The organism is Nonomuraea sp. NPDC050394 (assembly GCF_044459065.1).
Lineage (GTDB): Bacteria > Actinomycetota > Actinomycetes > Streptosporangiales > Streptosporangiaceae > Nonomuraea.
Window position 1 is genome coordinate 341,661 of the sequence record NZ_JBITIO010000010.1, and the last position, 104,575, is coordinate 446,235.

67 protein-coding genes, 1 tRNA gene and 1 pseudogene (1 of these 69 running past the window's edge) are annotated in these 104,575 nt (G+C 72.4%); 32 read left to right on the forward strand and 37 right to left on the reverse strand.

The genetic code is table 11. The features are described from left to right. Positions 1-205, forward strand: the end of a protein-coding gene (locus ACIBKY_RS34875) for an SAM-dependent methyltransferase (protein WP_397103477.1). 596 nt of this gene lie to the left of the window's left edge; 205 of the gene's 801 nt are visible here — the last part of the coding sequence; its start codon lies off the left edge, out of view; it ends in the stop codon at positions 203-205. Positions 206-252: 47 nt separating this feature from the next. On the opposite strand, the gene ACIBKY_RS34880 is transcribed toward ACIBKY_RS34875, so the two are convergent. The 6 genes and pseudogenes from ACIBKY_RS34880 to ACIBKY_RS34905 all read right to left on the reverse strand — a co-directional run bounded on the left by ACIBKY_RS34880 (position 253) and on the right by ACIBKY_RS34905 (position 5,778). Beyond that, positions 253-828 (reverse strand): GrpB family protein, encoded by a 576-nt coding sequence (locus tag ACIBKY_RS34880; RefSeq protein ID WP_397103479.1) that lies wholly within the window; start codon positions 826-828, stop codon positions 253-255. Positions 829-840: 12 nt separating this feature from the next. After that, positions 841-1,716 carry a hypothetical protein gene (locus ACIBKY_RS34885; protein ID WP_397103481.1) on the reverse strand — a complete coding sequence of 292 codons (876 nt, stop codon included), beginning with the start codon at positions 1,714-1,716 and terminating at the stop codon, positions 841-843. 53 nt (positions 1,717-1,769) lie between these two features. Continuing rightward, a complete protein-coding gene (gene secA2, locus ACIBKY_RS34890; protein ID WP_397103483.1) occupies positions 1,770-3,953 on the reverse strand; it encodes an accessory Sec system translocase SecA2 in 2,184 nt (727 codons plus the stop codon). A 111-nt stretch (positions 3,954-4,064) separates the two neighbouring features. Continuing rightward, the gene (locus tag ACIBKY_RS34895; RefSeq protein ID WP_397103598.1) at positions 4,065-4,709 is read right to left on the reverse strand and encodes a DMT family transporter; all 645 of its coding nucleotides are present in this window, start codon (positions 4,707-4,709) and stop codon (positions 4,065-4,067) included. A gap of 324 nt (positions 4,710-5,033) precedes the next feature. Continuing rightward, positions 5,034-5,192: pseudogene (locus ACIBKY_RS34900) on the reverse strand (EamA family transporter); the annotation flags it as partial. Between the two features lie 175 nt (positions 5,193-5,367). Beyond that, entirely contained in the window at positions 5,368-5,778 is a 411-nt protein-coding gene (locus ACIBKY_RS34905) for a cupin domain-containing protein (protein WP_397103485.1), read from the reverse strand. Positions 5,779-5,891: 113 nt separating this feature from the next. On the opposite strand from ACIBKY_RS34905, the gene ACIBKY_RS34910 reads away from it, so the two are divergent. Next, positions 5,892-6,263 carry a VOC family protein gene (locus tag ACIBKY_RS34910; protein WP_379612306.1) on the forward strand — a complete coding sequence of 124 codons (372 nt, stop codon included), beginning with the start codon at positions 5,892-5,894 and terminating at the stop codon, positions 6,261-6,263. A 79-nt stretch (positions 6,264-6,342) separates the two neighbouring features. Further along, a complete protein-coding gene (locus tag ACIBKY_RS34915) occupies positions 6,343-7,233 on the forward strand; it encodes a DMT family transporter (protein WP_397103487.1) in 891 nt (296 codons plus the stop codon). Here ACIBKY_RS34915 and ACIBKY_RS34920 read toward each other — a convergent pair. Continuing rightward, positions 7,130-8,299 carry an FAD-dependent monooxygenase gene (locus ACIBKY_RS34920; RefSeq protein ID WP_397103489.1) on the reverse strand — a complete coding sequence of 390 codons (1,170 nt, stop codon included), beginning with the start codon at positions 8,297-8,299 and terminating at the stop codon, positions 7,130-7,132. The genes ACIBKY_RS34915 and ACIBKY_RS34920 overlap by 104 nt on opposite strands. A 79-nt stretch (positions 8,300-8,378) precedes the next feature. Here ACIBKY_RS34920 and ACIBKY_RS34925 point away from each other — a divergent pair, with 79 nt between their 5' ends. Continuing rightward, entirely contained in the window at positions 8,379-8,924 is a 546-nt protein-coding gene (locus tag ACIBKY_RS34925) for a TetR/AcrR family transcriptional regulator (RefSeq protein WP_397103491.1), read from the forward strand. Between the two features lie 3 nt (positions 8,925-8,927). Here the strand turns inward: ACIBKY_RS34925 and ACIBKY_RS34930 are convergent, their stop codons facing one another. Both ACIBKY_RS34930 and ACIBKY_RS34935 read right to left on the reverse strand, forming a co-directional pair. Continuing rightward, positions 8,928-11,306, reverse strand: coding sequence for a hypothetical protein (locus ACIBKY_RS34930; protein WP_397103493.1), 2,379 nt, complete (start codon positions 11,304-11,306; stop codon positions 8,928-8,930). Positions 11,307-11,330: 24 nt separating this feature from the next. Next, positions 11,331-11,894: a GNAT family N-acetyltransferase gene (locus tag ACIBKY_RS34935; protein ID WP_397103495.1), complete on the reverse strand. Its 564-nt coding sequence runs from the start codon at positions 11,892-11,894 to the stop codon at positions 11,331-11,333. 105 nt (positions 11,895-11,999) lie between these two features. Here ACIBKY_RS34935 and ACIBKY_RS34940 point away from each other — a divergent pair, with 105 nt between their 5' ends. The 3 genes from ACIBKY_RS34940 to ACIBKY_RS34950 are packed head-to-tail and all read left to right on the forward strand — an operon-like array spanning position 12,000 to position 15,390. Beyond that, the gene (locus tag ACIBKY_RS34940; protein WP_397103497.1) at positions 12,000-13,202 is read left to right on the forward strand and encodes an acyl-CoA dehydrogenase family protein; all 1,203 of its coding nucleotides are present in this window, start codon (positions 12,000-12,002) and stop codon (positions 13,200-13,202) included. After that, positions 13,193-14,344, forward strand: a complete 1,152-nt coding sequence (locus ACIBKY_RS34945) for an acyl-CoA dehydrogenase family protein (RefSeq protein ID WP_397103499.1) — start codon at positions 13,193-13,195, stop codon at positions 14,342-14,344. The genes ACIBKY_RS34940 and ACIBKY_RS34945 overlap by 10 nt, the downstream gene beginning before the upstream one ends. Next, positions 14,341-15,390: an acyl-CoA dehydrogenase family protein gene (locus ACIBKY_RS34950; RefSeq protein ID WP_397103501.1), complete on the forward strand. Its 1,050-nt coding sequence runs from the start codon at positions 14,341-14,343 to the stop codon at positions 15,388-15,390. Before ACIBKY_RS34945 ends, ACIBKY_RS34950 begins: the two co-directional genes overlap by 4 nt. Here ACIBKY_RS34950 and ACIBKY_RS34955 read toward each other — a convergent pair. After that, on the reverse strand, positions 15,370-18,615 hold the full coding sequence (locus ACIBKY_RS34955) for a protein kinase (RefSeq protein WP_397103503.1): 3,246 nt from the start codon (positions 18,613-18,615) through the stop codon (positions 15,370-15,372). The genes ACIBKY_RS34950 and ACIBKY_RS34955 overlap by 21 nt on opposite strands. Positions 18,616-18,664: 49 nt before the next feature. Further along, positions 18,665-19,258 (reverse strand): TetR/AcrR family transcriptional regulator, encoded by a 594-nt coding sequence (locus ACIBKY_RS34960; RefSeq protein ID WP_397103505.1) that lies wholly within the window; start codon positions 19,256-19,258, stop codon positions 18,665-18,667. 154 nt (positions 19,259-19,412) lie between these two features. On the opposite strand from ACIBKY_RS34960, the gene ACIBKY_RS34965 reads away from it, so the two are divergent. The 5 genes from ACIBKY_RS34965 (at position 19,413) to ACIBKY_RS34985 (ending at position 28,216) form a co-directional block, all read left to right on the forward strand. Further along, positions 19,413-20,177, forward strand: coding sequence for a nuclease-related domain-containing protein (locus tag ACIBKY_RS34965; protein ID WP_397103507.1), 765 nt, complete (start codon positions 19,413-19,415; stop codon positions 20,175-20,177). A 171-nt stretch (positions 20,178-20,348) separates the two neighbouring features. After that, positions 20,349-21,851, forward strand: a complete 1,503-nt coding sequence (locus ACIBKY_RS34970; RefSeq protein WP_397103509.1) for a TIGR02677 family protein — start codon at positions 20,349-20,351, stop codon at positions 21,849-21,851. Further along, the gene (locus ACIBKY_RS34975) at positions 21,848-22,978 is read left to right on the forward strand and encodes a TIGR02678 family protein (RefSeq protein ID WP_397103511.1); all 1,131 of its coding nucleotides are present in this window, start codon (positions 21,848-21,850) and stop codon (positions 22,976-22,978) included. The genes ACIBKY_RS34970 and ACIBKY_RS34975 overlap by 4 nt, the downstream gene beginning before the upstream one ends. After that, complete coding sequence (locus ACIBKY_RS34980; protein WP_397103513.1) at positions 22,978-26,976, forward strand: TIGR02680 family protein; 3,999 nt, start codon at positions 22,978-22,980, stop codon at positions 26,974-26,976. Before ACIBKY_RS34975 ends, ACIBKY_RS34980 begins: the two co-directional genes overlap by 1 nt. Continuing rightward, positions 26,969-28,216 (forward strand): TIGR02679 family protein, encoded by a 1,248-nt coding sequence (locus ACIBKY_RS34985; protein ID WP_397103515.1) that lies wholly within the window; start codon positions 26,969-26,971, stop codon positions 28,214-28,216. The genes ACIBKY_RS34980 and ACIBKY_RS34985 overlap by 8 nt, the downstream gene beginning before the upstream one ends. Here ACIBKY_RS34985 and ACIBKY_RS34990 read toward each other — a convergent pair. Next, a complete protein-coding gene (locus tag ACIBKY_RS34990) occupies positions 28,192-31,278 on the reverse strand; it encodes a bifunctional cytochrome P450/NADPH--P450 reductase (protein ID WP_397103517.1) in 3,087 nt (1,028 codons plus the stop codon). The genes ACIBKY_RS34985 and ACIBKY_RS34990 overlap by 25 nt on opposite strands. Before the next feature lie 54 nt (positions 31,279-31,332). On the opposite strand from ACIBKY_RS34990, the gene ACIBKY_RS34995 reads away from it, so the two are divergent. The 5 genes from ACIBKY_RS34995 (at position 31,333) to ACIBKY_RS35015 (ending at position 35,991) form a co-directional block, all read left to right on the forward strand. After that, complete coding sequence (locus ACIBKY_RS34995) at positions 31,333-31,881, forward strand: TetR/AcrR family transcriptional regulator (protein WP_397103519.1); 549 nt, start codon at positions 31,333-31,335, stop codon at positions 31,879-31,881. A 10-nt stretch (positions 31,882-31,891) separates the two neighbouring features. After that, positions 31,892-32,725 carry a DUF72 domain-containing protein gene (locus tag ACIBKY_RS35000; protein WP_397103521.1) on the forward strand — a complete coding sequence of 278 codons (834 nt, stop codon included), beginning with the start codon at positions 31,892-31,894 and terminating at the stop codon, positions 32,723-32,725. 132 nt (positions 32,726-32,857) lie between these two features. Continuing rightward, on the forward strand, positions 32,858-34,585 hold the full coding sequence (locus tag ACIBKY_RS35005) for an alpha/beta hydrolase (protein WP_397103522.1): 1,728 nt from the start codon (positions 32,858-32,860) through the stop codon (positions 34,583-34,585). Further along, complete coding sequence (locus tag ACIBKY_RS35010; protein WP_397103523.1) at positions 34,582-35,070, forward strand: hypothetical protein; 489 nt, start codon at positions 34,582-34,584, stop codon at positions 35,068-35,070. The genes ACIBKY_RS35005 and ACIBKY_RS35010 overlap by 4 nt, the downstream gene beginning before the upstream one ends. Positions 35,071-35,226: 156 nt before the next feature. After that, positions 35,227-35,991, forward strand: a complete 765-nt coding sequence (locus tag ACIBKY_RS35015) for an NAD(P)-binding domain-containing protein (protein WP_397103524.1) — start codon at positions 35,227-35,229, stop codon at positions 35,989-35,991. A gap of 1 nt (position 35,992) precedes the next feature. Here ACIBKY_RS35015 and ACIBKY_RS35020 read toward each other — a convergent pair whose 3' ends face one another. Both ACIBKY_RS35020 and ACIBKY_RS35025 read right to left on the reverse strand, forming a co-directional pair. Then, a complete protein-coding gene (locus tag ACIBKY_RS35020) occupies positions 35,993-37,216 on the reverse strand; it encodes an MFS transporter (protein WP_397103525.1) in 1,224 nt (407 codons plus the stop codon). Between the two features lie 53 nt (positions 37,217-37,269). Further along, complete coding sequence (locus ACIBKY_RS35025; RefSeq protein WP_397103526.1) at positions 37,270-37,590, reverse strand: CU044_2847 family protein; 321 nt, start codon at positions 37,588-37,590, stop codon at positions 37,270-37,272. Between the two features lie 48 nt (positions 37,591-37,638). Between ACIBKY_RS35025 and ACIBKY_RS35030 the strand changes: the two genes are divergently transcribed. Beyond that, complete coding sequence (locus ACIBKY_RS35030) at positions 37,639-41,061, forward strand: trypsin-like peptidase domain-containing protein (protein WP_397103527.1); 3,423 nt, start codon at positions 37,639-37,641, stop codon at positions 41,059-41,061. Between the two features lie 85 nt (positions 41,062-41,146). Then, positions 41,147-44,203, forward strand: coding sequence for an AAA domain-containing protein (locus ACIBKY_RS35035; RefSeq protein ID WP_397103528.1), 3,057 nt, complete (start codon positions 41,147-41,149; stop codon positions 44,201-44,203). 83 nt (positions 44,204-44,286) lie between these two features. On the opposite strand, the gene ACIBKY_RS35040 is transcribed toward ACIBKY_RS35035, so the two are convergent. From ACIBKY_RS35040 to ACIBKY_RS35050, 3 genes are all read right to left on the reverse strand, one after another. Then, positions 44,287-45,762: a peroxidase family protein gene (locus tag ACIBKY_RS35040; RefSeq protein WP_397103529.1), complete on the reverse strand. Its 1,476-nt coding sequence runs from the start codon at positions 45,760-45,762 to the stop codon at positions 44,287-44,289. A 355-nt stretch (positions 45,763-46,117) separates the two neighbouring features. Then, entirely contained in the window at positions 46,118-46,474 is a 357-nt protein-coding gene (locus tag ACIBKY_RS35045) for a hypothetical protein (protein ID WP_397103530.1), read from the reverse strand. Positions 46,475-47,014: 540 nt separating this feature from the next. Then, a tRNA-Lys gene (locus tag ACIBKY_RS35050) sits at positions 47,015-47,088 on the reverse strand. A gap of 104 nt (positions 47,089-47,192) precedes the next feature. On the opposite strand from ACIBKY_RS35050, the gene ACIBKY_RS35055 reads away from it, so the two are divergent. From ACIBKY_RS35055 to ACIBKY_RS35065, 3 genes are all read left to right on the forward strand, one after another. After that, complete coding sequence (locus ACIBKY_RS35055; protein ID WP_397103531.1) at positions 47,193-48,023, forward strand: AAA family ATPase; 831 nt, start codon at positions 47,193-47,195, stop codon at positions 48,021-48,023. Next, positions 48,023-49,357, forward strand: a complete 1,335-nt coding sequence (locus tag ACIBKY_RS35060) for a VWA domain-containing protein (RefSeq protein ID WP_397103532.1) — start codon at positions 48,023-48,025, stop codon at positions 49,355-49,357. Before ACIBKY_RS35055 ends, ACIBKY_RS35060 begins: the two co-directional genes overlap by 1 nt. A gap of 66 nt (positions 49,358-49,423) precedes the next feature. Then, entirely contained in the window at positions 49,424-50,677 is a 1,254-nt protein-coding gene (locus ACIBKY_RS35065; RefSeq protein ID WP_397103533.1) for a lamin tail domain-containing protein, read from the forward strand. 146 nt (positions 50,678-50,823) lie between these two features. Here ACIBKY_RS35065 and ACIBKY_RS35070 read toward each other — a convergent pair whose 3' ends face one another. From ACIBKY_RS35070 to ACIBKY_RS35080, 3 genes are read right to left on the reverse strand one after another with little or no spacing between them, the layout of a single operon-like run. Further along, positions 50,824-52,896 carry an iron ABC transporter permease gene (locus ACIBKY_RS35070; RefSeq protein ID WP_397103534.1) on the reverse strand — a complete coding sequence of 691 codons (2,073 nt, stop codon included), beginning with the start codon at positions 52,894-52,896 and terminating at the stop codon, positions 50,824-50,826. After that, positions 52,893-53,885 carry an ABC transporter substrate-binding protein gene (locus tag ACIBKY_RS35075; protein WP_397103535.1) on the reverse strand — a complete coding sequence of 331 codons (993 nt, stop codon included), beginning with the start codon at positions 53,883-53,885 and terminating at the stop codon, positions 52,893-52,895. The genes ACIBKY_RS35070 and ACIBKY_RS35075 overlap by 4 nt, the downstream gene beginning before the upstream one ends. Before the next feature lie 10 nt (positions 53,886-53,895). After that, on the reverse strand, positions 53,896-54,705 hold the full coding sequence (locus ACIBKY_RS35080) for an ABC transporter ATP-binding protein (protein ID WP_397103536.1): 810 nt from the start codon (positions 54,703-54,705) through the stop codon (positions 53,896-53,898). A 114-nt stretch (positions 54,706-54,819) separates the two neighbouring features. Between ACIBKY_RS35080 and ACIBKY_RS35085 the strand changes: the two genes are divergently transcribed. Genes ACIBKY_RS35085 through ACIBKY_RS35100 form a run of 4 tightly spaced genes read left to right on the forward strand, consistent with a single transcriptional unit; the run spans position 54,820 to position 58,170 of the window. Continuing rightward, positions 54,820-55,515 (forward strand): SRPBCC domain-containing protein, encoded by a 696-nt coding sequence (locus ACIBKY_RS35085; protein WP_397103537.1) that lies wholly within the window; start codon positions 54,820-54,822, stop codon positions 55,513-55,515. After that, positions 55,515-55,850, forward strand: a complete 336-nt coding sequence (locus ACIBKY_RS35090; protein ID WP_184960169.1) for a YciI family protein — start codon at positions 55,515-55,517, stop codon at positions 55,848-55,850. The genes ACIBKY_RS35085 and ACIBKY_RS35090 overlap by 1 nt, the downstream gene beginning before the upstream one ends. Positions 55,851-55,888: 38 nt before the next feature. Then, positions 55,889-57,124, forward strand: a complete 1,236-nt coding sequence (locus ACIBKY_RS35095; protein WP_397103538.1) for an RNA polymerase sigma factor — start codon at positions 55,889-55,891, stop codon at positions 57,122-57,124. After that, positions 57,109-58,170: a hypothetical protein gene (locus tag ACIBKY_RS35100; protein WP_397103539.1), complete on the forward strand. Its 1,062-nt coding sequence runs from the start codon at positions 57,109-57,111 to the stop codon at positions 58,168-58,170. Before ACIBKY_RS35095 ends, ACIBKY_RS35100 begins: the two co-directional genes overlap by 16 nt. 283 nt (positions 58,171-58,453) lie before the next feature. On the opposite strand, the gene ACIBKY_RS35105 is transcribed toward ACIBKY_RS35100, so the two are convergent. From ACIBKY_RS35105 to ACIBKY_RS35160, 12 genes are all read right to left on the reverse strand, one after another. Further along, on the reverse strand, positions 58,454-60,292 hold the full coding sequence (locus tag ACIBKY_RS35105) for an amino acid adenylation domain-containing protein (protein ID WP_397103540.1): 1,839 nt from the start codon (positions 60,290-60,292) through the stop codon (positions 58,454-58,456). Beyond that, on the reverse strand, positions 60,289-61,179 hold the full coding sequence (locus ACIBKY_RS35110; protein WP_397103541.1) for a TauD/TfdA family dioxygenase: 891 nt from the start codon (positions 61,177-61,179) through the stop codon (positions 60,289-60,291). Before ACIBKY_RS35110 ends, ACIBKY_RS35105 begins: the two co-directional genes overlap by 4 nt. Before the next feature lie 2 nt (positions 61,180-61,181). After that, complete coding sequence (locus tag ACIBKY_RS35115; RefSeq protein ID WP_397103542.1) at positions 61,182-62,456, reverse strand: MFS transporter; 1,275 nt, start codon at positions 62,454-62,456, stop codon at positions 61,182-61,184. Next, the gene (locus ACIBKY_RS35120) at positions 62,431-66,315 is read right to left on the reverse strand and encodes an amino acid adenylation domain-containing protein (RefSeq protein ID WP_397103544.1); all 3,885 of its coding nucleotides are present in this window, start codon (positions 66,313-66,315) and stop codon (positions 62,431-62,433) included. The genes ACIBKY_RS35115 and ACIBKY_RS35120 overlap by 26 nt, the downstream gene beginning before the upstream one ends. After that, on the reverse strand, positions 66,312-72,656 hold the full coding sequence (locus tag ACIBKY_RS35125; RefSeq protein ID WP_397103546.1) for an amino acid adenylation domain-containing protein: 6,345 nt from the start codon (positions 72,654-72,656) through the stop codon (positions 66,312-66,314). Before ACIBKY_RS35125 ends, ACIBKY_RS35120 begins: the two co-directional genes overlap by 4 nt. Beyond that, positions 72,653-72,838, reverse strand: a complete 186-nt coding sequence (locus ACIBKY_RS35130) for an MbtH family protein (RefSeq protein WP_397103548.1) — start codon at positions 72,836-72,838, stop codon at positions 72,653-72,655. The genes ACIBKY_RS35125 and ACIBKY_RS35130 overlap by 4 nt, the downstream gene beginning before the upstream one ends. Before the next feature lie 28 nt (positions 72,839-72,866). Then, entirely contained in the window at positions 72,867-78,242 is a 5,376-nt protein-coding gene (locus ACIBKY_RS35135) for an SDR family NAD(P)-dependent oxidoreductase (RefSeq protein WP_397103549.1), read from the reverse strand. Beyond that, complete coding sequence (locus ACIBKY_RS35140) at positions 78,242-81,727, reverse strand: amino acid adenylation domain-containing protein (RefSeq protein ID WP_397103551.1); 3,486 nt, start codon at positions 81,725-81,727, stop codon at positions 78,242-78,244. Before ACIBKY_RS35140 ends, ACIBKY_RS35135 begins: the two co-directional genes overlap by 1 nt. Next, on the reverse strand, positions 81,724-84,711 hold the full coding sequence (locus ACIBKY_RS35145) for a thioesterase domain-containing protein (protein ID WP_397103553.1): 2,988 nt from the start codon (positions 84,709-84,711) through the stop codon (positions 81,724-81,726). Before ACIBKY_RS35145 ends, ACIBKY_RS35140 begins: the two co-directional genes overlap by 4 nt. Continuing rightward, complete coding sequence (locus ACIBKY_RS35150) at positions 84,708-86,378, reverse strand: beta-ketoacyl synthase N-terminal-like domain-containing protein (protein WP_397103555.1); 1,671 nt, start codon at positions 86,376-86,378, stop codon at positions 84,708-84,710. The genes ACIBKY_RS35145 and ACIBKY_RS35150 overlap by 4 nt, the downstream gene beginning before the upstream one ends. Beyond that, on the reverse strand, positions 86,378-87,736 hold the full coding sequence (locus ACIBKY_RS35155) for a DUF6002 family protein (protein ID WP_397103557.1): 1,359 nt from the start codon (positions 87,734-87,736) through the stop codon (positions 86,378-86,380). Before ACIBKY_RS35155 ends, ACIBKY_RS35150 begins: the two co-directional genes overlap by 1 nt. A gap of 84 nt (positions 87,737-87,820) precedes the next feature. Further along, positions 87,821-88,789, reverse strand: a complete 969-nt coding sequence (locus ACIBKY_RS35160) for a hypothetical protein (protein ID WP_397103559.1) — start codon at positions 88,787-88,789, stop codon at positions 87,821-87,823. 545 nt (positions 88,790-89,334) lie between these two features. On the opposite strand from ACIBKY_RS35160, the gene ACIBKY_RS35165 reads away from it, so the two are divergent. Together ACIBKY_RS35165 and ACIBKY_RS35170 are read left to right on the forward strand one after the other, a co-directional pair. Continuing rightward, a complete protein-coding gene (locus ACIBKY_RS35165; RefSeq protein ID WP_397103561.1) occupies positions 89,335-90,240 on the forward strand; it encodes a 2'-5' RNA ligase family protein in 906 nt (301 codons plus the stop codon). Beyond that, complete coding sequence (locus ACIBKY_RS35170) at positions 90,237-90,626, forward strand: hypothetical protein (protein WP_397103563.1); 390 nt, start codon at positions 90,237-90,239, stop codon at positions 90,624-90,626. The genes ACIBKY_RS35165 and ACIBKY_RS35170 overlap by 4 nt, the downstream gene beginning before the upstream one ends. Here ACIBKY_RS35170 and ACIBKY_RS35175 read toward each other — a convergent pair. Genes ACIBKY_RS35175 through ACIBKY_RS35190 form a run of 4 tightly spaced genes read right to left on the reverse strand, consistent with a single transcriptional unit; the run spans position 90,559 to position 97,526 of the window. Further along, a complete protein-coding gene (locus ACIBKY_RS35175; RefSeq protein ID WP_397103565.1) occupies positions 90,559-92,556 on the reverse strand; it encodes a hypothetical protein in 1,998 nt (665 codons plus the stop codon). The genes ACIBKY_RS35170 and ACIBKY_RS35175 overlap by 68 nt on opposite strands. Continuing rightward, positions 92,553-95,066: a dipeptide ABC transporter ATP-binding protein gene (locus ACIBKY_RS35180; RefSeq protein ID WP_397103567.1), complete on the reverse strand. Its 2,514-nt coding sequence runs from the start codon at positions 95,064-95,066 to the stop codon at positions 92,553-92,555. The genes ACIBKY_RS35175 and ACIBKY_RS35180 overlap by 4 nt, the downstream gene beginning before the upstream one ends. Further along, entirely contained in the window at positions 95,063-96,001 is a 939-nt protein-coding gene (locus ACIBKY_RS35185; protein WP_397103569.1) for an ABC transporter permease, read from the reverse strand. The genes ACIBKY_RS35180 and ACIBKY_RS35185 overlap by 4 nt, the downstream gene beginning before the upstream one ends. Before the next feature lies 1 nt (position 96,002). Then, on the reverse strand, positions 96,003-97,526 hold the full coding sequence (locus ACIBKY_RS35190; protein ID WP_397103571.1) for an ABC transporter substrate-binding protein: 1,524 nt from the start codon (positions 97,524-97,526) through the stop codon (positions 96,003-96,005). A gap of 93 nt (positions 97,527-97,619) precedes the next feature. On the opposite strand from ACIBKY_RS35190, the gene ACIBKY_RS35195 reads away from it, so the two are divergent. The 3 genes from ACIBKY_RS35195 (at position 97,620) to ACIBKY_RS35205 (ending at position 101,326) form a co-directional block, all read left to right on the forward strand. Beyond that, a complete protein-coding gene (locus ACIBKY_RS35195) occupies positions 97,620-98,567 on the forward strand; it encodes an alpha/beta hydrolase (protein ID WP_397103574.1) in 948 nt (315 codons plus the stop codon). Between the two features lie 131 nt (positions 98,568-98,698). Next, positions 98,699-99,826: a PucR family transcriptional regulator gene (locus ACIBKY_RS35200; RefSeq protein ID WP_397103576.1), complete on the forward strand. Its 1,128-nt coding sequence runs from the start codon at positions 98,699-98,701 to the stop codon at positions 99,824-99,826. 87 nt (positions 99,827-99,913) lie between these two features. Further along, positions 99,914-101,326 carry a carboxylesterase/lipase family protein gene (locus ACIBKY_RS35205; protein ID WP_397103578.1) on the forward strand — a complete coding sequence of 471 codons (1,413 nt, stop codon included), beginning with the start codon at positions 99,914-99,916 and terminating at the stop codon, positions 101,324-101,326. A gap of 38 nt (positions 101,327-101,364) precedes the next feature. Here the strand turns inward: ACIBKY_RS35205 and ACIBKY_RS35210 are convergent, their stop codons facing one another. Beyond that, positions 101,365-101,934, reverse strand: a complete 570-nt coding sequence (locus ACIBKY_RS35210) for a TetR/AcrR family transcriptional regulator (RefSeq protein WP_397103580.1) — start codon at positions 101,932-101,934, stop codon at positions 101,365-101,367. A 36-nt stretch (positions 101,935-101,970) separates the two neighbouring features. Between ACIBKY_RS35210 and ACIBKY_RS35215 the strand changes: the two genes are divergently transcribed. Then, a complete protein-coding gene (locus tag ACIBKY_RS35215) occupies positions 101,971-104,484 on the forward strand; it encodes a family 78 glycoside hydrolase catalytic domain (protein WP_397103582.1) in 2,514 nt (837 codons plus the stop codon). The last annotated feature ends 91 nt before the right edge of the window (positions 104,485-104,575 follow it).

A 104,575-nucleotide genomic window follows, 5' to 3' on the forward strand; every position in this document is an offset into this window, starting at 1 on the left:
GGCGAAGGCGCTGGAGGCGATGCTGCACGCCACGATGGGGACCGGCCGCTTCCGCACCGCCGAGTCGATCAACCGCTTCTACGACGGGCTGGACATGGTCAGCCCCGGCCTCGTCCACCTTCCCCACTGGCGTCCCGAGGGCAGCCCCGGACCGCTGGAGACGTGGGAGGAGCTCCTGCTGGGCGGCGTGGCCCGCAAACCCTAGGGGCCCGCGAACCTCAGGGGCCCGCGAACCCCAGGGGCCCGCAAGCCCTAAGGGTGGGCCGTCCAGCCGGTCTCGTCCGCCCACTCCTCGGCGACCACGATGACCAGGTCCACGACCGGGTCCTTGACGTCGGCGTACTCACCCGTCTCACGCACCGCCCCGGCCAGCCGCCGCTTGAAGTCCGCATAAGCCGGTACGGCCCGCGGATGCGCCCGGAACCAGTCGCGAAACAGCAGCGCCAGGCGGTCGTTGGGCGCGTCGAGCACCCGCACGTGCAGATTGACCTCGTCCCCGGGGCGCCCCCGCCGGGTCCAGAGCCGCTTGGCCCACCTGGCGGGGTCGTCCTCCAGCCCCGCGGGCACGTGGTCACGCCGGTACGGCGACATCGTGAACCCCAGCGCCTCCAGCGGCCCGCGGAAGACCCGCTCGGCCTCCTCCAGGCCGAGGACGCTGACCTGGAGATCGAACAGCGGCTTGGCCGCCATGCCGGGGATCGAGGTGCTGCCGATGTGCTCCACGTGTATCGCCACCGGCCCGAGCACGCGCCGGAGGTCGGCGCACAGTCGTGCCGCCCGCCCTTGCCAGGCGGGATCATGGGGCACGACGACAGGGCGTTCGGTCATCGGGCCAGAATTTCAGAGGCGGCCGTTTCGCCGCAAAACGGTGATGGCGTTGACGGTGGCGACGCCGCGCCACTCCAGGGCGCCGGCGGGCGAGATCTTGGCGTACTCGACGGTCCAGCCGCCGTCCGCCTTCTGCGCGGCGGCCAGCCGGTCGAGGTCGGCCTCGATCTGGGCCGGCGTGAACAGGGCACGCGCCGGGCGATCGGGGTACGGGGCGAGGTCGAGCGGGGTGAGCTTCTCGTCGGCTGTGCCGCCCTCCACGGGGATCTCGCCGCTGTCCGGGATCAGCTTGGCCAGGCCGTCCAGGAGGGCGGCGGCCTCGGGCTCACGGTCGTGGACGGCGTCCAGGAAGTGGATGGCGAAGGCCAGCACGTAGGCGTGGGGGTGGGCGTCCAGGGCGCGGACGGCGTCCAGGCAGTAGCGGGTCGCGCGGGCCGGCCACGGGTGCCCCGCCACCGACGGGACGCGCAGGGCCGCCGCCGCGCTCACGGCGGTGATCTGCAGCGAGGAGGTCGCGGCGTCGCCGCCGCCCCACCACGGGGCGGTGCCCGCCCGCACGGTCAGCGGCAGCGAGAACGGCAGGCCGCCGTCGGGCAGCGTCACCGTCCCCAGCCAGTCGCACAGCTGTTCCGCCTGGACGGCGACGACCGGGGCGATCTCGGCGAACACCTCGAAGGCGTGCAGGGCGGCGCCCGGCTGGCTCTCCGGGGAACGCAGGTCGGGCTCCAGGCCCCAGCCGTAGCCGCCGTCCGGGTTGCGGTAGGCGTCCACCGCGGACAGCAGCCCGGCGTGGTCGCCGGAGCCGAGCAGGACGTCGAAACGCCGCCGGTCCAGGACACGCGCGTGCGTGGCCATGAAGTCGGCGGCGGCGGTCAGGTCAACGGTCATGACCTCATCCTTCCCGCCCGCCGCGGGACCGGTCTTGTAAGTTTCCGCCGTGCCTAGCCGCGGCGGGCGGCGGAGGTGACGCGCTTGAGAATGCGGTCCCACTCGGTGCCGAACGGGTTGTCCTGCACCAGGTAGGTCCAGGTGGCGGAGGGACGCTTCAGGTCGGGCTCCGGCGACTCGAACGCCTCCAGCGAGCGCCGCTCGATCTCGGCCTGCAGCGCCTTGTACTCGGCGACCGCCTCCCGGTGGAACTCGTCGATCGGGCTCATCCGGCCGAGCGCCCGCAGGTGGATGCCCTCGCGCAGGTCGGTGAGGAAGGCCAGGTGCTCGGTCCAGCAGGTGTCGATCGCGTGCAGGACGATCTGGCGCGCGGTCTCCTCCCGGGTGTCCTCGGGCAGCGAGTCCCACCGCTCGGGGTCGGCCTCGGCCAGCGCCTTGGCGGCGGAGTCGGTGTGGAGGACCTTGTCGCGCCACTCCAGGATCAGCTCGCGCTGGTGCTCCAGCAGCCGGGTGTAGCGCCAGGTGTTGCGGTGGATCTCCAGGTTGACGCCCTCGGCCACCCGCTGGGCGTGGCCGACCAGGTAGGCGCCGCGGCGGTGGCGGACCAGGCCGTCGGGGTCGGCGGCGGGCGGGCGCTCGTCCGGGACGAACTGGGTGATCAGGTCGTCCTGCACGCTGACGAAGAAGACCGAGCCGCCCGGGTCGCCCTGGCGGCCGGCCCGGCCGCGCAACTGGTCGTCCAGGCGGCTGCTGGCGTGGCGGCCGGAGCCGATCAGGTACAGGCCGCCGAGCTCGGCCACGCCGTCGCCCAGGCGGATGTCGGTGCCGCGGCCGGCCATCTGGGTGGAGACCGTGATGGCGCCGCGCTCGCCGGCCCTGGCGATGATCGCCGCCTCTTCCGCGTCATTCTTGGCGTTGAGGACGACGGGCTCCAGGTTACGGCGCTGCAGAAGCTTGGCGAGGTTCTCCGACTCGGCCACGTCCAGGGTGCCGATGAGGATCGGGCGGCCGGTGGCGTGCGCCTCCTGGATCTCCTCGACCAGCGCCGCGTCCTTGTCGGGCACGGTCGGGTAGATCCGGTCGGGCTCGTCCTCGCGTATGGCGGGCGTGTTGGGCGGGATGACGGCGACCTTCAGGCCGTAGAACTCGCCGAGCTGCTCGCTGACCGCGACCGCCGTGCCGGTCATACCGGAAATCTTGGGATAACGCTTGATCAGGCCCTGGATGGTGAGCGAGTCGAGGATCTCGCCCTTCTCGCTGGGCGGCAGCGCCTCCTTGGCCTCCACGGCCGCCTGAAGACCGTCCGGCCAGCGCTGCAGCAGCGCCACCCGGCCGCGCGAGGGATTGATCAGCTGGACCTTGCCGTCGCGCACGATGTAGTCGACGTCCTTGGCCAGCAGCGCGTGGGCGTGCAGGGCCAGGTTCAGCTCGATGAGCGTGCCCGGCTCGTTCTCGTCGTAGAGCTCGACGTCGAGGATGTTCTCCACGCTGTCGGCGCCCTTCGGCGTCAGGTAGACGTTGCGCGCGCCCTCGTCGATCTCGTAGTGGTAGCCGCGCACCAGCGTGCGCACAAGCGCCGCCATCTCCGGTACGGCGCTGCCCTCGTCGGCCGCCCCCGCCATCACGAGCGGCACCCGGGCCTCGTCCACGAGCACCGAGTCGGCCTCGTCGATCAGCGCCACCTCGGGCTCCGGCACCACGATCGCCGCCGCGTCGGTACGCAGCCGGTCGCGCAGCACGTCGAAGCCGATCTCGCTGACCGGGCCGTAGGTGACGTCGCAGGAGTAGGCGGCGCGGCGCTCCTCGGGCGTGGAGTTCTGCCCGATCCAGCCGACGCTGACGCCCATGGCCTCGTAGAAGGGCGCCATCCACTCGGCGTCACGCCTGGCCAGGTAGTCGTTGACCGACATCACGTGCACGCGTTTGCCCTGCAGCGCGTACCCGGCCGCCGCCATCGCGCCGGACAGGGTCTTGCCCTCGCCGGTCGCCATCTCGGCGACGTGACCGTGGAGGAGCGCGAGCGTGCCGAGCAGCTGCACGTCGTACGGCCGCAGGCCGAGCGTCCGGTCGGCGGCCTCGCGGGCGACGGCGCAGAACTCGGCCAGATCGTCCATGGACGGCTCGGGCAGTTCGCCGAGCTTGCCGATCCGGTCGGCGCGGGTGTTCGCCGTCTTGACGATCTTCAAGTACGGACTCAGGTTCACCCCTCCTGGACGGTCCAGGAGATTCCTGATCATTCCGGTAATCGAGGCCACGGTTCCTCCAACGCGCGCTCCCTCGGCACCGTTCCCCCTGATTCCCCCGATAAGGGGTCCGGTACGGCAGGCACCGCCGTACCGGACCCTAACTCACCTTTGCCCGTGCACGGTCAGAACCACGACAGCGGCCAGCAGCAGAACGCATCCTGACCAGGCCAGAAGCGTCAGCCTTTCGCCGAACAGCACCACTCCTATCATCGCCGCTCCGACGGCCTCGCCGAGCGAGATGACCGAGACGGTCGCGGCGGGGAGCGCCGTGAGGGAGCGGAAGAACAGCGCGTAGGCCAGGGCCGTCGGGATCGCGCCCAGGAACAGCAGGGTGGCGGCCGAGGCCAGGGTGAACTCCGGCAGGATGCCCCCCGCCAGCGCGAACGGCGCCAGGCACGCGGCGCCCACCACGAACCCGCCCACGGCGGTGGTCTCCGGGTCGCCGTTGTGGCGGCGGGAGTAGAGGGTGACGGCGGCGTAGCCGAGCGCGGACAGCAGTGACCACGCCACGCCCGCCGTGGTCCCCTCGGCCGGGCCGCCGCCCATGAGGCCGCCGCCCGTGAGAAGGGTCAGGCCGGCGAGTGCGGCGGCCAGCGCGACAAGGCCCACGCGGCTGAGGCGCTCGTTGAGCAGGAACCTTCCGCCCAGGGCGGTGAGGACGGGGGTGGCGCCCATCGTCACGACGGTGGCCAGGGCGATGCCGGACTCGGCGATGGCCGCGAAGTAGGCCGCCTGATACACGGCCATCCCCGCCCCGACCATCCCAATCCGCCACACCTTCACCGACGTCCCGGTCGTCCCCCGGCAACCCGCCGAGCCCGCGCCACCCCCGGGCCCGGCGATCCGCCCGTCGCCCGCTGCGGTGGTGCGCCGGTCTCCGCCGTCGCCCCTTCTCGCCGACGCGGCGCCTAGCAGTGTGGAGAGCCTGGGGTCTCGGGTCCGCCGGTCTCCACCGACGTCCCTTCTCGCCGACGCGGCGCCGAAAAGCCTGGGAAGGCGGGAGGGGAGGAGGGGGCGCGATAGCCCGGATCGCCCCGCTGCGCTGGTGTGGACCGTGGGGCGGAGGAGGAGGGGGAGAAGGAAGGCGGCGCCCAGGAGGTGGCGCCAGAACGAGACGGACACCGGGTCCAAGGTGGTGAACAGGAGCGAGCCGGCGGCGCCGCCGGTGCCCCAGGCGGCTGCGGCGATGGCGGCGTACACCGCTCCGCGGCGCGCGGAAATCGGGGTCATGACTGATCTTTCCGGATGAGGTGGATGAGGCCCGCGCGCGGGCAGCGCTCACCACCGGGGCCCAGCCTTGGGGTATCCGGGGAAGGAGGTCAGCCGCCCGCTAGAGGGCGGGCGGAGGGGAGCAGATCAGTCGTCCGTGCATGAGGCCCACCCTAGTGGGCGAGGTCCCGGCCATTCATCTGGAATTCGCCCACGCGTCCGTGATCAGGCGGAAGTCGTCCAGTGAGGCGGGCCGGCCGTCGATCTGGGTGCCGACCACGTGCTCGCGGAAGAGGGCGTGCAGCCGTACCACCGCGCCGGAGGCGTTGCGGAAGCGCGGGACGAAGATGACGGCGCCGGGCCCCACGAGGCGGGTCTCGTCACCGAGGAAGGCCTCGGCCTCGCCCTCGTCGATGATGAGCACCTCCTCCCCGGTGTGGCGGTGCAGGGGGACGCTCTCGCCGTCGGCCAGGTGCTCGAAGTTGAGCACGATGTCCTTGACGTAGTGGCCGTCGGCGCGGACCGGGTCCATGACGGGCCAGGTGAGGGAACGCGGCTTGGCGGGGTCGGGGAAAGGCCGGTAGTCGGGTCTGTCGATGATCGTCACGCCTCCGATCGTGGACCCACCCGAAATTTCGCGGAAGACCGCACTTTTTCCTGCTCAAGGCACTTCCGCATACCTGACAGAAGGTGGCAGGTACGACCGGCAGAGTGGACCCCATGACAACCAAGGCCAAACTTCTCGCGTTCACCCTCGACTGCGCCGAGCCCAAGCGGCTCGCCGAGTTCTACCACCAGATCACCGGATACGAGATCCAGTACTCAGAAGACGAGTACGCCGCCGTCGGCGACGGTACGGTGTCCATCTACTTCGGCAGGGTGCCGGATCGCAAACCGGTCACCTGGCCGAGTCCCGACAAGCAGTTCCACTTCGACTTCCGGGTTCCGGACGTGGAGAAGGCGGTCGCCGAGTACGTGGAGCTCGGAGCCACGAAGCCCGAGTTTCAGCCGGGTGTGACCGAGGAAGGCACCCAGTGGGTGGTGCTCCAGGACCCCGAAGGGCATCTCTTCTGTGTATGCCCTTCCTCCTAAAGGCTGATCCGACAGCGGACACCGAGCCATAAGCTGGGTGAATGCTCTTGAAAGGTTCCTTGCCCCTCTGCGGGCGCCCATGACGTGGGTCGGTCTGGCGATTGCTCTGGCAGGGGCACTGGGATACGCGCTCGGCGCGGCGTTGCAACAGTACGAGGCGGTGGCTCAGGGGGCGACGCTCAAGCTCGTCAAACGCCCGCGCTGGTGGATCGGGGGTGTCATCGGGTTCACCGGCGCCAGCCTGCACGCCGTGGCGCTGAGCTTCGCGCCGCTCGTCGTGGTGCAGCCGATCAGCGTGGCCACGCTGGTGTTCGCGGTGCCGCTGGCGGCGTTCATGTACGGGCGCAAGCCGTACAAGGCGGAGATCTTTGGTTCTGTCGCGGTCGCGGTGGGGTTGCTGTGGCTGATGCTGCTGGTCCCGCAGCAGCACGTGACGCCACGGCTGGGGACGCCGGCGGCGCTCGCGTTCCTGGCGGTGATCGGCGTCGTCGTGCTGATCACGCAGGTGGCGGCGCGGCGGGTCGAGGGGGCGAACAAGGCGCTGCTGCTCTCGGTGGGAGCGGGCGCGGTCACGGCCAGTGTGTCCACGTTCGTCCGCGTGGTCGGCGGCGGGCTTGAGGGTGACCTGAGCAGGCTGCTGCACTGGTTCACGCTGGCGGTGCCGGTCCTGCTGATCTGCGCGGTGGTGCTGCTGCAGAAGTCCTACGCGGTGGGATATTTCGGCATCGCCTACGCCGGGGTGCAGGTGATCGACCCGATCACCTCGGTGCTGGCCGGCGCGATCCTGCTCGGTGAGCCGCTGCCGACCAGCCCGTCGACCGCCGTGCCCGCGATCATCGCCGCCGCGCTGACCGTCGGCGGCACGATCACGCTCGGCCGGTTGACGCCCGACCACTCGAAGGACCGGTCGGCGCCGGTGGCCGCCAGTCCAGAACCGAGTCCATTGCCCGCAACATCAGATCTGAGCTGAACCGGCCGGCCACCCGCATGCCGAGATCCCGCAGTCCGATCGCCACCGGGTTGCGGATCTTCGTCGCCTTGCAGATCGCCATGGACCTGCGGACGATCTCCGTCGTACGGCCCAGCCGCGCCTCGGTGTAACCGGACAGGTCCCCGCCCGCGTGGTGCGCGAGCACGACCGCGTCCTCGATCGCCTGGCAGGCGCCCTGCCCGAGGTTGGGCGCCATCGGATGGGCCGCGTCGCCGAGCAGCGCCACCCGGCCCTGGTGCAGGCGGGGCAGCGGGGCCCTCATGGAGTACACGTCGTTGCGCAGGATCGCGCCGGGTTCCACCGCATCCAGCATCGCGGGGATCGGCTGGTGCCAGCTCCCGAAGCGCCGCAGCAGCTCGGCGCGCTCGTCGTCGGCGCGGCCGCCCGGCGCGGCGAGGTCGGTGGCGTAGAAGTACACGATGTCACCGGCCAGCTGATGGGTCCCGAACACCAGGCCGGGGCCCCAGCTCTCCGCGCTGTGGACCGTCACGCCCTCGGGCCGCGGCAGCAGCCCGCGCCAGGCGGTGACCCCCGAGTAGACGGGTTCCGGGTGTCCGGGGAAGAGCCGCCGCCTGGTCCCGGAGCGGATGCCGTCGGCCGCGACGACCAGGTCGGCCCGGTACGTCTCCCGCTCGGTCTCAACGGCGCCGCCCTCGGGATCCAGGCCGGTGACCTCGGTGTTCAGGCGGATGTTCGCCCGGCCGAGTCCGTCGGCGAGCAGGTCCACCAGGACGCGCCGCAGCATGAGCACGACGCCGTCGCCGTAGCGGATCCGCGCGCGTTCCTGTGAGGTCTGTGACAGCCAGCGCCCGTCCGTCTTGCGCACTCCGGCGGCCCCCTGCACGCGGGCCAGCTCACGCACCGGGTCCCCGAGCCCGACGGTGTCCAGGGCGCGCAGCCCGTTGGGGGACACGGCCAGTCCCGATCCCACGTTCTCCAGCGCCGGGGCCCGTTCCAGGACCGTCACGTCCCAGCCCTTGAGCCGGAGTGCCAGCCCCGCGGTCAGCCCGCCCACGCCGCCGCCGATCACCACTGCCGTCGTCATCGCTCACTCCTTTACTACGTCTGTAGTCCGTGACGGTACTACAGGTGTAGTTTCGACTACAAGTGTAGTATCCGATGCCGTGAACCGTTCCGAGCTCATCGCGGACACCGCGATCGCCTTGCTGTCCGAGCGGGGCATGCGCGGCCTGACCCACCGCGCCGTGGACGAGGCCGCGGGACTCCCGCCGGGCTCCACCTCCAACCTGGCCCGCACCCGCGCCGCCCTCCTGGAGCTCACGCTGAACCGACTCACCGTCCTGGAGCGCAGAACGTTCGAATCCGTGATCGAGCCCGGGGCCGACCCGATCGACCAGCTCGCCGTCGCCCTCCACAAGCAGCTTCAGGACAGCCGCCGGACGCTGGCCCGCTACGAGCTCGCCCTTGAGGCCACCCGCCGCCCGGAACTGCGCACGATCTACGACGCGGCGGGCAACCAGTTCCGCGCGCCCGCCACCGCCATCGCCGCCGCCCTGGGCTCGCCCGATCCGGTACGGCACGGCCGCCAGCTCATCGCCTACGCCGAGGGCCTGGTGTTCGACGCGCTGGCCGGGGCCGGCGAGATCCCCCGCTACGAGGACCTGCGCGAAGGCATCGAAGAGGTCGTGCGCGGCATGATCGGACGGTGACCGTCAGCGAGGACCGGTCCGCGGCCTGCACAGGTCGCGGAAGGGCAGTTCGGGCAGGTGCTGGGCCCATTCCTCCCGGCTGAGCCCGCCCGAGTCGGCGCAGATCGCCCCGGCCGACCTGGCCGCGGGCACCGGGGCGGCCCGGCGCACCCCGTCGGCGGCGATCGAGAGCACCGTCCCGCGCCCGGCCAGCACCCAGATGCCCGCGCTCGACTGATCGAAGACCGCCTGCACCGGCCGGTCCCCACCGGCCAGCGGCACCTGGCGGTCCACCGTGAGCGTGCCGCTCGCCACTCGCCAGACCCGCACCCGGTCGCTGTCGGTCCCGGCCAGGTACTTGCCGTCGGGGCTGAAGCGCAGCGTGCCCGACGCCGGCTGCAGCGGCGTGGACAGCGTCGGCACCCCGGTCAGGTCGTAGAGCTGCACCCCGTCCTCGCCTGCGATGGCCACCCGCGAGCCGTCGGGGCCGAAGGCGGTGTAGTCGGGCGGCATCCGCTCCAGCCACGCCGCCGGGGTGACCCGGCCCGTGTGCAGGTCGTCGATCACCGAGCGGCGGCCGTCGAACTCCAGCACCCGCCGGTCGTCCGGCCCCACCACCACGAACCGGCCCGCGAACGCCTCCTCGTCCAGGCCGAGGTTCCAGGCCCACCGCTCGCCGTACTCGCTGCCCTCGGCGAACAGGAAGGCGCCTCCCGGGCTGAACCACGCGGCGTGCCGGCCCGGCTGGCTGAGCCCCCGGGCGAACTTCACCTTGACGCCACCGCCCGGCGCCGCGTCCCGGAGTGTCGTGTCCCAGAAGTAGGTGCGCTCGATGCCGACGAGCGCCAGATCACGTTCCTGCGACGACCAGGCGATGGCCCGGATCTTCTCCGGCGGGCCGGGCGTGGTGGCGAGCTGCTCACCGGTGAGGGTGTCGAAGATCCGCAGTACGCCGTCGGTCAGGGCGGCCAGCTTCCTGCCGTCCGCGCTCAGCGTGTGCAGCGACCGCTCGGTGGCCGTCGGGTCGGTGAAGGAACCGCTCACCGGGTCGGTGTCGGACTTGGCGAGCTGCCGCTCGGCCTCCGGCACCGGCGCCAGGGCCCAGGAGGTGAAGCTCAGCTTGCGGGCCAGCACCGGGTCGCTCGGCCTGATCGTCTCCGCCCTGGTGGCCGCGACCCTGGCCATCGCCTCGTCGACCTTGCCCTGGGCGGTGCCGTACTGCCAGATCGCGACCGCGAGCACCGCGAGCGCCACCGACGCCGCCACGATCCAGCGGCGGCGGCCCCTGCGCCGTCCCGACGTCAGCCCCGCGTCGAGGAAGGCCTGCTCGTCGCCGCCCAGCGTGACGTGCCGCCGCCCGGTGGCCGCCCAGGCCAGCGCCCGGTCGAGCGTGCCGTCGTGGAACAGGTCGGCCTCGCGCCGCCCGCCGCTGTCCCACCGCCGCGCCGCCCGAGCCAGCTCCCGGTGTACGGCCAGCCCGTCGCGCTCGGCGTCGAGCCATTCGTGCAGCCTCGGCCACGCCCGCAGGAGGGCCCCGCAGCCCATGGTCACGCTCTCCTCGTCGCGGGCCAGCAGCCCGGCCTCGCCGTACACCTCGAGCACGCGCTCGATCGCGGCGGCCTGCTCCGGCGTGCGCCCGGCCACGAGCTCGGCCCGCCGGACGGTCACGCGGGTGTCGTCGCCGCGCTCGTCCATGCCCACCAGGCGGAGCAGCACCTCGGGGACGAGCTCCTGCTCGGCCCGGCTGAGTGCGGCGTAGAGCTGCTCGGCCCGGGTTCCGAGCGGTGGGTCGTGCACCGGCTCGGGCGGGAGTAATCGGCCCTGCTGTGACTGTGGCTGGTCCAGCAGCGACATGAGCAGCTGGCGGGCGCCGGGGCGGCGCTCGGGGTCGGAATGGAGGGCGGCGGTGACCAGGTCGGCCAGCGCGAGGTCCAGCTCGGCCAGGCCGCCGGCGGCGAAGGCGAGCAGCCGGCCCCAGGCGCGTACGTCGTCGGCGGGCCCGCACGCCTCTCCGGTGCCGAGACCGACCAGGCGGGGACCCGCCTCGGTGAGCAGGACGGCGCCGGGGTCGAGCGCGCCGTGGACGGCTCCCGCCTCGTGGATGGCGGCCAGCGCGGTGGCCGTGGCGGCGGCCAGGCGGTAGAGGTCGTCGGCCGAGTAGGGTCCCCGGGTCTCGACGGCCTGGCGCAGGCTGTGTCCCTCGACGTACTCGCTGATCAGGTAGGTGGCGGCGACCTCGACGACGGCGGCCACGTGCAGGCTCTTCACGCGCCGGATCGGCTCGGTGTCCTCCGGCGGGACGCACTGGGTCAGGGCACGGCGCAGCCCCGACTCGTCGTAGGCCTCAACGGTGCGCCCACCGAGCCGGATGCCCAGCCAGTAGCCCCCCAGCCGATCATCCATGAGGGGTTAGACGCCGCCCTTCGGCTAACGGTTCAGGCGAGCCCGGTGCTCGGGCCACTCCTCTTTGAGGATGCCGAAATAGGCGGAATCGCGCCAGGTGCCGTCGGGGCGTCTGCGGTGCCGGCGCAGGGTTCCCTCGTGGACGCCGCCGATGCGGGCGACCGCCGCCTTGGAGCGTTCGTTGAGGTCGTCGGTCTTGAACATCACCCGGTTGTAGCCGAGGGAGAAGGCGTGGTCGATCAGGAGGATCTTGCAGTTGGTGTTGACCCCGGTACGCCAGGAGGCGCGGCCGTACCAGGTCCAGCCGATCTCGACGCTCTCGTCGAACCCGGGCACGTCCGCGTAGGTCGTCTGGCCGATGGCGCGGCCCTCGTGAATCACGGCGAAGGCGACGTGGTTGGCGGTGACGCCCTTGATGATCCGGGCCAGCTCCTCCTTGGTGCGCGGGGTGGGCGCGGGCATCCAGCGCCAGACCTCGTCGTCGTCGCCACCGGCGGCGAAAAGGTCGGGGACGTGGTCGAGGGTGAGCGGTTCGAGCCGGACGACGTCGTTCTCGAGCACGGTGGGAGCGGGCATGCGCGCGGTCATGCGGCTCAGCTTAGAGGGCGGGTTGACCTGGGTTTATGGCCACCTGTGGGGAAATGTGGGAGACCACTGTGGACGGTCATACCGACCGGTCGGTAAGGTCGCGCTATGGACTTCGCCTTCGACAGCGTCACCGAGGACCTGCGCGAGCGCCTGCTCCGCTTCATGGACGAATGTGTCTATCCGGCCGAGGCCGCCTTCGAGGAACAGGCCGCGGAGAGCGGCTGGAGCGCGCCCCCGCTCCTGGCCGACCTCAAGGACGAGGCCAGGAAACGCGGATTGTGGAACCTGTTCCTGCCCGGGGACCATGGCGCGGGCCTGACGAACCTCCAGTACGCCCCGCTGGCGGAGATCATGGGCAGGTCACCGGCCATCGCGCCGGTGGCCACCAACTGCGCCGCGCCCGACACCGGCAACATGGAGGTCCTCTCCATGTTCGGCAGCGAGTGGCAGCGCAAGGAGTGGCTGCGGCCCTTGCTGGACGGCGAGATCCGCTCCGCGTTCGCGATGACCGAGCCCGACGTGGCCTCCTCCGACGCCACCAACATCGCGACCTCGATCACCCGTGACGGCGGCGAGTACGTCATCAACGGCCGCAAGTGGTTCATCTCCGGCGCCATGAACCCCAACTGCAAGATCTTCATCGTCATGGGCAAGACGGACCCCGAGGCGCCCTCGCACCGCCAGCAGAGCATGATCCTGGTCCCGCGCGACGCCCCCGGCCTGCACATCAAGCGCGGCATGCACGTCTTCGGCTACACCGACGCCGACCACGGCGGCCACGCCGAGATGGTCTTCGAGGACGTCAGGGTGCCCGCCGAGAACCTCATCGGCGAGGAGGGCGGCGGCTTCGCGGTCGCCCAGGCCCGCCTCGGCCCCGGCCGCATCCACCACTGCATGCGCCTGATCGGCATGGCCGAGCGGGCCGTGGAGATGATGTGCAAGCGGGCGCTGGCCCGCACCACCTTCGGCAAGCCCGTCGCCCAGCAGGGCGTGGTCCAGGACTGGATCGCCGAGTCCCGCATCAAGATCGAGCAGTTGCGGCTGCTGGTGCTGAAGACCGCCTGGCTCATGGACACCGTCGGCAACCGCGGCGCCCACACCGAGATCCAGGCCATCAAGATCTCCACGCCGATCACCGTCGAATGGATCCTCGACAAGGCCATCCAGGTCCACGGCGCGGGCGGCGTCTCCCAGGACTTCCCGCTGGCCGGACTGTGGGCGGGCGCCCGCTCGCTCAGGTTCGCCGACGGGCCCGACGAGGTGCACAAGCGTTCTCTTGCCTACCGGGAGCTGAAGAAGTGGATGTAAGGGACAGGATCGCCGGCCTGCTCGACTCGGCCGATCCCGCCGACAAGGCAGGCTTCCTGCGGGCCCGCTTCGACGCGGGACTGGCGTGGGTGCACTTCCCCGAGGGGCTCGGCGGTCTCGGCGCGCCCCGCGACCTGCAGCAGGTCGTGGAGAAGGAGCTCGCCCACACCCCGCAGCCCAACATCGGCCTGCAGGCCATCGGCCTCGGCATGGCCGCGCCGACGATCCTCGCCTTCGGTACCCAGGAGCAGAAGGAACGGTTCCTGCGCCCCCTCTACACCGGCGAGGAGATCTGGTGCCAGCTCTTCTCCGAGCCCGGCGCCGGATCCGACCTGGCCACCCTCGCCACGCGAGCGGTACGCGACGGCGACGAATGGGTCGTCGACGGCCAGAAGGTATGGACTTCGGGAGCCCACCACGCCCGCTGGGCCATCCTCGTCACCCGCACCGACCCGGACGTGCCGAAGCACCGCGGCCTGACCTACTTCGTCTGCGACATGAGCGCGCCCGGCGTCGAGGTGCGCCCGCTGCGCCAGATCACCGGCGAGGCCGAGTTCAACGAGGTCTTCCTCACCGGCGTGCGCCTGTCCGACGACCTGCGGCTCGGCGAGGCCGGCGACGGCTGGCGGGTCGCCCAGACCACGCTCATGAACGAGCGCGTCGCCATCGGCGGCACCCCGGGCCGCCGGGGCGGCGGAATGATCGGCGTCGTCTCCGACACCTGGCGCTCCAGCCCCGGCCTGCGCACCCCCGAACTTCACCAGCGCCTGCTCAAGCTCTGGGTCGAGTCCGAGGTGACCCGCCTGTCCGCGGTACGGCTGCGCGAACAACTGGCCGCCGGCCAGCCCGGTCCCGAAGGCTCCGGCATGAAGCTCTCCTTCGCCAAGCTCAACCAGGAGCTCACCGGCCTGGACCTGGAGCTGCGCCGCGACCTCGGCTACGACGACTGGTCGTTCCGCCGCTCCGAGGACGTCGACATGCTCGGCCGCGGCCCCGGCTACCGCTACCTGCGCGCCAAGGGCAACTCCATCGAGGGCGGCACCTCGGAGATCCTGCGCAACATCGTCTCCGAGCGCGTGCTCGGCCTGCCCTCGGAGCCCCGCATCGACAAGGACGTGCCCTGGAAGGACCTGCCGCGGTGACCACTCTGCTGTATACGGAGGTCGAGGAGGAACTGCGGGCCGCCGTCCGCGCGCTGCTGACCGACCGCTGCCCGCCCTCGGCGGTGCTGAAGCGCGTGGAGTCCCCCGCGCCCTACGACCTCGACCTGTGGAAGACGCTCTCGCGCGAGATCGGCGTCGCGGGCCTGCTCGTCCCCGAGTCCTACGGCGGCGCCGGCGCCTCGGCCAGCGAGGCGGCCGTCGTCCTGGAGGAACTGGGCAGGGCGGTGGCGCCGGTGCCGTTCTTCACCAGCTCGGTCCTGGCCACCAAGGCCGCGCTCGAAGCGGGGGCCGCCGGCCTGCTCGGCGACCTGGCCTCCGGCGACACGACCGCCGCGCTCGCCGTCCCCTTCACCGCGACCCCCTACGACCGGGCCGCCGCCACCGTGGCGGCGGCCGGCTCGACCCTCACCGGCGCGGTCGCGGACGTGGCGGGCGCCGAGGCGGCCGACGTGCTGCTGGTCCCGGCCGGTGACGCGCTGTACCTGGTCGAGGCCGGGCAGGCGGAGGTCACCACGCGCCCCTCCCTCGACCTGACCAGGCCCGTCGCGACCGTCACCTTCTCCGGGGCGGCCGCCGCACGCCTCGGGGCGTGCGACGTGTCCGAGGTCCTGCGGTTCGGGGCCGGGCTGCTGGCCTCGGAACAGCTCGGGGTGGCCGAGTGGTGCCTGGAGACCACGCTGGCCTACGTCCGCGAACGCCACCAGTTCGCCCGGCCGATCGGCTCCTTCCAGGCGATCAAGCACCGGCTGGCCGACCTCTGGCTGGACGTGGTCCGTGCCAGAGCCGCCGCGCGCAACGCCGCCGCCGACGGCTCCGGACTGGCGGTCGCGGTGGCCCAGGCGTGGAACGCGGGCGTGGCCGTACACGTGGCCGAGGAGGCGGTGCAGCTGCACGGCGGGATCGGGATGACCTGGGAGCATCCCCTTCACCTCTACCTGAAGCGCGCGAAGGCCGCCGAGATCGCGCTCGGCACGCCCGGCGACCATCGCGCGGCGCTGGCGGAGCTAGCAGATCTTCCTGGGTGACAGGCCCGGCAGATACCGCGCCCAGGCGGCCGGCGACAGCTCGCCGTCCTGGGCGCAGATGCCGCGCAGCGCCCGTTCCGGGTCCACGGCGATCGTCCGCCTCTGGCCGTCGGCCCCGACCGCCAGGACGTCGGCGCCCTGGGCGAGGACGGGTTCGGCGACCTCGACCGGCTGGCCGAGCCTGGCGCCGGTCCGTACGTCCCAGAGCGTCAGCCCCTCCTGCCCGGCGGCGGCCAGCACGGTGCCGTCGCGCGAGAACATCAGCGCGCGCACCCGCCTCCCGGTCGCCAGCGGCGGGCCGAGCGGGGCGCGCAGGCCGGTGTCCCAGAGCGTGACGTGACCGAGCGTGTTGCCGGTCGCCGCCATCCTGCCGTCGGCGCTGAAGGCGACCACACCGGCGGCCTTGCCGTTGGCGTTGGGGACCGACGGCGCGGCGGTCAGCGGGTCCACGGTGTAGACGCGCTCGTCGTCGTACGCGACCAGCAGCAGCCCATCGGGCCGCCAGGCCAGGCCGGGCCCGGTCACCCCCGCCACCCGGCGCACCTGCCCGGCGGCGTGCAGCTCGACCCAGTCCTTCGAGGCGACCGCCAGCGTCCCGCCGTCGGGGGAGAAGGCCAGGCCGGAGACCGGGGAGGAGTTCAGCGTGCTGATCCTGCTGCTCTCGGCCAGATCCCAGATGTCCACGGCCGGCTGGCCCGGGGTGGCCACGGCCAGGCGCCCGCCGTCCCAGCTGAAGGTCATCAGGGTGGCGGTGCTCGGCAGGGTGGCGGTGAGCCTGCCCGAGTCCCAGAGCGTGATCGCGGTTCCGTCGGCCACGGCCAGGAGCCGGCCGTCCCTGCTCAGGGCCCGCGTGCCCGGACCGGAGGGCGGCTGCGCGGTGGCCGGGACCGTGTAGGTCCGCACCCGGCCGCCCGCACCGGCGTACCGCACCCCGGACCGCCCGACCACCAGCGCCCGGTTCGTGATGTCACGTCCCTGCGGCGAGTCGGCGGTGTCGCGGATGCGGAGCATGCGCTGCCAGGTTCCGGTCTGCCAGACGGTGACGCCCTCCTGCCCGCCCTGGACGAGCAGCCGGCCGTCGGGGGAGTAGGACAGGGACGAGGCGGCGGGACCGATGCCGGCCAGCGTCCGGCCGCTGGCCAGGTCGTGGACGCGGGTGCCTGAGGGTCCCGACAGGACGACCGTGGTGCCGTCGGGGCCGAGCGCCCCGGCCGTGACCGCGTCCCGGAGCGCGGCCAGCCAGGGCAGGTCGAGTTTGCCGCCGCCCTCCCAGATCTCCGGGGGTCTGGGCGCGACCACGTCGCCGGCGACCGAGGTGGCCAGCACCCGCCGCCCGTCCGTGCTCAGCTTGCTCATCGGCCGCGCCGTCACCTGCCCGCCGTCCGCCCGCCACAACACCCCCAAGCCCGACTTGTCGGTCGTGGACAGCGTCTCGCCCTGATACGACAGCGCCAGCGCCGCCTTCACCGGCAACGAGCGCAGCAGGATGCCGGAACGTGTGTCGAACACCCGCACGTCACCCGTCGTGGCGACGGCCAGCGTGGTGCCCGCCGGGTTCAGCGCCGCCAGCCGTGCCGAACGCCCCGCGCCCCTGATCTCCATCAGCAACGTCTTGGCCACTGGGTCCCACACCCGAGCCGTGCCCCCGCGCACCGCCACGATCCAGCTCCCCGCCTGGTCGAAGGCGTACACGGAGTCGGCACCGGCGTCGGGGTCGGCGAACACGTCACGCACGGGGTCCGTCGCCGCCGCCATCAGCGCCGAGCGCGCCTCCGCCACCGGCGCCAGCCGCCACGCCGCCGCGCTCAGCCGCCGCGCCGTGATCGGGTCGGTGGTCCGCAGTGCCCCCGCCGTCCCGGCCAGCGCCTTGGCCGTCGTCTCGGACAGCGCCCGCGTCGCCGTACCGGCCTGCCAGAAGGCCACGCCCGTCGCGGCCAGCGCCCCCGCGAGCAGGACCGCGAGCACGCCCGCCACAACCCCCCGCCGCCGCGCCCTGACCCCGGCCAGCCGCGTCCCGGCCGTGACGAACTCCTGTTCCGTACGGCTGAGCGCCGCCATCCGCCGTCCACCGGCGGCCCAGCCCAGGACGGTGTTCAGCCGCTCACCCTGCGGCAGATCCGCCGCCCGCCGCCCCTTCCGCCGCCAGGCGTCGGCCGCCTCGGCCAGGGACCGCTGGACGTCCAGCTCACCCCGCTCACCCTCCAGCCACTCACGCAGCCGCGGCCACGCCCGCGACAACGCCAGGTGCGCCAGCGCGACGGTGCCGTCACCCGGACTCTCCCCTTGGCCGCCGGGGGGTGGCGGTTCGGTGTGGAGAAGACCGGCTTCCATGTACCTCCGGATGACCAGGGCGGCGGCGGGCCGGTCGAGCGGGCCGGTGAGGTGCGCGGGGCTGCTGGTGCCGTGGCCGTCGGGATTCCTGCCGTCGCGGGCCTGGCCGGTCAGGCGGAGGAAGACCGCGGGGGCGGCGTCCTGTTCCGCCCGGCTCAGTCCGGCGTACACCTGCTCCGCCAGTTCGCCCAGCGACGGCTCCGGCGTGCCGGTGCGCAGGCCGCGGGCGGTCTCGGCGCCCTCGGCGAGCGGGTCGCCCGAGCTGTCCAGCAGTTTCAGCAGCAGGTCGCGGGCGGACGGCCGCCGGTCGGGGTTCTCGTCGAGCGCCTGGGCCACCAGGTCACGCAGCGGTGGCTCCAGCGCCGCCGCTGAGCCGGTCTCCTCACCGGTGGCGGCGAACAGCGTGAGGCGCCCCCACGCGTACACGTCGGACTCGGGCGTCTGGTCCGCCGTCCCGGAGGGCAGGCCGAAGTCGATCACCTTGGGGCCGTCGGGGCCGAGCAGGACGTTGTCCGGTGTGAGGTCCCGGTGCACCACCCCGGCCTCGTGGATCGCGGTGAGCGCCGTGGCCGCGCCGGTGGCCAGGCGGTGCAGGTCCGCGCCCTGGTACGGGCCGGACTCGCCGACCTTCACCCGCACACTCGGCCCGGCCACGAACTCGCTCACCACGTACGGCGTGCCCCCGTCCACCCCGGCCTCCAGCAGCCGGGACACGCAGTAGGGCCGGACCCGCCGGGCCGCCTCGACCTCACGCTGGTCCGGCGCGGTGTGCAGTGCCTTGAGCGCGTACCGCTCGCCGCCGTCGTCGTAGGCCTCGTAGACCACACCCTGGCCGCCGCTGCCCAGGCGTCCGGCTATCCAGTAGCCGCCGAGGTGTTCGGGATCCGTCTTCACAAAGACTTAGATGATGCGCAAAATCCGGCGGTTGTCTATGGGCGGGGGGTCACGGCTTGAGGGAGGTCAGGAGGAGTTCGGCGAACTGGCGGCCCACTTCGGCCCCCGACAGCGGCCCGTCGGCGTGGTACCAGCTACCCAGGTGGTGCACCGAGCCGAAGAAGAAGTCGACGACGATCTCGGCCTGGATGTCCTCGCGGAAGACCCCTTCGCGCTGCCCCTCGGTGACGAGGTCCCGGAAACGCTCGTGGTAGCGTCGGCGCTCGGCCCGCACGCTCTTCTGCGTCTCCGGGGCCAGCAGGTGCATCGACCGGAAGAAGATCTTGGAATCGTCGAGGTTGGCCGTGGTGGTCTCGACCACGTCCGCGGCGGCGTCGCGCAGCCGTTCCCTGACCGGGCGGCGTTCGTCGGCGATCTGCGTCAGCCGTTCCATCTGCATCCGCAGGACCCGCGCGTAGATCTCATGCAGCAGGTCATCCTTGGAGTCGAAGTAGTGGTACATGGCGCCTTTGGTCACCCCGGCGGCGCCCACGATCTCCTGCACCGAGGTGCCCTCGAACCCGCGCTCGGCGAACAGCCTCGTCGCCTCGCTGAGCAGCCGCCGGCGCACCGGCTCATCCTTCCCCGTCACGAACCCCAGCATACCGACTGGTCGGTTGAGCGTCTTGTGCGTGATTCGCGGTGCTATTTCCCTCACCTTAGGGTGGCCTTTGTTTGATATTGGGTATCACGTGACGTGGCGAGGGATCTCCGGCGTGGCAGATCCAAGTATTTCCTAGCAACTCGGGGAGTTTGCCGTGCCTGGTGGCTCGATCTATGTGCAGCAGGACCCGAAGTTCACGGGGTCGTCGCCCCAGTGGTACTACGAGAAGTTCTGGAGGGAGGACACCAGAAACCGTCGTCGCAACCGTGCGATCAAGGCCGCCGTGGGCTTCGCGGCCGGCCTGGCTCTGGCGATCCGCTTCGACCTGCCTTTCCCCGCGCTCTACGCGCTGGGCCTGGCCGGCATCGTGGCGGGGGCCGACTGGTACTGGTACTGGGCGCAGTTCCGCGCCACCGCGGTCTGGCGAGGACGCCGGCGCGGTGAGGCGATCACCGGTAAGACGCTGCGCCGCGCGCTGACCAAGCAGGGTTACCGCGTGCTGGACGGCCGCGCGATCCGCGGTCAGGCCTCCATCGATCATCTGGTCATCGGCCCCGGCGGTGTCTGGATCATCGACAACGAGTCGTGGAGCCCGGACACCGAGATCGCCTCCTACGGCGGCCGGCTGTTCTTCGGCGAGAAGTTCGGCACCAAGGTCGCCAAGGGCCTGGTGGAGACCGGCAACGCGTTCGCCGAGCTGCTCACCAAGGAGACCGGCATCCCGGTCACGATCACCCCGATGGTCGCGGTGCACTGCGGGATGATGCCGAGAGGCGGCCTGCTCACGGCCGAGGGTCTCACCCTCCTCAAGCCGCACCTGGCGCCCCGCATGATCCGGGCGACCTCTTCCGCGGCGCTGAGCACCACGCAGGTGGAACTCCTGGCCCGCATCGCCGCCCGGGAACTCCACCGCATGTGAGCACGTGGGCGCCGTCCGCCGGCGGCGCTTCGCTCAGCCGGTCCATAGCTTCGCTCTGCCGGTCCATAGCTTCCTCTGCCGGTCCATAGCACGGAGCGCGGTTGATCGCATGATGGATACGGTGCGGGTCAATCAGGGTGACACCCGATCGGAATTGTTCACACTAGACATATGGCTCCCGCTCCTCAGCAACCGCAGGCGTTCGCTCACCTGAGCGCGCCCAACGCCGCGTTCTACCGGGAGATCCTGGTGGCGTTCGCGCGGGCGAAGGAGCGGTTCGTGGTCCACCTGCGGCCGGAGGAGGTCGCGGCGGAGTTACGGCGCGACAGCGACGACCAGCTCGCCCAGGCGCTCAAGCGGCTGGTCGACTGGGGCAACCTGCGCTCCGACGCCGACACCGGCAGAGTCGCGTCGGTCGAGGACTTCCACCGCAAGCGGCTGCTGTTCCAGCTGACCGCCGCCGGCCAGGCGGCCGAGCAGGCCATCGCCTTCTACGAGGAGGCGATCGGCCGGCGGGGACAACTTCAGGCGGTGGCGCTCGGCGACATCGCCGACCAGCTCCAGGCCCTGGTCACGCTGAGCGGGCAGGACGACCCCGACCCGGCGGGCGTCCACCTGATCCTGATCTCCCTGGCCGAGCGGTTCGCGTCGCTCGCCGACAACGCGCGGGCGTTCATGGCGTCGCTGCGGCGCGCGATCGACTTCGCCGACGGCGACGTGGACGGCTTCATCGCCTACAAGGAGCGGTTGATCGACTACATCGACCGCTTCATCGCCGAGCTGGCCAACTCCGGGGCCCGCATCGCCCGGCTGCTGCTCGAACTGGAGGAACTGGGCCAGCACGGGCTGCTGGAGACGGCCGCGCGGCGCGAGGCCGCCGACGCGGTGCCCGACGGCGCCGACGCCGAGGCCGAGTACGCCAAGGTGCTGGCCGGCTGGGAGAACAGATGGCGTGGCCTGCGCGACTGGTTCGTCTCGCGCGACGTCGGCCACCCGTCACAGGCCCGGCTGCTGCGGCAGTCGGCGGTCACCGCGATCAAGCAGCTCATCGACACCGTCGGCCTGCTCAACGAGCGCCGCTCAGGCCGATCGGACCGCTCGGCCGACTTCAGGACGCTGGCCAAGTGGTTCGCCGAGGCGCCGGACGAGGCCGCGATGCACCGGCTCTGGCGGGCCGCGTTCGGGCTGACCCCGGCCCGGCACCTGACGATCCCGCCGCAGGAGATCGCCGACGTTCCCGCCTCCACCCCGTGGGCGCAGGCGCCGCCGATCCGGATCTCGCCGCAGCTTCGCCGTACCGGATCCTATGAACGGCGCGGCAGGCCCAACAAGGTGGCCGACCGCTCGCAGGCGCGCCGGGTTCTGCTGGAGCGGGCCGAGCGTGAGGCGGCGCAGACGTCGCGGGCGCGCGAGCGGCTGCGCACGGACGGGCCGGTACTGCTCTCGCGGCTGGGCGTGCTGGACCCGATGGCCTTCCGGCTGTTCCTGGGGCTGCTCGGGGACGCGCTGTCGGCCCGCGGGCCGCACGACACGGAGGTGAAGACCACGACCGGCGACGGTTCGATGGAGGTGCGGCTCACGCTGGTACCGGACGGCGGGATGGTCGCGATCGAGACCGAGGACGGGGTGCTGACCGGCCCCGAGCACGTGATCGAGATCACGGTGGTCGCGTGACCCCCGAGGAGGAGCTGGCCCAGTGCCAGGCGGCGCTGCGCGCCCTGCTGATGAGCCCGCTGCTGCGCGACCCCGAGAAGCTCGTGCTCGTCCGGCGGCACGCCGCCGAGCTGCGCGACTGGCTGACCAGGGAGACCGGCTGGCGGCTCGTCGTGGACTCGGAGTCGGCCCGGTTGTTCAAGGCGGTACCCGACACCCTGGACGCGACCCGTCCCGCGCTCGGCCGGGCGGGCGAGCCGTTCGGGCGGAGACGCTACGTGGTGCTCTGCCTGGCCCTGTCGGTGCTCGAACGGGCCGACGCGCAGACCACGCTGGGCAGGCTGGCCGAGGAGGTCCTGGACGCGGGCACCGAGCACGCCTTCACGCTCGGCAGCAGAGCCGAGCGCGGGGACCTGGTGGCGGTGGTCCGTACGCTGCTCGGCTGGGGAGTTCTCGACCGGGTCTCGGGCGATGAGGAGGCGTACCTGGCCGAGACCGGCGACGTGCTCTACGACGTGCGGCGCAAGGTGCTGGCCGGGCTGCTCACCGGGCTGCGCGGGCCGTCCACGATCACCGCCGAGTCCTTCGATGAACGGCTGGCGGAGCTGACGGCCGAGCCGTACGCCGACACCGACGACCTGCGCAACCAGGCGATACGCCGCCGGCTGACCAGGTGGCTGCTGGACGATCCCGTCCTGTACTTCAAGGATCTGGCGGCGGACGAGCTGGCGTACCTGACCTCGCAACGGCACGCCGTCATCCGCAGGATCGAGCAGGCCACGGGCCTGGTCGCCGAGGTCAGGGCGGAGGGCATCGCCATGGTCGATCCCGACGACGAGCTCACCGACGTGCGGCTGCCCGAGCAGCGCACCGACGGCCACGTCACCTTGCTGGTCGCCGAGCGCCTGGCCGCGCTGGGCAGCGCCTCGACCGAGGAGCTCAGGGCGTTCGTCCGGCAGGCGGCCGCCGAGCACACCTCCTTCTGGCGCAAGGGCGTCACCGACCCGGGCGCGGAGGACGGCCTGCTGGCGGTGGCGCTCGGCAAGCTCACCGCCCTGCGCCTGGCGTACGTGGAGGGGAACCGGGTCACCGGCCTGCCGGCCATCTCCCGCTACGCGCTCGATCCGCCTACGGTCAAAGGAACCTGATGCTGCCCACCCCCGGCGCGGAGCGCTGGAAGCCGCTGCGCGCGGGCCTGGTCGACATGTTCTACTACGACGTCGAGGAGTTCCACTTCCACGACGGCCGCCTGCTGCTGCGCGGCAACAACGGCACCGGCAAGTCGAAGGTGCTCGCGCTCACCCTGCCTTTCCTGCTGGACGGCGAGCTGACCTCACACCGGGTCGAGCCGGACGGCGACCGGCAGAAGCGCATGGAGTGGAACCTGCTGCTCGGCGGCAAGCATCCGCATCCGGAGCGGCTCGGCTACACGTGGCTGGAGTTCGGCCGCCGCGCCGCCGACGGCAGCCAGGAGTTCCGCACGATCGGCTGCGGGCTCAAGGCGGTCAGGGACCGGGGCGTGGTCAGGCACTGGTTCTTCGTCACCCCGCAGCGCGTCGGGGCGGGGCTGAGCCTGATCTCACCCACCGGCGTGGCGCTGACCAGAGAGAACCTGCGCGAGGCCGTGGACGGCCACGGCATGGTCTACGACCGGGCGGCCGACTACCGGCGCGCGGTGGACGAAGCGCTGTTCTGGCTGGGCGAGCACCGCTACGAGGCGCTGGTCAACCTGCTGATCCAGCTCCGCCAGCCGCAGCTGTCGAAGCGACCGGACGAGAAGCTGCTGTCCAGGGCCCTCACCGAGGCGCTGCCCCCGCTCAGCTCCACGCTGCTGGCCACGGTCGCCGACGCCTTCCGCGGCCTGGACGAGGAACGCGACGCGCTGCGCGGCCTGGACGAGGCGCGCAAGGCCGCGGCCGGCTTCCTGGACCACTACCGCGCGTACGCGGCCACGGCCACCAAGCGGAAGGCGGCCGGGCCCAGGCTCACGCAGAGCCGATACGAGCAGCTCGGCCGCGACCTGGCCGAGGCGGAGCTGCGCCAGTCGAAGGCGGAAGCCGAGCTGGAGTCGGTCGACGACCTGCTCAGCGAGCTGGCCACGGAGAAGAACCTGCTCGACGCCCGCCGTACGGCGCTGCAGCAGAGCCCGGAGATGCGCGACGCGGAGCGGCTGGACCAGACGCGCGAGGAGGCGGGCCGCCTGGCCGAGCACGCCCAGCGCACCGGCGAGGAGCTGAGCCGCGCCGACGGCGAGACCGGGCGGCTGGCCCGCCGGGCCGAGACCGCGCGCGAGAAGGCCGCGCGGGCGCAGGAGGAGCACGACGCGATCCACCACGCGGCGGGGGACGCCGCGGGCCGGGCCGGGGTCGGGCTTTCCGGGTCCCGGCGCGAGGCCGAGAACGCCGTCGTCCGCCAGGAGCACGCGATCGCCCAGCTTGAGCGCCTGCTGGAGGCGGCGGCCGGCGCCGCCGCCGGGGTCACGACGGCCAGGGCCGAGGTCGACCGGCTGACCGGTGAGCTCACCGAGGCCGCGGAGGCGATCGCCCTGGCCGGGCAGGTGGCCGGCGATCGGGCCGCCGATCTGCTCGACTCCTTCACCGGCTACCTCACCGGGCTGAGCGAGCTGCGGGTGGCCGACCGGGACGGCGTGCTGGCCGTACTCCGGGACTGGGCGGAGAACGCGGCGGGACCCAACCCCGCGGCCGCCGCCGTCGACGACGCGCTGAGACAGGCGACGGCGGCGCTCGCCCGGCGCGAGACGGAGCTGGACGCCGAACTCGCCGCCGCCCGGCTGGCCGCCGACGAACTGGCCGTGGAGATCGCCCGGCTGGAGGCGGGCGGCCACGACGCGCCGCCCGCACCGCACACCCGCGCCCCGCGCGGCGACACCCGGCCGGGCGCGCCGCTGTGGAAGGTCGTGGACTTCGCCGACGGGGTGCCCGCCGATCACCGCGCCGGTCTTGAGGCCGCCCTGGAGGCCGCGGGCCTGCTGGACGCGTGGCTGACCCCGCAGGCCGAGCTGATCGTCGGCGACACGGTGATCCTGCGCGGCAGGGTCGGCGGGCCCTCCTGCGCGAACGTGCTGCGCCCCGCGATCGACCGCGCCGACCCGCAGGCCGCCGCGCTCGACGACGCGATCGTGGCCTCCGTGCTGGCCGGGATCGGGCTCGGGCCCGGCTCGCCGACCTGGATCGCCACCGACGGCCGCTGGGTCAACGGCCTGCTGGCCGGCGTCTGGCACAAGCCCGGCGCCGACCACATCGGCGAGGGCGCGCGTGAGGCCGCCCGCCGCGCCCGCCTGGCCGCGCTCGCCCAGGAACTCGCCGACGCCGCGCTGCGGGCCGACGACCTCGACCGCGACAAGCAGGATCTCGCGGTACGGCAGGCCGTCCTGGCCGCCGAGCACCGCGCCCTCCCCTCCGACGCTCCGGTCCGCGAGGCCCACGTGAAGCTGGCCGGAGCCCACGAGCACCGCAGAACGATCCACGAGCGCCACCAGCGGGCCGTAGGCGTGATGAACACCCGGCAGGCCGAGCTCGACGCGGCCCAGGTGCGGACGGCCGAGTTCGCCGGTGACGTGGGTCTGCCGGCCGAGCGCGGGCCGCTGGGGGAGATCAGGGCCGCGCTGGCCGAGTACCGGCTGGAACTGGCCAGGTTGTGGCCGGCCGTACACGCGCTGAGCACGGCCCGCGAGAGCGAGCGTGAGGCCGCGCAGGAGGTCGCGCTCGCGGCCGGGCGGCTGGCCGAGGCGGCGCAGCTGGCCGCGGAGGCGGGGGAGCGGGCGCGGGCGGCGGCCGAGGTGTACCGCTCGCTCGCCGAGACGGCGGGCGCGGCGGTGGAGGAGCTGTTCCGCCGCCTGGAGGAGGTACGGCAGGAGCTGCGCGGGCGGGACCGGGCCGAGAGCGACGCCCGCGCCAGGCAGCAGCGGCTGGCGACCGAGCGCGGCAAGGCCGAAGGCGTGCGCGAACGGCTGGCCGGCGAGATCGTCGAGGCCACGCGTGCCAGGGACGAGGCGGTGCGCGACTTCCGCGCGTTCGCCGCGACGGGCCTGCTCAAGGTCGCGCTGCCCGGCCGCGACGTGCCGGACCCGGCCACCGCCTGGTCGGCCACGCCCACGGTCGTCCTCGCGCGGGCGGTCAACGCCGACCTGGAGGCGGTCGACGACGGCGACGGCCCGTGGGAACGTGTGCAGCGCAAGGTCGCCGACGAGCACAAGCTCCTGTCCGACGCGATGGCCAGGCAGGGCCACTCGGCGGGGCTGACCGTCACGGAAGGCGTCATGATCGTCGACGTGACGTTCCAGGGCCGGGCCCGCGACATCCCCGACCTGGTGGGCGCGTTGGCGGAGGAGACGGCCGGCCGCGCCCGGCTGCTGTCGGCCAAGGAGCGCGAGCTGCTGGAGAACCACCTGCTCAACGAGGTCGCCGGAACGCTGCACGAGCTCATCGCGGCGGCCGAGACCGAGGTCGGCAGCATGAACGAGGAGCTCCAGTCGCGCCCCACCTCCACCGGCATGCGGCTGCGCCTGGTGTGGAAGACCGCGAAGAACGCCCCGGAAGGTCTCGACCGCGTCCGCGGCAAGCTGCGCCAGACCGTTGACGCGTGGTCGCAGGACGACCGGACGGCGGTCGGCTCCTTCCTTCAGGAACGCATCGCCAGGGAGCACGCCGACAACCCGGCGGCGGGCTGGAGCGAGGCGCTGACCAGGGCCCTGGACTACCGGGCGTGGCACGAGTTCGCCATCCAGCGGCTCCAGGAGGGCCAGTGGCGGCCCGCCACCGGTCCCGCCTCGGGCGGCGAGCGGGTGCTGGCCGCCTCGGTGCCGCTGTTCGCCGCCGCGTCCGCGCACTACAAGTCGGCCGGCAACCCGTACGCGCCGCGCCTGGTCGCGCTCGACGAGGCGTTCGCCGGAGTGGACGACGACTCGCGGGCCAAGTGCCTCGGCCTGCTGGCCACCTTCGACATGGACGTGGTGATGACCAGCGAGCGCGAGTGGGGCTGCTACCCGCAGGTGCCCGGCCTGGCCATCGCCCAGCTGTCGCGGCGCGACGGCATCGACGCGGTCCTGGTCACGCCGTGGCGCTGGGACGGCAGGGAGCGCCGCCGCGTCGAACGCCCTTCACCGGGAGGTCTGGCCGATGAGTGACCGGCTCGCGCGGCTTCTGGGCGGGGACGAGCTGACGTGGCTGGTGGACCGGGCGCGTACCCGCCTGGAACGCGGCAGGCCCCTGACCGGCTCGGTCTCGCTGGCGGGCGCGACGCACGGCCAGCGGCGGGCGGTCGAGACGCTGCTCGGCCGCCGGGCCGGGAGCGGCGCCTCGCTGTCGGTCTCGCTGGAGGAGGTCGACCGGGTGCTGCGGGCCAGCGGCGCCTGCGACGGCCTCGCCGAGGCGGTCGCGCTCCTGCGCGGCCCGATCCGCGACCTGGCCGCCCTGGCCGCCGACCGCGACACCGCCTGGCGCACCGCGTTCGCCGGCCTCGACGCACACCTCGACGGGCGCGTCGCGGACGGGCAGGTTCTCGACGGGCGGGTCGCGGACCGGAAGGTCCTCGCGGGGTGGCGGGGCTGGCTGGACTCCTCCGGCCTGGTACGCAGGCTGGCGCCCGAGCCCGCCGACGCCGGATCCCTGCTGGACCGGCTCGTCGCGGTGCTGGAGCGGCTGCCGTCCACGGGCGTGCCGATCGGCAGGCTGGCCGCCGAGACCTGCGGTGACGCGCACGCGCTCGACGACGGCCGCCCGGTGGCGACCCTGGCCCTGTCGGCGGCCCGCGCCCTGGCCGGCCTCCCGTACGCGGCCGACGGCGGCACCGACGCCAGGCGCGCGGCCTGGGCGGCGGTCGGCGTGCATCTGGACGAGCTGTCGTCGCTGGTCCTGAGCCTCGGCCTGCCCGGCGACCCCATCCCGGGCGAGCCGCACGTACGCACGCTGCGCCAGCTCCGCCGCGCCGAGCCGATCGCCGCGGGCCTGGTGCGCCTGTGCGAGAACCCGGTCGTGGTGGCCGCCGCCGCGGACGATCTCGGTGCCGCCTGCCCGCCCCTGGTCTGCGTGAACGGCCGGCCGTCCGCGGCCGTCTGGCGGCTGCTCGGCCTGCTGGCCGCCGGGGGATCGTCGTTCGCCTACCACGGCGACTTCGACTGGGGCGGCGTCGCGATCGCCGCGGCCGTCCACGAACGCGTGGGGTTCACGCCGTGGCGTTACGACGCCGCGTCCTACCGGCGGGCGGCCGGTGCCGCCCCGCTGGCAGGACGCGTCACGCCCACGCCCTGGGACCCGCCGCTGTCGGAGGAGATGCGGCGGCGGGCGGTCCGCGTGGAGGAAGAGCTGGTCCTGGCCGAGCTGCTGAGCGACCTGGCCGCGCCTCAGGCGAAGACGTCCTGCTGGTAGCGGCCCCCGGCGTCGAGCGCCGCCAGCCACTCCTCGCCCGGCCGCCCGGTCTTGGCGTGGTGGATGGCGAGGAAGGCCTGCCGTACGGCGGGGGCCATGCGCAGCCCGTCGCCGCAGACGTACACGTGGGCGCCCCGCTCCAGCAGCTCCCACACCCGGTCGGCCTGCTCGGCCAGCGCGTCCTGGACGAGGCGGCCGTCGCGCGCGGAGAAGGCGACGTGCGCGTCCGGCGCCCACGCCGTCACGTCCGCGCGGTAGAGCCAGTCGTGCTCGGGGTGGCGGCAGCCGGTGAACACCAGGGCGGGCCCGGTGGCCCCCCGCAGGGCCCGGTCCTCCAGGAAGCCGCGCAGCGGGGCGAACCCCGTCCCGGGACCGACCATGATCACTGGCGTCGCCGGGTCGGCGGGCAGGCGGAACGGCGGGGCGGGCACGCGGACGTAGCCGTAGAACACCTCGCCCTCCTCCAGCCCCGCCAGGTACGCCGAGGCCATGCCCCGATACTCGCCCGTCCCCGACCAGGCCGCGCCCTCCACCAGCCCGACCGTGATCCGGATGCGCCCGGGGTCGGCCAGCGGCGAGGACGAGGCGGAGTAGTAGCGCGGCTTGATCGGCCCCGCCAGCTCCAGGAACACGGGCAGCGGCAGCTCGATCGCGGGGAAGCGGTCGAGCAGGGCCGGCACCGAGACGCGTTTGGCCAGGATCTCGTCGGCGTAGCCCTCGGCCAGCTCCCCGAGCTGCCGGGTGGTCCACGGGCAGGCGGTGTGCGCGGCCAGCGTGGACAGGTCCGCGCGGGTGGCCACCTGCTGCAGCTCCACGAACTCGGTCAGCAGAAGGCCGGCCGTGACCGGGGTGTCCAGGGGGAGATGGGTGGCGCCTTGGGCGCGCAGCCGTACCACCTGCTCGCGGGGGACGCGCAGGACGCGCAGCGCCCATTCCACCAGCTCGGGGTCGTTCTTGGCGAAGACCGCCAGGTGGTCGCCCGCGGCGTAGGTGACGCCTTCCGGCAGTTCGGCCACGATCGAGCGCACGCCCGCACGCGGCGCCTCCTTCGAGAAGTCCCACAGCCCTGACGGGTCGCCGGTCAGCTCCTCGTTGGAGACCACCCGCAGTGGCACCGCCCGCTCGGACACGACCGCGGGCCGCACCTCGGCCTCGGTCAGGACCTCCATCTCGTAGCGCGGTCCCGCCGCCTCCGCCGAGGCCGCGTACTCCTCGGCGAGCGCCGCCCACAACCGCGCCGTCCACGCCGAGACGTCGCCGTCGAAGTCGCCGTCCGCGTCCGCCTCACCCCTGTCGATCAGGGGTACGGCTCCCGCCGCCACCAGCTTGTCGAACGCCCGGCGGGGGAAGTCCTGGTAGGTGGGCCACTGGGTGTTGCCGCAGCCGAGCACGGCCAGCCGTACGCCGGAAAGGCTGGGAAGCTCTTCCAGCGCGTCGAAGCGCTGGGCGTTGTCGGGCGCGCGGCCGTTGTAGGAGGAGGCGACGACCAGCAGCAGGCCCTCGGTGGGCGGCCGCAGGTCGTCGAGCGTGGTCAGCGTGGTGGCGAAGCCGGCCCGGCCGGCCCGCTCGGCCAGGCGTTCGGCGAGGTCGGAACAGGTGCCGAGGTTGGAGCCGTAGGCCACGGTGAGGGCGGTGCCGGTGACGGCGAGATCCTGCTGCCGTTCGAGCGGCTCGGTGACGGGTTCCCGGGCCGCGCCGCGCTCGTGGGGCCGGCGGTCGCGGACCCGGATCGTGAAGCCGTCCGGCTTGAGGGTGAGGGTCTGCTTGGTCTTGATCTTGTAGGCGGTGGGGTCGGAGACGGCGAATCGGCGCAGGACCATCGCGAGCGCGAGGCGGGCCTCGGTGAGGGCGAACTGGCGGCCGATGCAGGCGCGCTCGCCGTTGCCGAACGGCTTGTACGCGGATTTATGGTGATCTTTGCGGTTCTCGGGGAGCCAGCGGTCGATGTCGAACTCCTCCGGCCGGTCCCAGGCCTTCGGGCTTCGGTGCAGCGACGGCAGCACGACGACCGCCTGCTGGCCGGCGCGTACCGGATAGGAACCACCGATCACCGTGTCCTCGAACGCCGACACCGAGAAGGCGGGGATCGGCGACCACACGCGCAGCGTCTCCTCCAGGACGCGTGAGATCACGTCCAGCTTCATGATCGTCTCGTAGGTGGGCGGGGTGTCGCCGGGCAGCAGGGCGTCGACCTCGGCGTAGGCCCTGGCCAGGGTGTGCGGGTCGCGCAGCAGGTTGTACAGGGCGAAGGAGAGCAGGCCGCTGGTCGTCTCGTGCCCGGCGATGAGGAAGGTGATGACCTGGTCGCGGATGTTCGCCTCGGACAGGCGCTCGCCGGAGCGCGGGTCGGTCGCCTCCATCATCAGGCCGAGCAGGTCGGAGGCGCCGCTCGGCCGCGCGGCGCGCTGCTCGATGACCTCCTCGACCAGGGTCCGCATCGTCTGGATGTCGCGCTCGTAGGCCTCCTGGCGCTTGCGCAGCATCTTGGTCACCACGGGCGGCTGGCGCAGGCGCAGCATCGCCTCGGTCAGCGCCGACCCCATCGCGCGCAGGAACGGGTGCAGCTCGGGCTGGTCGAAGGAACGGAAGCGGTAGCCGAAGCCGGTCAGCGAGATCGTGTCCAGCGTCAGCCTGGTCATGTCGTCGGACACGGGCAGGTCCTGCCCCTGGCGGGCGGCCCAGGAGTCGATCAGCTGGTCGGCGACCTCCAGCATCTGCGGGAAGTAGGCGCGCATCGAGCGCTGGCTGAAGGCGGGCATCAGGATGCGGTGCGCGTGGCCCCAGACGGGCTCGTCGTGCCGGGCGGTGAACAGGGCGTCGCCGCCCAGGTCGCGCAGAAAGGACAGCGGCGGCTGGATGCCTTTGTGGAAACGGCTCTCGTCGCAGAGTTCCTCGACGAGGTCGGGGTCGTAGACGAACAGGACGTCGTTGCCGAGCAGGTTCAGCCGGAACAGGCCCTCCTCGTAGCGGGCGGCCAGCTCGTCGAAATAGGCGGCGGGCGAGTGCGCCGGCACCTGAAGCATGTTGCCGAGCAGGGGCAGACCAGGCGGTGAGGGGATCATGGGCACTCCAATGGGTCAGCCATACACCGTATGGCAGACGCTACCATACGGCGTATGGCAGTGAGCGCGCGGAGGGGTGCCCCTCTGACTCCGGAAGAGATCTACGCCGCGGCGTGGCGGCTGATAGACGCGGGCGGCGTTGAGGGCCTGTCCATGCGCAAGCTCGCCGCCGAGCTGGACGTCAACCCCATGTCGGTCTACCACCACGTCGAGAACAAGAAGGCCCTGATCCACGAGCTCTGCCTCAGGACCGCCGGCCAGCTCGCGACACCCCCCGACGACGGCTCGCCGTGGCAGGACCAGATGCGGGCGCTCGGCCACGCCTACCGGGACCTGGCCCATCGGCAGCCGTCGCTGTGGCAGTACGTGTTCAGCAACCCCGAGGTGATGAGCAGGCAGCAGGGCGGGCTGTGGGAGGTGCTCGACCGCCTCCTGCGCATGGCCGGACTCCCGGAGGAGGAACTGCCGCGGACGGCCGAGATCCTCACCTCGTTCGTCAGCGGCTTCATCTTCTCCGAGTCGACCGGCGGCGTCCGTCCCGACGCCTTCGACGACGCCGTCACCCTGCTGATCGGCGGCCTGGAAGCGTACCTGGACCGGTAACGTCGGATATATGGATCTACACGTGGGATGCGCGATGTGGAGTCATGCCCGCTGGGGGCTTCCGCAGGGCGGGCGGCTCGGCTCCTACGCCTCCCGGTGCAACGCGGTCGAAGGCAACACCACCTTCTACGCCACGCCGTCCCGCGCCACCGTCGAGACCTGGGCGGCGCAGACCCCTGCCGACTTCCGCTTCGTGGTCAAGCTACCCAAGACGATCACCCACGAAGGCCGCCTCGGAGACGTCGGCGACCAGGTCCGCGCCTTCCTGCACGCCATCGAGCCCCTCGGCCCCCGCGCCCACGCCCTGTGGGTGCAGCTGCCCGGCTCCTTCTCCCCGTCCGACCTGGGCGTGCTGGCCACGTTCCTGCGCCGCATGCCCGCCGCTCACAAATACGCCGTCGAGGTACGGCACCGCGCCTTCTTCGACCACGCCCCGTCCGCCGGGAACCTGGAGCGGCTGCTGGGTGGCCTGGACGCCGAATGGGTGCCGTTCGACACCGTCACGCTCTTCGATAGCCCGCCTGTCAGCGACGCCGAGCGGGACGCGTGGACCAAGAAACCCCGTGTTCCGCGCCGCTCGCACGCCCTCACCGGCCGCCCGATCGTCCGCTACCTCGGCCGCGACGACACCGCCAGGACCGTCGAAGGCTGGCGGTTCTGGGTGGAGACGGCCGCGGCCTGGCTGCGCGAAGGACGATCACCTACGGTCTTCATCCACACCCCCGACAACGCCGAGGCGCTGACCCTGGCCCGCCGCTTCCACGACGAGGTACGCGCCCAGCTCCCCGGCCTCGCCCCGCTGCCGGAGCCGGTGGCCGACGAGCCGCCGCTCACCCTGTTCTGACCGATCAGCCTTTTCTTGTCACGCGGAGCCGGGTGTGTCCGTGATGGCATCGCCGGGTGAAAGGCGCAGGAATCCGGACAAGCCGCTGACCGCCTGAGGAAGAGGCGCCCGGCCTGCCATCCTGGGCCGGTCATGGCGGAGTACGCGGCGGCGCTGGCAGCCTTCCAACGAGTGACGGCCCTGGCCATCGAACACCACGCCGCCCTGGACACCGCCGCCCGGCTGATGCACGCCCACGCCTGGGTCGGGGGCGGCGCCACGGCGTTCACGGCCGACCTCACCGGCCACCGCACCAGGCTCCAGTCCTCGCTGTCCGTCGCGATGCGCGCCCTGGGCGACCTGGTCGTACGGCAGGGCGGACCGAACCTCACCATCCCCGCCGTGACCACCTCACCGACCGGCGCGAGCGCCCCGGCAGGCGCGTTCCGTGGAATCGACCCGCACGCGATGACCACGCTGGTATCGGCCCTCGACCACGCGGGCCACACCCTCGCGACGGCCGGGGCCCGCCTGGGATCCGAGCTGACCGGCCACGGCCTGTCCGCCCAGCCGGGCCACGCCCTCGGCCAGGTGGCCGGCTGGTCTGTGGAAAGCGGCCGGGACCTGCGGCGGCGCCTGTCCCGTATCCAGCGATCCGTCCCCTGGGGCACGCTTCCCGCCGGGCTGGCGGCGTACGACCTGTTCGGCGACCATGCCCCCGGCTCCGGCCGCGTGCGCCGGCTCCTGAACCAGGTCGCCGCGGGAGATGCCGGGGCGGTCGGCGCGCTGCTGGCCGTACAGGAAGGGGGACAGGACGCAAGCCTGGCCGCCCGCGTGAACGCCTGGTGGCACGCCCTGCCAGAAGACCCGCGACCGACCACCCTCCCCGGATTCGGCAACCTCAACGGCCTGCCCGCGGCCGTCCGCGACCAGGCCAACCGCCACTGGCTGAGCGCGGAAAAGGCCCGCCTCACCACACAGCTGGAGAAGGCGGCCGTCGACCACCCCGAAGACCTGGGCGCCTGGGAGAAGATCGCCAACCAGCTCCGCCGCGTGCGACTCATCGAGCAGGAACTCCGGCCCCGCCCCGGTTACCCGGGTCCACTGCTGCTCGCCTTCGACCTCACCGGCAACGGCAGACTGATCATCTCCTGGGGCGACCCCGACACCGCCGACATCACCGTCACCAACGTCTCCGGCCTCACCTCCGGACTGGACGCCGCCCACGGAGACCTGGAACGCGCCCGAGCCCTCTGGCGCCAGGCAGCGGTAACCGGAGGCGGAACATCCACAGCCTCCATCACCTGGCTGGGCTACGACGCACCCCAGATCGACCCCGGACTGTTCGACCCCGGCAAATCCGTACTCTTCGCAGCCGCCGCCGCGAAGGGCGCCGCCGCCCTGGCCTCCTTCACCGACGGCCTGCGCGCCTCCCACCACCCATCCAGTACGGCCCGCGCCGTCGTCATCGGCCACAGCTACGGCTCCCTGACCAGCGGCCAAGCCGCCACCCTCCGCCCAGGCCGCCTGGCCGACGACCTCATCCTGGTCGGCAGCCCCGGCGTCGGCGTCAACCACGCCAGCGAACTGGGCCTCGACCCCAACCACGTCTGGGTAGGCGAGGCCGGCGGCGACCCGGTAACCGCATTGGGCAGCTTCGGGGCGGACCCAGGAGACGCGTCCTTCGGCGCCCGCCGCTTCCCCGTCGGCCGCAACGTTTGGACCTCGGCCCACAGCAGCTACTGGGACCGTGACTCCGTCTCGGTGCGAAACATGGGCCGCCTCATCAACGGGCAGTACGACGAACTCGATCAGCCCGAGCCCCTCAGCAAAAGCCCGCAGCTCCTGATGCCCGAATTGGCGCCGGAGCAGAACAGGTGATCACCTTGCTGCGAATCCTCGCTCTTCTACCGGCCCTCCTCCTCGCAGGATGCACAATGAGTTCACCCACCATCACTCAGGCTCAGGCAACAATGCGCGTCGAGAAGCTCATTCGTGATACCGCCGCCGCCCTCACGCCCACGCCTCGTCTCGAACTCATCGCCCACGGCACTGGCCCGGCTGCGTGCACGCATGAGAATGAATCTCCGGGCAGGATCAGTATCAACCGTGCCTACTGGCTACGAGATATCCCCAAAGCAGCGAACCTGGAAATCGCGCGCCAGGTTCGCGCCCACTGGGAGGCTCAAGGGCATCGCATCGTGTCGACCGGCGGTCTGGACGTCGGTCATCCCAGCATCGGTGGCGAATCGCGGCCCGACGGCTTCATTCTCGCCCTCACCTGGGTGACGGGAGACAACCTCTTTCTGGCGTCCACCTCCACTTGCGTCTGGCCCGACGGAACACCGGAGCGTCCCGTGCGGTAACGGAACAGCGGTGGCTGAGAATGATCACCAGTGGTTCTGCCTGTCGTTCTCTCCCCGACCGGGTGCGGTTGACGGGGCCGCCGGCCTCTTCGGTCGCCGCGGGGGAGGGTCCCGTACCTTGGTGCTGGACGGGCTGGGCACACGAAGGAAGACGTCATGAAGCGCATCGGGATCATCGGCGTGGGCGAGATCGGCCGGGCCATCGTGGTAGGGCTGTGTGAGGGAGCCGGAGAGCCGCCCGAGGTGTTTCTTTCCCCGCGGGGAGCGCGCACGGCCGCGGAGCTGTCCTCGTCCTACGACAGTGTGCGGGTGTGCGCGGACAACCAGGCCGTGCTGGACAGCTCCGAGCTGGTCATCATCGCCGTACGCCCCTACGACCGGCAGGAGGCGCTGGCCGGCCTGCGGGTGGACGCGGGCAAGATCGTGGTCAGCGTGATGGCCGGTGTCGGCATCGACGATCTGCGCCGGATGCTCGACACCGACGTCCCCGTGGTGCGGGCCATTCCGCTGCCGCCCGTGCGCGAACGCGACTCGGTCACCGTGACGTGTCCTTCGCACCCGGAGGTGGACGCGCTCTTCGAGCGGCTGGGCGGGGCGCTCCCGGTCGGGGACGAGGCGGCCTTCAACGTCTTCTCCGCGCTGACCGGGACGCTGACCACCCACTACTCCTACCTCGCCACGCTCACGTCGTGGGCCGCCGGCCACGGCGTGCCGGACGGGGTCGCGGACCGCTACGTTCGCAGCCTCTTCCAGGGCGTCGGACGCAGCCTGAGCGACGAGGCACGCTCCCTGAGCCGGCTCGCGGCCGATCACGAGACCCCGAACGGGAGCAACGAACGCGTCCGTACCACCTGGTTCACCGAAGCCAACTCCGCGGCCCTCGGCAAGGTCCTCGACGATCTGCTCGCCCGTCTCCAATAGCCTAGTCGTGGGCGATGTGCAGGAGCTGGCGCCACAGCAGCACCACGAAGACCGCGGAGCCGGCGAAGGCGAACCAGAACGGCGCCGCCACCCCGAAGCCGGTGGCCAGGATGCCGCCGATCAGGGAACCGACCACCAGGCCGCCGAAGACGCAGATGGTGTTGACGGCGCCCACCCGGCCCTGCAGCTCACGCGGGACCGCCCGCTGGCGGATGGTGACCGAGGTGGTGCCCCAGATGAAGGCGTGCGCGCCGAAGACCAGGAAGATGCCCCCGGCCACCCACGGCGAATGGGTCAGCGCCAGCCCCAGGTGGGTGAGGGTCTCGATGATGAGCCCGATCCGCATCAGCGCGCCGAGGCTGACCCTGCGGGTGATGGTGCCGTACAGCGCGGTGCCGATGAGACCGCCGATCCCGCTGATGGTGCTCATCAGGCCGAAGCCGATGTCACCGAGGCCGAGCTGGTCCTGGGCATAGAGCACGAGCACCGACCAGGCGGCGCCGAACGTGAAGTTGAAGATCAGGATGGTGAGCGCCAGCGTGCGTACCGCGGCGTGCTTGATGGTCCATCTGAACCCGGCGACGAGCTCGCGTATCGTGTCGGGCTTGGGGTCGCCGGCCTGGCGGCCGTGGGGCGGCAGGCTGATCCGGCTGACCAGCAGGACTCCCGCCAGCACCAGCAGCAGCTGACTGGCGAACGGCCAGGTGTAGCCCACGGCGAACAGCGCGGCGCCGATCGGCGGCCCGGCGAGCTGGTTGAGGGTGATGAATCCGGTGCCCAGGCGGGCGTTGGCGACCACGAGATCGTCCCGGTCGACCATCGTCGGGGTCAGCGTGGCCGTCGCGTTGTCGGCGAACACCTCGGCGACGGCCCTGAGCGTCAACATGATCAGCGCCGTCACCACCGTCACCGTGCCGGTGGCCAGGAGGACGACGAGCACGGCGAGCACCACCGCGCGGGCCAGGTTCGCGATCATCACGATCCGGCGCCGGTCATGCCGGTCCGACAGCACCCCGGCGTAGAGGCTGAAGAGCAGTTGCGGGGCCCAGCCCACCAGCGCCGACAGTGAGATCATCAGCGGATCGCGGGTCAACGTCGCGATCAGCAACGGCCCGGCGGCGGCCGCGAGCCCGTCGCCGAGGTTCGTCAGCCAGCTCGACGCGAGCAACCATCGGAACCCTGTCCCCAGCCGGGCCGGCAGGACCCGTTCCACCACTCTGATCACGAGCGCAAAACCATACTTATCATTGCTTACCTGCGGCAATGTGTTTTCCGGTGTCAGCCGGCCTGTCCCCATTCGAGGACGACCTGGAACTGCGCCTCCGAGGAGGTTTTCGCGATGGCCACGTCGGCCTCGCCGGAGATCTTGATACCGAAGGTGAGCTCCAGCCGGTCCGGCGGGTTCTCGATGTCGCGCAGCTTGCGCGCGATGCTCTCCACGGCCGGGGTCACGCTGGTGATCGCCGCCTGCAGCGTGCCGCCGGCCTGGCGGAGGGCACGGCCGGCGCGACCCGCCCGCTGGATCTCCTCGGCTTCGGCGGACTCGACCTCGACGACCAGCCTGCCGCCGCCGTCCAGCGGTATCTCCACGTAGGTCACGAAGGGAGCGTACGGCAAGCCAAGCCGTTTGGGCTTAGCGTGGTTCGCATGCGGACGAGCGCCCCGAGCGTGGCCGGTGTGCTGAGCCGGGATGGGCGGCCGGTGGGGGCCGCCTTCCCCGTGACCGGCGAGCATCTGATCACCGCGGCCCACGTGGTGAGCCTCGCCGCCGGCCTCGAGTTCGAGCTCGATCCCCCGCCGGAGGGCCGCGTCCCGGTGGCCTTCCTGACCGGTGGCGCCCGGCTCGACGCCGAGATCATGCTCTGGGACGGGGAACGCGATGTCGCCGTCCTCCGCCTCGGCCGGAACGTGGACGTGGCGCCCGCGCCGCTCGTCGACCACGCCTCCTTCGGCGAGCGGGTCGCCATGCTCGGCTTTCCCGCCGGCAAGGAGCAGGGGGTGTGGAGCGTGGGTGTGCTCCGCGGCTCCCAGTCGCAAGGCTGGCTCCAGGTCGACGTCGAGGAGGGTAGCCGGTTCCCCATAGAAGGCGGGTTCTCCGGCACTCCCGCCTGGCACCTCGATCGCGGCGACGTCGTCGGCATGGTGGTCGCGGCCTGGACGGGCGGCCCGCGCAGCGGCTACCTCATCCCCACCGCCAAACTGCTGGAGGCGTGGCCGGGGTTACGCGACGCCGTACGGCCGCTCTCGCCCTTCCGCGGGCTGCTGCCGTTCGGCCCCGAGCACACCGCCAGCTTCTACGGCCGCTCGGACGAGGTCGGCCGGATCTCCCGGCTCGTCGCGGAACGGCCGGTCGTGACGGTCACCGGGCCGTCCGGCGTCGGCAAGTCCTCGATCATCCAGGCGGGCGTGATCCCGCGCCTCCACGGCCTGGCGGTCGCCCTGTTCCGGCCGGGACAGGGACGGAGCCCCCTGCACGCGCTCGCCCTCGCGCTGAGCCGGGGAGATCCGGCCGGCCGTCTCACCCGGGCCGACGAGCTCGCCGGGCACCTGGAACACGGCGCCATGCCGGAGCTGGTCAGCGCGGTTCTCGACCAGCGCGGCGCATCCCGGCTCATCCTGGTCGTGGACCAGCTGGAGGAGGTGCTCTCCGCACCGGCGGAGCAGCGTACCGCCTTCGCTCGGGCCCTGCTCCACGCCGAGCGGCCGAACTCCGCGCTCGGGGTGCTGGCCGCGCTACGGACCGACTACCTGACCCCGATCCTGCGCGACGCGGAGCTCGCACCGCTCGCGGCGGGGGAGCGCACCGTCAACGTGGGCGAGCTCTCCACCCGCGGCCTGCGTGACGCGGTGCTCGAACCGATCACGCGGATCCCGCTGGTGGACTATGAGCGGGGTCTCGCCGTCCGGCTCCTGGACGACCTCGGGGTGGGGCCGGGACGGCTCCCGCTGCTGCAGTTCACCCTGGCCCAGCTCTGGGAACGCCAGTCGGGCGGGAAGCTGACGCACCAGGCCTACGAAGAGATCGGCGGAGTGCGCGAAGGCCTGAACCGCTTCGCCGAGCAGGTCTGGGGGGAGCTGACCGCGGGCGAGCGGCGCGACGCCGAGCGCCTGCTCATCCAGCTGACCCGCCCGGACCCGGAGGGCCAGGAGATCACCCGGCGGAGCGCGCCGCGCGAGCAACTCGACGCGGCGCAGTGGGCGGTGGCGCAACGCCTCGCCGTCTCCCGCCTGGTCGTCGTGGAGGAGGGACGCCGCGCCGACCTCGTCCATGAGGCGCTGGTCACGCGCTGGACCCGGCTGCGGGAACTCGCCGGACAAGCCCGTGAGTTCCGGCTCTGGCAGGAATCACTGCGCCGGCGGATCGTGCTCTGGCGGCAGCACGACCGCCTGCCCGCCAGGTTGCTCGCCGGCGCGGACCTCGGCGACGCGCTGCGCCGCCTCAGGGAGCGGCCCGACGATCTGAGCGAGGAGGAGCGGGAGTTCATCGGGCTCGGCGTACGGCGGCGCCGATCCGTCAGACGGCGGCGTGTGGCCGGTCTGGCCGTGGTGGTGGCGGCCGGGCTCGCCGTCTGGATCCCGCTCAGCGGCGCGGTCTCCGCCAACGCCGCGCAGACTCTGCTCGAACGGGCCGAGCAACGAGCCGCCACCGACCCCTACGGCGCCGCCCAGCTCGCCATCCGTGCCCACAGGACACGAGACACATCGGACACCCGCAAGAAGATCCACGAGCTGTACGGCGACGCCCTGCCGCTGGCCCGGATCATCCCCGACACCTCGGTCGGCCTCGTCTCCTTCAAAGGGGAGGCCCGCCCAGGCGGCAGCTTGTCCGGAAAAATCAGTACAGACGGCCGGGCGCTGCTCACCCGCTCCCCGGACGGCAGAGTCGTCCTGTGGCGGCTCGGCAACGGCACCGCGTACCCGGTGACGCTGCCCGGCGAGGGCGCCGGCAGCGCGAACCACATCGCGCTCAGCGCCGACGGCCGCTACGCCGCCGCCACCTACACCGCCAGAATCGAGGTCACTCCGTACAGCCGGGTGCCCGACGGCAGATGCGTGATCAAGGTGCCTGACTCGCCCACCGCGCACGAAGCCTTCACCGTGGTGCGTACCTGCCTGGTCGTCACCGACCTCGCCCGCATGGCCACCGCCTTCGCCCTTGTCCTGCCCGACGACGTCGTACCGGGAGGGCTCTCCATCGATCCGGAGGGACGGAGCGTCGGGCTCGTCACGACCGTGGCGGGAAAGACCAGCCTGAAGCGCTGGGACCTGCCCGGCGGCAAGGCGCTGCCAGCGGTGCCGCTGCGGGTGGGTCCCACCGACTCGATCTCGTTCTTCCGGCTCGTCCCGGGCGGGGCCGTACTCGGACATCTGGTCTTTTCCGCCGGCGCGAAGGCGGGAAAGCAGAACGCGACCGGCCACCGGCTGCTTCGCCTGGCCGTCGACGGCGCCACCACCGTGCTGCACGAGAGCCTGGCGAGCTCCATCGTCACGATGAGCGCGGACGGACGCCGGGTGGCGGCGTTCGAGGAGCGTGAGAAGCAGCCGGCCTTCCTCGTCTGGGACACCGGGACAGGCGGGCAGATCACCCGGCTGGACGACATGAGCCTCTCGGAGTTGGTCGGCTCGCCCGCCTTCGACGCCACCGGATCCACCCTCCACGACACCTGGCTCGACTTCCCGGTCGCCCAGCCGAGCAGCCTGTCGCTGGAGGACATGCAGGCCTTCGCCGCCCAGCTGAGCGACGCGCAGCGGGTCACCCGCTGGTCGATTCCCGGCGGGCGGCGTGCAGGACAGCTCCGCCTGCCCATGGCATGGCGGACCTTGCTCCCGGTGGGCGATGGGTTCGCCCTGGTCGCCGCGGACCAGATCGGGCTACTGCTGCCCGCGGGCGGGCAGAGCGCCACCGACCGGCTCGCCACGATGGCGGCGCGGGGCGCCCAGGTCGCCTCTCCCGGCGTCGAGGCGGAGCTGGCTCACCTGTGCAGGGTGTACGGAGAGCTGAACGCCGAGTCCGACGAGGTCAAGAAGCTGGTGCCGGACGGCGCCCACACCGACCCGCTCTGCCCCTGAACATGTGGTCGAGTGCGTACCGGGCCCGGCGTGGGTAAGGTCCTGATCCGCACGGCCATCTTGATCTCCTCACCCCGGGAGCACGATGACAGGTCCGCAGCGCAAGCCGTTCCCCGTGGAAGAGCTTTTGCGTGCCGTACGTCTGGAGGTCGCCGCCGAGCTGCGTGGCGACGGCGACGGGGAGAAGCTGTCCCTGTCGGCCGGACGCAGGACCGGAAAGCAGGGAGAGCGACACGAGTATCTGTTCTCCTGCAAGGCGTGGAAGGACAGATTCGCCGGGGAGCGGCAGCTGATCCGCCTGTCCAGCTCTCGCGGTGCCTGGGAGCCCGCCGAGGTCCAGCGTATGCCGGATGGCAGGGTCAGGGTTCGAACCGTGGCCGACCTCGGCGGACAGCCGGGCAACGCGCGGCTACGCGAGGACGAGACGGCCGGATGGGAAGCCGTCGTCGAGAGGCTTGAGTCGGCCGCCGGGAGCAACTCCCCGGTCAACCTGACCGCCACGGGCTGGCTGACCGGCCAGGGGCGCCCGCGTATCGACCGCTGCGCGACCCCCGAGCGCTTCATCCGCAAGTACCGGGAGCGCTCGCTCAACGACCAGCAGCGGCGCGCGGTCGAGCAGGCACTCGGCAGCGACCTGACCTTCATCTGGGGCCCGCCGGGCACCGGAAAGACCGACGTGGTCGGCTGCATCGCCGAAGGCTGCTACCGGCAGGGGTTGCGGGTGCTGTTCGTCGCGCCGACGAAGGTGGCCGTCGATCAGGCGCTGGAACGGATCTGCACCTTGCTGTCGGACGAGGACGGCTTCGACGCGGGGCTCGTGCAACGTGCCGGAGAGATCGAGCTGGCCTCGCTGGCAGCCGGGTTCGGCGACAAGATCGACCCGACCCGGATCACGCAGCGGCTGTCCACCGCGCTCACCACGCGGATCACCGATATCCGTGAGCGCCTGGAGGCGGCGGGCCGGGATCTCGCCGTACACGCTGACGCGGCGGAAGCCGAGACGCGGCTCGCGAACCTCCGCGCCCAGCGTGACGAGGCCGATCGCCACGTCGGCTCCCTTCAGCGGCAGATCCGGCAACGTGACGCCGCGATCGGCGACATCGACCGCGAGATCCGCGACCTCGGCACGCCCTCCGGTCTTTTCGCCAAGCGGAAGCAGGACAAGCTTGACAACCTGGGCCGGATGCGATCGGCGGGCCGGCACGAGCTGACCGCCCTCGACCAGCAACTTCGCACCGCTCATGACGCCCGGCAACACTACGCGGCCGAGGCGGCCAGGACCGAGACCGAACTGCTCGCCCTGCGAACCCGCCTGCGCGCGATCCCGCCCCCCGGCCCGCTCCAACGCGTCGTCGACCAGTGGCGGCAGCAGCTGTCGCAGCTCCAGGCAGAGCTCCGGAAGATCGCTGACGTGGTCCGCGCGAACTGCCGGATCATGGGCACCACCGTGGCCAAGGCGGTGCAGTCACGCAAACTCATGGACGCGATCGACGTCGTCATCATCGACGAGGCCGGGATGGTCAACACGCCCTCGGCATGGTGCGCGGCCGGGCTCGCCACCCGTCGGCTCATTCTCGCCGGCGACTTCCGGCAACTGCCCGCGGTCACCAGGGCTTCGTCGGACCGCGACACCTCACCAGGCGATCAGGAGCATGCCCGGCTGTGGATGGACCGCGATCCGTTCAGCCTGGCCGGGCTCGTCGACATCTCCGGTACGGCCCAGCGCGCCGATCCCCGCATGGTCTGCCTGGACAGGCAGTACCGGATGCGCCAGGCGATCTGCGAGATCGTGAACACCGTGGCCTATCCGGACGCACCGCTGCGCACAGGCCGGGGAGATCGCGGACGCCTTCCCGGCTCCCCGCTCCTGGGCGGGCCGCTCATCCTCGTCGACACCACCACACGCCGCCTGCCCAACCCCGAGTACCGCGCCGGCGCGCACACCACCAACTCCGTGCACGAGGCGGTCATCCACGAACTCATCCGCGGCCTGCAGTACGACCGGATCCTGCCTGCCCGCAAATGGACGGACCTGCCCGCCGACGAGCAGCCCACGAGCCGGGTGGCCGTGATCGCCCCGTACAAGGCGCAGGTGAAAGCGCTCCAAGCCAGCCTGACCTACCGCTTCGGCCAGCAGTACGACGGGCTCGTCGACACCGTCCACCGTTTCCAGGGCAGCCAGCGCCCGCTTGTGATCATCGACACCGTCGCCGGCGGGGGAAGCAAGGCCGGCTTCTTCTACGAGGGACTCGGCCTCTCCTCCTCCACCTGCCGCCTGCTCAACGTCGCCCTCAGCCGGGCGCAGGACCACCTCATCGTGGTGGCCGACACGGGGTTCCTCCACGCCAAACTCAACCCGGCCGGCGAAGCCGCCCGCATGCTCGATCACCTGGAACGGCACGCCCAACGGCTGTCGGTGGACGATCTCGTGCCGTTCCGCAGCGCGGCCGACCTGGCGGGGCTACCCGAGGAAGAACTGGCCCGGCCCGCGTTCTTCCCCGCCGACGAGGTGCCGCGTGCCGTCGCCTGGGATATCGCCCGCGCCCGGCGATCCATCGAGATCTATTGCGCCTTCCTCGACCCGGCCCCCGTCCGGACCTGGCTGCGTCACCTCATCCCCCGCGTACAGGCCGGTGTCGACGTCACCGTCCATACCCGCGACCAATCCCAGGATTCACGCCGGGAAGACCTCGTCGGCGAACTTCGCGCCGCCGGATGCCAGGTGACCCTGCGCGAGCGCATGCACGAGAAGGTACTCATCCTCGACGAGACCGTGCTGTGGCACGGCTCGCTCAACCTCCTGGCGAACATCGGCCCCACCGACCTGATGATGCGGATCACCGACCCGACCTGCTGCCAACGAGTCCGGAGCATCGTCGACCGCGCCCGCATGGAGCGTCCGGCCCGTCCCTGGCCACCAAGGACGCCTCCTCCGAGGAGCCCCGATGACGGCCACGTCGCCCCGGGCGTCGTGGCCGACGGCCGCCTCTATCTCGATGTGTCCCGCCAGGAGAAGGACGAACTCAAGCAACTGGCCAGAGACGCCGGGATGCGCGCCAAGTGGGACCCGGCCCGCCAGTTGTGGCACGTCGACGCCACCATCCCTCGCCACCTGGTGCAACGATGGCTCCCACCAGCGTGAACGCGGCGGCGTCATTGGACGATCCGCTCACCCTTCCTTGACTGGGACGTGCCGGCGACCTTCGCGTGCCTCGGGCCACCGGGTCACTGACGTCGGCTGGCCGGGTCGACCTCCGCGAAGGTGAGGAGGTCCACCATCCGGAAGTCACCGGGGGTACGGCTCGGCAGGAACGGGCGCCAGTTGGGGGCGTTGCGGTGATAGCCCTGCGAATCCAGTTGGAGCAGTCCGATGAAGACCTCGGCGATCAACCTGGCGCCGACTCCGGCCAGCGATCGGCCGTTCGTGAGCGTCTCGGCCTCCTTGAGCACGTAGTACCACAGGGGTGCGTGGTTCTCGATCCCGATCCCGAAGACCCCGAGTTCGCCGGTGCTGATGGGGGAGATGCCCATCGTCTGGGCGAGCCGCTGGCCGGACGGCAGCGACCAGGTGAGGTGGCGTAACAGGTTGCGCGTGGCCAGTGAGGTCGGCGGATCGCCGCTGGTGATGGTCTGCAGCGGCAGGTTGAACAGTGGCGTGGAGAGCTTCGTGTCGGTTCTCTTGTTGGCTTTGACCTCGCCGTCGCCGAAGTCGAAGAAGGTCTGCCACCCGATGAAGCGGCGCCGGGCCCGGGTGCCGCCGCGCAGGTCGACCGGGTCGGCCTGGCCCTCGGCGACCGGGTCGAAGATGAACCCGAAGAACGGCTGGTCGCCGGCGTCACCCTTCATGTTCGCCCGGTAGGAGGGACGGATCATGCTGTGGCCCATCCGGTAGGCGATCTGGAACTCCACCGGGATGAAGGCCTCCGACGGACGGTAGAACTGGCGGCCGTTCCGCAGGATGTGGTTGATCAGTGCTTGCCCGGCGATCTGGGGCAGGAACTCGTGCAGGATGATCCAGTGGTAGTGCCACAGGACGTTGAGCCGGGCGGTGCCGAAGGTGTTGGGCAAACCCTGCGACCGGACGCGGTCGACCACTCTGTTGTGGAACTTCATGAAGGCGACGTGCAGCCCGGCGATCATCAGGTTCTCGTCGTTGCGTTCGTCGGCGATGATGGCGGATCCGTTGCTGCGACGAGGCAGGTCCTCGAACGCGCCGCCGTTCTCGATCCGGAACTTGGCCCGGTCGTTCGAGGAGTAGAGGTGCGGGCTGGTGTCGGGGCCGCCGCCGTACACCGAGTCGAGGTCGAACTGCGGGGTACGGGTGTTGGGCGAATCCTCCGGACGCTTGGGCACGCCCAGCGGGGAGAGCCGGTCGAAGGTCATGTCGTGGTCGAGGAACTGGCCCAGGAACGTGGTGCCTGCCGTCTGGGTGGGATTGTCCAGGTTGTTGGGGCTGAGTTCCGGCTCGGTGATCAGGCGTATCGGGCCGAACTGTAACGGATCCTTGGCGTCCATGAACCCGCCCGGCTTGCCCATCTCCATGAGGCCGGCCCGCACGGTGTCGTTGGCGGGCGCGAACGCCGGAAGCTGGAAGATACGCCCGAAGCTGTTGGCCAGTACGCCGCTGGACTCGGCTCTGGCCGAGGCGGCCATCGCGGCGTCCAGGTCAACGGTGACGGCGGCTATAGCCGTCGCGCCCACGCCGCCTAAGAATGCTCGTCGGCTGACTTCGTCTGGTGTATCGCTGGTGTTTGCCCTCAGGGGACTCATGAGGCGCCTCCTTTGCCGCGCAGTCTGCGGCTATGGAGATCAGCTCACAACGCCCCCAGGGGGTTTCCGAGGCGCGGGAGGCGTTCTGTGATTTTTTATGCGCATTTAAAATAGTATAGTTACTTAGACGAAAGTGTATGTTTCGCCTGTGGCAGAGCCGGGTGCATCATGGTGCGCGTGCTCGCCGGTGGGCGCGGGCTCGCGGGCTGGGCGCTCGTCTGTCCAGGGCGTCGCACGGGGTATGCCCCGATGCAGACCATGGCCTGGCATCGGGGCACTGGGTGGATCAACGCTGATCGGTGAAGTACACCGAGCGGAGTTTGAGACGGTCCGTGGCCGGCCTCCCGTGCGGGCGCAACGTCCAGAAGTCGCCGGCGCAGCCCGGCTCGGTGAAGACGATGGCCCAGGCGCCGGTGTCGTTGTGCGGGGCGAACGCGGGCGCGGAGGCATCCGGGTCGGCGACCTCCGGCAGGGTGATGCAGGCGAGACTGTCCGGGTCGTGGAGGACGGCCGCCTGCGGTGACCCGTCGAGGCCCACGTACTTGTAGAAGAAGTCGCCGGTGGCGGCGCTTGCGGAGGTCGGCGTGGCGAGTACAAGAGCGAGCGCGCCGAGGGCGGCACCGGCGGAGCGACAAAGTCGCATTAGACCCCATTTCGGGTGGTCCGGGGGTCGAGGGGGCACGGGAACAGCAGTTGGCGCTACCGGCCGGCAACCAGGCAGAACGAAGGTCTGCTCCGGCACGGCGGCGCGGGTTGGCGTTTCCCCGTGGTTCCGCCCCAAGGCACATCGGCCGGACCAGCGTGGGCACCAACCTCCGTCCCCGGGTTCCTCAACCCCGTGGCAGGCGGTTGTTTCTCGCACCAGCATGTCCTTGACCTCGTGCCGAGCAGGTGCCGCAACAGTCCGAACAGGACTGGTCTTGTCGGGGAGATGTGAAACCGTTTGCCGGTCCGCCGCGTGCGGGCCGAGGTCCATCTCGCGCCCATGGGCTCCTGCGAGCGCCATCAAGTGGCCCGCGAACAGGCGAATCCTGGACCAGGGCGCCCGCAAGGCCTTCGTGCTGACGTAGGGGGTCGCACCGGGAGACGGTCCTGGAAGCGCGCCGAAGGGCGACCCGCGAGTGACGCCCTCCCAAAACCGAGAAACCTCAGCTCAGCGTGCTGAACTGGGGTTTCGGTCGGGTGCGCCGCCAGGGACTCGAACCCCGGACCCGCTGATTAAGAGTCAGCTGCTCTAACCAACTGAGCTAGCGGCGCTTGCAGAGAGGAATATACCGGTCCTCCCCACCAAGCGCGAATCGATACCGGACGGCCTCAGCTATTAGAATAAAGTTCGGCCTACCCGCCTCGACAGGAGCGCCATGTTCGACTCGCCCGCCGATGTGTCCGGGCGGCTCGCCGCCGCCAGCTACCTCTCCGACGACTCCATAGCCACCTCCGTCTACCTGGCCGCCGCCCTCGGCAAGCCGCTGCTGGCCGAAGGACCGGCGGGGGTGGGGAAGACCCAGCTGGCCAAAGCCGTGGCGGAGGCGACCGGGGCGACGTTGATCAGGTTGCAGTGCTACGAGGGGCTGGACGAGGCTCGGGCGCTCTACGAGTGGAACTACAAGAAGCAGCTGCTCAGGATTCAGGCGACCAGCACCGATGAGGACATCTTCGGCGAGGAGTTCCTGCTGGAGCGGCCGTTGCTCAAGGCGGTGCGGGCCAGTGAGCCCACGGTGCTGCTCATCGATGAGATGGACAAGGCGGATGTCGAGGTCGAGGGCCTGCTGCTGGAGCTGTTGTCGGATTTTCAGGTGACGATTCCGGAGCTGGGGACGATCGCGGCCGTGCGCCGGCCGTACGTGGTGCTGACCTCGAACGCGACGCGTGAGCTGTCCGAGGCGCTCAAGCGGCGGTGTCTCTATCTGCACATCGCCTATCCGACCCCGGAGCGGGAGCGGGACATCGTGCTCAGCCAGGTTCCGTCCATCCGGGCGGATCTGGCTGAGCAGCTGGCGCGGACCGTGGCCACGCTCAGGGCGTTGGAGCTGAAGAAGGCGCCGTCGGTGGCGGAGACGGTGGACTGGGCGCGGACGCTGCTGGCGCTCGGGCGGGACGAGCTGGATGAGGAGACGGTCGCCGCCACGCTCGGGGTGGTGCTCAAGCACAACTCCGACCATGTGCGGGCGGTCAAGGAGCTCGGGCTCTGATGTCGCTGGTCGACAGGCATGTCGGGTTCGTGCACGCGTTGCGCGAGGCGGGGGTGCCGGTGTCGCTGGCCGAGGGGCTGGACGCCGCGCGGGCGCTGCGGGTGATCGATCTGTCGCAGCGGGAGGCGCTGCGGGCCGCATACGCGACCACGCTGATCAAGAAGCCGGGGTATCGGGCCGGGTTCGACGTGCTGTTCGACCTGTGGTTTCCGCCGGTGATCAGCGGACTGCACGTCCCGGCGGATCAGGACAGCGATCCTCGTGAACGGCTGGCCGAACTGCTGACCGACTCCGGCGACGCGGAGATGGCGGAGTTCGCCCGCGCCATGGTCGAGCGGTTCGGACGCCAGTCCGCGGGACCGGGGCGGCAGAACTGGTTCAGCTACAGCGTCCTGCGTGCCCTGTCGCCGGAGACGCTCATGGCGCGCATCCTGCGGGAGGTCCTGGCCGGTCAGGAACGCGGCGGGCTCGCCGAGAAGACGGCCCGGCAGCGGGTGAACGCCAATATCGCGCGATTTCAGGACGCGGTGGCGGCGGACGTACGGCGGCGCATCGCCGAGGACTCCGGCGTCGAGCGCATCGCCCGCTCCACCGTGAAGCCGCCGCTAGACCAGATCGACTTCCTGCGCGTCACCAAGGCGGACCTGGCCCGGCTGCGCAGAGAGGTGTATCCGCTGGCCCGCAGGCTGGCGGCGCGCCTCACGATCAAGCAGCGGCGCGGTCGCCGGGGGCGCCTGGACTTCAGGCGGACCGTCCGGGCCTCGCTGCAGAGCGGCGGGGTGCCGCTGACGACGGTGTTCAAGCCGCCCCGGCCGCACCGCCCCGAGCTGGTGGTGCTGTGCGACGCCAGCGATTCGGTGGCGTCGTTCGCACACTTCACGCTGTTGCTCACCTACGCCCTGAGGGAGCAGTTCACGAAGGTACGCGCGTTCGGCTTCGTGGACCGGGTGGATGAGATCACCAGGTTCTTCGTTCCCGGCGCGGACGTGGTCGAGGCGATGACCACGCTGGCCAACGAGTCCGACATGATCCGGTTCGGGCGTACCAACTATGGCCACGCCTTCGAGGGCTTCGCGGAGAGGTACGGCGACGCCGTAGGGTCCAAGACGTCCTTGCTCATCCTCGGTGACGCCCGCAGCAACTACCAGCCTCCGGCCCTGGACACGCTGAAGGCGCTGACCGCCAAGGCCCGCCACGCGTACTGGCTCAACCCCGAGCCCACGGCCCAATGGGACACCGGCGACTCCATCGCATCTTCCTACGCCACGGTGATCCCCATGCATGAATGTCGAAATGTCCAACAACTGACAGCATTCATCGAGACCCTCGCATAATTCGAGACATGGGCCCAGGGCTGGGTTACGTTCCCGTCAGACACCCAGTCCCGTCGAGGGGGCACCATGAGCTACACCCTGCTCAAAGGCGAGTTCGTCATCCGCTACCCCGATCTTCCCCGGCAGGGGCCGGAACCGGACGGTGACACGGTCAAGTTCAAGCCTGACGCCCCCGCGCTGGTCGAGGGCCTGCCCCGCCCCACGGGAACGCCCCCGAAGATCAACGGCCGCGGCATCTCCACCCGCCTGGAGGCGATCGACGCCCTGGAGACGCACTTCGGCGACACCCACCAGGAGCTGCGGGGAGCCAACGCCGCCCGCGACGAACTGCTGCGCCTGCTCGGCTTCACCAACGTGGTCTACTTCCCCGACCTGCCGAACAAGGTCCAGTCGGCCGACCAGGACACGATCCGCGGCCACGTGCTGTCGAACGGCATCGACGGCAACGGCCGCCTGATCGCCTTCGCCTTCACCGGCGAACATCCGGGCGCGGACGGCTCGGCGGTGTTCCTGGACGAGGCCGGCGTGGACCGTTCCGTCAACGCCGCCCTGCTCAAGAACGGCCTGGCCTACCCGGCCTTCTACGCCACCCTGCCCGCGAGCCTGCGCGAGCACCTGGCCACGGCCTCGCGTGCCGCCCGCGACGGCAACGCGGGCATCTGGCCCCGATCCACCGGCGATCCGGACGGCACCGCCAAGATCGCCGATCTCCACGCCCTGCAGCAGGCGGTGATCTGGCCCAAGCTGTTCCGCCGGCTCGTCCCCTATCTGGCCTCGGGCCGCACGACGTTCGACGGCTTCGACGCGTGGCTGCGCGAGGACCCGGTCAACCGCGACGACCAGCTTTTCCTGCTGCAGAAGGGCGAATACGGCAACATGCACGACGTCGTACGCGCCACGGGGAACGAGATCCAGCTCACCGCCTGGCCCGAGGACTTCATCATCAGCCCCGACCCGGCCCCGCCCGGCGCGCCCGTCCACCCGAGGCCCGCGGCGATCGGCGACGTCCTCATCGTGGCCGCGCTCCCCGACCCGGTGGGCCCCGACGGGGGCCGCGAGCGCGTCACGCTGATCAATACGACGCCGAGCCCGGTCAACCTGCAGGACTGGGCGCTGCTCGACGCCGCGGGCGGCCGCCACGCCCTGTCCGGCACGCTCGGCGGCGGCGACGTCCACCAGGTGACGCTGAGCGGCGCGCTCCAGCTCGGCAACGCGGGCGACGCGCTGATCCTCACCGACGGCGCGGGCGCGCTGATCGACCAGGTCTCCTACAAACCCGAGACGGTGCTGGCCGGTCGTACGATCTGCTTCGGGCGCTAACCCCCCATACGTTACGGCCCAGCCGCCCCACCCCCACCCGCCGACGCGGGCGGGGGCCGATCGTGGGGGTCGCTTCTCACGTCGGACACACGCACCGCCGCAACGGCCACCCTTCACCGGCCAAGCGGCCACGTGGCAAGAGGTCGTTAGCGGGCGCGTGAGCGCCACAGGAGCCAGACGAAGTACGGCGTGCCGATCAGCGCCGTCACCAGCCCGGCCGGAACCTGGGCGGGCGCGATGACCGTGCGGCCGAGGGTGTCGGCCAGGCTGACCAGGAGCGCGCCCAGCAACGCGGCCACCGGGAGCACGCGCGCGTGCTTGGCGCCGACCAGGGCCCGCGCGGCGTGCGGGGCGACCAGGCCGACGAATCCCACCACGCCGACGGCCGACACCGCCGTGGCGGTCAGCACGACGGAGGCGGCCAGGGCGGCCAGCCGTACCGGCTCAAGGGGGACGCCGAGCACGCGCGGCGTGTCCTCGTTGAGCGCGAGGAGGTCCAGGTCGCGGCGGAGCCAGGCGATCAGCGGGACGGACACCACCAGCGCCAGCGCGACCGGGATCAGCTGGATCGGCAGCCTGCCGTAGGTGGAGCCGGACAGCCAGGTCAGGGCCTTCGCGGTGTTCCAGGGGTCCGACTTGACGATGATCAGGACGGTCATCGCCGTGCAGGCCGCCTGGACGGCGACGCCGATGAGGACGAGCCGGTCGGAGTTCAGGCCGCCGCGCCAGGACAGCAGGTAGACCAGGCCGAACGCGACCAGCGCGCCCGCGCCCGCCGCACCGGTCATGGCCCAGATGCCCGCCATCGGTACCGTCGTCAGCAGGGCGATCGCGCCCACTCCCGCGCCCGTCGTCACGCCGAGCACGCCGGGCTCGGCGAGCGGGTTGCGGCAGACCGCCTGCACGGCGGTGCCGGCCACGGCGAGCGCGGCTCCGGCCAGCAACGCGGCGAGCACGCGCGGGTAGCGCTGGTCGAGGACGTAGGTGAGGGCCCGGCCGGTACGGCCCTGCAGCCAGTTGGCCACGTCCCCGGTGAGCAGCCACGTGTCGCCGCCCAGCATGCCGAGCACCGCGGCCCCGGTCAGGAGCGCGAGGCAGATCGCGACGACGATGAGGAAGGCGACGCGGGAACGGCCGGCGACCGTGCGTACGGCGGGCGGCTGCCGGGTGGGGCCGGCGTCGCGGTAGCGGCGGGCCAGCCAGATCATGACCACCGCGCCCAGCAGCGTCGTGACCACGCCGGGCGGCACGTCCACCCCGGCCTGCGCGCCGAGCAGGGCCCGCAGCAGGATGTCGGAGCCGAGCACGATGAGCGCACCGGTCAGCGCGGACAGCGGCAGCAACGAGCGGCTGCGGTGCAGGCCGGGGATCGACCTGGGCAGCAGCCTCACGATCACCGGCGCGCAGAGGCCGACGAAGCCGATGGGGCCGGCGATCGTCACGGCCGCCGCCGCCAGCACCACGGCCAGCAACGTCAGCACGAGGCGCAGCCTGCGCACGTTGACGCCGAGCACGGAGGCGGTGTCGTCGCCCAGGCCGAGGATGTCCAGCTTGGGACCGGCGGCCATGGCGGCCAGCAGGCAGGCCAGGATGACCGGGCCGAGCTGGGTGACGGCGTCCAGGTCGCTCTGGACCAGCGAGCCGCTGCCCCAGGCGTACAGGCCGGTCGTGCCCTCCTGGAAGAGGATCATGACGAGGTTGGTCAGCGAGCCGAGCGCCAGCGCGGTGGCTGAACCGGCAAGGATGAGCCGGGTGGTGCCGGTACGTCCGCCCGCCGACAACGCCAGCACCAGCGCCGCCGCGGCCAGCCCGCCGAAGAAGGCGAGGCCGCCGGAGAGCACGAGCGGCAGCGACAGGCCGAACGCGGCCGCCGTGGCGACGGTCAGGTAGGCGCCGTTGCTGACGGCGAGCGTGTCCGGCGAGGCCATCGGGTTGCGGGCGATCGACTGCAGCAGCGCTCCCGCCGCGCCGAGCGCGACGCCGACCGCGACTCCGGCAAGCAGCCGGGGCAGCCGGGAGGCCAGCAGTACCCTGACCGCCTCGTCGCTGCCGCCGAAGACGCCGGACAACACGTCCATGGCGCCCACCGAGGAGGTGCCCTGGGTGATGTGCACGGCCGAGACCAGGCCGAGCGCCGCCAGCGCGAGGAGGAAGACCCCCGCGGTCCCGACCCGCCGCAGCGGCGTGATCGGGACCTCGACGGACGTGAGCGTGCTCAAGCGGTGAGGGCCTTGACGAGCGCCTCCGCGTACTGCTTGCACGACGCCGGGCCACCGAAGGTCCAGATGCCGTCGGGCAGCTTGGTGACGCCCTGCTTCTTCACGAACGGCAGCGACTTCCAGATGGCGTTCGAGGCCAGGCCGTCGGCGAAGACGTCGACGCCGTCGGAGGCGCTGTAGAAGAAGCGGGTGTCGGCGTCCTTGAGCGCGGTCAGGCCCTCGACGTCGGTGTTGCCGAGGCCCCAGACCTTGTCGACCTTGCCGGTCCAGGCGTTCTTGAGCCCGAGACCCTCGGCCACGTCGGAGACCAGCGCGCCCTTGCCGAACAGGCGGACGGAGATCGTGCTGCCTTCCTTCCAGCCATCGGCCATGGCGAACGGCTTGCCCGCGACGCCGGCGGCGGCCAGCTTCTGCTTGCCGTCGGCCAGGGCGGCGTCGAAGTCCGACAGCGCCTTGTCCGCCTCCGCCGTCTTGCCGACCGCGGTGGCGAGCGTCTTGAACTCCTCGCGCATGCGCTGGAAGTTGCCCGTCGCGTCGCTGCCCTTGAAGACCAGCACGGGCGCGATCTTCTCCACCTGGGCCACCAGGCCCTCGTCGTCGGTTTCCATGACGACGAGGTCGGGCTGGAGGGCGGCGATGGAGTCGACGCTCGGCTCGGTGCGCATGCCGACGTCCTTGACCGACGCGTCGAGCGGGGCGGCGGTCACCCAGGTGGCGTAGCCCTTGACGTCGGCGGCGCCGACCGGCATCACGCCGAGGCTGGCCAGCATCTCGGTCTCGCCCCATTCGAGGCTGACGACCCTGCTTGCCGGGCGCTCAAGCGTGATCGGCTTGCCCCGCGCGTCGGTCACGGTGACCGGGGTGGCGGTGGCGGGAGCCGTACCCCCGGAGGTGGAGGAGGCGGCGGGGACGGGGGTCTCGGTGGTGCCGCAGGCGCTGAGAGCGGCGATCGCGGCCAGGGCCGCGAGGGCCGTGCGCAGGGGGAGCATGTCTTTCCTGTCAGGTCGCGACGGGCAGGTGCCGGCCGATCGGCCGGGTGCGCACCGTGCCCGTCTGGGGGTCGTGCGTGACGTCGATGCGGATGCCGTACGCGTCGGTGAGGAGCTCTTCGGTGAGCACCTCGGCGGGCGGGCCGTCGGCCCGTACCCGGCCGCCGTGCAGCAGCACGATGCGGTCGGCGATCTCGGCCGCCTGGTTGAGGTCGTGGAGCACGATGCCGATGGCGACGTCGTGCTCGTCGGCCAGGTCGCGGACGAGCTCCAGCAACTCGACCTGGTAGCGCAGGTCGAGGAACGTGGTGGGCTCGTCCAGCAGCAGGACGGCGGTGTCCTGCGCCAGGCAGGTGGCCAGCCACACGCGCTGGAGCTCACCGCCGGACAGCTCGTCCACCGGGCGGCCGGCCATCGCGGCGACGCCGGTGAGCGTCATCGCGCGGGCGACGGCGGCGGCGCCGTCGGGGTCTCCGGCCTTCCAGCGGCCCCGGTACGGGTGGCGGCCGTAGCCGACCACGTCGCTGACCTGCACCCCGCTCGGGGTGGGGCGGCTCTGCGCGAGCAGCGTGACGCGGCGGGCGAAGTCACGCGGCGACAGGTCCAGTGCGGACCCGCCGTCGCCGAACGTCACCGTGCCCGCTTCGGGACGGTGCAGCCTGGCCAGCGCGCGCAGAAGCGTGGACTTGCCGCTGCCGTTCGGGCCGACCAGAGCGGTCACCTGGCCGGGGCGGAGGTCGATACGGCCCTCTTCGACCACGCACGTACCGTGGTAGCTGAGGCGGAGATCGGCTCCGGCCAGCGAGATCTTCCCTGTCACGGGCATAAGGTTAGGCTACCCTTGCTTAAAGTCAATCCTTTGTGACCAGCTGTCGATTTCCGCTCGCCCCGGTTGTCGGATGGGTAAAGCACCTGACGACGAAGGAGACGGATCATGTCCAGAGCGATAGAGGTGCGCTGGCAGGGCGAGCTGGAGGGCTCGCCGGAGCAGGTCTGGGAGGCCATCACCGTCCGCGCGGACGGCTGGCTGTGGAAGATCGACTACGAGCCGCGTGTGGGCGGCAGTGAGACAGGACTCACAGCGGCGGGCGGCACCGTGACGGTCTGGGAGCCGCACCGCCACTTCACCACCCGCGGGCCCGACCTCGACGGTTTCAACCAGCTCGACTTCGTGCTGGAGCCGCGCGGCGAGAAGACCTTCCTCAGCTACACCCACAACGGCGTGCTGCCCGACGACGACTACGACGTCCAGGCCGACGCCTGCCGTCAGCACACCGCCTTCTACAACCACTCACTCGGCCAGTACGTACGCCACTTCGCCGGCCGCCGGTGCGAGTACGTCACCGCGGAGGCCGAGGTGCGCTTCGCCGCCGTCCGCGCCGCGCTCGGCCTGCCCGACGAGGTCAAAGCCGGTGACAGGGTACGGCTGACGCCCGCCGGCCTGACCCCGATCGACGGCGTCGTCGACTACGCCACGCCCGTCTTCCTCGGCGTCAGGAGCGGCGACGCGCTGTACCGTTTCTACGGCCGCGACGTGTGGGGCTGGCCGGTCGGCGTGGCCCACCACCTGTTCGCGGGCGGCGACTCCAGCGCGGACTGGAACGCCTGGCTGGCCAAGGAGGTGGCGTGATGCCCCAGTACGCGGTGCTCATCTTCGAGGCCGTACCACCGGAGAACCTCCCGCCCGAGGTCATGCAGGGCCACATGGACCTGCCCGGGAAGATCGCGGAGAAGGGCGGCAGGACCATCGCCGGGCTGGCGCTGGACCAGCCGGGCACCGCCACGGTCATCCGCGGCGGCCTGGTGACCGACGGGCCGTTCATCGAGACCAAGGAGGCGCTCGGCGGCGTCTTCGTCATCGAGGCGCGTGACCTCGACCACGCGCTGACGCTGGCCGCGATGACGCCGATCGTCGAGGGCTGCGTGGAGGTCAGGCCGCTGATCGGCTTCGAGGTGGTGAGCTGAGCGGATCCTCCTCCACGGCCCGTTCGGTCGAGCGGGCCGTGGAGGACGCGCACCGGGGCGAGTGGGCCTACGTGCTCGCCGCCACGGTGCGCGTCACCCGCGACCTCGACGCCGCCGAGGAGGCCGTGCAGGACGCCTACGTCCAGGCGCTGCGCACGTGGGTGAAGGACGGCGTGCCGGAACGGCCCGGCGCGTGGCTGACCACGGTCGCCCGTCGCACCGCGCTCAACGCCATGCGCCGAGAGCGCACCCTCGCCGCCAAGCTGCCGTTGCTGGTCGGCGTCGAGGAGGAGACGCCGGAGACGGGTGCCGTGCCCGACGACCGCCTCCGGCTCATCTTCACCTGCTGCCATCCCGCGCTGGCACCCGAGGCGCGGGTCGCGCTCACGCTGCGGCTGGTGTGCGGGGTGGCGACCCCGGACATCGCCGGGGCCTTCCTGGTCTCCGAACCGACGATGGCGGCCCGGATCACCAGAGCCAAGAAGAAGATCGCGGCGGCGCACATCCCTTACGCGGTGCCGTACGCGGAGGATCTGCCCGTGCGCGTCGACGCGGTGCTGACCGTGATCCACCTGCTGTACTCGACCGGCCACACCGCGCGCTCCGGCCGCGACCTGGTCCGCGACGAGCTCACCGGCCGCGCTCTCGACCTGGCGCGCATGCTGGTCCGGCTGCTGCCCGCCGACCGGGAGGCGACCGGGCTGCTGGCGCTCCTGCTGGTGCACCAGGCCAGGCGGGCCACCCGTACCGACGGGGCGGGACGGTTGCTGCGGCTGGAGGAGCAGGACCGCTCGTTGTGGGACCGCGAGCTGATCGCCGAGGCCGACCGGCTCATCGTCGGCGCGCTCACCGCGGGAGCGCCCGGCCGCTTCACGCTGCAGGCCGCGATCGCCGCGCTGCACGCCCAGGCGTCCAGCTACGACGAGACGGACTGGCCGCAGATCCTCATCCTGTACGGCGAGCTGCTGCGGATCTGGCCGTCACCCGTGGTCGCGCTCAACCGGGCGGTGGCGCTGGCCATGGTCGAGGGTCCGGCCGCCGCGCTGGAGGCGATCGAGGAGCTGGAGCGGGAGGGCCGCCTGGCCGGGTACCGTTACCTGCCGGCGGCCAAGGCCGACCTCCTGCACCGGCTGGGCCGCGAAGCCGAGGCGGTCGAGGCGTACCGGGCCGCGCTGGAGCTCAGCGACAACGCCGCCGAGCAGGAGTTCCTGCAAGAACGAGCCAGAACTGTCGGTGCCATGTGGCACGGTGTGGAACTGTGGCCCAACCCCTGAAAGAGCTCGTCAACGCCGCCTCCGTCGAGGTCCTCGCCGACGGTCTCGCCGCCTCGCTGCCCGGCTTCGCGCGCGAGCGCTTCGTCCACGAGGCCGTCTCCGGTCTCGGATCGCTGGAGCTCAAGGACCGCGTGCGGCACGTCGCGAGCACGCTCGGCTTGGTCGCCGGCCTGCCGTTCCCCTCCGTGGCCGCCGCCCTGCGGACCGGCGCGCCCAAGTTCGACATGTGGAGCGGCTGGCCGGCCACCGACTACGTCGCGCTCCACGGGCTCGGCCACCTCGACGTCGCGATGGAGACGCTGGCCGCGATCACGCCGCACGCCACCGCCGAGTTCGCCGTACGCCCCTTCCTGGAGCGTCACGGGCAGGCCGCCCTGGAGATCATGTACGGCTGGGCGGGCTCGGCCGACGAGCACCTGCGCCGCCTGGCCTCCGAGGGCACCCGGCCGAGACTGCCCTGGGCCACGCGGGTGAGCTGGCTGATGGAGCCGGGGCCGACGCTGCCGATCCTCAACCGGCTGCGCGACGACCCGAGCGAGTATGTGCGCCGGTCCGTGGCCAACCACGTCAACGACTTCACCAAGGGCCATCCGGAGACGGCGATCGCGTTGCTGGCCGGGTGGCGGGCCGAGGGCGGGTCGCATGTGGAGAAGGTGGTGCGGCATGCCGTACGGGGGTTGTTGCGTGAAGGGCATCCCGAGGCGCTGGGGCTGGTCGGGGCGCGGGCGGGCGGGGGCGCGGTGGAGTCGCTGACGCTGGCTGCCGGGCAGGTGGCGGTGGGGGAGAAGCTGCCGTTCACCGTGGTGGTCACGGCTTCGGAGCCCGGGCCCGTGGTGTTGCGGTACGCGGTGTGCCGTGAGGGGTCGCGGCGGGTGTTCCATCTGGGCGAGCGGGTGGCCGGGGTGGCGGGGGAGGCGTTCTCGGTGACCAAGTCCCACTCGTTCCGGCCGGTGACCACCCGCGTGGAGCCTCCGGGGCCGCGCACGCTGGAAATCATGGTCAACGGCGTGGTCAGAGCCAGCGCCGCCTTCCACCTGACCCCATAACCCCAGCCACCCAGCCCCATAACCCCAGCCACCCCGCCCCGGACCCAGCCATCCCGCCGAGACCCGACCCCGGCCACGCCCGGCTGAACCCCGGCAACGACTGGCCGGAGCCGTGCCACGACCGCCGGATCCCCGCCACGAGCGGCCGGAGCGGGAGTACCGCCCGAAACCCCCGGGACGGGCGCCGGGATCCAGGAGTACCACCGGGATCTCGGAGGCGTCGTGCGGGAGAAGGGCTGACCCGGGGGGTCGCGTGGGGGTGTGTGCGGGGAGGTGGCAAGGGTCAGGGTGGGGTGGTGCGGTCGCGGCGGGCCTGGCGGCGGCGGGTCATGCGGTCTGCCGGGTCCGTGGGGGACGGGGCGGGTTCCTGGCTCAGGTGGCGGGCCAGGGCGGCGACGGTGGGGTGGGTGTAGAGGGTGGTCAGGGGGAGGCGGCGGCCCAGGGCGGTTTCGAGGTGGAGCTGGACCTTGGCCATCAGGAGCGAGTGGCCGCCGGTGTCGAAGAAGTTCTGGTCCCTGGGCACCTGGGGGAGGTCCAGGGCAGCGCGCCAGGCGGCGGCGATCACTTCCTCCAGGCCGGTGAGGATGGACGCCTGGGTGACGGGCTGGTGTGTGGGGATGGACGCCTGGGTGGCGGGTTGGTGTGTGGGGAGGGCGGTGGTGATCGGCTGGTGTGTGGGGAGGGCGGTGGTGTCGACCTTGCCGGTCGGGGTCAGGGGGAAGGCGCTGAGCGCGGTGAACGAGGTCGGCAGCATGTACTCGGGCAGCACGTCGGACAGGGCGTCCCGGAGACCGGCGGCGGACTCGGCGATGACGTAGGCGTGGAGGTGTTCGTCACGGGCCACGACGGTCGCCTTCGACACGGTGGGGAGGACGGACAGGGCGGCCTCCACCTCGCCCAGTTCCACGCGATGGCCGCGGATCTTCACCTGGCGGTCCAGGCGGCCGAGGTAGGCGATCTGGCCGTCGGGCAGGAGGCGGCCCAGGTCGCCGGTCAGGTAGAAGCGGGTGCCGTCGGGGTCCGTGCCGAATCTGACGGCGTCCGCGGCGGGCGCGCACCAGTAGCCGGCCAGGTAGGGGCTTCTGATCACGATCTGCCCCTCGGGTCCGGCCGGCTCCAGGGTGACCCGGGTGCCGGGGAGGGGGCGGCCGATGGGGACGACTCCGGCCGGTACGAGGGCGGCGTCGGCCCGGGTGAGGTGGTTCTGGACGGCGAAGGAGATCTCGGTGGCGCCGTAGCCGTTGACGAAGAGGCAGGAGTCGCCGAAGTGGCGGCGGAAGCGTTCCAGGTCGGCGCCCACCACGGCCTCGCCGCCCAGCACGATGGCGCGCATCCGCGGCAGCCGTTCACCGTCCGCGAGCGCATCCACCAGGTAACGGAAAACCGTCGGCGTGGAGTGATAAATGGTGATCTCTCGGGCGGCCATGGCCAGCTCCGACAGGCCCGCCGTCCGCACGTCCACCGGCACCACGCACGCCCCGTTCAGCAGGGCGGAGAACGTGTCGGTCACCGCCATGTCGAAGCTGAACGACGACAGCACGCTCACCCGGTCGGCCGGCCCGATCCGCAGGTTGTTCGTGTGGGCGGCGACCTGGAACAACACCCCCCGATGCGTCTGCACGACCCCCTTCGGCTCCCCGGTCGAGCCCGAGGTGAACAGGATGTACGCCGCCGAGTCCGGATCCACGGGCACCCAGCCGGACGACTCCCCGGCCAGGGCGGTCACGTCCACCACGCGGCACCCCTCCAGCAGCTCACCCGCCAAGGCCAGGTGGCCGGGCGAGGTCAGCACCACGTCCGCGTCGGCCAGGGCGGCCATGCGGCGCAGCCGTACCGGCGGATAGCGCGGATCGAGCGGCACGTAGGCCGCGCCCGCGCCCAGCGTGCCGAGGATCGCGGCGATCGTCTGCGCGCCGTGGTCGAGCAGCAGCGCCACCCGCCGCGCACCGCGCACCGCGGCCGCCACCCGCCCGGCGCGGCGGGCGAGTTCGGCGTAGGTGAGGCCGTCGAGCGCGGGCCGTTCGGGGTGGGTACGGGCGGCGGCCAGGAAGCGGGCGGGGATCGACTCGGCCAGCCATCCGGCGCGGAACTCCCGGTGCTCCGGGACGACGAGCGTGCTCACGTCATCGCCACCAGGACCTTGCGCGTGCCGGTGAAGGCGTGCCGGCCGTGCAGGACCAGCATGTTGTCGATCACCAGGACGTCGCCCTCCCGCCACGGCTCGGCCCACTCCCCGGCGCGGGCGACCTCGCGCACGTGGTCGAGATCACCGGCGGGGATGGGGCTGCCGTCACCGTAGAGGGCGTGCAGGGGGAGTTCCTCCTCCGACTCGACCAGGCCGAGCAGTGCCTCGGCCTCGTCGGCGGGCAGGGAGGAGACGTGCCACTGCTCGGCCTGGTTGAACCAGACCTCCTCGCCGGTCAGCGGATGCTTCCTGGTGGCCGGCCGCGTCTGCCGTACGCGGAGATCGCCCTCGTCGCTCCAGGTGAACTGGGCGCCCGCCGCGCGCAGGACGGACTCGACCTCGGCGCGGTCGGCGGTCTCGTAGGTGTCCTGCCAGGACTTGCCCAGGCCGAAGCCGCCGTGGAGGTTCTGCAGGTAGGTGACGCCGCGGGTGGTGAAGCGTTCGCGCACCGCGGGGTCGAGCGCGGCCAGCAGGGCGCGGCCGTCCGAGACCGGGGTGGCGCCGCCGGTGTCGGCGGCGTCGAGACAGCAGAAGAACAGGCGCTCGGGCCACAGCGCCGCCTGCGACAGTTCGTTGTGCAGGGAGATGCGGTACTCGGCCGGGTACTCGGTGGAGGTCCAGACGCCCTCGTGTACGGCTTCGCGCGGCGAGTTGCCGTGCCGGTAGGTGGTGAACGGCTCGCCGAACTCGCGTACCACCTTGTGAAACTCCTCGGCGGATGAGATACCGAGTCCGCGCAGGAGCACGGCGCCGTGCTCGCGCAGGAGTCCGGCCGTCTTCACCGGGTCGGCGTGGTCGAGCGTGGCGACGGTGGTGGCGGGCATGGTCACTCCTGAGGGGTGGGCATCGCGCGGGTACGGGGCACGGGGGACAGGGCCAGGATGACCACGGGGACGAGCGCCCCGAGCGCGCAGATGATCAGCGTGGGCCGGACGCCGATCCCGGCGGCGAGCAGTCCGGCCAGCGCGGCGCCGACGGGGGCGAAGGCCAGCGCGACCGCGCGCTGCGAGGCCATCACGCGGCCCTGGAGCCGGTCGGGCGTGGCGCCCTGCCTGAGCACGGTGTGGTTGACGCCCGCGATCGGGCCGGTCACGCCGAGCAGGAACTGCGAGATGCCGATCATGGTCAGCGCGAGCCAGAACGGCCCGGTGGCCAGCGCGATGAGGATGAGCGAGCCGTTGCCGACCACGGTCGCCCAGAAGAAGCCGGGCCCCATGCCGATCCGCTTCATCACCGGAACGGCCAGCAGCGACCCGAGAATCGCCCCCGGAGCGCCGACCGCGAACATCACACCCACCCAGTACGGCTCCATCCCCAGGCTCTTGGTGATCCAGAACGGCAGCAGCACCTGGATGCCGGTGAAGAAGAACATGTAGAAGCCGCTGGCGATGACGCCGGGCCGTACCAGAGGCTGCCGCCAGACCCAGACCAGCCCCTCCTTGATCGAGGAGATCACGCCCGGCCTGCCCTCCGCGGGATCCTGCCGCGGCTCCTCCTTCTTGATCAGCGCGCACAGGACGGCGGAGGCGAAGAACGAGACCACGTCGATGACCAGGATCACCGCGGCGCTGACGGTGGTGACCAGCGCGGACCCGAGCGTGTTCCCGGCGATCTTGCCGACCGAGGTGCTGAGCTGCAGCTTGGCGTTGCCGTCACCGAGCTGCTCGCGCCCCACCAGGAACGGCAGGTGCGACATGTTGGCCACCTCGAAGAACACGTACATGGTGACCAGCACGAACGACACCAACCCCAGCCAGACCAGGTTGAGGGAGCCGGTCAGCCAGAGCACGGGGATGAGCATGAGCGCGAACCCGCGCACCACGTCCGTGACGATCATCGTGGGCCGCTTGCGGAAGCGGTCCGCCCAGAACCCGGCGAACAGGAACAGCAGCATGGGCACCCGCCCGATCGCGCCGAGGAAGCCGAGCTGCTCCTCGGTGGCGCTGAGCAGGACGATCGCGACGAGCGGGAAGGCCACCTCGGTGACGGCGTTGCCGAAGGCGGAGGCGGTGAACCCGCTCCACAACTTCAGGAAGTCCCTGTGCTTCCACAGACTGGGCGTCTCCGGCGGCGCATCACTGGCCGTCGTCTCCTGTGCCATGATCCATCCACCTCCTCCATTCGGTTGCGGTGCGGGCGACGTAGGGCGGGAAGAACGAGCTGAAGCGGGCGCCGGGCAGGTAGCCGACGTCGAGCCGGTCGCAGATCGCGCGCCAGCCGTAGTCCTCGTCGAGGGAGACGCCGTCCCCCTCGGGAATGAGCAGGACGGCGCGGCCGTCGTAGGGCTCGTGGGTGTAGTGGCCGACGGCGTGGGCGTTGGCGCGGAAGACGTCCAGGTAGCGCCGGATGTAGGCGAGGTCGTCGGGTCGCTGCCGGAGTGTGCCCTCGCTGGAGGCGGCGTTGATGACCGACAGCAGTTGCTCGGCCGGTTCCAGATGCCGGAACTCCTGGATGTCCACGGTGGTCAGCCCGCCGGCCAGCGCGTGCCCCATGAGCTCCAGGTCGTCCTCCAGCGACCTGCGTACGACCGGTTCGTCGGCCGAGGACCAGGCCAGGAAGACGGCAGGCACCTCCTCGCCGTCCGCGCGCAGCCGCCTGGCCACCTCAAGCGCGATGTTGCCGCCGATGCAGAACCCGCCGAGCGCGTAGGGGCCGTGCGGTCGCACCGAGCGGACGTAGGCGGCGTACGCCTCGGCCATCTCGGCGATCGTCGCGTGCGGCGTCTCACCCTCGGCCAGGCCGTGCGCGGGGATCGCGTAGACGGGCTGGTCCTCGCCGAGCGCGGTGGCGAGCGGCTGGTAGCGGAAGACCTCGCCGCCGAGCGCGTGGATGAGGAAGACGGGGGTACGGTCCCCGCCTTCGCGCAGCGGGACGATCCGCCCCTTGCCGACCGGCGTGTCCGCGTCGTGCCGCAGCGCGGCGGCGAGCTGGGCGACCGTGGGCGCGGGCAGGATCGTGGCGACGGGCACCTCCCGGCCGAGGTCCTGGCGCAGCCGCATGGCCAGGCGCAGCGCGAGCAGGGAGTGGCCGCCCAGGGCGAAGAAGTCGTCGCGGATCCCGACCTCCTCGACGCCGAGCACGTCGGCGAAGAGCTTGGCGAGGTGCTCCTCCAGTTCGTCGCGCGGCGCCTCGTACGGCGGGCGCGGCGCCGGAGCCGGATCGGGCAGCGCCTTGCGGTCGAGCTTGCCGTTGGCCGTGGTCGGCAGCCGTTCCAGCGACAGGAACGCCCCCGGCACCATGTGCTCGGGCAGCCGCGCCCGCAGGAACGCGGTGACGTCGGACAGCTCGGCCACGGCGCCGGGTTCGAGCACGACGTAGCAGGCCAGCCCGCCCTTGTACGGCACCACGACCGCGCTCCTGATGTGCGGGTGCAGGCTGATCGTGGCCTCGACCTCGCCGGGTTCGACCCGGATGCCGCGGATCTTGACCTGGTGGTCGATGCGGCCCAGGTACTCGATCTCGCCGTCGGGCAGCCATCGGGCCAGGTCGCCGGTGCGGTACATGCGCCCGCCGTCCGGGTGCGGGGTGAACTGCCGGGCGGTCAGCCCCGGCCGCCCCCTGTACCCGTCGGCGAGCCCGGCTCCGGCGATGCACAGCTCGCCGGGGGTGCCGATGGGGACGCGCCCGCCGTTCCGGTCGAGGATCTCGATGCTGATGCCGGTGATGGGTTTTCCGATGGGGGTACGGCTTTCGCCCGGCTCGCAGACGTGCCAGGTGACGTCGACGGCCGCTTCGGTCGGGCCGTAGAGGTTGTGCAGTTCTACGCCGGGGAAGGCGGTGTGGAAGCGTTCGGCCAGCGAGGTGGGCAGGGCCTCACCCGAGCAGATCACCCGCCGGAGCGACGGCAGGACCGGGGTCTCCTCGACCAGGGCCTCCAGCATGGACGGGACGAAGTGCAGGGTGGTCACGTCGTGTTCGCGGATGAGGCGGGTCAGGGCAGCCGTGTCGCGGTGGTCGTCGGGAGCCGCCACGATCGTCCCCGCCCCGGCGATGAGCGGCCAGAACAACTCCCAGACCGAGACGTCGAAGGTGAACGGCGTCTTGTGCAGGATCCGGTCGTCGGGGGTGAGCGGGAAGGCGTCCGACATCCAGATCAGGCGGTTCACGATGGCCGCGTGGGAGACGACCACGCCCTTGGGGTTGCCGGTGGAGCCCGACGTGTAGATCACATAGGCCGGAGCATGCGGCGAAATATCCGGCACCAGACCGCCTGCCTCCGGCACGTAGCCGCCCGCCTCCGGTGCCGGGTCGCCCGGTTCTGAGGTTGTGGGGGAGAGGGTCGTGTGGCCGGGGAAGCGGTCCGGCTGTTCGGTGACGATCACCTGGACGCTGGCGTCGCTGGTCAGGAAGGCCAGCCGTTCATCCGGATGGGACGGCTCCAGCGGCAGGTACGCGCCTCCGGCGGTCACCACCGCGTGCACCGCCACCACCAGGTCCACGCTCCGTGGCAGGCACACCCCCACCACCGACCCGACCCCGACTCCGGCGGCCCGGAGTGCCTGCGCCAACCCTCGGACCCGTCGTGAAAAATCGGTGTAAGTCAGGGTTTCGCCGGAAGGCGCCACCACCGCCACCGCCTCCGGCGTCCGCTCCGCCTGCACCGCCAGCAGCTCGGGCAGGGTGCCCGAGACGCCCGGCCCGGTGGCGTTCCACCCGGCGATCACCGCCGCGTCCGCCGCCACGTACCCGCCGCTCTCCCGCGGATCGATGGCCAGGTCGGCGGCGACGTCGGCGAAGGCCCGCCGGTAGTACGCGGCCGCCCGCTCGATCTGGCCGATGGCGAACTGCGTGCGGTCGTACTTCAACGTCAGCCCGAGCCGCCGCGTCCGCGGCGACCAGGTGAAGTTGGCGGCGTAGGCCAGGTTCGTCTGCTCGAAGAACTCGGTCTCCGACACGGTCAGGCCGTCCCCGCCGAGCTCACGGTAGGCCTTGAAGTCCCGGTAGTCGAAGAGCGCGTCGAAGGCCGGCGCCCGTCCGGTCAGCCGCTGGATCTCGAAGAGCGGGTAGTGGCGGTGGGGGTGGAGCGCGATCTCGGTCTCGAAGACGCCTCTGATCAGCGCCTCCCAGGTGGGCACGTCGGTGCGTACCCGCAGCGGAACCGTGTTGAGGAACAGCCCGAGCACCTCGCCCGCGGCCTCGTGCTCGGGCCGCCCGTGGGTGACCACGCCGGTCACAGCCTCGCCCTCGCCGGTGAGCAGGGCGAGAACCCGCAGGTGGCAGGCGAGCAGCACCGTGCGCAGCGGCACCCGCAGCCGCGTGGCCGCCTCCTCCAGGCCCGCGACCACGGGCTCGTCCATGGCGACCGCATGGGACACGGCCTGCTCGGTGTCACCGGCCCGGTAGCCGGGCAGCCTCGGAAGGGCGCCGCCGGGGGCCTCGTCGAGCAGGTCCCGCCAGAACCCGGCGGTCTTCTCGTCGGCGATCGCCGCCTTCTCCGTGGCCACGAAGTCGCGGAAGCTCGGCTCCAGCGGCTCCACCGGTAGCGGGGTTCCCGCCAGGTGCGCGGAGTAGCGGCGCAGCAGGTCACCGGTGAGCGTGGAGACGCTCCAGCCGTCCAGGATCGCGTGGTGGAAGCTGAGCCCGAGCCCGAACTCCGCCTCGCCCCTGACCTCCACCGCCACCCGGAACAGCGGCGCGCTCCCGTAGTCGAACGCCCGGCCGCGCTCCGCCTCGCCCCAGGCCCCGATCGGCTCGGCGACCTCGGCCAGCGGCGGCTCGACCTCGTCCCACACCAGCTGGAGCGGTTCCTCGAAGCCGGTGAGGTCGAACGACGTGCGCAGCACCGCGTGCCGCGCCATGACCTCCCGCAGCGCCGCACGCAGCGCCGCGGCGTCGTAGCGTCCGTGCAGCACGAGCGTGAACACGTCGTGGTACGTCGGCGACCCCTCCTGGTAGGAGCTGTGAAACAACATGCCCGCCTGCAGCGCGGTGAGCGGGTAGGCGTCCTGCAGCGCCGTCATGGTCGCCCTCCTTGGAAGCGTTGCTTGATGCGGTCCAGGTCACCGGCGCCGAGCAGGCCGAACGCGGCGCGGGTGGCGCTCTCGGCGGCCGGGCCGCGCTCCAGCGTGGTGGCCAGTTCGCGCTCCAGTACAGTGGCCAGTTCACGCACGGTCTGGTGCGTGAACAGCCGCTCCAGGGCCAGCCGGTAACCGCGGCCCCGCAGTCTGGCCACGACCTTGAGCGACTGGATGGAGTCGCCGCCCAGGGCGAAGAAGTTGTCGTGCGCGCCGACGTCCTCGACGCCGAGCACCCGCGCCCACACCTGGGCGACCGCCTCCTCCTCGGGCCCGGCGGGCGGCTCGTGGACGGGTGCGGCGGCCGGACGGGGTTCGGGCAGCGCGCGCCGGTCGAGCTTGCCGTTCGGGGTGAGCGGCAGTTCCTCCAGCACCGCGTACTGGGCCGGAACGAGATGCTCGGGCAGCCGGACGCGCAGGTGGGCGGTGAGCGCGGGCAGGTCGATCTCGGTCTCGGCGACCAGATAGCCGACCAGCGCGCCGTGCCGGGCGAGCACCACCGCGGACCTGACCGAGGGGTGCGCGGTGAGCGCCGCCTCGACCTCGCCGGGTTCGACCCGGATGCCGCGGATCTTGACCTGGTGGTCGATGCGGCCCAGGTACTCGATCTCGCCGTCGGGCAGCCATCGGGCCAGGTCGCCGGTGCGGTAGAGGCGGCCGTGCGGCGACGGCGTGAACTGCCGCGCGGTCAGCCCCGGCCGCCCCAGATACCCGTGGGCCAGGCCGATGCCACCGATGCACAGCTCGCCGGGCGCGCCGATCGGGACCCGCCCGCCGTTCCCGTCGAGGATCTCGACGCGGATGCCGGTGATGGGTCTTCCGATGGGGGTACGGCTTTCGCCCGGCTCGCAGGCGTGCCAGGTGACGTCGACGGCCGCTTCGGTCGGGCCGTACAGGTTGTGCAGCTCGCTGTCCGGCAGGGCGGCGTGGAAGCGTTCGGCCAGCGAGGTGGGCAGGGCCTCACCCGAGCAGATCACCCGCCGGAGAGAGGGCAGCGCGGGCCGTTCCTCCAGCAGGGCGTCCAGCAGCGAGGGCACGAAGTGGACCGTGGTCACCCGGTGCTCGCCGATCAGCCGGACCAGCTCGGCGGTGTCCCGGTGCGCCTCGGGCCCGGCGACGACCATGCCCGCCCCGGCGATGAGCGGCCAGAACAACTCCCAGACCGAGACGTCGAAGGTGAACGGCGTCTTGTGCAGGATCCGGTCGCCGGGGGTGAGCGGGAAGGCCTCGGACATCCATCGCAGCCGGTTGGAGATGGCCGCATGCGAGATCACGACCCCCTTGGGGTTGCCGGTGGAGCCCGAGGTGTAGATCACGTAGGCCGGAGCATGCGGCGAAATTTCCGGCATCGGGCCGTCCGCGTCCGGTGCAGGGCCGTCCGCGTCCGGTGCAGGGCTGTCTGTGTCCGGTGCAGGGCTGTCTGTGTCCGGTGCCGGGTCGCTCGCGTCCGGTGCCGGGTCGCCCGGTTCTGAGGTTGTGGGGGAGAGGGTCGTGTGGCCGGGGAAGCGGTCCGTCTGTTCGGTGACGATGACTTCCACGCCGGCGTCGTGGGTCAGGAAGGCCAGCCGTTCATCCGGATGGGACGGCTCCAGCGGCAGGTACGCGCCTCCGGCGGTCACCACCGCGTGCACCGCCACCACCAGGTCCACGCTCCGTGGCAGGCACACCCCCACCACCGACCCGACCCCGGCCCCGGCGGCCCGGAGTGCCTGCGCCAACCCCCGGACCCGTCCTGAAAAATCGGCGTAAGTCAGGGCGTCGCCGGAAGGCGCCACCACCGCCACCGCCTCCGGCGTCCGCTCCGCCTGCGCCGCCAGCAGCTCGGGCAGTGACGGCGACGACGCGAACGAGCCGGTGTCGTTCCACTCCTCGATCAGCGCGTTCTCGGCAGGGGTGAGCAGCGGCAGCGAGGAGACCGGCCGGTCCGGGTCGGCCACCGCCGCGGTCAGCAGCGCGAGGAAGCGGGCGGCCAGCCGTTCGACCGTGCCCGCGTCGAACAGGTCGGTGCGGTACTCCAGGATGCCGTGCAGCCCGTCCGGCTCCCGCCGCAGATAGAGCGTCAGGTCGAACTTGGCGTGCGCGGTCCCCGACGGCAGCCACTCGAACCGCAGCCCGCCAGCCGACACCGGCGGCCGCCCGGCGTCCTCCAGGCTGAGCATCACCTGCACCAGCGGCGTGCCGCCCAGGTCACGCCGCGGCTGCAAGTCCTCGATCAGCACCTCGAACGGCACCTCGTCGTTGGCGAAGGCCTCCAGAGACGTCGTCCTGACCTGCTTGAGCAGCTCGCGGAAGGTCGGATCCGCCGACAGGTCCGCCCGGACGGCCAGCGTGTTCAGGAAGAAGCCGAGCAGCGGCTCCACCTCCGGCCTGGGCCGGTTCGCGGCGGGCGTGCCGATCAGGATGTCGTCCTGGCCGGAGTGGCGGGCCAGCAGGACCGAGAAGGCCGCGAGCAGCGTCATGAACAGCGACGCGTTCTCCTCGGCGCCCAGCCCGCGCAGCCGCTCGGCCAGCGGCGCCGGAACGCTGATCGGCACGTTCGCCCCCGCGTAGCTCCGCCTGGCCGGCCGGGGCCGGTCGGCGGGCAGTTCCAGCCGCTCGGGCCGTCCGGCCAGCCGCTCCCGCCAGTACGCCAGCTGCGTCTCCCGCAACGGCCCTTCGACCCGGGCCCGCTGCCAGGCGGCGTAGTCGGCGTACTGCACCGGAAGCTCCGGCAGGCCGGGCCGCCGGTCCTCGGCCAGGGCCGCGTAGATCTCGGCCAGCTCGCGCTGGAACAGCACCGCCGACCAGGCGTCGTTGACCACGTGGTGCAGCGTGACGAGCAGGACGTGGTCGTCGGCCGCCATGCGGACCAGGTGGGCGCGCAACGGCGGCTCGGTGGTCAGGTCGAAGCGCCGTGACGCCTCCTCCTCCAGCAGCCGCAGTGCCTGCGCCGGTCCGCCGCCGGGCAGCTCGGTGACGGTGAAGGGCACCTCGGGCTCGTCCTCGACCCGCACGATCAGGTCGTCGTCGCGTTCTTCCAGCCGCGAGCGCAGCACCTCGTGGCGGTCGGCGACGCCCAGCAGGGCGCGCGCCAGCCGTACCGGATCGAGGTCGCCGCGCACGCGCAGGCAGACGTGCGTGTTGTAGACGGCGGCGGCCGGTTCGAGCTGGTCGAGGAACCACAGGCGGCGCTGGCCGTAGGAGGCGGGCAGGCCGGTGCCGCGCGGGACCGGCACGACCGGAGGCAGCCGCTCGCCCCGCTTGCTCAGGGCCGTGTCGACCTTCGCGGCGAGCCCGGCGACGGTCGGGTTCTCGAACAGGGCGCGCAGCGGGGGCGCGGCGCCGAAGGCGGTCCTGACCCGGCTCATCAGCTTGATCGCGAGCAGGGAGTGTCCGCCGAGCTCCAGGAAGCTGTCGTCCCTGCCGACCGGGCCGCAGTCGAGCAGTTGCCGGAACAGCGCGGCGACCAGTTCCTCGGTCGCGCCGGACGGCGGCGCGCCCGCGCTCGCGGCGGCGGCGACCGGCGCGGGCAGGCGGGAGCGGTCGAGCTTGCCGTGCGCGGCCAGCGGCAGCCCGTCCATGGACACGAAGTGCGCGGGCACCATGTAGTCGGGCAGCCGCTCGGCCAGGTGTGCCCGCAGCGCGGCGGCCTCGACCGCGCCGACCACGTACGCGGTCAGCTCGCCGTCGCGGGCCAGGACGGCGCACTCGCGCACGGCCGGGTACGCGGCGATCGCCGCCTGCACCTCACCGGGCTCCACCCGGAACCCGCGGATCTTGACCTGGTCGTCGGCCCGGCCCAGGAACTCCACGGAGCCGTCGGGCAGCCGCCTGGCCCGGTCGCCGGTCCGGTAGAGCCGGGCGCCCGGCACACCGGAGAACGGATCGGGCACGAAGACCGCCGCCGTCGCGGCCGGACGGCCGAGATAGCCGCGGCTCACGCTCACACCGCCCACGCACAGCTCACCGGGCACCCCGTCGGGTACGGGCAGCAGGCCGGCGTCGAGGATATAGGCGGTGGCGTGGGGCAGCGCGTGGCCGACCGGGGTGGTGGTTCCGGCGCCGTGCGGCGTCTGGTCACCGGCCAGGGCGAGCACGCCCACGGTCGTCTCGGTGGGGCCGTAGTGGTTGACGACCGACCGTTCGGGACCGGCCGCGGCGCGCAGCTCGCGTACCCACTCCCAGCGTGAGGCCTCGCCGCCGAGGACGAGCGTGCGGCGGGGGAGCAGCGCGGCCGGGTCGGGCAGCCCGCTCTGCAGCGCGGCCAGGTGCGACGGCGTGACCTTGTAGATGTCGACGGCCTCGCGGCGCAGGTGCTCGGCGACCCAGTAGGCGTCGGTGGCCAGCTCGCGCGGCACCAGGTGGAGCGTGCCGCCGGTCAGCAGCGCGCCGAAGAAGACGGTGATGGCGAAGTCGTAGGTGAGCGGCTGCAGCATCGACAGGCGGCGGCCGGGCGCGAGGCCGAGCAGGTCCGTGACTCCGGAGACGTAGGCGGTCAGCTCGCCGTCGGCGACGCCCACGCCCTTCGGCCGCCCGGTCGAGCCGGAGGTGTAGATCACGTACGCGAGCTGTGCCGGATGCCGGGGGATCGCGGGCGCCGGCTCCTCCGGCGCGCGGGCCGCGTCGATGACCGGCAGCCCCGTCCCGGGCAGCCCACCGGCCAGTGCCCGGCTGGTGACCACCGCCGTCGCCCCGGAGTCGGCCAGCTGGTAGCGCACCCGCTCCACCGGATGCCGCGCGTCCAGCGGCAGGAACGCCGCCCCCGCCTTCAGCACGCCCAGCACCGCGACGGCCAGCTCCACGTCGTTGCCGAGCAGGACCGCGATCGGCGTGTCCGGCCGCGCGTGCGGGGCTAGGAGCGCGGCCAGCCGTCCCGAACGCCGGTCCAGCTCGCCGTAGGTCAGCGCGCCGCCGTCCGCGTCGGCGACCGCCACCGCGCCGGGACGCTCGCGCACGAGCGCGGCGAACACCTCCGTGAGGCTCCTGCGCTCCGGCATCTCCCCGGTACGGCCCCGCGGCTCCTCCCCGGCCAGCAGGATCGGCAGCCGCCCCACCGGAGTGGCCGGATCGGCGAGCACGCCGCCGAGCAGCAGCCGGTACCGGGCGGCGAAGTCCTCGGCCCACTCCGCGTCGAACAGGGCCTTGGCGTACTCCATCCGCCCGCTGATCCGGTCGCCTTCCTCGACGAGGTCGATCAGCAGGTCCACCTTGGCGGTGCCGTTGCGCAGCTGGATGTTCTCGGCCAGCGGCAGCAGGTTGAAGACGATCTGGTGCAGCGGCTCGCCGTCGGCGCCCTCGGTGCGTACCTCCTCGACCAGGCGCTCGTAGGGCACCTCCTGGTTGTCCAGCGCGTCGAGCAGGTTCGCCCGCACCTGGGCGAGCAGTTCGGTGAACGGCATCTCGCGGCGGCAGTCGCCGCGCACCACAACGGTGTTGACCATGATGCCGATCAGCCCGGCGGTCTCGGGCCGGTCCCGGCCGGAGACCGGCGTGCCCACGAGCACGTCCTCGCGGCCGGTCAGCCGCCCGACCAGCGCATGCAGGGCGGCCAGCAGCACGGCGAACGGCGTCGCGCCCCGGGCCGCCGCCAGCTCGCGCACCCGCCGCGTGAGTTCGGGCGGCAGGTCGAAGCCGACGTCACCGCCCGCGTGCCGGGAGATCTCCGGGTCGGGGGCGCGCGGCGAGAGCTCCAGCGGGGGCGGCGGCTCGGCCAGCTGCTTCTTCCAGTAGGCGAGCTGGTCGGCCAGTTCGCCGTTGTCCCACCGGCCACGTTGCCAGGCGGCGAAGTCGCCGTACTGGATGGGCAGCTCGGGCAGGGTCCTGCCGTCGTAGAGGGCGGCCAGGTCGGTGATGAAGATCTCCACCGAGGTGCCGTCGAAGATGATGTGGTGGAAGAGGAAGAACCCCTGCCACTCGTCCTCGCTCAGCCGGAAGAGCTTGGTCTGCCACAGCGGCGCCCGGTCCAGCGGGATGGGGCGGGCGGCGTCGGCGGCGTGGATCTCCGACAGCCGCGCCGCCTGTTCGCGCTCGTCCAGCCCGCGCAGGTCGGTCCGCTCGACCTCCACGTGGAGTTCGGGCAGCACGATCTGCGCCAGCTCGCCGTCGCGCAGTTCCAGCCCGGTGCGCAGCGTCTCGTGCCGCTTCACCAGCTCCCGCAGCGCCGCCTCGAACCGGTCCGGGTCCAGGCCGCGCCGCAGCAGCTTGACGAACGCGATGTTGTACGCCGTCAGACCGGGCTCCATCTGGTCCACGAACCAGAGGCGCTCCTGCCCGAACGAGGCGGGGAGCACGTAGCCTTCCATGCTCATCCGCCCATGGCCGTACGCAGGCTGAGCGGCCGCATGTCCGTCCAGACCTGGTCGATGTGGTCGAGGCACTCTTGCCGCGAGCCGGCGAAGCCGGACTCCCGCCAGCCTGCGGGCGCCGGGCGGCCGGCGGCCCAGACGGAGTACTGCTCCTCGTCGTTGATCACTACCTTGAAGTCCGGCATCGCGAGCTCCTTTCCGGGTGGGTGAGTCCTAGGACATGCGCCGGGCGACGCGGGGGATCGCCGCCGAGGCGGGCGGGGCGGCGGCGGGGGTCGCGCCGCTCTGGGCGGCCCTGAGCGATTCGATCTTGGCCGCCATCTGCGCGATGGTCGGCGCCTCGAACAGGGCCCGCATCGGCAGCCGCACCCCGACCGTGGTTCTGACCTGCGCGATGAGCTGGACGGCGACGAGCGAGTTGCCGCCCAGGTCGATGAAGTCGTCGTCGGCGGCGATGTCCTGCACCCCGAGTACGCCGCTCCAGATCCCGGCCAGCGTCGTCTGCAGCTCGCCCTCCGGCGCCAGGAAGTCGCCGTCGCGGACCACCCGCACGGCCTCGGCCGCCGGCTCCGGCGCGGGCTCGCCGGCGGAGAAACGCCGCTCGCCCTCGATGATCTCGGCGATCGCCATCGAGCTGATCACCATCTGGGCGCCCGCGTCGGCGGCCAGCGCGCGGCGGAACGCCTCGACGCCGTCCACCGGCCGGATGCCGTCGCTCGGCTCCCCGCTCGCCCCGGCGTAGCTCCAGCCGGTCGGCGCGGCCTCGGGCACGTCGCCCAGCGCGGTCACCGTGCCCGGCTCGACCTGGCGTACCTCGAAGTCCTCGATCTCCACCAGGACCTTGCCGGACTCGTCGATGAGCGTGAAGTTCAGCGCCACCATCCGGCTGTCCTTGCGGAAGTCGCCCATGCGCAGGTGGCTGTAGAAGCGGGCGGGCAGCCGGTCGTGGACACGCACGGTCCCGTACGCCAGCGGCATGTACGAGAGCCCCGTCTGGCGGCCGTCGCCGGTGCCGTAGGAGGTGGCGATGTCGAGCAGCACCGGGTGCAGCCCCCACCGGTCCAGGTCGGCGGCCACCGCGTCGATCGCCTCGACCAGGCCGATCTGCTCGCGCTCGCCGAACCAGACCTGCTCGGGGTGGTGCCAGCTCGGCCCGAAGTTGAGCACGCTGTCGTGGACGCCGACGATCTCCTCGGCGCCCGCCTTGCGCAGCCCGCCCAGCAGCGCCTCCAGGTCCACCCGCGCGGGCGGCCGCTCCTCGACCCAGACGGCGCTGCCCCGGGCGTGCATGCCCTCGTGGGTACGCAGCTCCAGCTCGCCGCCGTCCACCGTCACGACCACCTCGCCCGTGGTGCCGGGCCGTACGGCGAGCGGCTTGACGAAGGCCAGGTCGCGCAGCTCGATGACGTGGCCGGGACCCGGGCTGGGCACGACCGCCTCGAACGCCGCCCGCACGCACTCCAGCTGCCCCGTCCCCGGCATGATCGGGACCTCGCCCATCCGGTGCTCGTCCAGCATCGCGTGGGTCTCGGCCGAGACCGGGCCGCGTACCTCGTGGCCGATCCGGCTGCGCAGGATGCCGTGCTCGACGGGCACCGCGGCGGTGACGCCGGCGTTCCTGCCGACGGCGGCCGGGGCGTCGGTGTCGGCGGCCATGCCCACCTCCAGCCAGACACCCCAGTTGAGCGAGAGGACGCGCGGGCCGTCCTTACGGGAGCGGGCGAAGGCGTCCTCGAAGGCGTTGCCCGCCGTGTAGTCCACCTGGCCGAAGCCGCCGGCGATGCCGGTCACCGAGGAGCACAGGGCGACGAAGTCCAGGTCGAGGTCGCCGAAGGCGTTCCAGAGCGCGAGCGTGCCGTAGATCTTGGGGGCGAGTACGGCCTGCGCCTCCTCGCGCTCCTTCAGCTCGACCATGCCGCCGCCGGGCAGGCCGGCCGCGTGCACGATGCCGTCGAGGCCGCCGAGTTCGGCCACCGCCTCCTCGCGGATCCGGCGCAGCCGTACCGGGTCGGTGACGTCGGCGGCGACGACCTTCACTGAGCCGCCCGCGGCCTCGACCCGCCGGATCGCGGCCGCGGCCCGCGCGGTGCGGGGATCGCCCTCGCGCAGCCCCGAACGGCTCAGCAGCACGATCCGCGCCCGCAGCCGGGTGCCGAGCTCCTCGGCCATGGTGATGCCGATGCCGCCGGTGCCGCCGGTGATCAGGTAGCGCCCGCCGGGCTTGAGCACGTCGCCCGGCACGCCGGCGGGCAGCGGCGCAGGACGGAAGCCCCGCTGCCAGCGCCGTCCGTTGCGCAGGGCCAGCGTGCCTTGTTCCGCGGGCCGGCGCAGCTCGGCCAGCAGCGCCTTCACCGGCGTGCCCGCCGGGTCCAGGTCCAGGTGGCGGACGGTCAGGCCGTCGATCTCGACCGGCGCGACCTGGGCGATCCCGGCCACGGTGGCGTGCTCGGGACGGGTCAGGTCGTGGCCAAGCACGTCCTGGGTGCCGTCGGTGACCACGTCGATCCGCACGCCCGCGGCCACCTGCGCGGCGGCCAGCGCCTGCGTCAGCCAGAGCAGGCTGTAGAGACCGTTCTCCTGCGCGGCGGCCGTCGCGTCCGGGTCGGTCCCGGCCGGTTGACCGGTCAGCGGCCAGGCGTGCACGATCCTCGCCGGTACGCCGCCGTCGTTCACCAGCGCCTCTACCAGCGCGTCATAGCCCGCCCGATCGCCCGGCACGAGCGCGTACCCGTCCGCGAGCCGCGCGAAGCCGGGGCCGGGACGCACGGTCACGACCTCCGTGCCCGCCGCCCGCAACGCCGCGACCAGTTCCTCGCCCCGGGCGTCGCCGGAGAAGGCCAGGCACCGGGCGAACGGCTCACCGGCGTCGACCGTCGGCACCTCGTTCCAGGCGGGCACCTCGAACCAGTCGTCGAGACCCCGCGGCCCCGACGGCACCACCGGGGCGGCGACCGCCTCGGGCGCCGAAGGGCTGAGGAAGTGGTACTCCCGCTCGTACGGGTAGCCGGGCAGCGGCGCCCGCCGCCCCGGGACCGGGATGTCCACCGCGACCCCGGCGGTCCACAGCCGCCCGGCCGAGGTCAGCAGCGTCTCGGCCGCGCCCGCCCGCTCGGTCGCCGCGGGCAGGCTGGCCAGCGGCGCCGGGCCGTCCTTCGGTGTCTGCATCCGGGCCAGACCGGCCAGCTGCTTGCCCGGCCCGCACTCCAGCAGCACCCACCGGCCCTCGGCCAGCAGCGTCGCCACGCAGTCGGCGAAACGCACCGGCTGCCGCAGGTGCCTGGCCCAGTACGCGGGTTCCACGGCCTCCTCCGGGGTGATCCAGTCGCCGGTCACGTTCGACAGGAACGGCAGCCGCGGCGCCTGCCTCGGCACCGCGGCGACCACCTCGGTGAACTCGGCCAGGATCGGGTCCATCATCGGCGAGTGGAAGGCGTGCGAGGTGCGCAGCGCGGTGGTCTTGACGTCCTCCTCGTCCTTCAGCCGCGCCGCGAACGCGTCCACCGCCTCCGCCGGCCCCGCCACCACGCAGACTCCGGGGCCGTTCACGGTGGCGATGCCCACGCCCTCGGGCAGCCGCGCCGCCACCCACTCCTCGTCCCGCTGGACGGCCAGCATCGACCCGGCCGGCATCGACTGCATCAACCGGCCGCGGGCGCACACCAGGCGCACCGCGTCGGGCAGGGTGAAGACGCCGGCGAGCGTGGCCGCCACGTACTCGCCGATCGAGTGGCCGATCATGGCCGCCGGTTCGACGCCCCAGTGCTGCCAGAGCTTGGCCAGGCCGTACTCGATCATGAAGAGGGCGGGCTGGGTGCGGCGGGTCTCGCGCAGCAGCGCGTCGGACTCCGGGCCGCGGCCGAACATCGCCGCCCGCGGGTCCTCGCCCAGCTCGGCCGCGGCGATCTCGGCGCACTCGTCGATCGCCGCGGCGAAGACCGGCTCCGTCTCGTACAGTTCCGCGCCCATGCCCGCGTACTGGGCTCCCTGGCCGGAGAACAGCAGCGCGACGCCCGGCGCCGGGTCGCCGGCGGTGCCGGTGAGGAAGCGGCGGCGCTCGCGCAGCGCGCTCACCGCGTCGCCCAGGTCGGCGGCGACCACGGCGGCGCGGTGCTTGTAGACCGAGCGGCCCACGTCGAGCGTGTGGGCGACGTCGTCCAGGACCAGGTCGGCGGTCTTCTCCAGGTGGGCGGCGAGCTGGTCGCGGGCGGTGCTCAGGGCGCCGGCCGTACGGGCAGACAGGCGCAGCAGGCGGGGACGACCCGCGGGGCCGGTTCGCGGGTCGGGCGCGGGCGCCTCCTGGAGCACCACGTGCGCGTTCGTGCCGCCGATGCCGAACGAGCTGACCGCCGCCCGCCTCGGCTCGCCGCCCGCCAGCCACTTGGTGGGCGCGGTGACCACGTAGAACGGGCCGGCGTCGAAGTCGATGGCCGGGTTCGGCTCGTCGAAGTTGATGCTCGGCGGGATCAGGCCGTGCTCCAGCGTGAGCACCGCCTTGATCAGGCCGATCACGCCGGAGGCCTGGCTGAGGTGGCCGATGTTGGACTTCACCGAGCCGATGCCGCACCAGCCGGTGTCCTGGGCGTCGCGGCCGTAGACGCTGGTCAGCGCGGCCACCTCGATCGGGTCGCCGAGCGCGGTGCCGGTGCCGTGCGCCTCGACGTAGCCGACGGTGCGCGGGTCGACGTTCGCGACGCCGAGCGCCTCCTGGATGACCGCGGCCTGGCCCTCGACGCTCGGCGCCGAGAAGCCCGCCTTGCCGGCGCCGTCGTTGTTGATCGCGTTGCCCAGGATCAGGCCCCTGATGTGGTCGCCGTCGGCCTGCGCGTCGCTGAGCCGCTTGAGCATGATCACGCCGGTGCCGCTGCCCCAGATGGTGCCGTCGGCCTTCGCGTCGAACGGGCGTACGTGGCCGTCGGAGGAGGTGAAGCCGTCCATGGACGGGTAGCCGAGCCCCCACGGGAACTCCAGGCACACGCCGCCCGCCAGCGCCATGTCGCACTCGGCGCTACGCAGCGCCTCGCAGGCCAGGTGGACGGCCACCAGCGAGGACGAGCAGGCCGTCGAGACCGTCATGCTCGGGCCGCGCAGGTCCAGGCGGTAGGAGACGGTGGTGGCGATGTAGTCGATGTTGTTGCTGACCGCCACGCCGACGCCGATGGCGCCGAGCGACTGGGCGGCGTGGGTGCGGATGTTCAGCCACTGGTAGACGCTCGGGCCGGTGCCGGTGTAGACGCCGATGTCGCCGTCGAAGCGGGTGGCGTCGTAGCCGGCGTTGAGCAGCGTCGCGTGCGCCTGCTCCAGGAAGACGCGCAGTTGCGGGTCGGCGATCTCGGCCTCGCGCGGGTTCATGCCGAACAGGCCCGCGTCGAAGTACTCCATGTCGCTGATGATCTGGGCGGCGGGCACGAAGGCGGGGTGCTCGACCATCTCGCGGTTGGCGCCCAGCGCGAGCTGCTCCTCCAGCGTGGTCACGGTCAGGGAGTCGTGGCCGGCGACGAGGTTGCGCCAGAACTCCTCGATGCTGGCCGCGCCCGGCACCCGGGCGCTCATGCCGATGATGGCGATGGGCTCGGCGGCGAACTCCGTCACTAGATCCTCCTGCGCTTTTCCTGCCGGCTCCGGCGGGCCTGGGCGCGCCGGTCGGCTCTGTTCAGTTCTGGCGTGCCGGACTCCCCGTCGAGGAAGGCCGCGAGTCCACGGACTGTCGTGTGCTTGAAGAGGTCGACGATGGTCAGCTCCCGGCCGAGCAACGCCGCGAGGCGGGCCCTGACCCTGACCATGGCCAGCGAGTTGCCGCCGGCGTCGAAGAAGTTCGCGGTGGCGCCGACCTCGTCCTCGCGGTCGAGCACCTCCCGCCAGACCCGGGCGACCAGCCGCTCGGTCACCGTGACCGGCCGCGCCGAGTCAGCCATGGGCACCGCCCGCGCCGACTCGGCCAAAGGCACCGCCCGCGCCGAGCCGGCCATCGGCGTCGCCCGCGCCGGGCTCTCGCCCGGCGCGCTGCCCGGCAGCTCGCGGACACCCTCGGCCAGCGCCGCGGCGCCGGGCAGTTCGTGGGCGCCGACCGGGGCGTGCGGGTCGTCCGCCGCCGCCGCGAGCAGGGCGCCGTAGGCCGACAGCAGCCGCTCCACGCGCGCGGCCGTGTACAGGTCGGCGTTGTAGACGCAGTCGATCGCGTACGCGCCGTCGCGCTCGACCGCGTAGATCGTCAGGTCGAACGGCGAGCCGGCCACCCCGGGCACCGCCCGCTCCGAGCGCACCCCGGGCAACGGCAGCCGGGGCTCGGGGAAGTTGTAGACGTTGAACAGCACCTGCACCAGCGGGGCACGGCCGGGGTCGCGGGGGACGGCGACCGCGTCCACGATCCGGTCGAGCGCCACCGCGTGGTGACCGAGGGCGGACAGGAACTCGCCGGCGGCGGCGCGTACCCGGTCGGCGAAGCTGTCGCCGGCGCCCGCGCGCAGCCGGAGCGGCACCACCTCCAGGAAGAAGCCGACCAGGTCGTGGAAGGCCTCGTGCCTGCGGTCGGCCGACGGCGTGCCGACCAGGATGTCGTCGCGGCCGGTGACCCGGCGCACCACCTCGGCGAAGGCGGCCAGCATGGCGGTGGGCGGGGTCGTGCCGAGCTCGACGGCCAGCGTCCTGAGCGCGTCGGAGGTGTGCGCGCCCAGCGTGAGGCTCGCCCGGCCGCCCGCGTAGGTCTGCACCGGCGGGCGGTGGCGGTCGCGGGGCAGGTCCAGCACGACGGGGGCGCCGTCGAGGTGGGTCTTCCACCAGTTCAGGTGGTCCTGGCCGTGTTCGCGTTCCTGGCGGTCGCGCCAGGCCACGTAGTCGGCGAACCGCGCCGGCGGAGCGGGCAGGTCCTCGCCCGCGTAGGCCCGGCCGAGATCCTCCAGGAACGGGCGCTGCGACCAGCCGTCGAAGACCGCGTGGTGGAAGGTGAGCGCCAGCACGTGCTCCCGCTCCCCGAGCCGCAACAGCCTGGCCCGCCACAACGGCCCCGCCGCCAGCTCGAAGCGATGCCCGGACTCCTGCGCCAGCACCGCCTCCAGCCGCTCCTCGGAAACGTCCTCCGCCACCAGCCGCACCGCCGCCGGCGGGTCCACCTCCACGTACGGCACGCCCGCCGCGTCCGGAACCCGCCAGCGCAGGACCTCGTGCCGGGCGATCACCGTGGCCAGCGCGCCGCCCAGCGCGGCCACGTCCAGCGGCCCGTGCAGACGTTCGGCCAGGGCGAGGTTGTAGGCGGTGGCGCCGGGGGCGAGCTTGTCCACGAACCACAGGCGGCGCTGCGCCGGTGACAGCGCGGGCGGGCCGCCGGTCGGCAGCCGCTCCGCCCGCGGACCCGCGGCGGCGGCGCGGGCCGCGAAGCCGCCCAGGGTCCGCCCGGCGAACACGTCCTCCACCGCGACGGCCAGTTCCAGCGTGCTGCCCACGGCCGCGACCAGGCGCATCGCGGCCACCGAGTCCCCGCCCATGGCGAAGAAGTCGTCCTCCAACGCGGCATCCCGGTAACCCAGCACCTGGGTCCACAGGTCGGCCAGCGCGCGTTCGAGCGGAGTCGCGGGCACGGCCGCCGCGACCGTGCCGCCGGGTGTCCGGCCGTCCGCCGGGCCGCCGTCCGGTGTCCGGCCGTTCCCGGCCAGGGCGCGCAGGGCCAGGCCGTTCACCTTGCCCGAGGGGGTCAGGGGGAGGGCGGCGAGCCGTACCAGCTGGGCGGGGACCATCGCGGCGGGCAGGCGCTCGGCGCAGTGGGCGAGGAGGTCGGACGCGTCCGCGTCCGGGCTGCAGAAGGCGACCAGCCGCGGACCCGAGGGTCCGTCCACGGCCTCGACCACCGCGTGCTCGACCGACGGGTGGGCCCGCAGGACGGTCTCGACCTCGCCGATCTCCACCCGCTGCCCGCGGATCTTGACCTGGCGGTCGCTCCGGCCCAGGAAGTGCAGGCCCTCGTCGTCGCGCCTGGCCAGGTCGCCGGTGCGGTAGAGGCGGGCGCCGTGTCCGGCGGGGTCGGGCACGAAGCGGTCGGCGGTCAGCGCGGGACGGCCCAGGTAGCCTCTGGCCACGCCGGTGCCGCCGAGCAGCAGTTCTCCGGTGCAGCCGTCGGGCACGGCACCGGCCGTCTCGTCGAAGACCGCCGCCGTGTAGCCGGGCAGCGGGGCGCCGATCGGAAGGGAGCGCTCCCAGCGGCCGCGCGCCTCGAAGGAGGTGGCCCAGACGGTCGCCTCGGTGGGGCCGTAGCAGTTGAGGAAGCGCTTGCCGGTCGAGGTCCAGCGCTCGACCTGCTCGGGCCCCGGGGCCTCGCCGCCGGTGATGACGGTACGCCACTCCGGCAGCCCGGCCGGTTCCAGCAGGGTCAGCAGCACCACCGGGATCCAGCCCCAGTCGACCCGGTGCCCGGCGACGAACCGCTGCAGCCGGGCGGGGTCGGCCCGGTCGGCATCCCCGGCCAGTTGCAACGCGCCGCCGGTGGCCAGCGTGACGAAGATGTCCAGCACGGACAGGTCGAACGTGAGCGCGGCGAACCCCAGCGCCCGGGTGTCCGGCCCGGCCCCGGTGTGCCGGGCGAAGCCGTCGGCGAAGGCCGCCACGCTGTGCTGCTCGACCACCACGCCCTTGGGCCGCCCGGTCGAGCCCGAGGTGTACAGGACGTAGGCGGCGTTGCCCGGCCCGGCGCCCGACGGCGGACACGGGCCGCCGCCGTCACCGTCGTCGGCGCGCACCCTCCGCACGCCGGTGAACCCGGCCGCGGTGTCGTCGTCGACGATCACGGTCGTGATGCCCGCGTCGGCGAGGATCTCCCCGCGCCGGACGGGCGGGCCGTCCGGGTCGAGCGGCACGTACGCGCCACCGGCCCGCAGCACGCCCAGGATCGCGACGATCATCGACGGCCGGCGCCGCAGGCACACGCCCACCAGCGTCTCGGGGCCGACGCCGTGGGCGCGCAGCCGTACCGCCAGCCGCTCGGCACGGGTGGCGAGCTCGCCATAGGTGAGCACGTCCGCCCACTGCCGGACGGCCACCGCGCCGGGCCGCCGCGCGGCCCGGGAGAGGATGAGATCAGCCAGGCTCACGCGAGACCTCCGGGAGTCGCGGGATCGACCAGGTGCAGACGCAGTTCGTTGAAGTAGCCGCGGCCCCGCGCGTCGGGCAGCCACGCCTGCCCGGGACCGGGAAGCAGCTCGGTGATCGTGACCTTCACGCCGTCGCCCGCGCGCGCCTTGGCCGAGCGCAGCATCATGCAGAGCATCGAGGCGTAGAACGGGCTGGTCAGATCGACGTAGGTGGGTTTGATCTCGCTGCTCAGCTTGACGAAGACCTGCTCAGGCAGGCCCAGTGCCAGGCGCCAGCGGCGTACGGCGAGGTAGCGCCCGCGCTCCCCGGCCACCTCGGTCAGGCCGCTCTCCCCGGCCGTGGTCCGCCAGGTCTCCCGGGCGACGACGAGCCTGCCGATGGAGATGCGCGGCGTGTGCCCGCCGGCGGCGGGCAGCTTGAAGCCGTCGACCGCGTGGATCGCCAGAAGCTCGGAGAACACCTCGACGAGCGGCCAGCGCTGCCCGTCCGGCGCGACGGCGACCAGGTCGCCGCCGAGGTCGCGGACCTGGATCGAGGTCGCGGGCAGGAACGTGGCCGGGTCCGCGCCGGGCGCGGCGGTCCAGCCGAGCCGCCGCAGGCCGGGACCCGCCAGCGCGCGCGAGACCCTGCCCGTGTGCAGCGGCCAGGTGTCGGGGTAGAGCGGCGCGAGACGTTTCGGCCCGATGTCGGCGTCGAGGGCGTCGGCGAGCGCGCGGGGGTCCGGATGGGCGCCGGTGAACACCCAGGTGTCGAACGTTGGCCAGGCCGCGTGCATCTCGCCGAGCACGACCGTGTAGTCGCCTCGGTTGACCGCGTCCGCGTCGGGCGCGCAGATCTGCAGGTCGGGCGCGTGCAACCGGCCCGCCCACCAGCCGGGGCGCGCCGCCGGGAAGGTACGCGCCACCGCTCCGGCCAGCTCGGCGGCGGTCAGCCGTACCTCGGAGGTGTCGTCGGGCAGGTCGTCCAGGCCGAACACCGCGCGCCAGCGGGCGGCGAAGCCGGCCGCCACCTCGTCCACCGGCCGCCGCGCCGAGCCGAACAGCGCGCCCTGGGCCAGGTACCACACGTCGGCCAGCAGGACCTCGCCCTCGGTGTCGGCCCGCAACTCGTCGAAGAGCTCGCGCAGCGCGTCGCCGTAGACCCTGACCAGTTCGACGGTCAGCCAGCGGGCGGCCTGGAGCATCAGCGCCATCGGCTCGGCGAGGTCGTCGAGGAGCTGACCGCCGAAGACCACGCGCAGGTCGCGGGTGGTGTCCTCGTAGAGCAGGCCACGACCGGCGTAGGTCTGCCCGGGGCGGCGCACGGTCTCGCCGGCGACCGAGGTGAACCGGTCGTCGAGCGCCAGCAACGCGGCCAGAAGCTCTTCGGGATCGCCCGCCGCGCCGGCCACCCGGTCCCGGGCGGCGCGCAGGTCCTTGAACACGGCCAGCGCGCCGGCGTGGCCCGCGCGGGTCAGCAGCTTGTGCACGTGCCGCTCGGCCTCCTCGGTGACCGGCACGTTGCCCGTCCAGTCGATCAGCTCGCGCTCGGCCAGCATGTCGAGGGTCAGGTAGACGTCGTCGGGCGACCTGAAGCCGGCGGTGCCGACCAGCTCGCCGGCGATCTCCACGGCGGGCCGCCCGTCGCAGCGGCTCAGCACGGCCTCCTCGGCCGCCGAGATCGGCACCGGCGGGAAGGCGGGGCGCAGAAGCTTGCGTCCGGCCAGGGTCAGGTGGGGCTGGAGAATCGGCGGGTAGCCGCGGCGTACGGCGGGGTCCTCGGCGAGCTTGGCGGCCAGGGCCCTGAGCGCCCAGTCCTCGAAGCGGACGCGGCGGCTCGCCAGCAGACCGGGGCCGGGCTCGGCGGTGACCGCGGGGCCGTCCGCGCTGATCCCGGCCCAGGTGACCGGGCCGAAGAAGCCGACGCTGTCGTTCTTGGCGGTGTAGCGCTGCCAGTACTTGAGGATGATCTGCTCGCGTTCGCGGCGCTTGTTGTTGCGGTTCTGGCCGGGGCCGCCCTTGACCAGGCCGTCGAGCGCGGCCAGGGCGGTGCGGTTCTGCCAGGTGACGGCCTCGCGGAACAACGGGTCGGCGGCCAGCTCGCAGGCGTCCTCGCTGCCCGCGGCGAGCGCGGCGGCCAGCGTCTTGGCGAAGGTCTCCTCGTCGAGTTCCCCGGCGAGGAAGGCGTCGGCGGCCCGCGCGCACTCGGGGGCGGAGAAGCGCGCCAGTCCGTCCGCGGGGAAACCGGTGCTGCGCAGCACCGCGTCCTTCCACACCGACCAGCCCGTCCCGCCCAGCGGGAGCAGGTGGCGCGGCTGCCTGCCGAGGTCGTGACAGATCGCGTCCAGGATCTGCGGGGCGCGCTCGTGTACGAAGAAGTGGCCGCCGGGCTCGATCCGCAGCTCGAAGCCGGCCGTGCTCTCGCGGCGCCAGCCGTCCACGAGCCCGGGGTCGATGGAGGGGTCGTCGCGGCCGGCGAAGGCCGTGATCGGCACCTCCAGCGGGGCCTCGCGCTGGTAGACGTAGGTGTCCAGCCAGGCGAAGTCGGCGCGGAAGACCGGCAGCAGCAGCTCGCGCATCTCGGGGTCGTCGAGGATCTCCCGCGGCATCCCGCCGAGCTCGGTCAGCCGCGCGAACAGCGCCTCGTCGTCCGCCCTGGCCAGCTCCGACAGCGGTTCGACCGTGTCGGGCGCGCGGCACGCGCTCACGTACAGCGCCAGCGGCGGCTCCTCGCCGCGCCTGCGCAGCTCCCGCACGACCTCGAAGCCCAGCCGCCCGCCCATGGAATGCCCGAAGATCGCGTACGGCCGGCCGCCCGCCTGCCCCGCGATGTCGTCGGCGAGCTGGGCCACGTCCACGTCCGGTGGCTCCAGGAAGCGGGCCTCCCGTCCGGGCAGCGCCACGGGGCGCACGTCCAGCCGGTGCCCGGCGATCGCCGGCCAGGCGCGGAAGGCGCTCGGCGCGCCTCCGGCGTAGGGGATGCAGAAGAGGATGGGGGTGGTCATCGCGGAATCTCCGACCAGTACGTGCGTCGCTCGAACGGGTAGCCGGGCAGCGGAACCCGGCGGGCGCCGGGATGCTCGGGCGGAGTGACGGGCTCGCCCCGCACCCACCGCTCGGCCGGTCCGTACGAGGCGCCGCCCGTCCGGGGAGCCGGGACCACGGTGCCCGGCGCGGCGGTGGCCAGGGCGGCGACGGCGCCGGGGAGGTCTTCCGCCAGGACGGCCGTGCGGTGGGTGAAGAAGTGGCGTCCGTTCCACAGGGTGTGGGCGACGTCGTCGAGGCGGAGGCCGGGATGGGCGGTGAGGTGGGCGGCGAGGGCGGCCGCGAGCTTGGAGAGCGCCTCGGGGGTGCGGGCCGACAGGGGGAGCGCGTGCCGGCCGGAGACCGGGGGGCGCTCGGGTGGTTCCGGGGGCTGTTCGACGATGACGTGGGCGTTGGTGCCGCCGAGCCCGAACGAGCTGACTCCGGCCCGTCGTATGGGATCCTCCCAGGTCACGGTCTGCTGGGGAATCACGAACGGCACATCCCCCAGATCCGTATTTTTCGTCTTGAAGTGGAGGTTGGCCGGAATCAGCCCGGTCTGTACGGCGAGCACCGCCTTGATCAGCCCCACGGCCCCGGCGGCCGCGTCAAGGTTGCCCAGGTTGGTCTTGACCGACCCCAGCATCAGCGGCCCCTGGAACACCCGCGCCAGCGCCGCCACCTCGATCGCGTCGCCCACCGGCGTACCGCTGCCGTGAGCCTCCACGAACCCGACGTCGCCCGGCTTCAGCTCCGCCCCCGCCAGCGCCTCGGCCACCACGGCCGCCTGGCCCTCCAGCCCGGGAGCGGCGAACCCGGCACGGGCCGCGCCGTCGTTGGCGACCGCCCAGCCGCGCAGCACGCCGTACACGTGGTTGCGATCGGCGAGCGCGTCCTCCATGCGCTTGAGCGCGAGCACCGCGACCCCGCTGCCGTAGGCCGCGCCCTGAGCGGCGGCGTCGAACGCGCGGCATCGGCCGTCCGGGGCGACCATCCCGCCCTCGACGTGCTTGAAGCGCGGCTCGATGACGCTCACCCCGCCCGCCAGCGCCAGGTCGCAGCGGTAGTCGAGCAAGCTCTGCGCCGCCTGGCAGACCGCGACGAGCGAGCTGGAGCAGGCGGTCTGCACGGCCACCGCCGGGCCGGTGAGACCCAGCCGGTAGGCGGTCTGCGCGGGCAGGTAGTCGGCCGCCCAGCCGGGGGCCAGCCGTTCCTCCCAGTCGTCGGGCCGGCCTTCGGCCAGGAGCCGGTACAGGAAGTACCGGTTGACCGCGGAGCCGGCGAAGACGCCGACGACACCGTCGTAGAAGCCGGGGGCGTGGCCGGCGTCCTCCATGCACGCCCACGCCTGCTCGACGAAGAGCCGCTGCTGCGGGTCCATGCGCACGGCCTCGTCCTCCGGCACGCCGAAGAAGCCGGCGTCGAAGCCCTCCACACCGTCCACCCGGCCGCCGTACGGCACGTGCGCGGGGTCGGCGATCAGCCGGTCGGGCAGGCCGAGCGCGCGCAGCTCCGCCTCGGTGTAGTCGTGCACGGAGTCCACGCCGTCGAGGAGGTTGCGCCAGAGCTCCGCCACCCCGGCCGCGCCGGGGAAGCGGCCGGCCATGCCGACGATGGCGATCTCGTCGCCGGTGTACGAGCCGTCCATCAGCCGAGGACCGCCCGGGCCACGTCCTCGGCGCCGTTCACCATGATCTGGGCGGAGCGGGGCAGCACCTCGTAGTCGGCGGTGGAGTAGCTGCCCGAGCCGTGCACCACCACGTCACGCGGCGCCTCGACCAGGCCGCGGTCGATCGCGTTCAGCACCCCGGTCAGCGCCATGACCAGCGACCATTCGCGCAGCGTCCGGAAGTCGGCGGGCAGTTCGCAGCCGGTGCCCGCGAGCATCTCGCGCAGCCGCGGATAGCGCTCGACGCACTCGGCCAGCGAGACCACGATGCCGTCGCCGCCGTGCCTGGCGATCAGTTCGTTCATGGCCGGTGAGGTGGCGGGGCGGTGGGTGTAGAAGGTCGGGTCGAGCACCTCCGCCGGGTCGTAGGTGACCTGCGGGAAGCGGGGGTCGGCGCTCTGCACGTAGCGCCCGCCCACCGCCTTGTAGACGGGCGCGTTGTCCCGCTCGAAGCCGCCGTGACGCAGGTTGAGCACCATGTCCGGGGTGCCGAGGTGCTGCACCAGCAGGCTCGCCGGACGGGCCGCCGGGTCGGCCAGGCCGGCGAGCTCCAGGACCTCGCGGCCGCGGTGGTAGCCCAGCAGGCCGAAGGCGCTGGAGACCGCGTGCGCGTGCAGCCGCGGCCCGTCGTCGGGGGCGGCGCGCTGCTCGAAGAACGCGCGGGCGGTGTCGGCCACCAGGTAGTTGCCCAGCTCCAGCGAGAACCACAGGTTGCCGCCGGCGGCGCGGAACTCGCCCGCGTACTTGTCGGCGAACCGGCGGCCGACGGCCTTGACGTCCTCCGGGTGCTCGCCGCCGTAGACCAGCATCGGGTTGAGCGCGGCCAGGGCCGGATCGGACGACAGGCGCGAGGCGCGCAGCTTGGCCTGGCACGATTCGGGCGCCAGGATGACCACGCGCAGCTGGGCGGGGTCGGCCAGGCCGTGCTCGATCGCGCGCAGCACCGCGTCGCGCAGGGCGGTGCCCTTGTTCGCCGAGGTGGGGGAGAAGATCGTGATCGGCTCGCCGTGGCGGCGGATGTACTCCACCGCGCGGGCCACGATGAGCAGCGAGGCGAACGTCTTCGTGGTGCCGGTGCCCGGGTTGCCGGTCAGGTCGAGGAGGCTGAGGTCGTGCCCGCCGTAGTCGCCGAGCGGCCGCCACGCCGCCGTCGCCACGTCGAGGAAGCCGCGTACATCGTCGTCGAGCTCCGGCAGCAGGAAGCCGGGGGAGAAGCCGGCCGGCTCCCTGACCGGCTCCGGGTCGGCGACGCAGGCCGCGATCGAGCGGGGCAACTGGTCGTAGAAGTCGGTCAGCAGGTTGGCGGTCGTCTCGACGGTGCGTAAGGAGTTCGGCATGGCGTCAACGCCCCTCTTCCTGGCGATGGTCCTGGTGGGACCGTGGTGGTGCGGCGGTTCCGGGTTCGGGACCGCTGAAGTGGGTCAGGCCGGTTCGCGGCCGGTGTCCTGCCGGTCGGCCGCGGCGCGGCGCAGCCGGGTTCTGAGCTGATCGAGGGCGGCGGTGGCCGGCTCCAGGTCGGTGACGGGGAAGCCGTCCGCGAGGTCGGGTGCGGCGGCGGCCAGCTGTTCTCGTGCGGCGGGCGCGAAGGTGACGCGGCCGTCTTCGACGACCACGCCGTCGCGCAGGGCCGCCCGCTGGTTGAAGTCGACCGCCTCCTTCTCCTCCATGCCGTACGGCAGGCGCAGCCGTATCCCCGAGGCGAGCGAGGCGTGGACCGGATACCCGCCGGGCAGCCCCAGCGGTCCGGGCAGGTGGGTGGGCACGTCGTGGCCCGCGACCAGGGCGGCGACCAGCCGGGCGGCGGCGAGGCCGGTGACGTGGTTGAGCTCGGCGCGCCCGGCGGCGCGCTGGGCGGCCAGCAGCCCGCCCACGTCCGCCAGTTCCCGATCCAGTCCCCGATCCTCTTCCCGATCCGCTCCCTGATCTCCGCTTCGATCTCCGCTTCGATCTCCGCCCCGGTCTTCGTCCCGGAGCCAGGCGCGCGCCTCCGGGTGGCCGTCCAACGGCGGATAGAGGTGGCTGTGGTGGGCGAGCATCCGCAGGTCACGCTGGTCGGACAGGCCCAGGGCGGCCTGCGCGCTCGCGGCGAGCAGCGCCGCGTTGCCGACGCCGCACCACAGGGGCAGGCCCAGCGCCGCGGCGAGGGGGTTCACCGCGTCGGGGAAGCAGGCGTTGATCACCCAGGTCCCCGCGGGGGCCGCACGGGCGACCCGGAGCGCGGCCTCCGCCTGGAAGGGCAGGGTGACCCCGAATCCCGCCTTTTCCAGGAATTCCGTCCATTTGGAGGGGGAATTCTGGCGTTCCCACGGTGACTGGGTGGACGCGGCGACGAGCACGCCATTGGGAACGATCTGACCGAGCGTCTCCGCGAGTGCTTCATTGCTGGTCAAGCTGCTTTTCCGGGCCTCGAAGACGACCGGGGTGCCGGAAAGTGCTGCACGAGTTGACGACACATAGGCGACTTCGTGTGATTTGTCGATGTTACGGCCGAGTACCACAACACGGATCGGGCTGGTCGCGACCACGGCGAGCGAGTAACAGAATGCTCGAGCCAGGCTCCCCGTCCCGACCAGGGCCAATACGGTGGCATCGCTCATGCTGAGCAGGCCTGTTTGAATATTGAACAAAAAAGGTGGTGCACGATCAGACCCCCAACGGACCGACTGGCAATGCAGTCGCTAAGGGTGTTTCCCCGTCGGCCACCACCCGCAGTTGGGTGACCGGGGACCCATACTGGTTGTGGGTCATCTGACATGTCAATACCGGGATATGTCGCGATATAAAGTCGGCATCATGGATATTTCGTGGAATGAAGTAGGGGCGTGAGCTGGCATTTCCTTTGGTAAACAAACTTTGCTTCCAGGGGTAATGCCAGGTCAAGGGTGATCATCCTGAGTCGCGGCTCGAACGCCGGCCCCATGGGATACTTCCGGCCATGTTCACCCGAGGCGAGACCGCGCTGACGGTCACCGTGCCCGCCGCCGAGCAGGTCGTGGGCCCGTGGCGGCAGCGCTACGACCCGTCGACCGCCTACGGCGTGCCCGCCCACGTGACCGTCCTCTACCCGTTCCTCGACGCCGCCCGGGTGGACGAGGGCGCGCTGCGCGAGCTGTTCGCCTCCCGCGAACGCTTCGATCTGGTCTTCGAGCGGTTCGCGCGGTTTCCCGGCGTGGTCTACCTGGCTCCCGAGCCCGCGGAGCCGGTCAGGAAGCTGACCGAGGCCGTGGTGGCGCGGTGGCCGCAGGCGCAGCCGTACCAGGGGAAATATGGGGAGATCACGCCGCACCTCACGGTCGGGCAGGGGCTGGACGACGAGAGCGCGGCCGCGATCGAGCGCGGCCTGAGCGGGCTGCCGGTGCGGATGCGGGCCAGCGGCGTGACGCTGGAGGTCTTCGACGGCGAGACGTGGCGGCGGCGGGCGTGCTTCCCCTTCGGGGAGGTCGGGGAGGCGGAGTTCGCCTACCCGGGGCCATTGCGCGACAAGCTGGTCGCGGCGATCCTGGCCGGGCGCAAGACCGCGACGAGTTCGCTGCTGGCCGACTACGAGCACGAGGACGAGCCGCTGCCGGTGGCGGGCTCCTGGGACGCGCTGGTCGACTCCGCCGGGCGCCGCGTGGCGCTGCTGGAGACCACCGAGGTGAAGGTCGTGCCGATCCGCGAGATCGACGAGCGCTTCGCCTGCGACGAGGGCGAGGACTACGCCGGGGTCGCCGAGTGGCGGGCCGGTCACGAGCGCTTCTGGCTCAGCCCCGAACACGTGGCCTACCTGGGTGGCGCGCCCGTGATCGACGACGACACCCTCGTGGTGACCGAACGCTTCCGCGTACTGGAGACCCTGTGAACGACGGAGACTACGGCCTGCCCGGCTCGCTGGAACGTGTCCTGGACGAGATCGCCGGCGAGCGGCGGGCCCAGGACGTGCGCTGGGGCATCCAGGACATTCCCGACGGCACCTCCCCTTCCCGTACGCCCGCCGCCGACGCCGCCAAGCGCGAGACCTCGGCCGCGTTCGACGACGGCACGCTGACCTGGCGCCACATCCTGGCCGAAGAGGTGCTTGAGGCGTTCGCGGAGTCCGACCCCGAGGCGCTGCGCACCGAGCTGATCCAGGTCGCCGCCGTCGCGGTGAAATGGGCCCAGGCGCTCGACCGCCGCGTGGTCACGGCGGGAACGTCCCCAGCCCTTCGTGCGACACCCGCCACCCCTCGGGAAACCGGCCGGCCATGAGCGCCACGGCCGCGAGCAGCCCGCCGTTGGCCGGCAGGTAGACCGACAGCCCGCCGGGGAACTGCGGCACGTGCCCGGTCGGCAGGTAGTGGTTCTTGCGGGTGTCCATGAGCAGCGCGTCGACCGCGTCGCCCGGACGGCCGAGCCGCGTGGCGCACATGGCCAGCACCGGGTAGTCCCACCCCCACGTGCTCCCCAGATCCCAGGTACGCAGCACCCGGTCGAACGTGGCCGACATGACCCCGGGATCGATCAGCGGGGTGGCCGGCAGGAAACCGAGCGCCATGAGCATCGACGGGTGGTCGTCGGGCAGCGTGTACGGCTCGGTGGCGACCGCCGCGTACACGCCGTCGCGCACCGGCGGCCTGGCCAGCCCGCGCAGCACCACGTCCCATGCGGGCTCGCGCTCCAGGCCGAGCCGCTCACGCCACTCCTGCGCGACCCGCAGGCCCCAGTGCCAGTAGGCCAGCTCGAAGGTGGGGTCGGCGGTGCGGGCCCGGTCGGGGAAGTACGTCTCCTGCGCCGGGACCAGCGGCGGTCCGAGGTGGTGGACGCCGTCCTCGTCCGGCTCGGCGTAGGAGGCCATGAAGTCGGCCGTGGCGAAGACCAGGTCGGAGTAGCGCTCCAGCGCACCCGGCACGCCGTTGTGCCGGAGCAGTTCGGCGTAGTGGATGGGGTGCGGCTGCTGCCAGATGATGAAGGCGCCGATCGGGCTGGGCGCCTCGCGGCCGTCCGGGCCCACCTGCTTGGGCCAGCGCGCGCCGGCGTACCCCTGCTCGGCGGCGGTCCGGCGGGCCGAGCCCAGGATCGCCCGGTACCAGCCGAGACCGCGTTCGAGCAGCTCGGGCCGCCCCCACAGCACGAAGTGGGCGGCGTGCCACCAGTGCATCTCCAGGTGGAACTTGCCGCCCCAGGAGTTGTGCACGAGTCCCGACTCCTGCGGCGGCGCCGAGCCCGAGCAGTGTACGGCGGTCAGGTACTGCGAGAGCACCACCCGCCGCTCCAATTCGCCCGCCCGCGGATCGGCGCTGCCTTCGAAGCTGACCGCCGCGCCGGAACTCCAGTACGCCCGCCAGTACCCGGCCGCCGCCTGCGCCACCGCGTCGAAGGCGGGCGGCTCGTCCGGCGGCTCGGCGGAGAAGGCGGCGCTCAGCCTCAGCTCCGCCGCGCCGGTACCCACCACCGGGCCGGGCCCCCAGCGCCCGTCGGTCCGCACCCGCACGTGGTAGCGCGCGTCGCCGACCTCACGCGTGATCCCCTCCGGCCCGTAGCGGGTGGCCTGCGACAGCCGCTCGCCCGGGGAGAGCGGATCGCGCTGCCCGGGAAAGGTGATCGCGACGCCGAGCGCACCGGCCGCGAGCAACGGCGAGCGCACCCGAGTGGCGACCACGTCCAGCTCGGGATGGACCACGGTCCGCACCTCGACCGGCTGCCCGCCGAGCAGGAAGGCCGAGCGCACGTCGCCCGTCCACAGGTCGAGCTCCACGCGTGTCTCGGTCAGCTCCAGCGCCGGGTCGAACCGCAGCCCGATCCGCCCGAGATCCAGCCGCCGCGGATTGGCGTAGAGCCAGCCGCCCGCGTCGGCGGAGGCCACGCCGTCCGCCCCGATCCGCATCCGGTCGGGGTAGCGCACCGTGCGGGTGCGGGTGGGATAGTCAGTCGCCGCCTCCTCCAGCCTGTACGGCACGCCGGGATCGGTGGAGTACCACCCCCAGCTCGACTGGATCCGCAACGGCACCGGGAAGTCGTCAGGATCGAAGACCCCGGGCGCGCGCCGGGGCGGCAGCTCGTGCGCCTCCGGGAACGTCTGCAGCCCGGTCACGTCCACGTTGACCGCGAAGTCGCCGTTGCCCAGGCTGAGCGTGCACGACGGATGCCAGGAGGTGAGCACCACCGAGTGCCGCCGCACCAGCCGCTCCCTGTCGATCACGCCTCCTCCTTCGCGGCCAGGCCAAGCCGCGCCGCGCGCCGGGCCGCCTGCCGGTCCGGGTCGGGCACCAGCGCCGACAGCAGCAGCCGCCGCGTGTACGGATCACGCGGATCGGTCGTCACCTGCTCGGCGTCGCCGGTCTCGACCAGCACCCCCTGCGACATGACCGCGACCCGGTCGCTGACGTTGCGCACCACCGCCAGGTCGTGCGAGATGAACAGGTAACTCACCCCGGTGTCGCGCTGGATCTCGGTGAGCAGGCCGAGCACCTGCGCCTGCGTCGAGACGTCGAGCGCGGAGACGGGCTCGTCGCAGATGATCAGGCGCGGGCCGAGGGCGAGCGCGCGGGCGATGGCCACCCGCTGGCGCTGCCCGCCGGACAGCTCGCGGGCGCGCCGCGCCCCGGTGCCCGCCGGTAGCTCGACCCGGTCCAGCAGCAGGGCGATGCGCCGGTCGGCCTCGGCCCGGTCGGCCACGCCGTGCGCGAGCAGCGGCTCGACCAGGATGTCGTGGATGCTCATGGCCGGGTTGAGCGAGCTGAACGGGTCCTGGAAGACCGCCTGGATCTGGCGGGCACGGGCCCGGCGGGCGGGAAGCGGCTGCCCGCCGTACCGGATGGAGCCGCCGACGACCGGCGCGAGGCCCAGCACCGCGCGGCCGAGCGTCGTCTTGCCCGAGCCGGACTCGCCGACCAGCCCGAGCGTCTCGCCCTCGCCGACGGTCAGGCTGACCTCCTTGAGCACCCGCACCGGCGGGCGCCGCAGGCCGCGCTGCGGGTAGTCCACCCGCAGCCGGTCGATCTCCAGCAGCGGCGCCCCGACCGCCGCACTCCGCTCCCGCCGCGCGGCATTGTGCGGGTTGGCCGCCAGCAGATCCTTCGTGTACGGCTGCGCCGGCTGGGCGAACAGCGTCCGGGTGGGCGCGCTCTCCACGAGGCGCCCGTCGCGCATCACCGTGACCCGGTCGCACATGTCCGCCACCACGCCCAGGTCGTGGGTCACCAGCAGCACCGCCATGTCGCGTTCACCGCGCAGGGAACGCAGCAGGTCGAGCACCTCGGCCTGCACGGTGACGTCCAGCGCCGTGGTGGGCTCGTCGGCCACCAGCAGCTCGGGGTCGCAGGAGATGGCTCCGGCGATGAGCACGCGCTGGGCGGTGCCGCCCGAGATCTCGTGCGGGTAGGCGCGGTAGATGCGCTCGGGCTCGGCGATCCCCACCCTGGCCAGCAGTTCGAGCGCGCGGCGCCGGGCGGCCCGCCCGGACAGGCCGAGGTGCGCGCGCAGCGGCTCGACGAGCTGGCTGCCCACGCGGAAGCTCGGGTCGAGGTTGGACATCGGCTCCTGGGAGACGTAGCCGACGCGGGGACCGCGGACGCGGTTCAGCTCGCGCTCGGTCAGCTCGGTCAGTTCGGCCCCGGCGAAGCGGACCGACCCGGCGGCGACCCGGCCGCTCGGGGGCAGCAGGCCGAGGGCGGCCAGGACGGTCTGGGTCTTGCCCGAGCCGGACTCGCCGACCAGGCCGACGACCTCGCCCGGCCGTACCTGGAGGTCGACGCCGTCGACGACGGTGACCTCGCCGCCTGCCGTACGGTGCGTGACCGTGAGGCCGGATATGGCGAGCAGGGCGCCGTCGGCGGGAGCCGGGGCGGGGGAGGAGGCGGCGGGCCGGCGGGTAGAGGGGGCGCGGCCCGCCGCCTGGATCGGGGTGTCCTCGAGCGCGTCGCGTACGGCGTTGCCGAGGACCGTCACCGCGAGCACGGTCGCGGCGATGGCGAGACCGGGCCAGATCGACAGCCACGGGGCGCGGAAGACGTTGGCGGCGGCGTCGTTCAGCATCGCGCCCCAGCTGGCGGCGCCGGGCTCGCCGAGGCCGAGGAAGTCGATGCCGGCCTGGAGCAGCAGGGCCGCGCCGAACAGCAGCGGCGCCTGCACGATGATCGCCGAGCGGACCACCGGCAGCACGTGCCTGCGCACGACGCGCAGGTCGGACAGCCCGGACACGCGGGCGGCGTCGATGTAGAACTCGCCGCGCACCCGCATGGTCGCGGCGCGGACGAGCCGGTAGATGGACGGCGAGGCCAGGAAGCCGACGAACGCCATGGTGCCGACGAGGTCCGGGCCCATCACCGCGACGAAGGCCAGCACGACGATGAACGCCGGCAGCGCCATGAGCAGGTTGAACAACCAGCTCGCCACCGCGTCCGCCCAGCGGGCGAAATATCCGGCCAGCGTCCCGGCCACGACGCCCATCACCAGCGCCACCCCGGCCGCCAGCAGCGCGCCCGACACGGTGGCACGGGTGCCGTGCAGCAGCCGGCTGAGCACGTCGCGGCCGGAGCCGTCGCCGCCGAGCGGATGCCCGGGGCCCGGGCCGGCCAGGGCGGCCCGCAGGTCGACCTGGTCCGGTCCGTACGGCGCCAGCCACGCCCCGGCCACCGCCGCGACGACGACCAGCAGCAGCACGACGGCGGCCGCGAGCGCGGCGGGCCGGCGGAGAAGGGATCGGCTCATGGGGTGCGCACCTTCGGGTCGAGCCAGCTCACCAGCAGGTCGACGACCAGGTTGACGGTGAGCACGATGAGCACGCCGACCACCACCACGCCCAGCACCACCGGGATGTCGGAGCGGCTGGAGGCGGCGGCGGCCAGGCTGCCGAGCCCGTTGATCGCGAAGATCTGCTCGACGATGATGGCCCCGCCGAGCAGGCCGATGAACTGCAGGCTGACCACGGTCAGCGCGGTGGGCGCGGCGTTGCGCAGCACGTGGCGCAGCAGCAGCCGGCGCCGGGGCAGGCCCCGGCTGCGCAGCGTGCGCACGTAGTCCTGGTTCAGCACGGCGGCCACCGCGTTGCGGGTCTGCGCCGCCACTGCCGCCACCGACCCGGCGGCGATCGCCACGACCGGCAGCAGCAGCGAACGCGCCCAGTCGGCCGGGCTCTCCGCGAACGCCACGTACCCGGTCGCCGGCAGCCACCGCAACTGCACCGCGAAGACGATGACCAGCAGCAAGGCCACCCACATCCCCGGTACGGCGAAGCCGAGCGCCGCCGCGACCTGTAGGGCCCGGTCCAGCCAGCCGCGCCGCAGCGCCGCCGCCATGCCGAAGGCGATGCCGGTCACCGCCGAGACCAGCGTCGCGATGACCGCCAGCGAGACCGTGATGGGCAGCCGGGCGGTGATCGTCTCGACCACCGGCAGCCCGGTGAACCACGACACCCCCAGATCCCCTTGTACGGCCCCGCCCAGCCATTCCAGGTAGCGCACGCTCACCGGCCGGTCCAGCCCGAGCTCCACCCGCTTGGCGGCGACCTGCTCGGGCGTGGCCGTCATGCCGAGCAGGTTGTGCGTGGGGTCGGGGACCAGCGTGGTGAGCAGCGAGGTGAGCGCGGTGATGACGACGAGCAGGACGCCCGCCGCGATCAGCCGCCGCGACAGCAGCCTGAGCACCTCAGCCCACCGGGTGGTAGTCGCGCAGGAAGACGAAGATCTGGTCGGCCGCGGCGTCGATCCTGACCTTGTCCTTCTTCCAGACCATGAGGTTGGTGGCGGCGTACAGCGGGGCGAACCACGCCTGCTCCACCACATGGGTGTTGAGCTCCTGGAACAACTTGCCGCGCTCGGCCTCCTCCGCGACGGCGATCCGGTCCATGAGCTTGGCGACCACCGGGTCCTCCACGTGGAACGGGTTGAACACCCCGCCCTTGGCCAGGAACAGCGAGGCGTCCAGCCAGTTCTCTGTGGCGGTGTAGGTGTACATGAAGGCCGGGTAGGTGCCGGCCAGATACTGCTGGGTGATCAGGTTGCTGGAGACCGGCTTGTACTTCACCTTGATGCCGATCTGGCCGAGCTGCTGGGCGACGATCGGGTACAGCGCGGGCACGTAGGTGTTCTCACTGGGCAGGGTGAGCTCGAAGCCGTCCGGGTAGCCCGCCTCGGCCAGCAGCCGCCTGGCCTTGTCCGGGTCGTAGGGGTAGCGGGAGTTGAGCGCGGCCAGGTAGGCGGGGGTGCCGGCGGCGAACATCTGGGTGCGCCGGTCGCCGTTGCCCTTGTCGACCGCCTTGAGTATGCCCTCGGCGTCGAGGCCGTGGTTGATGGCCTGCCGTACCTTGACCTTGGCCAGCGGGGGAGCCAGCTTGCCCGCGCGGTCGACGATCCACATGCCCATGATCAGGCCGGGCATCTTCCTGTGCTCCAGGCCCGCGCCCTGAACCTGCGGCAGGCTGGCCATGGGCACGCCGCCGGCGTCGACCTGGCCGCTGAGCGCGGCGTTGGCCATCGCGTTGGTGTCGGGCAGCGCCTTCATCACCAGCTTGTCGAAGCCGAACGTGGCCGGCAGGGAGTACTTGGGGTTGCGGGTGAAGGTGTAGGAGGTGCCGCGGGTGCTGGCGTTCAGGTCCAGCACGTACGGCCCGCTGCCCACCGGGTTGGTCTTGAGCGTGGCGAAGGCCTTGGGGCTGGCGATCATGCCGGGGACCATGGAGAGCTGGTAGAGCAGGCCGGGATCGGGCTTCTCGAGCTTGACCATCAGCTCGGTCGGGCCGGTGGCCTCGACGCTCGCGATGCCGGCCAGCGCCGACTGGGTGGCGCCCGGGGTGCTCAGCCCGCGGTCCAGGTTCGCCTTGACCGCGGCGGCGTCGAGCGGGGTGCCGTCGGAGAAGGTCAGGCCGTCGCGGATGGTCATGGTCAGTGTGGTCTTGGGCTGGTCGTAGGCCCAGGTGGTGGCCACGCCGGGCGAGACGGAGAAGTCGGCGTTGAGCGTGGTCAGGGATGAGTAGACGGCCTGTAGGTAGCCCAGGGAGTTGCCTCCGGCACCGACGGCTGGGTCCCAGGACGAGACGTCGGCCGCTACGGCCAGGGTGAGCATGCGCTCCGCCGTGGCGGCGCGTTCGGCAGCGCCGCCGGAACATGCGGTGCCCGCGACTGCGAGGGCGACGGCGGCGGCCGCCAGGGCCGTCCCGCGAGATCTCGGCATCGGAACCTCCTCGGATGGGGGTGTGGCGAGGCTAACAAAAACTACCTATCAATTGGTAGGCTTTTGGTAACGATGCCGATCCGAGGAGTTCACATGCCCGTCGACCCGCAGATCGCCCCCTTGATCGCCATGATCCACTCCCAGCCTCCGGCGCCCCACGACCCCGTCGCCCGCCGCCGCATGAACGCCGAGCGCAAGGCGCAGGAGCCGAACCCCTACGGCGACTACGTGCAGGAGGAGCCGGAGATCGCGACGGTGTTCGAGGAGCGGATCAAGGTCGCCGATCCCGACGGCGAGATCACCGTGCGCGTGTACCGCCCGGCCGAGGAGAACGCCGGGGCGATGGTGCTCTTCCACGGCGGCGGCTGGCTGATGGGCACGATCGACGACAGCGACCGCCGCTCACGCGCCATCGCCGCGGGCGCCGGCGTCGTGGTGGTCAACGTGGACTACCGGCTGGCGCCCGAGTTTCCGTTCCCCGTACCCGCCCGGGACTGCCACCGCGCGTTCGAGTGGACCGTCGAGCAGGCCGGGCGGCTCGGGTTCGACCCCACGCGGGTGGGCGTGGGCGGCGAGAGCGCCGGCGGCAACCTGAGCGCGGCCGTGTCGCTGCTGGCCAAGGAGCGGGGCGGGCCCATGCCGGTGATCCAGGTGATGGAGATCCCCGCCTTCGACCTGACGATGTCATCGCCCACCGTCGAGACCTACGCCGAAGGGCACGTGCTGACGAAGCCGGAGCTGGAGTGGTGCGTGGGCACCTACCTGTCCGGGCACGACGCCACCGATCCCATCGCCTCGCCCCTGCATGCCGCCGACCTGACCGGGCTGCCGCCCGCGGTGATCCTCTCGGCCGAGTGCGACCCGCTGGCCGGCGACGCCCGCCGCTACGCCGCGCGGCTGGCAGAGGCGGGCGTGCCGGTGACCTTCCGCGAGTTCCCCGGGCACGTCCACGGCTCGCACACCCTGACCGGGATGCTGGCCTCCTCGCGCGAGTGGCGCACGACCGTCGTGGACTCGGTCACCGCCGTCATGACCCGCTGACCCCGCTCCGCTGACCTGCGGTGGGTCTGCGGTGGGCTGCGGTGGGTCTGTGGCGCCGGCTCGCGGCGCCTGGTGCCGTTGACCTGGTCTCATGTGCGGTGGCACAAGGGGTGGCCGTTATGCTGCCGCGCATGGGTGACCCACGGATCGCGCGCCTGGCCGCCGAGCTGCTGGAGGACGTGCAGGGGCTCGCCGACCGCATGTTCGCCGCCATCGTGGCCGAGGACGAGACCTACGCGGCCATGCCGGAGGAACGGCTGGCCGAGGTACGCGAGTACAACCGGCGCAACCTCGACGAGCACCTGCTCGACCTGGCCGAACAGCGCCCGGTCAAGGCCGTGGTGTCCAGGGAGACCGCGCGCCGCCGGGCCGGGCAGGGGGTGCCGCTGGGCACGGTGCTGCACGCCTACCGCATCGGGTTCCGGGTGGTCTGGGAGAGCCTGGTCGCGCGGGCGATGGCCGACCCCGGCTACCCCGTCGAGACGCTCGCCACCTCGATGACCGAGGTCTGGTCGCTCATCGACGGCTACTCCGTGGCGGTCACCGACAGCTACCACGAGGCCATGCTGGAGCTGGCCAGGCAGGACGAGCGCGAGCGCCAGGTGCTGCTCGACGCCCTGATCGAAGGGCGGGTCACCGACTGGAGCGTGCTGGGCGGCAGCGCGCACGCGCTCGGGCTGCCGGCGCGCGGGCCGTACGTGTGCGTGGTGGCCGACCCGGCGGTGCCGTTGTCCACGATCGGGCTGCGCGGCGCGTGGCGGCTGCGCGCCGACGACCAGGTGGGCATCGTGGCCGACTCGGGCGCGGTGCGGGCGGCGCTGTCCGGGCGCGGCAGGATCGGGATCAGCGCCCCCTACGAACGGCTGCCGCAGACCGCCGCCGCCTTCCGCCTGGCCAGGCTCGTGTGGGCGGGCCTGCCGCCGGGCAGCAGGGAGGCGGCCACGGTGGACAGCCGCCCGATCGGCGCGCTCGTCGCGGCAGCCCCCGACCTGGCCGAACGGGTCACCGCCGCGGTGCTCGGCCCCGTACTCGACCGCCCCGACGCCGAGGCACTGCTGGAGGTGCTGTCGGCGTGGATGGAGAGCGGCGAGTCCACTTCGGAACTGGCCCGCAGGCTCTACTGTCACCGCAACACCGTCCGCAACCGGCTGAGCAGGATCGAACGCCTCACCGGCCGGTCGCTGGAGCGCCCCGGTGACGTGGCCGCCCTGTACGCCGCCCTGATCGGCCACCGACTTGTGCCAGCGCCCAAACCCTGACCGGAAAGCCGTGTCTATGGCCCAGTGCCGGTAGAACGAGATTCCAGGAAAATGGAGCCACCGCCCTTATCGCTGAAGGCAGGCGCCATGGAGATCATCGTCGAGACCCGGCCGGGCAAGCTGCGCGGCCTGCTGGAGGATGGCGTCGCCGTCTTCCGCGGCGTGCCGTACGCCGCACCGCCCTTCGGCGAGCTACGCTTTCGCGCGCCCGAGCCGCCGCCACCGTGGGAAGGCGTGCGCGACGCGCTCGCCAACGGCCCCACCGCGGCCAAGCGCGGCTACCGGCCGCCGCTGGACGAGATCCTCGCCGAGGTGGCCATCCCGGGCGAGGACTGCCTCAACCTCAACCTCTGGACGCCCGGCCTGGACGGGCGGCGCCCGGTCATGGTGTGGATCCACGGCGGCTCCAACCGCAACGGCTCCAACGCCGTCCCGCTGTATGACGGGAGCGCGTTCGCCCGCGACGGCGTGGTGATGGTGGCGATCAACTACCGCCTGGGCGTCGAGGGCTGGGCCAGTTTCCCCGACGCGCCAGACAACCGCGGGCTGCTCGACCAGATCGCCGCGCTGACCTGGGTGCGGGAGAACATCGAGGCGTTCGGCGGCGACCCGGACAACGTCACCGTCTTCGGCGAGTCGGCCGGCGCGATCGACCTCGGGGTACTGCTCGGCATACCGGCGGCCCGGCGGCTGCTGAACCGGGCGATCATCCAGAGCGGCGGGCCCGCCGCCGGCCATCGCGCGGCCGTCAGGAAGGCGACCGGCCAGATCGCCCGCCGCCTCGGCGTGCCCGCCACCGCCGCCGCGTTCGCCGGCGTGGACCAGGAACGGCTGCTCGACGCGCAGGCCGCGGTCATGAGCAGGAGCGGCCTGGCCGGCGGGCCCGAGCTGGGGCCCGTGATCGACGGCGAGCTGGTCGCCGGGCCGCCGGAGGAGAACGTCGACCCCGAGGTGGAGGTGCTGATCGGGCACACCACGGAGGAGTACCGGCTGTGGTTCGTGCCGACCGGCGGCGTCGACCGCATGGGGCCGCTGATGGCCCGCGTGGCGATGCTCAAGATGGGGGTGAAGGGGCGGGTCTGGCGCGGCTACAAGGCGCTGTATCAGGGCGCGAAGCCGGGCGAGGTGTTCGGGCTCGTGCTCACCGACCGCCTGGTACGGCTGGCCAACCGCCGCCTGGCCGAAGGGCGGCCGATCGGGCGCACGTGGCTGTACGAGTTCGCCTGGCGCTCGCCCGAGCGCGACCTGGGCGCGGCCCACGCCATGGAGATCCCGTTCGTCTTCGACGCGCTGGCCATGCCCGAGTCGCGCTGGATGGTGGGGGAGAACCCGCCGCAGGGCCTGGCCGACGAGATGCACGCGGCGTGGGTGCGGTTCGCCACCACAGGGGAGCCGGGCTGGCCCGCGTGGAACCCCTCGACCCGGCCGACGATGGTCTTCGACGCCGAATCGGCGGTCGTGGAGGACAACCGGGCGGAGGTGCACGCCCTCTGGGTTTAGGGCAGGTCGCCTGGGTTTAGGGCAGGTCGCCTGGGTTTTTAGGGCAGGTCGCGCTGGAGCGACAGCGCGTACCCCTCGATGCGCTCGACCAGGTCCACCTGCTCGGGATCCAGCAGCCATTGGGTGGCCAGGCCGTCGAGCGTGGCGATGATCTCGGCCGCCTTGCCCTCCGGGTCGAGGTCGGCCCGGATCTCGCCGCGTTCCTGGCCCGCCCGCAGCGCTCCGGCCACCAGGGCGCGCATCGCCCGGTAGCGCTCGCGGAAGTACTCGTGCGCGGGCGCGCCTGGCTCCAGGTTCTCCGCCACCAGCACCGCGAACAGCTTGGTCAGCCCGCGTTCCTCCCGGTTGCGCCGGGCGAAGGCGGGCATCTCGCGGATGGTGCCCAGCCCGCCGAGCGCCGCCGCCTCGCGGGCGAAGTCGAGGCTCCTGCCGTCGCGCCACTCGATGACCGCGCGCAGCAGGCCCTCCTTGTTGCGGAAGTGGTAGAGCAGCCCCGGCTCCGTGATGCCCACGCGCTGGGCGATCTCGGTCATCCCGGTGCCGCGGAAGCCGGTGCGGGCGAAGAGTTCGGCGGCCACGGCCGCGATCTCCTCCTTGCGGTTCTTCATATGGACAACTTACTTAGTTGTAAGTAAGCATGCCTCATGGACATCGCAGCTCCCCGCTTCGAACACCTCGACGAGCCTCTTGGCCTGGGCGAAAGCCGTCCGAGACTCTCCTGGATCATTAACAGCGAAAGCCCGGGATGGCGCCAGAGCGCCTATGAGATATCGGCACGCGGCGAGCGCGTCCTGGTCGAGTCGGCGGAGTCGGTGCTGGTCCCGTGGCCGTTCGCGCCGCTGGCCGCCCGTGAGCGTGTGGAGGTCGGCGTCCGCGTGCGCGACGCGGAGGGCGCGTGGTCGGACTGGAGCCCGCCCGCCGTCGCCGAGGCCGGACTGCTCGCCCCGGCCGACTGGACCGCGCGCTTCGTCGCGCCGCCGGGCGAGGAGCAGCTCCTGCGCGGCGAGTTCACGGTACGGCCCGCCGTAGCGTCGGCCAGGCTCTACGCCACCGCGCTGGGCGTCTACGAGATCGAGCTCAACGGCGTCACGGTCGGCGACCACGTCATGGCGCCCGGCTGGACCAGCTACACCCACCGCCTGCGCTACCAGACCTATGACGTCACCACGCTCCTGCGCCCCGGCTCCAACACGCTCGGCGCGATCCTGGCCGAGGGCTGGTACCGGGGCCGCCTGGGTTTCCAGGGCGGTACCGTCGCGGTCTACGGTGAGCGCCTCGCGCTGCTGGCCCAACTGGAGATCACCTACGCCGACGGTACCGTCCAGCGCTACGGCACCGGCCCCGACTGGCAGTGCGCCCCCGGCCCCATCCTGGCCAGCGGCATCTACGACGGCGAGACCCACGACGCCCGCCTGCGGACCCCCACCGGCTGGCGCCCCGTGGACCCGCTGGAGCACGACCTGTCCACGCTGGTGGCTCCCACCGGCCCGCCGGTGCGCCGTACCCGGGAACTCACCCCGGTGGAGATCCTGACCTCCCCCTCGGGACAGACCATCCTCGACTTCGGCCAGAACCTCGTCGGCCGCCTGCGCGTCACCGCCCGCGGGCAGGCGGGCGAGCGCGTCGTCCTGCGTCACGCGGAGGTGCTGGAGGCCGGTGAACTGTCCATCCGCCCCCTGCGCACCGCCGCCGCCACTGACGTCTACATCCTGCGCGGCGACCCGGAAGAGGTCTGGGAACCGCGCTTCACCTTCCACGGCTTCCGCTACGCCTCCGTCGAAGGACCCGTGGACCCGGCGCTGGTCCGCGCCGTCGTCTGCCACACCGACATGGAACGCACCGGCCACTTCGAATGCTCGGACGCGCTGGTCAACCGCCTGCACGAGAACGTGGTGTGGAGCATGCGCGGCAACTTCCTCGACCTGCCCACCGACTGCCCCCAGCGCGACGAACGCCTCGGCTGGACCGGCGACCTCCAGGTCTTCACCCCCGCCGCCGCGTTCCTGCACGACTGCGCCGGGATGCTCACCTCCTGGCTGGCCGACCTCGCCGCCGAACAGGCGCCGAGCGGAGCCGTCCCCGTCGTGGTTCCCAACGTGCTGGGGGAACGCGCCGTGATCGCCGCCGCCGGGTGGGGCGACGCCGCCGTCCTGGTCCCCTGGACCCTTTTCCAGCGGTACGGCGACGCCGGGCTTCTGGAGCGGCAGTTTCCCAGCATGCGACGCTATGTCGACCACGTTGCGGAGCTGGCGGGTGATGGGCGGCTCTGGGATGGCGGGTACCAGTTCGGCGACTGGCTGGACCCTGCCGCGCCGCCGGACAAGCCGGGCGACGGGCGTACACCCAAGGAGGTTGTCGCCACCGCCTACCTCGCGCACTCCGCAAAGGTCGTGGCGGAGGCGGCGGCGGTGCTGGGACAGGACGCCGGGCCCTACACCGCTCTGTCCGCACAAGTCCGGCAGGCCTTCGCGGACGCCTACGTTTCGCCGGAAGGGATGGTGCTGGGGGATTCGGCCACCGGCTACGCGCTCGCTCTGCGCTTCGACCTGCTGCCCACGCGGGAGCAGCGGGTGTTCGCCGGCGAGCGGCTCGCCCGGGTGCTCGCCGACGGCGGCCACCACATCGCCACGGGCTTCCTCGGAACGCCGGAGGTGTGCGACGCCCTCACCGAGGCCGGGCAGGTGGAGGCCGCTTACCGGTTGCTGCTCCAGCGAGAATGCCCGTCCTGGCTGTACGCCGTGACCATGGGCGCCACCACGATCTGGGAACGATGGGACAGCATGCTGCCCGACGGCACCGTGAACCCGGGCGAGATGACATCGTTCAACCACTACGCGTTCGGCGCGGTGGCCGACTGGCTGCACCGAGTGGTGGCCGGAATAGCGCCGGCGGCGCCGGGCTACCGCCGCATCCTGCTGTCCCCCCGCCCGGGGGCGGACCTGACGTACGCGAAGGCAACCCTCCGCACCCCGTACGGGACGGCGGAACTCTCCTGGACCCTGACCAAGAACACGATGACCACCAACGCCGTGATCCCCCCGAACACCACAGCCCTGGTCACCCTCCCCCACACACCCCCTTTCGAGATCCAGTCCGGCACCTACCACTGGACCACCCCATGGACAGGAAGAGACTCCACCGACAACCCCCCGCGCTAGATCGTTGATGTGAAATCAGTGATCGTAGGAGGTTAGGGATCGCTTTACCGGAGCGCCGGTGTTCCAGTTGTGCCAGATGGCGGCGTTGAGT

Coding starts and splice junctions, on each gene's coding strand:
- ACIBKY_RS35155 (WP_397103557.1), bottom strand. CDS start 87,736: ATGCCGAACTCCTTACGCACCGTCGAGACGACCGCCAACCTGCTGACC.
- ACIBKY_RS34930 (WP_397103493.1), bottom strand. CDS start 11,306: ATGGATGATCGGCTGGGGGGCTACTGGCTGGGCATCCGGCTCGGTGGG.
- ACIBKY_RS34935 (WP_397103495.1), bottom strand. CDS start 11,894: ATGACCGCGCGCATGCCCGCTCCCACCGTGCTCGAGAACGACGTCGTC.
- ACIBKY_RS35030 (WP_397103527.1), top strand. CDS start 37,639: ATGCGGACGAGCGCCCCGAGCGTGGCCGGTGTGCTGAGCCGGGATGGG.
- ACIBKY_RS35065 (WP_397103533.1), top strand. CDS start 49,424: ATGAGCTACACCCTGCTCAAAGGCGAGTTCGTCATCCGCTACCCCGAT.
- ACIBKY_RS35090 (WP_184960169.1), top strand. CDS start 55,515: ATGCCCCAGTACGCGGTGCTCATCTTCGAGGCCGTACCACCGGAGAAC.
- ACIBKY_RS34915 (WP_397103487.1), top strand. CDS start 6,343: ATGACGTGGGTCGGTCTGGCGATTGCTCTGGCAGGGGCACTGGGATAC.
- ACIBKY_RS35035 (WP_397103528.1), top strand. CDS start 41,147: ATGACAGGTCCGCAGCGCAAGCCGTTCCCCGTGGAAGAGCTTTTGCGT.
- ACIBKY_RS35015 (WP_397103524.1), top strand. CDS start 35,227: ATGAAGCGCATCGGGATCATCGGCGTGGGCGAGATCGGCCGGGCCATC.
- ACIBKY_RS35045 (WP_397103530.1), bottom strand. CDS start 46,474: ATGCGACTTTGTCGCTCCGCCGGTGCCGCCCTCGGCGCGCTCGCTCTT.
- ACIBKY_RS34910 (WP_379612306.1), top strand. CDS start 5,892: ATGACAACCAAGGCCAAACTTCTCGCGTTCACCCTCGACTGCGCCGAG.
- ACIBKY_RS35085 (WP_397103537.1), top strand. CDS start 54,820: ATGTCCAGAGCGATAGAGGTGCGCTGGCAGGGCGAGCTGGAGGGCTCG.
- secA2 (WP_397103483.1), bottom strand. CDS start 3,953: ATGATCAGGAATCTCCTGGACCGTCCAGGAGGGGTGAACCTGAGTCCG.
- ACIBKY_RS35115 (WP_397103542.1), bottom strand. CDS start 62,456: ATGGCACAGGAGACGACGGCCAGTGATGCGCCGCCGGAGACGCCCAGT.
- ACIBKY_RS35000 (WP_397103521.1), top strand. CDS start 31,892: ATGGATCTACACGTGGGATGCGCGATGTGGAGTCATGCCCGCTGGGGG.
- ACIBKY_RS35165 (WP_397103561.1), top strand. CDS start 89,335: ATGTTCACCCGAGGCGAGACCGCGCTGACGGTCACCGTGCCCGCCGCC.
- ACIBKY_RS34920 (WP_397103489.1), bottom strand. CDS start 8,299: ATGACGACGGCAGTGGTGATCGGCGGCGGCGTGGGCGGGCTGACCGCG.
- ACIBKY_RS35215 (WP_397103582.1), top strand. CDS start 101,971: ATGGACATCGCAGCTCCCCGCTTCGAACACCTCGACGAGCCTCTTGGC.
- ACIBKY_RS35060 (WP_397103532.1), top strand. CDS start 48,023: ATGTCGCTGGTCGACAGGCATGTCGGGTTCGTGCACGCGTTGCGCGAG.
- ACIBKY_RS35180 (WP_397103567.1), bottom strand. CDS start 95,066: ATGAGCCGATCCCTTCTCCGCCGGCCCGCCGCGCTCGCGGCCGCCGTC.
- ACIBKY_RS34980 (WP_397103513.1), top strand. CDS start 22,978: ATGCTGCCCACCCCCGGCGCGGAGCGCTGGAAGCCGCTGCGCGCGGGC.
- ACIBKY_RS35150 (WP_397103555.1), bottom strand. CDS start 86,378: ATGGACGGCTCGTACACCGGCGACGAGATCGCCATCGTCGGCATGGCC.
- ACIBKY_RS34895 (WP_397103598.1), bottom strand. CDS start 4,709: ATGGCCGTGTATCAGGCGGCCTACTTCGCGGCCATCGCCGAGTCCGGC.
- ACIBKY_RS35110 (WP_397103541.1), bottom strand. CDS start 61,179: ATGCCCGCCACCACCGTCGCCACGCTCGACCACGCCGACCCGGTGAAG.
- ACIBKY_RS35145 (WP_397103553.1), bottom strand. CDS start 84,711: ATGACCACCCCCATCCTCTTCTGCATCCCCTACGCCGGAGGCGCGCCG.
- ACIBKY_RS35200 (WP_397103576.1), top strand. CDS start 98,699: ATGGGTGACCCACGGATCGCGCGCCTGGCCGCCGAGCTGCTGGAGGAC.
- ACIBKY_RS35055 (WP_397103531.1), top strand. CDS start 47,193: ATGTTCGACTCGCCCGCCGATGTGTCCGGGCGGCTCGCCGCCGCCAGC.
- ACIBKY_RS34990 (WP_397103517.1), bottom strand. CDS start 31,278: ATGATCCCCTCACCGCCTGGTCTGCCCCTGCTCGGCAACATGCTTCAG.
- ACIBKY_RS35075 (WP_397103535.1), bottom strand. CDS start 53,885: ATGCTCCCCCTGCGCACGGCCCTCGCGGCCCTGGCCGCGATCGCCGCT.
- ACIBKY_RS34985 (WP_397103515.1), top strand. CDS start 26,969: ATGAGTGACCGGCTCGCGCGGCTTCTGGGCGGGGACGAGCTGACGTGG.
- ACIBKY_RS35210 (WP_397103580.1), bottom strand. CDS start 101,934: ATGAAGAACCGCAAGGAGGAGATCGCGGCCGTGGCCGCCGAACTCTTC.
- ACIBKY_RS35125 (WP_397103546.1), bottom strand. CDS start 72,656: ATGAGCATGGAAGGCTACGTGCTCCCCGCCTCGTTCGGGCAGGAGCGC.
- ACIBKY_RS35120 (WP_397103544.1), bottom strand. CDS start 66,315: ATGACGGCGCTGCAGGACGCCTACCCGCTCACCGCGCTGCAGGCGGGC.
- ACIBKY_RS35130 (WP_397103548.1), bottom strand. CDS start 72,838: ATGCCGGACTTCAAGGTAGTGATCAACGACGAGGAGCAGTACTCCGTC.
- ACIBKY_RS35195 (WP_397103574.1), top strand. CDS start 97,620: ATGCCCGTCGACCCGCAGATCGCCCCCTTGATCGCCATGATCCACTCC.
- ACIBKY_RS35005 (WP_397103522.1), top strand. CDS start 32,858: ATGGCGGAGTACGCGGCGGCGCTGGCAGCCTTCCAACGAGTGACGGCC.
- ACIBKY_RS34970 (WP_397103509.1), top strand. CDS start 20,349: ATGGCTCCCGCTCCTCAGCAACCGCAGGCGTTCGCTCACCTGAGCGCG.
- ACIBKY_RS35205 (WP_397103578.1), top strand. CDS start 99,914: ATGGAGATCATCGTCGAGACCCGGCCGGGCAAGCTGCGCGGCCTGCTG.
- ACIBKY_RS34880 (WP_397103479.1), bottom strand. CDS start 828: ATGACCGAACGCCCTGTCGTCGTGCCCCATGATCCCGCCTGGCAAGGG.
- ACIBKY_RS34995 (WP_397103519.1), top strand. CDS start 31,333: ATGGCAGTGAGCGCGCGGAGGGGTGCCCCTCTGACTCCGGAAGAGATC.
- ACIBKY_RS35190 (WP_397103571.1), bottom strand. CDS start 97,526: ATGCCGAGATCTCGCGGGACGGCCCTGGCGGCCGCCGCCGTCGCCCTC.
- ACIBKY_RS34960 (WP_397103505.1), bottom strand. CDS start 19,258: ATGCTGGGGTTCGTGACGGGGAAGGATGAGCCGGTGCGCCGGCGGCTG.
- ACIBKY_RS34940 (WP_397103497.1), top strand. CDS start 12,000: ATGGACTTCGCCTTCGACAGCGTCACCGAGGACCTGCGCGAGCGCCTG.
- ACIBKY_RS34885 (WP_397103481.1), bottom strand. CDS start 1,716: ATGACCGTTGACCTGACCGCCGCCGCCGACTTCATGGCCACGCACGCG.